At 73.3% G+C, this 115343-nt stretch carries 95 protein-coding genes and 1 tRNA gene (1 of these 96 running past the window's edge); 34 read left to right on the top strand and 62 right to left on the bottom strand.

Annotated elements, in window-relative coordinates; all coding sequences use genetic code 11:
- Positions 1 to 819: 819 nt before the first annotated feature.
- A complete protein-coding gene (locus tag ABD774_RS13825; protein ID WP_345042263.1) occupies positions 820 to 2637 on the top strand; it encodes an L-lactate permease in 1818 nt (605 codons plus the stop codon).
- Between the two features lie 274 nt (positions 2638 to 2911).
- Here the strand turns inward: ABD774_RS13825 and glcF are convergent, their stop codons facing one another.
- The 12 genes from glcF to ABD774_RS13885 form a co-directional block, all read right to left on the bottom strand.
- Positions 2912 to 4369 carry a glycolate oxidase subunit GlcF gene (gene glcF, locus ABD774_RS13830; protein ID WP_486327319.1) on the bottom strand — a complete coding sequence of 486 codons (1458 nt, stop codon included), beginning with the start codon at positions 4367 to 4369 and terminating at the stop codon, positions 2912 to 2914.
- 26 nt (positions 4370 to 4395) lie between these two features.
- Entirely contained in the window at positions 4396 to 5808 is a 1413-nt protein-coding gene (locus tag ABD774_RS13835; protein WP_345042267.1) for an FAD-binding oxidoreductase, read from the bottom strand.
- Positions 5808 to 7403: an FAD-linked oxidase C-terminal domain-containing protein gene (locus ABD774_RS13840; protein ID WP_345042269.1), complete on the bottom strand. Its 1596-nt coding sequence runs from the start codon at positions 7401 to 7403 to the stop codon at positions 5808 to 5810. Before ABD774_RS13840 ends, ABD774_RS13835 begins: the two co-directional genes overlap by 1 nt.
- 112 nt (positions 7404 to 7515) lie before the next feature.
- Positions 7516 to 9102 (bottom strand): malate synthase A, encoded by a 1587-nt coding sequence (gene aceB / locus ABD774_RS13845; protein ID WP_345042272.1) that lies wholly within the window; start codon positions 9100 to 9102, stop codon positions 7516 to 7518.
- 208 nt (positions 9103 to 9310) lie between these two features.
- Complete coding sequence (gene bcp / locus ABD774_RS13850; RefSeq protein WP_345042274.1) at positions 9311 to 9787, bottom strand: thioredoxin-dependent thiol peroxidase; 477 nt, start codon at positions 9785 to 9787, stop codon at positions 9311 to 9313.
- A 201-nt stretch (positions 9788 to 9988) separates the two neighbouring features.
- Entirely contained in the window at positions 9989 to 11410 is a 1422-nt protein-coding gene (allB, locus tag ABD774_RS13855; RefSeq protein ID WP_345042277.1) for an allantoinase AllB, read from the bottom strand.
- A complete protein-coding gene (locus ABD774_RS13860; protein WP_345042279.1) occupies positions 11407 to 12552 on the bottom strand; it encodes a glycerate kinase in 1146 nt (381 codons plus the stop codon). Before ABD774_RS13860 ends, allB begins: the two co-directional genes overlap by 4 nt.
- A 4-nt stretch (positions 12553 to 12556) precedes the next feature.
- Entirely contained in the window at positions 12557 to 14332 is a 1776-nt protein-coding gene (gene gcl / locus ABD774_RS13865) for a glyoxylate carboligase (protein ID WP_345042281.1), read from the bottom strand.
- 112 nt (positions 14333 to 14444) lie between these two features.
- Positions 14445 to 15374 (bottom strand): 2-hydroxy-3-oxopropionate reductase, encoded by a 930-nt coding sequence (locus ABD774_RS13870; RefSeq protein WP_345042284.1) that lies wholly within the window; start codon positions 15372 to 15374, stop codon positions 14445 to 14447.
- Positions 15375 to 15384: 10 nt separating this feature from the next.
- Entirely contained in the window at positions 15385 to 16215 is an 831-nt protein-coding gene (locus tag ABD774_RS13875) for a hydroxypyruvate isomerase family protein (RefSeq protein WP_425554553.1), read from the bottom strand.
- Positions 16216 to 16330: 115 nt separating this feature from the next.
- Positions 16331 to 17602 carry a DUF6986 family protein gene (locus tag ABD774_RS13880; protein WP_345042286.1) on the bottom strand — a complete coding sequence of 424 codons (1272 nt, stop codon included), beginning with the start codon at positions 17600 to 17602 and terminating at the stop codon, positions 16331 to 16333.
- Positions 17599 to 19083, bottom strand: coding sequence for an NAD-dependent malic enzyme (locus ABD774_RS13885; protein ID WP_345042289.1), 1485 nt, complete (start codon positions 19081 to 19083; stop codon positions 17599 to 17601). Before ABD774_RS13885 ends, ABD774_RS13880 begins: the two co-directional genes overlap by 4 nt.
- A 139-nt stretch (positions 19084 to 19222) precedes the next feature.
- Here ABD774_RS13885 and ABD774_RS13890 point away from each other — a divergent pair, with 139 nt between their 5' ends.
- Positions 19223 to 19975: an IclR family transcriptional regulator gene (locus tag ABD774_RS13890; RefSeq protein WP_345042291.1), complete on the top strand. Its 753-nt coding sequence runs from the start codon at positions 19223 to 19225 to the stop codon at positions 19973 to 19975.
- 101 nt (positions 19976 to 20076) lie between these two features.
- Here ABD774_RS13890 and ABD774_RS13895 read toward each other — a convergent pair whose 3' ends face one another.
- From ABD774_RS13895 to uraD, 4 genes are all read right to left on the bottom strand, one after another.
- Positions 20077 to 21765, bottom strand: coding sequence for a nucleobase:cation symporter-2 family protein (locus ABD774_RS13895; RefSeq protein ID WP_345042293.1), 1689 nt, complete (start codon positions 21763 to 21765; stop codon positions 20077 to 20079).
- Positions 21766 to 21808: 43 nt separating this feature from the next.
- On the bottom strand, positions 21809 to 22768 hold the full coding sequence (gene pucL / locus ABD774_RS13900; protein ID WP_345042296.1) for a factor-independent urate hydroxylase: 960 nt from the start codon (positions 22766 to 22768) through the stop codon (positions 21809 to 21811).
- A gap of 240 nt (positions 22769 to 23008) precedes the next feature.
- Positions 23009 to 23347, bottom strand: coding sequence for a hydroxyisourate hydrolase (uraH, locus tag ABD774_RS13905; RefSeq protein WP_345042299.1), 339 nt, complete (start codon positions 23345 to 23347; stop codon positions 23009 to 23011).
- Complete coding sequence (uraD, locus tag ABD774_RS13910; protein ID WP_345042302.1) at positions 23344 to 23847, bottom strand: 2-oxo-4-hydroxy-4-carboxy-5-ureidoimidazoline decarboxylase; 504 nt, start codon at positions 23845 to 23847, stop codon at positions 23344 to 23346. Before uraD ends, uraH begins: the two co-directional genes overlap by 4 nt.
- Positions 23848 to 24087: 240 nt before the next feature.
- On the opposite strand from uraD, the gene ABD774_RS13915 reads away from it, so the two are divergent.
- Complete coding sequence (locus ABD774_RS13915) at positions 24088 to 24630, top strand: DoxX family protein (RefSeq protein WP_345042304.1); 543 nt, start codon at positions 24088 to 24090, stop codon at positions 24628 to 24630.
- Positions 24631 to 24705: 75 nt separating this feature from the next.
- Here ABD774_RS13915 and ABD774_RS13920 read toward each other — a convergent pair whose 3' ends face one another.
- The 5 genes from ABD774_RS13920 to ABD774_RS13940 form a co-directional block, all read right to left on the bottom strand.
- Entirely contained in the window at positions 24706 to 26127 is a 1422-nt protein-coding gene (locus ABD774_RS13920; protein ID WP_345042306.1) for an NAD-dependent malic enzyme, read from the bottom strand.
- 276 nt (positions 26128 to 26403) lie between these two features.
- The gene (gene gatB, locus ABD774_RS13925; protein WP_345042309.1) at positions 26404 to 27906 is read right to left on the bottom strand and encodes an Asp-tRNA(Asn)/Glu-tRNA(Gln) amidotransferase subunit GatB; all 1503 of its coding nucleotides are present in this window, start codon (positions 27904 to 27906) and stop codon (positions 26404 to 26406) included.
- Positions 27903 to 29411, bottom strand: coding sequence for an Asp-tRNA(Asn)/Glu-tRNA(Gln) amidotransferase subunit GatA (gatA, locus tag ABD774_RS13930; protein ID WP_345042311.1), 1509 nt, complete (start codon positions 29409 to 29411; stop codon positions 27903 to 27905). Before gatA ends, gatB begins: the two co-directional genes overlap by 4 nt.
- A complete protein-coding gene (gene gatC, locus ABD774_RS13935; RefSeq protein WP_345042313.1) occupies positions 29408 to 29707 on the bottom strand; it encodes an Asp-tRNA(Asn)/Glu-tRNA(Gln) amidotransferase subunit GatC in 300 nt (99 codons plus the stop codon). The genes gatA and gatC overlap by 4 nt, the downstream gene beginning before the upstream one ends.
- Positions 29708 to 29770: 63 nt before the next feature.
- A complete protein-coding gene (locus ABD774_RS13940; protein ID WP_345042315.1) occupies positions 29771 to 30190 on the bottom strand; it encodes a pilus assembly protein CpaE in 420 nt (139 codons plus the stop codon).
- Positions 30191 to 30344: 154 nt separating this feature from the next.
- On the opposite strand from ABD774_RS13940, the gene ABD774_RS13945 reads away from it, so the two are divergent.
- Positions 30345 to 31634: a phospholipase D-like domain-containing protein gene (locus ABD774_RS13945; protein WP_345042317.1), complete on the top strand. Its 1290-nt coding sequence runs from the start codon at positions 30345 to 30347 to the stop codon at positions 31632 to 31634.
- 21 nt (positions 31635 to 31655) lie between these two features.
- Here ABD774_RS13945 and ABD774_RS13950 read toward each other — a convergent pair whose 3' ends face one another.
- Positions 31656 to 32162 carry a GNAT family N-acetyltransferase gene (locus ABD774_RS13950; protein WP_345042319.1) on the bottom strand — a complete coding sequence of 169 codons (507 nt, stop codon included), beginning with the start codon at positions 32160 to 32162 and terminating at the stop codon, positions 31656 to 31658.
- Positions 32163 to 32276: 114 nt separating this feature from the next.
- On the opposite strand from ABD774_RS13950, the gene ABD774_RS13955 reads away from it, so the two are divergent.
- Positions 32277 to 32669, top strand: coding sequence for a VOC family protein (locus ABD774_RS13955; RefSeq protein WP_345042321.1), 393 nt, complete (start codon positions 32277 to 32279; stop codon positions 32667 to 32669).
- A gap of 36 nt (positions 32670 to 32705) precedes the next feature.
- Here the strand turns inward: ABD774_RS13955 and ligA are convergent, their stop codons facing one another.
- Together ligA and ABD774_RS13965 are read right to left on the bottom strand one after the other, a co-directional pair.
- Positions 32706 to 35120, bottom strand: a complete 2415-nt coding sequence (gene ligA, locus ABD774_RS13960) for an NAD-dependent DNA ligase LigA (protein WP_425554554.1) — start codon at positions 35118 to 35120, stop codon at positions 32706 to 32708.
- Positions 35121 to 35176: 56 nt separating this feature from the next.
- Complete coding sequence (locus ABD774_RS13965) at positions 35177 to 35614, bottom strand: MarR family winged helix-turn-helix transcriptional regulator (protein ID WP_345042323.1); 438 nt, start codon at positions 35612 to 35614, stop codon at positions 35177 to 35179.
- 86 nt (positions 35615 to 35700) lie between these two features.
- Here ABD774_RS13965 and ABD774_RS13970 point away from each other — a divergent pair, with 86 nt between their 5' ends.
- From ABD774_RS13970 to ABD774_RS13995, 6 genes are all read left to right on the top strand, one after another.
- Complete coding sequence (locus ABD774_RS13970) at positions 35701 to 37545, top strand: ABC transporter ATP-binding protein (protein WP_345042326.1); 1845 nt, start codon at positions 35701 to 35703, stop codon at positions 37543 to 37545.
- 145 nt (positions 37546 to 37690) lie between these two features.
- On the top strand, positions 37691 to 38944 hold the full coding sequence (locus tag ABD774_RS13975) for a sensor histidine kinase (RefSeq protein WP_345042328.1): 1254 nt from the start codon (positions 37691 to 37693) through the stop codon (positions 38942 to 38944).
- Positions 38941 to 39633 carry a response regulator gene (locus tag ABD774_RS13980; protein WP_345042330.1) on the top strand — a complete coding sequence of 231 codons (693 nt, stop codon included), beginning with the start codon at positions 38941 to 38943 and terminating at the stop codon, positions 39631 to 39633. The genes ABD774_RS13975 and ABD774_RS13980 overlap by 4 nt, the downstream gene beginning before the upstream one ends.
- Before the next feature lie 179 nt (positions 39634 to 39812).
- On the top strand, positions 39813 to 40562 hold the full coding sequence (locus tag ABD774_RS13985; protein WP_345042333.1) for an ABC transporter ATP-binding protein: 750 nt from the start codon (positions 39813 to 39815) through the stop codon (positions 40560 to 40562).
- Positions 40559 to 43108 (top strand): FtsX-like permease family protein, encoded by a 2550-nt coding sequence (locus ABD774_RS13990; protein WP_345042335.1) that lies wholly within the window; start codon positions 40559 to 40561, stop codon positions 43106 to 43108. The genes ABD774_RS13985 and ABD774_RS13990 overlap by 4 nt, the downstream gene beginning before the upstream one ends.
- Positions 43109 to 43303: 195 nt before the next feature.
- Positions 43304 to 46987 (top strand): FtsK/SpoIIIE domain-containing protein, encoded by a 3684-nt coding sequence (locus ABD774_RS13995; RefSeq protein WP_345042337.1) that lies wholly within the window; start codon positions 43304 to 43306, stop codon positions 46985 to 46987.
- Here ABD774_RS13995 and ABD774_RS14000 read toward each other — a convergent pair.
- On the bottom strand, positions 46948 to 47385 hold the full coding sequence (locus tag ABD774_RS14000) for a hypothetical protein (RefSeq protein ID WP_345042339.1): 438 nt from the start codon (positions 47383 to 47385) through the stop codon (positions 46948 to 46950). The genes ABD774_RS13995 and ABD774_RS14000 overlap by 40 nt on opposite strands.
- Before the next feature lie 234 nt (positions 47386 to 47619).
- Between ABD774_RS14000 and ABD774_RS14005 the strand changes: the two genes are divergently transcribed.
- On the top strand, positions 47620 to 47868 hold the full coding sequence (locus ABD774_RS14005; protein ID WP_248259095.1) for a WhiB family transcriptional regulator: 249 nt from the start codon (positions 47620 to 47622) through the stop codon (positions 47866 to 47868).
- 149 nt (positions 47869 to 48017) lie between these two features.
- On the opposite strand, the gene ABD774_RS14010 is transcribed toward ABD774_RS14005, so the two are convergent.
- Positions 48018 to 49484, bottom strand: coding sequence for a sensor histidine kinase (locus ABD774_RS14010; protein ID WP_486327320.1), 1467 nt, complete (start codon positions 49482 to 49484; stop codon positions 48018 to 48020).
- A 150-nt stretch (positions 49485 to 49634) separates the two neighbouring features.
- Between ABD774_RS14010 and ABD774_RS14015 the strand changes: the two genes are divergently transcribed.
- On the top strand, positions 49635 to 50132 hold the full coding sequence (locus tag ABD774_RS14015) for a DUF2505 domain-containing protein (RefSeq protein ID WP_345042344.1): 498 nt from the start codon (positions 49635 to 49637) through the stop codon (positions 50130 to 50132).
- Positions 50133 to 50331: 199 nt separating this feature from the next.
- On the opposite strand, the gene ABD774_RS14020 is transcribed toward ABD774_RS14015, so the two are convergent.
- The gene (locus tag ABD774_RS14020) at positions 50332 to 51768 is read right to left on the bottom strand and encodes a glucose-6-phosphate dehydrogenase (protein WP_345042346.1); all 1437 of its coding nucleotides are present in this window, start codon (positions 51766 to 51768) and stop codon (positions 50332 to 50334) included.
- Positions 51769 to 51875: 107 nt separating this feature from the next.
- On the opposite strand from ABD774_RS14020, the gene ABD774_RS14025 reads away from it, so the two are divergent.
- The 3 genes from ABD774_RS14025 to ABD774_RS14035 are packed head-to-tail and all read left to right on the top strand — an operon-like array spanning position 51876 to position 53862.
- Positions 51876 to 52343: an OsmC family protein gene (locus tag ABD774_RS14025; RefSeq protein ID WP_345042349.1), complete on the top strand. Its 468-nt coding sequence runs from the start codon at positions 51876 to 51878 to the stop codon at positions 52341 to 52343.
- Positions 52340 to 53071: a hypothetical protein gene (locus ABD774_RS14030; RefSeq protein WP_345042351.1), complete on the top strand. Its 732-nt coding sequence runs from the start codon at positions 52340 to 52342 to the stop codon at positions 53069 to 53071. The genes ABD774_RS14025 and ABD774_RS14030 overlap by 4 nt, the downstream gene beginning before the upstream one ends.
- Positions 53068 to 53862, top strand: coding sequence for an aldo/keto reductase (locus ABD774_RS14035; RefSeq protein ID WP_345042353.1), 795 nt, complete (start codon positions 53068 to 53070; stop codon positions 53860 to 53862). Before ABD774_RS14030 ends, ABD774_RS14035 begins: the two co-directional genes overlap by 4 nt.
- 33 nt (positions 53863 to 53895) lie before the next feature.
- Here the strand turns inward: ABD774_RS14035 and ABD774_RS14040 are convergent, their stop codons facing one another.
- Positions 53896 to 54432, bottom strand: coding sequence for a flavodoxin domain-containing protein (locus ABD774_RS14040; protein ID WP_345042356.1), 537 nt, complete (start codon positions 54430 to 54432; stop codon positions 53896 to 53898).
- 396 nt (positions 54433 to 54828) lie between these two features.
- Here ABD774_RS14040 and ABD774_RS14045 point away from each other — a divergent pair, with 396 nt between their 5' ends.
- The 3 genes from ABD774_RS14045 to ABD774_RS14055 all read left to right on the top strand — a co-directional run bounded on the left by ABD774_RS14045 (position 54829) and on the right by ABD774_RS14055 (position 56879).
- Complete coding sequence (locus ABD774_RS14045) at positions 54829 to 55275, top strand: Hsp20/alpha crystallin family protein (RefSeq protein WP_345042358.1); 447 nt, start codon at positions 54829 to 54831, stop codon at positions 55273 to 55275.
- 333 nt (positions 55276 to 55608) lie between these two features.
- Positions 55609 to 56382 carry a thymidylate synthase gene (locus ABD774_RS14050; protein ID WP_345042481.1) on the top strand — a complete coding sequence of 258 codons (774 nt, stop codon included), beginning with the start codon at positions 55609 to 55611 and terminating at the stop codon, positions 56380 to 56382.
- Entirely contained in the window at positions 56382 to 56879 is a 498-nt protein-coding gene (locus ABD774_RS14055; protein ID WP_345042360.1) for a dihydrofolate reductase, read from the top strand. Before ABD774_RS14050 ends, ABD774_RS14055 begins: the two co-directional genes overlap by 1 nt.
- A gap of 151 nt (positions 56880 to 57030) precedes the next feature.
- On the opposite strand, the gene ABD774_RS14060 is transcribed toward ABD774_RS14055, so the two are convergent.
- The 3 genes from ABD774_RS14060 to ABD774_RS14070 form a co-directional block, all read right to left on the bottom strand.
- On the bottom strand, positions 57031 to 57972 hold the full coding sequence (locus ABD774_RS14060) for a VOC family protein (RefSeq protein ID WP_345042362.1): 942 nt from the start codon (positions 57970 to 57972) through the stop codon (positions 57031 to 57033).
- 399 nt (positions 57973 to 58371) lie between these two features.
- Positions 58372 to 58448, bottom strand: a tRNA-Met gene (locus ABD774_RS14065).
- A gap of 240 nt (positions 58449 to 58688) precedes the next feature.
- Positions 58689 to 61724 carry a UPF0182 family membrane protein gene (locus ABD774_RS14070; protein ID WP_425554555.1) on the bottom strand — a complete coding sequence of 1012 codons (3036 nt, stop codon included), beginning with the start codon at positions 61722 to 61724 and terminating at the stop codon, positions 58689 to 58691.
- A gap of 180 nt (positions 61725 to 61904) precedes the next feature.
- Between ABD774_RS14070 and ABD774_RS14075 the strand changes: the two genes are divergently transcribed.
- Complete coding sequence (locus ABD774_RS14075; RefSeq protein WP_345042366.1) at positions 61905 to 62471, top strand: PPA1309 family protein; 567 nt, start codon at positions 61905 to 61907, stop codon at positions 62469 to 62471.
- Positions 62472 to 62540: 69 nt separating this feature from the next.
- Here the strand turns inward: ABD774_RS14075 and ABD774_RS14080 are convergent, their stop codons facing one another.
- Positions 62541 to 63926, bottom strand: a complete 1386-nt coding sequence (locus tag ABD774_RS14080; protein ID WP_345042368.1) for a YlbL family protein — start codon at positions 63924 to 63926, stop codon at positions 62541 to 62543.
- Between the two features lie 151 nt (positions 63927 to 64077).
- Between ABD774_RS14080 and ABD774_RS14085 the strand changes: the two genes are divergently transcribed.
- Both ABD774_RS14085 and ABD774_RS14090 read left to right on the top strand, forming a co-directional pair.
- On the top strand, positions 64078 to 65589 hold the full coding sequence (locus ABD774_RS14085) for a zinc-dependent metalloprotease (RefSeq protein WP_345042370.1): 1512 nt from the start codon (positions 64078 to 64080) through the stop codon (positions 65587 to 65589).
- Between the two features lie 252 nt (positions 65590 to 65841).
- Positions 65842 to 67125, top strand: coding sequence for a hypothetical protein (locus tag ABD774_RS14090; protein WP_345042372.1), 1284 nt, complete (start codon positions 65842 to 65844; stop codon positions 67123 to 67125).
- 59 nt (positions 67126 to 67184) lie between these two features.
- Here ABD774_RS14090 and ABD774_RS14095 read toward each other — a convergent pair whose 3' ends face one another.
- The 3 genes from ABD774_RS14095 to ABD774_RS14105 form a co-directional block, all read right to left on the bottom strand.
- Positions 67185 to 67538, bottom strand: a complete 354-nt coding sequence (locus tag ABD774_RS14095; protein ID WP_486327321.1) for a WhiB family transcriptional regulator — start codon at positions 67536 to 67538, stop codon at positions 67185 to 67187.
- 144 nt (positions 67539 to 67682) lie between these two features.
- Complete coding sequence (locus ABD774_RS14100; RefSeq protein ID WP_345042377.1) at positions 67683 to 67838, bottom strand: hypothetical protein; 156 nt, start codon at positions 67836 to 67838, stop codon at positions 67683 to 67685.
- A 239-nt stretch (positions 67839 to 68077) separates the two neighbouring features.
- Complete coding sequence (locus ABD774_RS14105) at positions 68078 to 70117, bottom strand: ATP-dependent DNA helicase UvrD2 (protein ID WP_345042379.1); 2040 nt, start codon at positions 70115 to 70117, stop codon at positions 68078 to 68080.
- Between the two features lie 264 nt (positions 70118 to 70381).
- Here ABD774_RS14105 and ABD774_RS14110 point away from each other — a divergent pair, with 264 nt between their 5' ends.
- Complete coding sequence (locus ABD774_RS14110; protein WP_345042382.1) at positions 70382 to 70642, top strand: mycoredoxin; 261 nt, start codon at positions 70382 to 70384, stop codon at positions 70640 to 70642.
- 164 nt (positions 70643 to 70806) lie between these two features.
- Here the strand turns inward: ABD774_RS14110 and nudC are convergent, their stop codons facing one another.
- The gene (gene nudC / locus ABD774_RS14115; protein WP_345042384.1) at positions 70807 to 71778 is read right to left on the bottom strand and encodes an NAD(+) diphosphatase; all 972 of its coding nucleotides are present in this window, start codon (positions 71776 to 71778) and stop codon (positions 70807 to 70809) included.
- Between the two features lie 321 nt (positions 71779 to 72099).
- Between nudC and ABD774_RS14120 the strand changes: the two genes are divergently transcribed.
- Complete coding sequence (locus ABD774_RS14120) at positions 72100 to 72498, top strand: nuclear transport factor 2 family protein (protein WP_345042386.1); 399 nt, start codon at positions 72100 to 72102, stop codon at positions 72496 to 72498.
- Between the two features lie 39 nt (positions 72499 to 72537).
- Here the strand turns inward: ABD774_RS14120 and ABD774_RS14125 are convergent, their stop codons facing one another.
- The 3 genes from ABD774_RS14125 to ABD774_RS14135 form a co-directional block, all read right to left on the bottom strand.
- On the bottom strand, positions 72538 to 74115 hold the full coding sequence (locus ABD774_RS14125; RefSeq protein WP_345042388.1) for an HNH endonuclease signature motif containing protein: 1578 nt from the start codon (positions 74113 to 74115) through the stop codon (positions 72538 to 72540).
- Between the two features lie 545 nt (positions 74116 to 74660).
- Positions 74661 to 75839, bottom strand: coding sequence for a tRNA 2-thiouridine(34) synthase MnmA (mnmA, locus tag ABD774_RS14130; protein WP_345042390.1), 1179 nt, complete (start codon positions 75837 to 75839; stop codon positions 74661 to 74663).
- Positions 75839 to 77110 (bottom strand): cysteine desulfurase family protein, encoded by a 1272-nt coding sequence (locus tag ABD774_RS14135; RefSeq protein WP_345042392.1) that lies wholly within the window; start codon positions 77108 to 77110, stop codon positions 75839 to 75841. The genes mnmA and ABD774_RS14135 overlap by 1 nt, the downstream gene beginning before the upstream one ends.
- A gap of 146 nt (positions 77111 to 77256) precedes the next feature.
- On the opposite strand from ABD774_RS14135, the gene ABD774_RS14140 reads away from it, so the two are divergent.
- The gene (locus ABD774_RS14140; protein WP_345042394.1) at positions 77257 to 78846 is read left to right on the top strand and encodes an Hsp70 family protein; all 1590 of its coding nucleotides are present in this window, start codon (positions 77257 to 77259) and stop codon (positions 78844 to 78846) included.
- Between the two features lie 146 nt (positions 78847 to 78992).
- Positions 78993 to 79604: an NADPH-dependent FMN reductase gene (locus ABD774_RS14145; protein WP_345042397.1), complete on the top strand. Its 612-nt coding sequence runs from the start codon at positions 78993 to 78995 to the stop codon at positions 79602 to 79604.
- Between the two features lie 89 nt (positions 79605 to 79693).
- Here ABD774_RS14145 and ABD774_RS14150 read toward each other — a convergent pair whose 3' ends face one another.
- Entirely contained in the window at positions 79694 to 80662 is a 969-nt protein-coding gene (locus tag ABD774_RS14150; RefSeq protein WP_345042399.1) for an electron transfer flavoprotein subunit alpha/FixB family protein, read from the bottom strand.
- 13 nt (positions 80663 to 80675) lie between these two features.
- Positions 80676 to 81482 carry an electron transfer flavoprotein subunit beta/FixA family protein gene (locus ABD774_RS14155; protein ID WP_345042402.1) on the bottom strand — a complete coding sequence of 269 codons (807 nt, stop codon included), beginning with the start codon at positions 81480 to 81482 and terminating at the stop codon, positions 80676 to 80678.
- Positions 81483 to 81630: 148 nt separating this feature from the next.
- Here ABD774_RS14155 and glgX point away from each other — a divergent pair, with 148 nt between their 5' ends.
- Positions 81631 to 83892 (top strand): glycogen debranching protein GlgX, encoded by a 2262-nt coding sequence (glgX, locus tag ABD774_RS14160; protein ID WP_425554556.1) that lies wholly within the window; start codon positions 81631 to 81633, stop codon positions 83890 to 83892.
- A 243-nt stretch (positions 83893 to 84135) separates the two neighbouring features.
- Positions 84136 to 85248 carry a tryptophan--tRNA ligase gene (gene trpS, locus ABD774_RS14165; RefSeq protein WP_345042404.1) on the top strand — a complete coding sequence of 371 codons (1113 nt, stop codon included), beginning with the start codon at positions 84136 to 84138 and terminating at the stop codon, positions 85246 to 85248.
- A gap of 112 nt (positions 85249 to 85360) precedes the next feature.
- Here the strand turns inward: trpS and glgP are convergent, their stop codons facing one another.
- A complete protein-coding gene (gene glgP / locus ABD774_RS14170; protein ID WP_345042407.1) occupies positions 85361 to 87958 on the bottom strand; it encodes an alpha-glucan family phosphorylase in 2598 nt (865 codons plus the stop codon).
- Positions 87959 to 88143: 185 nt separating this feature from the next.
- Here glgP and ABD774_RS14175 point away from each other — a divergent pair, with 185 nt between their 5' ends.
- The 4 genes from ABD774_RS14175 (at position 88144) to glgB (ending at position 96018) form a co-directional block, all read left to right on the top strand.
- Positions 88144 to 90228, top strand: coding sequence for an alpha-1,4-glucan--maltose-1-phosphate maltosyltransferase (locus tag ABD774_RS14175; RefSeq protein WP_486327318.1), 2085 nt, complete (start codon positions 88144 to 88146; stop codon positions 90226 to 90228).
- A gap of 113 nt (positions 90229 to 90341) precedes the next feature.
- Positions 90342 to 92318 carry a maltose alpha-D-glucosyltransferase gene (gene treS / locus ABD774_RS14180; protein ID WP_345042488.1) on the top strand — a complete coding sequence of 659 codons (1977 nt, stop codon included), beginning with the start codon at positions 90342 to 90344 and terminating at the stop codon, positions 92316 to 92318.
- A complete protein-coding gene (locus ABD774_RS14185) occupies positions 92318 to 93700 on the top strand; it encodes a maltokinase N-terminal cap-like domain-containing protein (protein ID WP_345042409.1) in 1383 nt (460 codons plus the stop codon). Before treS ends, ABD774_RS14185 begins: the two co-directional genes overlap by 1 nt.
- A 62-nt stretch (positions 93701 to 93762) precedes the next feature.
- Positions 93763 to 96018, top strand: a complete 2256-nt coding sequence (gene glgB, locus ABD774_RS14190; RefSeq protein WP_345042411.1) for a 1,4-alpha-glucan branching protein GlgB — start codon at positions 93763 to 93765, stop codon at positions 96016 to 96018.
- 47 nt (positions 96019 to 96065) lie between these two features.
- Here the strand turns inward: glgB and ABD774_RS14195 are convergent, their stop codons facing one another.
- The 3 genes from ABD774_RS14195 to ABD774_RS14205 all read right to left on the bottom strand — a co-directional run bounded on the left by ABD774_RS14195 (position 96066) and on the right by ABD774_RS14205 (position 99629).
- Complete coding sequence (locus ABD774_RS14195) at positions 96066 to 97019, bottom strand: tetratricopeptide repeat protein (protein ID WP_345042413.1); 954 nt, start codon at positions 97017 to 97019, stop codon at positions 96066 to 96068.
- 61 nt (positions 97020 to 97080) lie between these two features.
- Positions 97081 to 98115, bottom strand: coding sequence for a DUF8094 domain-containing protein (locus ABD774_RS14200; RefSeq protein WP_345042415.1), 1035 nt, complete (start codon positions 98113 to 98115; stop codon positions 97081 to 97083).
- Positions 98112 to 99629, bottom strand: a complete 1518-nt coding sequence (locus ABD774_RS14205) for a hypothetical protein (RefSeq protein ID WP_345042417.1) — start codon at positions 99627 to 99629, stop codon at positions 98112 to 98114. Before ABD774_RS14205 ends, ABD774_RS14200 begins: the two co-directional genes overlap by 4 nt.
- Before the next feature lie 265 nt (positions 99630 to 99894).
- Here ABD774_RS14205 and ABD774_RS14210 point away from each other — a divergent pair, with 265 nt between their 5' ends.
- On the top strand, positions 99895 to 101091 hold the full coding sequence (locus ABD774_RS14210) for a coiled-coil domain-containing protein (RefSeq protein ID WP_345042419.1): 1197 nt from the start codon (positions 99895 to 99897) through the stop codon (positions 101089 to 101091).
- 43 nt (positions 101092 to 101134) lie between these two features.
- Here the strand turns inward: ABD774_RS14210 and ABD774_RS14215 are convergent, their stop codons facing one another.
- Positions 101135 to 101626 (bottom strand): GNAT family N-acetyltransferase, encoded by a 492-nt coding sequence (locus ABD774_RS14215; protein WP_345042421.1) that lies wholly within the window; start codon positions 101624 to 101626, stop codon positions 101135 to 101137.
- A gap of 63 nt (positions 101627 to 101689) precedes the next feature.
- Between ABD774_RS14215 and ABD774_RS14220 the strand changes: the two genes are divergently transcribed.
- Positions 101690 to 102103 carry a hypothetical protein gene (locus ABD774_RS14220; protein WP_345042424.1) on the top strand — a complete coding sequence of 138 codons (414 nt, stop codon included), beginning with the start codon at positions 101690 to 101692 and terminating at the stop codon, positions 102101 to 102103.
- A gap of 3 nt (positions 102104 to 102106) precedes the next feature.
- On the opposite strand, the gene ABD774_RS14225 is transcribed toward ABD774_RS14220, so the two are convergent.
- From ABD774_RS14225 to ABD774_RS14300, 16 genes are all read right to left on the bottom strand, one after another.
- Positions 102107 to 102919, bottom strand: a complete 813-nt coding sequence (locus ABD774_RS14225) for an alpha/beta fold hydrolase (RefSeq protein WP_345042426.1) — start codon at positions 102917 to 102919, stop codon at positions 102107 to 102109.
- Positions 102920 to 102986: 67 nt separating this feature from the next.
- The gene (locus tag ABD774_RS14230; RefSeq protein ID WP_345042428.1) at positions 102987 to 103298 is read right to left on the bottom strand and encodes a hypothetical protein; all 312 of its coding nucleotides are present in this window, start codon (positions 103296 to 103298) and stop codon (positions 102987 to 102989) included.
- 44 nt (positions 103299 to 103342) lie between these two features.
- A complete protein-coding gene (locus ABD774_RS14235) occupies positions 103343 to 104803 on the bottom strand; it encodes a GH1 family beta-glucosidase (protein WP_345042430.1) in 1461 nt (486 codons plus the stop codon).
- Positions 104800 to 105999 carry an N-acetylglucosamine-6-phosphate deacetylase gene (locus tag ABD774_RS14240; RefSeq protein ID WP_345042433.1) on the bottom strand — a complete coding sequence of 400 codons (1200 nt, stop codon included), beginning with the start codon at positions 105997 to 105999 and terminating at the stop codon, positions 104800 to 104802. The genes ABD774_RS14235 and ABD774_RS14240 overlap by 4 nt, the downstream gene beginning before the upstream one ends.
- Before the next feature lie 69 nt (positions 106000 to 106068).
- Positions 106069 to 106764, bottom strand: coding sequence for an endonuclease NucS (nucS, locus tag ABD774_RS14245; RefSeq protein ID WP_345042435.1), 696 nt, complete (start codon positions 106762 to 106764; stop codon positions 106069 to 106071).
- A 47-nt stretch (positions 106765 to 106811) separates the two neighbouring features.
- Positions 106812 to 107198, bottom strand: a complete 387-nt coding sequence (locus tag ABD774_RS14250) for a DUF2550 family protein (RefSeq protein ID WP_345042437.1) — start codon at positions 107196 to 107198, stop codon at positions 106812 to 106814.
- Between the two features lie 39 nt (positions 107199 to 107237).
- Positions 107238 to 107507 (bottom strand): F0F1 ATP synthase subunit epsilon, encoded by a 270-nt coding sequence (locus ABD774_RS14255; RefSeq protein WP_345042490.1) that lies wholly within the window; start codon positions 107505 to 107507, stop codon positions 107238 to 107240.
- Positions 107508 to 107542: 35 nt separating this feature from the next.
- Positions 107543 to 109009 carry a F0F1 ATP synthase subunit beta gene (gene atpD / locus ABD774_RS14260; RefSeq protein WP_345042439.1) on the bottom strand — a complete coding sequence of 489 codons (1467 nt, stop codon included), beginning with the start codon at positions 109007 to 109009 and terminating at the stop codon, positions 107543 to 107545.
- A gap of 40 nt (positions 109010 to 109049) precedes the next feature.
- Positions 109050 to 109946 (bottom strand): F0F1 ATP synthase subunit gamma, encoded by an 897-nt coding sequence (locus ABD774_RS14265; protein ID WP_345042441.1) that lies wholly within the window; start codon positions 109944 to 109946, stop codon positions 109050 to 109052.
- A 1-nt stretch (position 109947) separates the two neighbouring features.
- Complete coding sequence (gene atpA / locus ABD774_RS14270) at positions 109948 to 111588, bottom strand: F0F1 ATP synthase subunit alpha (RefSeq protein WP_345042443.1); 1641 nt, start codon at positions 111586 to 111588, stop codon at positions 109948 to 109950.
- Between the two features lie 72 nt (positions 111589 to 111660).
- On the bottom strand, positions 111661 to 112476 hold the full coding sequence (locus ABD774_RS14275) for a F0F1 ATP synthase subunit delta (RefSeq protein ID WP_345042446.1): 816 nt from the start codon (positions 112474 to 112476) through the stop codon (positions 111661 to 111663).
- Positions 112476 to 113039 carry a F0F1 ATP synthase subunit B gene (locus ABD774_RS14280; protein ID WP_345042448.1) on the bottom strand — a complete coding sequence of 188 codons (564 nt, stop codon included), beginning with the start codon at positions 113037 to 113039 and terminating at the stop codon, positions 112476 to 112478. Before ABD774_RS14280 ends, ABD774_RS14275 begins: the two co-directional genes overlap by 1 nt.
- Positions 113039 to 113248 carry an ATP synthase F0 subunit C gene (gene atpE / locus ABD774_RS14285; protein ID WP_211338682.1) on the bottom strand — a complete coding sequence of 70 codons (210 nt, stop codon included), beginning with the start codon at positions 113246 to 113248 and terminating at the stop codon, positions 113039 to 113041. Before atpE ends, ABD774_RS14280 begins: the two co-directional genes overlap by 1 nt.
- A 101-nt stretch (positions 113249 to 113349) precedes the next feature.
- A complete protein-coding gene (gene atpB / locus ABD774_RS14290) occupies positions 113350 to 114165 on the bottom strand; it encodes a F0F1 ATP synthase subunit A (protein ID WP_345042456.1) in 816 nt (271 codons plus the stop codon).
- Between the two features lie 184 nt (positions 114166 to 114349).
- A complete protein-coding gene (locus ABD774_RS14295) occupies positions 114350 to 114820 on the bottom strand; it encodes a Cg1360 family ATP-synthase-associated protein (protein WP_345042458.1) in 471 nt (156 codons plus the stop codon).
- A protein-coding gene (locus tag ABD774_RS14300) for an MraY family glycosyltransferase (RefSeq protein WP_345042461.1) crosses the window boundary here: on the bottom strand, positions 114817 to 115343 show its end. The gene runs 886 nt beyond the window's last position; only the last 527 of its 1413 coding nucleotides appear in the window; its start codon lies beyond the right edge, outside the window; it ends in the stop codon at positions 114817 to 114819. Before ABD774_RS14300 ends, ABD774_RS14295 begins: the two co-directional genes overlap by 4 nt.

The raw sequence follows: 115343 nt of genomic DNA on the forward strand, positions 1-115343 counted from the left end.
GACACCCAGAATCAAATGGCATCAAAAACTTGGCACACTGTTGAGTTCTCAAAGAACAGACACACACCAGCAAGACCCGGGAAACCCACTCCCGAACCCCCACCGGGGCAACCTCTCTAACTTAACCTATCCGAGCCACCATGCCAAATCCGCAGGTCAACCCGCAGCACAGGCACAATCACACCGGCCAGGCACCCCAGAACCACCGTCGCAGCACAAAACCACGAACCAGAACCAGGATTTCCCCCCGGGACCGGCCACCCTCACGGTGTCCGTGCCTCCCTGGCGGGGCTCACCAATATTAAGCAACCCCAGAACCCACGGTCAAACCACCAACCCATGACCCCCATCACACCACCAGCACCCCACCCCGAACAGCCAGCCGACCACCAGAACGCCGACCCGACGCCAACCCGAGCCGGCGCGCGGAGCCTCCGTTCCCGGGCGGTGCACGAACCACCGTCATCTCCAGCCCCACCGCACCGAGCCTCCGCTCTCGGGCGGTGCGGGCCGTCCGGAGCATCTCGTGGGCCGGCGCGAACATGCTCGACGCCGCCGCACCGCCGAGCACCTCGACTGCCTGATGGAGCTGGAGATCGCGAGAGCCGGCGCACTCGCCACGAGAAGCGAGTCGGCGACAGGGACGACCGGAGGAGCGCGACGGCCACGCCTTCGGGCGGCGGTGGAACGCTGACGGTCTCCAGGTCTGTTGCGCCGCGCCACTTAACGGTACGGTGCTGTCCGAACCGCAGCGTGGACTCTATTTTTCATATCGTGAAACCGCTCGCCCGGCGATGACGCCGGGACCCTGGAGGGCTCATGGATGACCTCGCCGTACTCGCACTGCTCGCTCTGCTGCCGATCCTCGTGGTCGGCGCGCTTCTGCTCTGGCTCCGATGGCCCGCCAAGTACGCGATGCCCGTCGGGCTCGCCGTGGTGGTCGTCGTCGCCTCGACCGTCTGGAAGATGAGCTGGACCACGATCGGTGCCTCTGCCGTGCAGGGGCTGCTCATCGCCATCGGGCTGCTCTGGATCGTCTTCGGCGCCCTGCTCCTGCTGGAGACCATCACCAAGAGCGGAGCACTGCAGTCGATCCGCGCCGGCTTCACCAGCATCAGCGCAGACCGCCGGGTCCAGGTCGTGATCGTGGCCTGGCTGTTCGGGTCGTTCATCGAGGGCGCCGCCGGTTTCGGCACGCCGGCGGCGGTCGTCGCCCCTCTCATGCTGGCGCTCGGCTTCCCCGCGATGGCCGCCGTGATGGCCGGTCTGATCATCCAGTCGACGCCGGTGAGCTTCGGCGCCGTGGGCACCCCCATGATCACGGGCGTCGGCACCGGGCTGGCGGGGACGGACGGCAACTTCGTGCCCAACGTCCAGCAACGGGCCGACGAGCTCGGCCTCGACCACGCGGGATTCATCGCCCACACGGCTACTCAGGTCGCGACGATCCACGCGATCGTCGGCATCCTCGTGCCGCTGTTCCTGGTGTGCCTCATGACGGGGTTCTTCGGTGAGCGGCGCAGCTTCAAGGCCGGCCTCGCCGTCGCTCCGTTCACCGTCTACGCGGCCCTCGCCATGGTCGTCCCCTACGTCACCGTCGCGTACCTGCTCGGTCCCGAGTTCCCGTCCATGATCGGAGGCTTCGTCGGCCTCGCTCTGGTGATGTACACGTCCTCGAAGGGCTTCCTCATGCCGAAGGACGTCTGGGACTTCCCGCCGCGCGAGCGGTGGAGCGACCGCTGGATGGGCACGGTCAACCCCGACGCGGAGGCGGCAACGCTGACCAGGAAGATGCCGATCGCCCTCGCCTGGAGCCCCTACGTCATCGTCGCGGCGCTGCTGCTCGTCACGCGCAACGTCCCGGCGATCAAGGCGTTCCTGACCGGTCCGGCCGTCATCAAGGTCAACGACATCTTCGGGTCGGGCATCTCGCAGAACATGGACGTGCTCTACTCCCCCGGCGCCATCTTCCTGCTCGCGTGCCTCGTCACCTACGTCCTGCACCGGATGACCGGGAAGCAGATCGCGGCGTCGTGGAAGGTGGCCAGCGGCCAGCTCGCCGGGGCCGCCGTCGCGCTGCTGTGCGCCCTCCCCCTCGTGCGCATCTTCATCAACTCGGGCGGCGACTACAACGAGGCGGGCCTCAGCTCCATGCCCATCACGCTCGCCGAGGCGGCCGCCAACGTCGCGGGGCAGAACTGGCCGATCCTCGCGCCGTTCATCGGTGCGCTCGGGGCCTTCGTCGCCGGCTCCAACACCGTGTCGAACATGATGTTCGCCCTCTTCCAGTTCTCCACCGGCGAGGGCATCGGCGCCACCAGCCCGGAGACGGTCGTCGCCGTCCAGGCCGTCGGCGGGGCCGCGGGCAACATGGTCGCCGTCCACAACGTCGTGGCCGCCGCCGCCACGGTGGGCCTGCTCGGGCGGGAGGGAGACCTCATCCGCAAGACGATCATCCCGATGACGTACTACTGCCTGGCGGCCGGGTCCATCGGGTACATGTGGATCTTCGGCGTCGGCCTGAACGCGGGGCTGTTCGTGTTCGTCGCGGTGCTGGCCGCGCTGGCCCTCACCGCGTGGAAGATCGCGACCAAGACGGACGCGCCGAACCCTGAGCTCCAGCTCGCGAAGATCTAGGCTCGGCCGCAGAGGCCCCCGTCCGGCAGACGTCGGTCGGGGGTCTCGTCGTCGGGCCCCCGAGCACGACCGACGGGCGAGCGCCCCGACGCGCCGGACGACGACGGGCGCACACGGACCACAACAGGCACGCCGGACGCGCCGGACCACAACGGGCACGCCGGACCACAACGGGCACGGACTCGCCGGACCACCCCGGACTGGCAGGACCCGGCGAACCGCCCGCACGCCCTCCAGGGCGGCTGACCGGCGCGTGAGCGCGACGGCGGGCTTCTCAGCTGCAGCCGCCGGGCCGCCCGCACGCGCACCCGCCGGCCGAGGCCTCCGGCGTGGAGGGCTCCGGCTCCGGGGCAGCCGGCCGGGTGGCCGTGGGTGCCTCCTGCAGGAGGGTGTTCACGTCCTTGCCGAGCAGGGAGGCGTCGAGCACGAGGATCATGTGCGCGGTCGACATGTGCTTGCCCTGGCGACCCAGGGCGTCGGTGATCTGCAGCAGGCAACCGGGGTTCGAGGTGACCAGCAGCTCGGCCTCCGTCGCGGCGACGTTGGTCGCCTTCCGGTCCCCCAGCTCCCGCGCCGGCCCGGGGTTGACCAGGTTGTAGATACCCGCGGAACCGCAGCACAGGTCGCCGTCGGCGATCTCCTTGATCGTCAGCCCGGGAACGGCACGAAGCAGCTGGCGCGGCTGCGAGCGCACCTTCTGCGCGTGCGAGAGGTGGCAGGCGTCGTGATACGCGATGGTGACCGGCAACGGGTGCCGGGTGGCCACGGGCCCGAGCTCGACGAGGACCTCGGAGATGTCGCGGACCTTCTCGGAGAACGCGCGGGCGCGCTCGGCGTACGCGGGGTCGTCGGCGAGGAGGTGGGCGTAGTCCTTCATCGTCGAGCCGCACCCGGCGGAGTTGACGACGATGCGCTCCACACCGGCCTCGGAGAAGGCGTCGATGAGGTTGCGGGCGTAGCGCAGCCCCTCCTCCTCCCGCCCGGCGTGGACGGAGAGCGCGCCGCAGCAGCCCTGCGACGGCGGGGCGACGACGTCGCAGCCCTCCATGTTGAGCACCCGCACGGTGGCGGCGTTGACGCCGGGGTAGAACTCCCGCTGCACGCAGCCGAGCAGCAGCCCGACCGTCATGCGCCGCTCCCCCCTGGCCGGCGTGTACGGGGGGATCCGCACCTGCCGTTCGATCGGCGGTGCGATGGCCTCCATGGTCGCGAGCGTGGGCGAGATCTTCTCGAGCACCTTCGACCCCCGCACGAGCCGGCTCAGCCCGCTGCGCTGGTACAGCGCCAGCGGCCCGCGGACCAGGCGCAGGCGCTCGGGCCGCGGGAAGAGCTGGAAGATTCCCTCCCGCAACGCCCGGTCAGTCAGCGACCGGTGCTGCGACCCACGACGCTCGACCTGCTGCCGGGTCGCCTCGATGAGCTTGTCGTACTGAACCCCGGACGGGCACGCGCTCACGCAGGCCATGCACCCGAGGCAGCCGTCGATGTGCTGGACCATCGAGGCGCTCATCGGCTCGCCCTCGAGGCCCTCCTTCATCAGGTAGATGCGGCCGCGCGGGGAGTCCATCTCCTCGCCCCAGAGGTTGTAGGTGGGGCAGGCGGGCAGGCAGAAGCCGCAGTGCACGCAGTCGTCGATGAGCTCTCGTGCGGGCGGGTGGTGGTTGTCGAACGCTGCGAGCCCGAGAACGTCCGGCAAGGTCGTGGGGGCCTGCGCCGGCTCGGCGTCGCCCATCTGGCCCTTGGGCGTGTCGATGCTCATCAGATCCCTCCCACGAAGCGGCCGGGCGCGAGGTTGCGCCCCGGGTCCAGGCGTTCCTTGATGCTGCGCATCAGGTCGAGCCCGCCGACCGGGCCCCACACGTCGAGCCCGTCGCGCAGCCCGGCCGGCGCACGCAGGACCACCACGGTCCCCTCGCGCGGGCTGGGCGCGGCGGCGCGCAGCGCGGTCACCACGCGGGCCACGACGGCGGCGCCGGAGGCGGTACCAGAGTCGGCACCCGACGCCGTACCGGAGTCGACGCCCGACGCCGTACCGGAGTCGACGCCCGACGCGTTACCGGAGTCGGCACCCGGCGCGGTGCCGCCGGCGGGACTGATACCGGCGTGGAGGACACCGACGGCGGAGCCACGCAGCGCGACGGCCGCACCGTACGCCTGCTCGGCCGCGCGAGCGGCCCGCAGGAGCTCCTTCACGCCGACGAGCGTGGCGGTGGCCTTTGCGCAGACGTCGCCCTCCGGCAGCCGGCCCCACCAGGTGGGCTCCTCCGCCAGGACGCCGTCGACGAGCGCTGCGGCCTCGGCGGCCCGTGCCCCGACGGCGTCGCCCGTGCCCTCGAGCAGCACGGCGAGGGTCGCTTCGTCGCTGCCGGCGGGCCGGTCGAGCTCGACGGCGGCCGGGGCAAGCTGCGAGGCGACCACGGCGCGGGCCAGGTCGGCGACCTCCGCCAGCGGGCCGGTGCGCACCACGTACGCACGGTCGGGTCGCACGGGGTGCAGGCGGAAGGCCGCCCGGACCACGACGCCCAGCGTCCCGAAGGAGCCGGTCATCAGCTTGGCCACGTCGTACCCGGCCACGTTCTTGACGACCTTGCCGCCCGACGTCGCCACCGTCCCGTCGGCGAGCACCACCGTGGCGCCGAGCACGAGGTCGCGAAGCGCGAGACGCTGCAGGCGCCGCGGGCCGGAGGCGGCGGTGGCCAGCGCCCCGCCGACGGTCGAACCCGCCTCGTAGCGCTCGCGGGGGACGTCGGCCACCAGCTCCTGCCCGGCGCGGCCGACGCGCTCCTGCAGGTCGTGCAGCGCGAGGCCCGCCTCGGCGACCACCACGAGGTCGCCCGCCTCGTGCTCCACGAGCCGGTCGAGACCGGTCAGGTCCAGGAGGACGTCGACGCGCTCGGGCGGGGTGCCCCAGTCCAGCGCCGTGCCGCCGCCGCGCGCGACCGTGACCAGTCCCTGCCCGGTCGCCTCCCGGACGAGGGCGGAGACGCTCGCGATCGAGGTGGGCCGCGCGACCACGGCCGCGGGCACGCCGTCGACGACGTCGCCGGGACCGGCCTCGGTGACCTGGCCTGCGCCCTCGAGGCTGCGGGCGAGCGCGGCGAGGTCGGGGACGCCCGCGCCGCCGGCGGGGCGGCCCGGGCGCGCGGCGGCGCCGGTGGCTGCGCTCCTCATCAGAAGACCTCCGCCAGCCCGGCCTCCTGCAGCGGGTGCGCGCCCTGGCGCCGCCCGGGCCGCTCGCCGCACAGGCGCGGCGTGGGGAAGACCTTCCCCGGGTTGGAGATGTTGGCGGGGTCGAACGCGCAGCGGACGGCCTGCATGGTGTCGAGATCCTCCTCGGTGAACATCTTCGGCATGTACCGCGCCTTGTCCGACCCCACGCCGTGCTCGCCGGTGATCGAGCCGCCGTTGGCGATGCACAGCTCGAGGATGCCGCCGGCGACCTCCTCGGCCCGCTCCGCGGCGCCCTCCTCCGCGTCGTCGAAGAGCACGAGCGGGTGCAGGTTGCCGTCGCCGGCGTGGAAGACGTTGGCCACGCGCACGCCGCGCTCCGCGGAGAGCTCGGCGATCTGGCGCAGCACCTGCGGCAGGGCCGTGCGCGGGATGACGCCGTCCTGGACGATGTAGTCGGGGCTGATCCGCCCGACGGCGGCGAACGCGGACTTGCGCCCCTTCCAGATCAGGGCGCGCTCGACGTCGTCGGCCGCGAGACGGGTCTCGAACGCCCCGTGCGCCTCGCAGTGCCGCAGCACCTCGGCGAGCTCGCCGGCGACGTCGGCGGCCGCGCCGTCGAGCTCGACGACGAGCACGGCGCCCGCGCCGGCCGGGTACCCGCAGGCGACGGCCTTCTCGGCGGCCTCGATCGCCAGGGCGTCCATCATCTCGATGGCGGCGGGAATGACCCCGGCGGCGATGATGGCGGAGGTGGCCGCCCCGGCGTCGTCCGTGGACCTGAAGCCGGCCAGGACCGTCTGGACCTCCTGGGGCAGGCGGGTCAGGCGCACGGTGACCTCGGTGACGATGCCGAGGGTGCCCTCGGACCCCACCAGCGCGCCGAGCAGGTCGTAGCCCGGCGGGTCGGGCGCCTTCCCGCCGATCTCGACCAGCTCGCCGGAGGGTGCGACGAGATCGAGCCCGGTGACGTGGTTGGTGGTGAAGCCGTACTTCAGGCAGTGCGCGCCGCCCGAGTTCTCCGCCACGTTGCCGCCGATGGAGCACACGGACTGGGAAGAGGGGTCCGGGGCGAAGTAGTAGCCGTCCGGGGTGGTCGCCCTGGTCAGCGCCAGGTTGATCACGCCCGGGTCGACGACGGCGCGCTGGTTGGCGGCGTCGATCTCCCTGATCTGCCGCATCTGCGACATCACGACAAGGACGCCCTCCGCCCGCGGCAGGGCTCCGCCGGAGAGCCCGGTGCCCGAGCCGCGCGCCACGAACGGCACCTGGTGCTCGGCGCAGGCGCGGACCGCGGTGGCCACGTCGTCGGCGTCCCGGGCGAGCACGACGAGCCCCGGCACCACCTTGTACTGGGCGAGCCCGTCGCACTCGTAGGTGCGCAGGCGCTGCCGGTCGGTGATGACCTGCTCGGCGGGCAGCGCACGGGAGAGCTCGGCGGTGACCCGGGCGAGCGACTCGGCGCTGTCCCGCGACTCGGCGCTGGCCCGCGACTCGGCGCTGTCCGGTGCCCCGGTGCTGTCCGGTGCCCCGGTGCCGCCCGGCACCTGGGCGGTGCCGGGCGCGCCGTCGCGCGCGGGGATGTGGGGGGACGTCATGGCGGCAACCTCCTCGTTGACGACGGCGACGGCGTGCCGTGGGCCCCGCCCCGGCCGGGCGCGGCTCGCGGGCCGGCTGGCCGGCGGGCCGGATCGGCCCGCCGCCGGTGACTCAGGCCATGCGCTCGTAGGCCGGCAGGGTGAGGAAGTCGGCGTAGTCGTCGGCGACGGCGACCTCGAGGAAGGTCTGCTTCGCCTCCTCGTAGTCGGCCGGGTCGCCGGGGAGCTTGGCGATCTCCTCCTCCACGATCCGGTCGATGAGCTCCCGGGTCACCCGGTGGCCGGTGTCGGCGAGCGTGACGTCGTTGTGGAGCCACTGCCACACCTGCGAGCGCGAGATCTCCGCCGTCGCCGCGTCCTCCATGAGGTTGAAGATGGCGACGGCGCCGAGGCCGCCGAGCCACGCCTTCAGGTACTGGATGCCCACGGAGATGTTGTTGCGCAGGCCCTGCTCGGTCACGTCCCCGGGGGTGGCGGCGACGTCGAGGAGCTGGGCGGCCGTGACATGCACGTCCTCGCGCTTGCGGTCGATCTGGTTGGGCCTGTCACCGAGCACGGAGGTGAAGACCTCCTTGCACAGCTCCACCATGCCCGGGTGGGCGACCCAGGAGCCGTCGAAGCCGTCGTCGGCCTCGCGGGTCTTGTCCGCGCGCACCTTCTCGAAGGCCGCCTTGTTGACCTCCTCGTCCTTGCTCGGGATGAACGCCGCCATGCCGCCGATGGCGTGGGCGCCGCGCTTGTGGCAGGTGCGCACCAGCAGCTCGGTGTAGGCGCGCATGAACGGCACGGTCATGGTCACGGCGTTGCGGTCGGGCAGGAGGAAGTCCTTGCCGCGGGTCCGGAAGCACTTGATCACCGAGAACATGAAGTCCCAGCGGCCGGCGTTGAGGCCCGAGGAGTGCTCGCGCAGCTCGTAGAGGATCTCCTCCATCTCGAACGCCGCCGGGTAGGTCTCGATGAGCACGGTGGCGCGGATGGTGCCGCGCGGGATGCCCAGGGCGTCCTGGGCGATGTTGAACGCGTCGTTCCACAGCCGCGCCTCGAGGTGGGACTCCATCTTGGGCAGGTAGAAGTACGGGCCGAGGCCCTTCTCGATCTGCCGCAGGCCGGCCGTGGCGATGTAGAGGGCGAAGTCCACCAGCGACCCGGAGGTCTCCTCGCCGTCGACGAGGATGTGCTTCTCCGGCAGGTGCCAGCCGCGCGGGCGCACGATGATCGTGGCCAGCTCCTCGTCCGGCTTGAGCGCGTAGGTCTTGCCGTTCTCGGCGGTGAAGTCGATGGTGCGGTTGATCGCGTCGAGCAGGTTCAGCTGCCCGCCGACGACGGCGCTCCACTGCGGGGTGTTGGCGTCCTCGTGGTCCGCCAGCCACGCCTTCGCGCCGGAGTTGAGCGCGTTGACGGTCATCTTGCGGTCGGTGGGCCCCGTGATCTCCACCCGCCGGTCCACGAGCCCCGGCGCGGGTGGCGCCACCTGCCAGGAGGCGTCCTCGCGGATGTGCGCGGTCTCGGGCAGGAAGTCCAGGGTGCCGCCGTTCGCGAGGTCCGCCACGCGCCGCCGGCGGGCCTCGAGCAGCTCGAGGCGGCGCCCGTTCAGCTGGCGGTGCAGCGAGGCGATCAGGTCGAGCGCCGCCGGGGTGAGCACCTCCTCGTACCGCTCCTGCGTCTCACCGGTGATCGTCAGGCCGTCGGGAGTTGCCACGATGCGTCTCTCTTTCACGATGCGGAACGAACACTCTTCCTGGTGGAAACAGTAGGTGACAGGCGTCACGCTGGTCAACGCGCATGGCCTCGGCCTTGACGCACCAGGCGGAGCATCGACGGGCTCGGCCCGGCCGGGTCACGACAGACGACGCACGGGGACCGGCCGGCTCGGACGCTGACGAGTCGATGCGCCGGGGCCCGCCGGCTCAGACGCTGACGAGCGACTCGCGCAGCTCGGCCACGTGCCCCCGCGCCTCGACGTCGTAGTAGGCGGCCCGCACCAGGCCCTCGGGGTCGACCACGAACGTCGAGCGGTGCACGCCGTCGAACGTACGGCCGTCGAACGTCTTCGGCCCCCACGTGCCGTAGGCCTCGGCGACGGCGTGGTCGGCGTCGGAGGCGAGCGGGAAGGTGAGCTGCTCGGCGTCGGCGAAGGCGCGGAGGTCCTCGACCGGGTCCGCCGAGACGCCGACGACGGCGTAGCCCGCGCTCGCGAGGGAGGCGAGGTTGTCGCGGAAGTCGCAGGCCTCCGTGGTGCAGCCCGGCGTGGCCGCCTTGGGGTAGAAGTACACGATCACGCCGCTGCCGGTGCTCGCGCGCAGCTCGGCGAGCGAGACGGTCCCGCCGTCAGCGGTGGGCAGGGTGAAGTCGGGGGCGGTGTCGCCGGCGTCGAGCTTCGTCATCTTCCGTGCTCCTTCGGTTCGGTTCGTACGTCCTACGGGTCGGTGAGGACCAGTCTGTTCCGTGACGAGCCGGTCCGTCTCGCGGAGGCGTTCCGGCGCGTCGGCAGTCCCCCGGGAGCGGGCGCGGCCGCGGTGTGGCGGCACGGCCGCGTCCGCCCCCGGGTGGTCCTTGATGGGGCGGGCCTCTCGGGTCCCCGCCGCTCAGGCCTCGCCGCGGCGCAGCAGGGCGCCGGCGGGCTCGGCGCCCGCCTCCTGCCCGCGCAGCAGCGTGCGGCGCACGACGCCGGCGAGCCGCCGCCCGGCGTAGGGGGTGATGGGGTTGCGGTGGTGCAGCCGTGCCGCGTCCACCTCGAACTCCTCCTCCGGGGCGAGCACCGCGAGGTCCGCCTGTCTGCCGACGGCGATGGCGCCCTTGGTCCCCAGCCCCACCAGCGCGGCGGGCCCGCCGGACATCCACCGCACGACCTGCTCGAGCCCGACGCCGCGGCCCCGGGCCTCCGTCCAGACCGCGGCGAGGCCGAGCTGGATCGAGGCGACCCCGCCCCAGGCGGCCCCGAAGTCACCGGTGTCGAGGGCCTTGAGGTCGAGCGTCGACGGCGAGTGGTCCGTCACGACGATGTCGATGGTCCCGTCCAGCAGGCCCTGCCAGAGCGCGTCGCGGTTCGACTCCTCGCGGATGGGCGGGCAGCACTTGAAGGCGGTGGCGCCGTCGGGCACCTCCTCCGCGGTGAGGGTGAGGTAGTGCGGGCACGTCTCGACCGTGACCCGCACGCCCTCGGCCCGGGCCTCCGCGATCATCGGCAGCGCCGCAGCGTCGGACAGGTGCAGGATGTGCACCCGGGCCCCGGTCCGGCGGGCGGCGGCGAGCACCGTGGCGATCGCCTCCTCCTCGGCCCGCGCAGGTCGGGAGCTCAGGAAGTCGGCGTACCGCCTTCCGTGCGCGTGCGGCGCCGTGCCGATGACGCCCGGGTCCTCCGCGTGAACGATCATGAGCCCGTCGAACCTGGCGATCTCCGCGAGGTCCCGCTCCAGCTCCTCCGGCTCGAGGTGCCCGAACTCGGGCACCCCGGAGTCGATGAGGAAGCACTTGAACCCGAACACGCCCTCGTCGTGGAGCGGGCGCAGGTCGGCGGTGCTCCCCGGGACCGCTCCGCCCCAGAAGCCGACGTCCACGTAGGCCGTGCGCCGGGCCTCGGCCCGCTTCACCTCCAGCGCCGGCACGGTCGTGGTGGGCGGCACGGAGTTGAGCGGCATGTCGACGATCGTCGTGACGCCGCCCGCGGCGGCGGCGCGTGTGGCGGACTCGAAGCCTTCCCACTCCGTGCGGCCCGGCTCGTTGACGTGGACGTGCGTGTCGACCAGACCTGGCAGCAGCACCTCGTCGTCGGCGAGGTCGATGGCCCTCTCGGCGGCGAGGCCGGCGCCGAGGGGCTCGACGGCGGTGATGAACCCGTCACGGACGCCCACCTCCACCGCGCGCATCCCCTCCGGCGTGACCGCACGGGCGGCGCGCACCACGAGGTCGAGTCCCCGTGCCCCTTCGACGTCCCGCGGGGCGACCGCGGCGCTCGGCGCGGCCGCCGCGCCGTGGGGCGGGTGGACGGTCAGGTCTGAGGCCTTCATGTGTCCACCGTCTCGTGCTGGGGGGCGAACCGCTGGGCGGCGACGCGCCCGGCGAGCTGTTCGAGGAGCTCCCCCGCGTCGGCGATGCACCGGCTGACGTCGGGCTCGATGTCGGTCAGGGCGTGCACGGCCTCGATGCCGGCGTCCGCGGCCTGCTCACGGGTGAGGGTGGACCGGCCGCACACCGCCACCGTGGGCACGGCGTGGGTGGCCGCAGCCTCCGCGACGCCCATCGGGGTCTTCCCGGCGAGCGACTGCTCGTCGAGGCTGCCCTCTCCGGTGACGACCAGGTCGACGCCGGCGAGACGGCCGTCGAAGCCGGTCAGGTCGAGGACGACGTCGACACCGGGCCGGCGGGTCGCGCCGAGGAGGAGGCAGGCGTAGCCCACTCCCCCGGCCGCGCCGGCTCCCGGGGCGTCGGCGAGCTCCCGCGCCCGGCCGGCGCCCGCGCGTTCCAGCGCGTCCACCCAGGCGGCGAGCCCGGCCTCGAGGTCCGCGACGGCGGACGGGTCGGCACCCTTCTGGGGTCCGTACACCGCGGCGGCGCCGCGCGGACCGAGCAGCGGGTTGTCGACGTCGGAGGCCAGGACGAGCTCCGCCGTCGCCAGAGCGGGGTGAAGGCTCCCGAGGTCGACGGTGCGGACCGTGCGGAGCGCACCCCCACCGTCGGCGAGCCGGCCGTCGGGGCCGGCGAGCCTGGCGCCGAGGGCGGCGAGCATGCCGGCCCCGCCGTCGGTGCTGGCGGAGCCGCCGACGCCGATCACGACCGTGGTGGCGCCGTGGTCGAGGGCGTGGGCGACCAGCTCGCCGAGCCCGCGCGAGGTGGCCCGGCGGGCCGTCGAGTCGTCGGGGTCGACCATCTCGAGGCCCGTCACCGCTGCCATCTCGATGACGGCGGTGCGCCCCCGGACGGCGTACCGCGTGTCGACCGGCTCCCCCAGCGGCCCGGTGGCGGTGAGGGCGACGGGCGTGAAGCCGGCCGCGAGGGCGGCCTGCACGGTGCCCTCGCCCCCGTCCGCCACCGGCAGCTCGTCGATCTCGACGCCGGCGAGAGCACGACGGAAGCCGGCCGCCAGGTGGGCGGCGACCTCGGCCGCGGTGAGCGACCCCTTGAACTTGTCCGGGGCGAGAAGCAGCTTCATGCGCCTAGTCCAGCAGAGCCAGGGCCGTGGGGGAATCCTCCGCGCTGAGCGCGAGGTCCTCGAACTCGTTCACGCCGTCGAGCTCGGCGCCCATGGCGATGTTGGTGACGCGCTCGAGGATGACCTCGACCACCACCGGCACCCGGAACTCCGCGGCCGTCGCGCGGGCCTTGGCGAAGGCCGGCGCGAGATCCTCCGGGTCCTTGACGCGGAGCGCCTTGCACCCGAGCGCCTCGGCGACCCTGACGTGGTCGACGCCGTAGCCCTCCGTCTCGGCGGAGTTGATGTTCTCGAACGCGAGGGAGACGTGGTAGTCCATCTCGAAGGCCCGCTGGGACTGCCGGATCAGGCCGAGGTAGGCGTTGTTGACCACGACGTGCACGTACGGCAGGTGGTGCTGGGCGCCGACGGCGAGCTCCTCGAGCATGAACTGGAAGTCGTAGTCGCCGGAGAGGGCGACGACCTCCGCGTCCGGCCGGGCGGCGGCCACGCCGAGCGCGGCGGGCCCGGTCCAGCCCAGCGGTCCGGCCTGGCCGGCGTTGATCCAGTGCCGGGACCGGTAGACGTGGAGCAGCTGGGCGCCGGCGATCTGGGACAGGCCGATCGTGGTGACGTAGACGGTGTCCCGGTCGAAGGCGCGGTTCATCTCCTCGTAGACGCGCTGCGGCTTGATCGGCACCTCCGTGAAGTGCGTCTTGCGCAGCAGCGTGCCCTTGCGGGCGGCGCAGTCGGCCACCCACCGCGACCGGTCCGGCAGCTGCCCGGCGTCGCGGCGCTCGCGGGCGATCTCGACGGCGAGGGCGAGGAACGCCCGTGCGTCGGAGACGATGCCGAGGTCGGGCGCGAAGACGCGGCCGATCTGGGTCGGCTCGATGTCGACGTGGACGAACGTGCGGCCGCGGCGGTACGTCTCGAGGCCTCCGGTGTGGCGGTTGGCCCACCGGTTGCCCACGCCGAGGACGAAGTCGGACTCGAGGAACGTGGCGTTGCCGTAGCGCTGGGAGGTCTGGATGCCCACCATGCCCGCGGCGAGCGGGTGGTCGTCCGCGATGGCGCCCCAGCCCATGAGGGTGGGCACGACGGGGACGTCGAGGGTCTCGGCGAGCCGCACGAGGAGGTCCTCGGCGCCGGCGTTGACGATGCCGCCGCCCGCCACCAGGAGCGGACGCTCGGCCGCCTGGAGCATGTCCAGCGCCCTGGCGACCTGCGCGCGCGTGGCCTCGGGCCGGAGCACGGGCAGCGGGGCGTACAGGTCCGGGTCGAACTCGATCTCGGTCAGCTGGACGTCGATCGGCAGGTCGACGAGCACCGGGCCCGGGCGGCCGGAGCGCATGAGCTGGAAGGCCTGGGCGAGCACGCCGGGCAGCTGCGCGGCCTCGAGGACGGTCCTGGCCATCTTCGTCACCGGCGCCGCGATCGACGCGATGTCGACGGCCTGGAAGTCCTCCTTGTCGAGCTTGGCCACGGGGGCCTGGCCCGTGATGCACAGCATCGGCACGGAGTCGGCCCACGCGGCGTACAGGCCGGTGATCATGTCCGTGCCGGCCGGGCCGGAGGTACCGACGCACACGCCGATGTTGCCCGCGGCGGCGCGGCTGTACCCGTCCGCCATGTGCGAGGCCGCCTCGACGTGGCGGGCGAGGACGTGGCGGATGCCGCCGTGCTTGCGCATGGCGTCGTAGAACGGGTTGATGGCGGCGCCGGGCAGGCCGAAGGCCTGGGTGGCCCCCTCCTTCTCGAGGATGGCGACGGCGGCGTCGACTGCTCTCATACGGGGCATCGGGTGCTCCAGGATCGTCGTTGGTCGGGAGGCTTGCGGGCACGCCCGGCCGGCGTTCGTGGGCCGGCCGGGGTGCGTCGGTGGGTCAGGAGTCGGGGTCGGAGCCGGTGGCTCAGGAGTCGCGGCCGGAGAGCCGCGCGACGGTGCGGAAGAGCGCGGAGTGGTCGAGCGCGCCGTCCCCGCCGGCGCGGGCGGCCTGCATGAGCTGCGCGACGAGGGCACCGAGCGGGATGGTGACGCCGGCCTCGCGGGCCGCGGACGTGACGATGCCGAGGTCCTTGTGGTGCAGGTCGATGCGGAAGCCCGGCTCGAAGGAGCGGTCCAGCATCTTCTCCGCCTTCTGGTTCAGCACGGCGGAGCCCGCGAGCCCGCCGCCGAGCACCTGCACGGCGGCGGCGGTGTCGACGCCGTAGGCCTCGAGGAAGACGATCGCCTCGGCCAGCAGGCCGATGTTGCCGGCCACGATGAGCTGGTTGGCGGCCTTCACGGTCTGGCCGGAGCCGGTGGGCCCGACGTGAACGACCGTCTTGCCGACGACGTCGAGCACGGGCCGCGCGGCCTCGAAGTCCTCCTCGGACCCGCCCACCATGATCGACAGCGCCGCGTTCTTCGCGCCCGCCTCGCCGCCGGAGACGGGGGCGTCGACGATGCGGAAGCCCTGGGCGCGGGCCTGCTCGGCCAGCTCCACGGTGACGTCGGGACGGATGGTGGAGAAGTCGATGATGAGGGCGCCGGGCTTCGCGGAGTCGAGGACGCCGCCCTCGCCGGTCAGGACCTCGGCGACGTCCGGGGAGTCCGGGACCATCAGGGCGACGACGTCGGCGTCGGCGACGGCCTCGGCCACCGAGCCGGCGGACGTGCCGCCCGCCTCGACGAGGGGCCGGGTCTTCTCGGGGCTGCGGTTGTACCCGGTCACCTGGTGGCCGGCGTTCTGCAGGTGGACGGCCATGGGGCTGCCCATGATGCCGAGGCCGATGAATGCGACGCGGGTCATCGCTGTCCCCTCACTGTCGGTGCTGCGGGTCGTGCTCGTGGTGGTCATGTCTTCTCCTTCAGCGGGTGACGGCGGGCTCGGCCGCGCGCTGCCCGCGCGGCAGCCAGGCGAACGGGTCGGCGTCGTCGGTCTTGTACTCCAGGCCGACCGGTCCCGCGTAGCCGCCGGCGCGCAGGTCCTCGATCCACCGGGTGATCGGCAGGTCGCCGCTGCCGGGTGCGCCGCGGCCGGGGGCGTCGGCGATCTGCACGTGGGCGACGCGGTCGCGGTAGGTCGCGATCTCGGCGTCGACGTCGGCGGCGTTGACGGAGAGGTGGTAGACGTCGAGGAGCAGCCCGATGTTCGTCGAGCCGTGCTCGGAGGCCACCCGGTCGACGACGGCGACAGCGTCGGCGGAGGTCTTCAGCGGGTAGGCGGGGGTGCCGGAGACGGGCTCGAGCAGCACGGTGCCGCCGATGCGGTCCACCGCCTGCGCGGCGAGGTGCAGGTTCTCGGCGCCGAGGTCGTCCTGGGCGGCGGGGTCGGCACCCTCGACGCGGTTGCCGTAGAGGGCGTTGAACGCCCGGCACCCGGTGCGCTCGCCGATCGCCGTGACGACGTCGAGGTTGGCACGCAGCTCCGCCTCGCGGCCCGGCCAGGAGATCAGCCCCCGGTCACCGGCGGGCATGTCACCCGCGAGGAAGTTCAGGCCGGTCAGCTGGACGTCGGCCTTCTCCAGCGCGCGCACGAGGGCGTCGATCTCGTCGGCGTCCGGCGTGGCGGTGGGGAACGGCCACCACAGCTCCAGGCCGTCGAACCCGGCGGCCCTGACGGCGGCAGGCCGCTCGAGCAGCGGGAGGTCCGTGAGCAGGATCGAGGCGTTCACCGTGTAGGGAATCTGTGAAGCCATCAGGCTACCTTTCGCGATACGGAATACAACTTCCTCTTGTCGAAAGAGTAGAGAAGAGCCCGGCGGGGGTCAACCCCCGCCGGGCTCTGTCCCGGTACGGCTCGCGGCGGACCGGTCAGGCCGGCGCGCCGGCCTCCGCGTCGGTACGCGGGCGCAGCAGCGCGCCGAGAGCGCCCGGCTCCACCCCGGCGGCGGCGAGCTCCCCGGCCGACACGGCGCCGCAGTCCAGGCCGCGCTGGAGGAACCACGCCAGCGCCCGGGCGGTGGCCGGCTCGTCCATGACCGCCCCCTCCTCGCGGGCGAGGTACGCGCGCAGCCGCGCCGCGGCCGCGTCCGTACCCTCCCGGTAGAAGGTGTACGTCGCGGCGAACCTGCTGGGCAGCTGTGCCGGGTGCAGGTCCCAGCCCTGGTAGTAGCCGCGCTCGAGCGAGCGGCGCACCAGCCGGGCGTGCAGCGCCCATGCCGAGCGCACGTCCTCCGGCTGCCCCACGGGCAGCACGTTGGTGGACCCGTCGGAGAGGCGCACCCCCGTGCCCGCGGCCGCGAGCTGCATGACGGCCTTGGCGTGGTCGGCCGCCGGGTGCTCCATCGACTGCTGGGCGGCCGAGATGCCCAGGGACGCCGAGTAGTCGTAGGTGCCGTAGTGCAGCCCCGTGACCCGGCCCTGCCCCGCGTGCACCATGCGGGCCACCAGGGCCGTGCCGTCCGCGCCGAGGATCGACTGGGGCGTCTCGACCTGCACCTCGAACCCGAGGCGGCCGGCCGGCAGCGCGTGCGCCTGCTCGATCCGGCCGCAGACGGCGACCATCGCCTCGACCTGCTCGACGGCGGTGACCTTGGGCAGGGTGAGCAGGAGCCCGTCCGGCAGGTCGCCCCCCTCGAGCAGCGTCGTGAGGAAGAGGTCCAGCGTGCGCAGGCCCCGGCGTCTCGTCGGCCGCTCGAAGCTCTTGAAGCGGATGCCGACGAACGGGGTCGCGAGGCCCCGCTCGAGCTCGGTCCGCAGGGTGCGTGCGGCGGCGACCGCCACGTCGTCCTCGGCGTCGCCGTGGTCGCCGTAGCCGTCCTCGAGGTCGATGCGCAGGTCCTCGACGGGCTCCCGCCCGAGCTTGCCCGCCACCTGCGCGGCGACGGCGTCCCGCAGCCCGGCGGGCACCCGTGCCACCTCGAGGAGAGCCTCGGCCCCGCCGGCGCGCTCCACCGCGGCGCGCGCCTGCTCCCCCCAGTCGCGGGCGAGCCCGACGGTGTACCGGTCGGCCGGGACGTAGACCGTGTGGACGGGCTGGCGGCTGACGTCGTCGCCCGGGTAGTCGCGCCCGAGCCGGGCGTCGACGGGGGCGAGGAGCTCCTCGACGGCGCGCAGGGCCCCCTCGTCCAGGGTGGTGCTCATCGGGCCGCCCCGGCGCCGACGGGCTCGGCCGCCACCCGGGTGCCGGCGTCCTCCTCCGCACCGTCGCCGTCGCCGGCCGCCGCCTCCTGCTCGGCGAGGTCCCGCTGGGCCTCGGTGCGGACGGCGTCCGCCACGGCCTCGGCCACGCGGACGTCGAAGACGCCGGGGATGACGAAGGCCGGGTTGAGCTCCTCCTCGGAGACCACCTCGGCGATCGCCACGGCCGCCACGCGGAGCAGCTCCGGGGAGATCTTGGTGGCGCCCGCGTCGAGCAGCCCGCGGAAGAGGCCCGGGAAGGCGAGGACGTTGTTGATCTGGTTCGGGTAGTCGCTCCGCCCGGTCGCGACGACGGCGGCCGTCTCGCCCGCCTCGATCGGGTCCACCTCGGGGGTGGGGTTCGCCAGGGCGAACACGATGGCGCCGTCGTTCATCGTCGCGACGTCGGCCCCGGTGAGGATGTTGCCCGCAGAGACACCGATGAAGACGTCGGCCCCGGCCAGGCCCTCCTTGAGGGTGCCCACGAAACCCTCGGGGTTGGCGTTGTCGATGATCCAGCTGCGGTGCCCGTCGCCGTTGCGCACGCCGGGGTGCAGGGCGCCGCGCCGGTCGAAGCCGATGACGTTCCGGGCGCCCTGGGCCATGAGGAGCTTGATGATGGCGGTACCCGCGGCGCCGACGCCGGAGACGACGATGCGCACGTCCTCCATCCTCTTGCCCACGACCTTGAGCGCGTTGATCAGCGCCGCCAGCACGACGATCGCCGTGCCGTGCTGGTCGTCGTGGAAGACCGGGATGTCCAGCTCCTCGCGCAGCCGGGCCTCGATCTCGAAGCAGCGGGGGGCGGAGATGTCCTCGAGGTTCACCCCGCCGTACACCGGGGCCATGGCCTTGACGATGGAGATGATCTCCTCGGTGTCCTTCGTGTCCAGGCAGACCGGCCACGCGTCCACGTCGGCGAACTCCTTGAACAGCGCGGCCTTGCCCTCCATCACCGGCAGGGCGGCCGCGGGGCCGATGTCCCCCAGGCCGAGCACCGCGGTGCCGTCGGTGACGACGGCGACGGTGTTGCGCTTGATGGTGAGCCGGCGCGCGTCCTCGGGCTTCTCCGCGATCGCGGTGCACACCCGTGCGACGCCGGGGGTGTAGGCGCGGGAGAGATCGCGGCGGGTCTTCAGCGGCACCTTGAGGCTGACCTCGATCTTCCCGCCCAGGTGCATGAGGAAGGTCGAGTCGGACATCTTGAGCACCCGCACGCCGTCGAGGGCGTCGAGGGCGTCGCGCACCTGCTCCCCGTGCTCGCCGTCGACGGTGTCGCAGGTGACGTCGACGACGATCCTGGTGCTCGTGGACTGGACGATGTCGACGCCCATGACCGCGGCCCCGGCCTCCGCGACCGCGGACACCACCGTGCTCGTCGCCCGCTGCGACGCCGGCACCTCCACCCGCAGGGTGATCGTGTAGCTAGGACTGGGCAGGCCCATGGTGTTGGATTCCTCTCGACGATATTCCGCTTGGACTTTCGACATGTGAAATACTACTTCCGCGACCCTGGCGAACCGCCTCGGCGCTCGGGACGAGATCCGGACGAGCGGGGCAGGGCTCCGCGGAGGGAGGCACACCGTGGCTGAGGGCAACGGCGTCCAGTCGGTTGACCGGGCGATCGACCTGCTGGAGATCATGACCGACCTCGGCGGCTCCGCCGGGCTGAGCGAGCTGGCCACCAGCTCCGGCCTGCCGCTGCCCACGATCCACCGGCTGATGCGCACGCTCGTCGGCCGGGGGTACGCCCGCCAGCTGCCCTCGCGCCGCTACACGCTGGGACCGAGGCTCATCCGCCTCGGCGAGAGCGCGGGCCGCCAGCTCGGTGCGGGCGCCCGCCCGCATCTGGAGCGGGTGGCACGAGAGCTCGGGGAGACGGCGAACATGGCGATGATCGACCGCGACATGGCGGTCTACGTCGCCCAGGCGGCGTCCTCGCACTCGATGCGCATGTTCACCGAGGTCGGCCGCCGCGTGTACTGCCACTGCACGGGCGTGGGAAAGATGGTGCTCGCCCAGCTGCCCGACTCCACGGTGCGGGAGATCGTCGCCCGGACCGGCATGCCCGCCGCCACGGACCAGTCGATCACGAACGTCGAGGACCTCATCGTCGAGCTCGACAAGATCCGCAGGCAGGGCTACGCCGTCGACGACGGCGAGCAGGAGATCGGGGTGCGGTGCTTCGCCGTCGCCGTGCCGGACGCCCCGACCCCCTCCGCCGTCTCCGTCTCCGGGCCGGCTGCCCGCGTGACGTACGAGTTCGGCGAGAAGGCAGTGCCGGTGCTGCACGAGCTGGCGAGACAGGTGGCCGGCGAGCTCCTCAGCGTCCGTTGACGCCGCGGTCCCGCGCCGGGTGCCGGACCGCCACGTCCGCCGTCGTCCGGAGGGACCGGCACCTGCGTCTCGGCACCTCCGGACCGGCGCACGCCCGGAGCTCATCGCTGCCAGGCCCGCACGGCTGACTCGTCCCGCTCCGGGTCTGCGGCGTGGCGGCCCGCGCCCGCAGCGTGCGGACCGCCCGCGGTGCCACGGGGTTGCCCGGCCACGCCGCGGTGACGGAGCTGCAGGATGTCCGGGACGCCGTCGCCGTCGAGGTCGAGGGCGGAGACCGAGCCGGACCGGCGACCGTGCCCGCCGCGCACCCGGGCCCTCCGCTCGGCGGCGCGCCGGGCCTCCCGGGACGCGGCCCGCTCGCCGTCGACGATCGCGAAGTACTCGGAGCGGCGCTCCTCCTGCTCCGCGGCGACGACGAGCCGGGCGGACGAGGCGACGGTGAACACCGAGGGGTCCTTCGCCCGGCCCCAGCGGACCTCGTTGAAGAGGATGTTCAGGAGCACGGCCACCACGGAGGCGGCCGAGATGCCCGAGTGGAAGACCATGCCCACCCACGCGGGGAACGCGTCGTAGAACGTCGGCATGGCGATCGGGATGACACCGAAGGAGATCGCGACGGCCACGAGGGTGAGGTTGAGGTTGTTGTCGTACTCCACCTTCGACAGGGTGCGGATGCCCGAGGCGGCGACCGAGCCGAACAGGACGATCCCCGCCCCGCCCAGCACGGGCATCGGGATCGCCGCCACGACCCGCCCCAGCACCGGCAGGAGGCCGAGGACGAGGAGCACGGACCCGCCGGCCGCGACCGCCCAGCGGCTCTTGATGCCGGTGATGGCCACCAGTCCGACGTTCTGGGCGAAGGCACTGGCCGGAAAGCTGTTCAGCACCGGGGCGAGGGTGGTGGCGACCATGTCGGCGCGGAGCCCGTCCCCCACCCGCCTCGCGTCGACCTTCGTCCCGACGATCTCGCCGACGGCGATGACGTCCGCCGTCGTCTCGGTCATGATCACCAGGATCACGATCGTCATCGAGATGATCGCGCCGATCTCGAAGACGGGCAGGCCGAACTCGAACGGCGTCGGCAGGGCCACCGTCGCCCCCTGGGCGACGGCCGAGAAGTCCGCCATGCCGACGCCGGCGGCGAAGACGGTGCCGATCACCAGACCCAGCAGGATCGAGAGCCGGGAGATCGTGCCCTGCAGGAACCGGCTGAGCACCAGGACCACCACGAGGGTGAACATCGCGAGCCCGATGTTGGCCGTCGACCCCCAGTCGGGCGCCTCCGCGTTCGAGCCCATCATCCAGCGCACCGCCACGGGGAGCAGCGACACACCGATGACCGTGATGATCGTCCCGGTCACCACCGGCGGGAAGAACCGGATGATCTGCGCGAAGAAGGGTGAGATCAGCAGGCCGATCGCACCGGCCACGATGATGGAGCCGAACACGGCGGGCAGGCCACCGTCGCCCGTGGCGACCGCCACCATCGTGGAGACGGAGGCGAACGAGATTCCCTGGACGAGCGGCAGCTGCGACCCGAAGAAGGGGATGCCGACGGTCTGGAGGATGGTGGCGGCCCCGCTGACCAGTAGCGATGCGGAGACCAGGATGCCGATCTGGGCACCGTCGAGGCCGGCCGCCTGACCGACGATGAGCGGCGGCGCGATGACGCCTCCGTACATCGTCATGATGTGCTGAAGGCCGTAGAGGAAGGTCTTGCCGACGGAGTACTTCTCGTCCTCCGGGCGCTGCCCTGTGGGCAGCTCGACAGGCGCGGTCGTGCCAGTCATGTCCGAGCTCCTTCGCTGCGGGCGTGGGACGGTCAGAACGGGCTCAGCAGAAGCCCGTCACGGTGGCCCAGGCGCGCGGCTCCGGCTCGATGTCCGAGCGCTTGACCTCACCCTCGATCAGGCCGTAAGGGCGGTCGGCCGCGTAGAACACCTCGTTGGGGTTCTCCAGGCCGAACGGTTCGAAGTCGACGAGGAAGTGGTGCAGGTTGGGCATCGAGAACTTGATCTCACCGATCTCGGGGTGCGCCTCGAGGACGCGGCGGCCCATCTGGTAGAGCGTCTGCTGCAGGGCGTAGGAGTGCACGTCGGCGAACGTCTCGAGAAGGATCCGGCGGACGTCGTCGTACACGGCGTTGTAGTCGATGTCGGTGCGCAGGTAGCGCCACCTGGCGGTCACGGAGGTCGCCAGGATGCGGTCGTCCGTCTCCACCAGCGTGGTGTAGCGGTCCCGGGGGAAGCCGTGGAACTCCGAGCCGGTGGACTTCAGCACCTTGAGGTCCTCCAGCCCCGCGACGACGAAGACCTCGTCGCCGTCCCGCTGCACGACGGCCGTGCGCGTCTCGGTGCCCCCCTTGACGAAGGCGTGGTTGTGCTCTCCGTCCGCGGCGTTGTTCTCCAGCGAGGTGGGGATGTGCTCCCAGGTGTACTCCTTCACGCCCCAGCGCCCGCCCGTGACCCAGTCGAACGAGCTGGTGAAGTGCTCCGCGAGGCGCAGGGCGAACTCCTCCGGCGAGCCGATGCCGTCCTTGGCGAACGCGAAGACGGTGTTCTTCTGCGTGTCGGTCGCCACCACCGGGGAGTTGTCGCCCTCGGTGTGCGCCACGGTGAAGTCGCCGCGCAGCTGCGAGGTCACCGACAGGTCGGTGATGCGGTGACGCGGGTGATCGCGGTCCACCTTGACCAGCCTGACCTCGGCCTTGCCGTACTGGTTGTCGCCCAGCACGATCGAGCCGTCGTGGTCCGGGGCGCCTGCGGCGGGCTGGGTGGTGAGGGTGTCGCTCATGTCTAGCTCCTTCGATAGTTGTGGTGCGACTTATGTGGACGTCAGGAGGTGCGGTCAGGGACCGTCTCGACCGGCCCCTGCGGCGCCCCGGTGGCGGCGCCCCGGGAGGGCGACTGCGCGGCGGGTCGGCCCGCCGGAACCCGTGGGCAGGCTCGCCCGGGGCCGTGAGCCCGCGGGCGGGCGGCGCGCCGCCGCCTGTCACGCACTCCTGCAGGACTCACCGCTCGTGTCGGAGCCCGGTCAGCTGCCCCGGTAGGTCGAGTACGCGAACGGGCTGAGCAGGATCGGCACGTGGTAGTGATCCTGCCCCTCCTCCACCACGAAGTCGATCGTGACCTCGGGGTAGAAGGTGCGCTGGTCGCGCGCGGCGAAGTACTCGCCGGTGGCGAAGACGATGCGGTAGGTGCCGGGCTCCAGGGCGGCGGGCCCCAGGTCCCGGTTCCGACCGTCCGCGTCGGTGGCGCCGGAGGCGATCGTGGTCAGGCCGCCGCCCTCGTGGCGTACGAGGCGGACGCCCACCCCCGCGGCCGGGACGCCGGCGACGGCGTCGAGGACGTGGGTGGTGATGTGCGAGGTCACGTGAGCTCTCCTTCGAGTCTGAGGACCGCGATCTCCCGCAGCTGCTCGGCGGCGGTCCGGCGTTCGGTGGCAGGGTCGTTGGTGAGGCGCTCGTCGAGTGCCGCGAGGATCTCCTCCGGCCCGCGGCCGGCGGCGCGGATGAGGAAGACGTGGCCGAAACGCGCCTCGTAGGCGCGGTTCCCCTCAGCCAGGCGACGGGCGACGTCGGCCCCCGCGCCGGTCACGCCGGCCTGCTCACGGCGCGAGTGGGCCGCGTCAGCCTCGCCTCCCTCGGGTCGCTCGCCGATCCGTGGGTGGCGGGCCAGAGCGGCGTCGATCTCCTCGTCCGTCCAGGGCTGTGCCGCCTGCCGGGCTGCCTCCAGCGCGTCCTCGACGGAGGCGTAGGGTCGACCGCGGACGATCTCGTCCGCCCAGCGCGGTACCGCGGCGCACGCGAGAAGCATCGCTCGCGCCTGCTCGGTCCCGGCACTGTTGAGCCGGTCCACCCGGGTCGACCTCATCGAACCTCCGACGTCCTTGGCGACTTCCGTATTGCGGAAGCACTCTTCCACTTGGAGAGATTCAACTCCCGGCCCCGCCACCTGTCAAGGGCGCCGCCAGCGCTCGCGGGCCTCCGCACCCCGGGTGTGCGGTACATGTGTCCGGCCGACGGGACGTAAGCCCCAGGAAACGGACATTTGGGCGAGCCATGCTTCTACCCAAGAGCTTCATCAGGTGACAACCGCTCGAAGGAGAGCACGATGGCTACCACGACTCCGCACCGCACAGCGCGAGCGGTGACCTACCAGGAAGACATCATCACCTCGTCCGCGGCCCGCAAGACGCTGGCCGTCGGCCGGATCATCATCGGCTGGGTCTTCCTGTGGGCCTTCGTCGACAAGCTGTTCGGCCTGGGCTTCATGACTCCGGCCGAGCGCGCCTGGATCAACGGCGGCACCCCCGCCCAGGGCTACATCAAGGGCATCGAGGGCCCGTTCGCGGGCTTCTTCCAGGTCTTCGCCAACCCCTTCGGCGACGCCCTGTTCATGGCCGGCCTGCTCGGCATCGGCGTCGCGATGATCGCGGGTGCGGGCCTGAAGATCGCCGCGGTCACCGGCACCCTGCTCATGCTCTTCATGTACCTGGCTGAGCTGCCGCTGGCCCTCGGCGGGACCAACCCGATCACCGACTCCCACTGGGTCGAGGCGATGCTGCTGATCATCTCGGCGGTCACCCTCTCGGGCGACACCTGGGGCCTGGGCAAGTGGTGGGCCCGCAAGGTCGGCAACAGCTGGCTCCGCTGAACCACACCTCCGGGTCGAACGACCCGGACGACGAAGGCCCTGGCCGGACGGCCAGGGCCTTCGTCGCGTCAGAGGTCAGCGCACCTCTGCGGCGTCCCCGCGCTGGGAGTCCAGGTGGCGCTGAGCCTCGGTGCGCACCGCCTCGGCCACCGCCTCCGCCACGCGCGTGTCGAAGACGCCGGGGATGATGAACGCCGGGTTCAGCTCGTCGTCGGAGACCACCTCGGCGATCGCCACCGCCGCCACGCGCAGGAGCTCCGGCGAGATGTGCGTGGCGCCGACGTCGAGCAGCCCCCGGAACAGGCCCGGGAAGGCCAGGACGTTGTTGATCTGGTTGGGGTAGTCCGAGCGTCCCGTCGCCACCACCGCCGCCGTCCGGCCCGCCTCGATCGGGTCGACCTCCGGGGTGGGGTTCGCCAGGGCGAAGACGATCGCGCCGTCGTTCATCGTCGCCACGTCCTCACCGGTGAGGATGTTGCCCGCGGAGACGCCGATGAACACGTCGGCCCCGACGAGACCCTCCTTCAGGGACCCGCTGAAGCCTCCCTCGTTGGTGTTCTCGGCGATCCACCGGCGGTGCTCGTCGCCGTTGGCGGCGCCCTTGTGGAGCGCTCCCCCGCGGCCGAAGGCGACGATGTCGCGGGCGCCCTGGGCCTTCAGCAGCTTGATGATCGCCGACCCCGCGGCGCCGACGCCCGAGACGACGATGCGCACGTCCGCCATCGTCTTCCCGGTCACCTTGAGCGCGTTGATGAGCGCCGCGAGCACCACGATGGCGGTGCCGTGCTGGTCGTCGTGGAAGACCGGGATGTCCAGCTCCTCGCGCAGCCGGGCCTCGATCTCGAAGCACCGGGGCGCGGAGATGTCCTCCAGGTTGATGCCCCCGTACACCGGGGCGATGGCCTTGACGATGGAGATGATCTCCTCGGTGTCCTTCGTGTCCAGGCACACCGGCCACGCGTCCACGTGCCCGAACTCCTTGAAGAGGGCGGCCTTGCCCTCCATGACCGGCAGCGCCGCCGCGGGCCCGATGTCGCCCAGGCCCAGCACCGCGGTCCCGTCCGTGACCACCGCGACGGTGTTGCGCTTGATCGTCAGGCGCCGCGCGTCCTCCGGCTTCTCCGCGATCGCCAGGCACACCCGCGCCACCCCGGGCGTGTAGGCCCGCGACAGGTCACGACGCGTCTTCAGCGGCACCTTCAGGGCCACCTCGATCTTCCCGCCGAGGTGCATGAGGAAGGTCGAGTCGGACATCTTGAGCACCTGCACGCCCTCCAGGGCGTTCAGCGCGTCCCGGACCCGCTCCCCGTGCTCGCCGTCGACCGTGTCGCACGTGACGTCCACCGTCAGCTTCGTCGTCGAGGAGTGGACGATGTCGACGCCCATGACCGCGGCTCCGGCCTCCGCGACCGCGGACACCACCGTGCTCGTCGCCCGCTGCGACGCCGGCACCTCCACCCGCAGGGTGATCGTGTAGCTGGGGCTGGGGAGTGCCATGTCGGGTGCCTTCCGGGCGTTGGAAAAGTGCGGTGCATCCTATCCCGCCGCTCTGTGCGGCAGCTCACTGCGCCGCGCCGCGGGGCGGGGCCGACGGCCCCGCCGGCCCCGCCGCGGACGACGGCGGCGGGCCCTCCCCGCAGGGAGGACCCGCCGCCGGGTCGGAGCTGTCGTCCACCGGGAGCCGACGCCGCACCGCACGGCTGACGCCTCACCGAGAAGATGACGCCTCGCTGAGAGATCTCGCTCGTGGCTGAGAGATCTCGCTCGTGCGGGTCAGCCGATGCGCGCCATGAGGATCTCGCGGACCTTGGCGGCGTCGGCCTGACCGCGCGTGGCCTTCATGACGGCGCCGACGATCGCGCCGGCGGCCTGGACCTTGCCGCCGCGGATCTTCTCCGCGACGTCTGGGTTCGCGGCGAGCGCCTCGTCCACGGCGGCCTCGAGGGCGCCGTCGTCGGAGACGACCTCCAGACCACGGGCGACCACGACCTCCTCGGGCGAGCCCTCGCCGGCCAGCACGCCCGCGAGCACCTGCTTGGCGAGCTTGTCGTTGATCCGCCCCGACTCGACGAGGGCAGCCAGCTCCGCCACCTGCGCCGGCGTCACGGACAGCTCCTCCAGGCTCACGCCGTCGTTCTTCGCCGTGCGGGACAGCTCGCCCATCCACCACTTGCGGGCGGCGGCGGGGTCCGCGCCGGCCGCGACGGTGGCCTCGACGAGGTCGCCCGCGCCGGCGTTGACCAGGTCACGCATCTCGGCGTCGGAGAAGCCCCACTCGCCCTGCAGCCGGCGACGGCGCACGGCCGGCAGCTCGGGCAGGGACGCCCGGATCTCCTCGACCCACTCGCGCGGCGGCGCGATCGGCACCAGGTCGGGCTCGGGGAAGTACCGGTAGTCCTCGGCGTCGGACTTCACGCGGCCGGGCGAGGTCGTGCCGGTGTCCTCGTGCCAGTGCCGCGTCTCCTGGACGATCGAGCCGCCCTCGTCGAGGATGCCCGCCTGGCGGGAGATCTCGTAGCGCACGGCCCGCTCGACGGAGCGAAAGGAGTTGACGTTCTTCGTCTCCGTGCGGGTGCCCAGCGGGTCCGTGGGGTTCGCGCGCAGGGAGACGTTGACGTCGGCACGGACGTTGCCGCGCTCCATCCGGGCCTCGGAGACGCCGAGGGAGCGGAAGATGTCCCGCAGGGCGTTGACGTACGCGCGGGCCACCTCCGGGGCGCGCTCGCCGGCGCCCTCGATCGGCCGGGTGACGATCTCCACCAGCGGGATGCCCGCGCGGTTGTAGTCCACGAGGGAGTGCGTGGCGCCGTGGATGCGCCCGGTGGAGCCGCCGACGTGGGTGTTCTTGCCCGCGTCCTCCTCCATGTGCGCACGCTCGATCTGCACGCGGAAGATCTCGCCGTCGGAGAGCTCGACGTCGAGGTAGCCGTCGTGCGCGATGGGCTCGTCGTACTGCGAGGTCTGGAAGTTCTTCGGCACGTCCGGGTAGAAGTAGTTCTTCCGGGCGAACCGGCATGACTCCGCGATCTCGCAGTTCAGCGCGAGCCCGATGCGCACGGCGTACTCGACGGCCTTGCCATTAACCGCCGGCAGGGCGCCGGGCAGGCCCAGGGAGACGGGCGTGACCGCGGTGTTCGGCGCGGCCCCGAAGGTCTGCGGGGCGCCGTCGAACATCTTGGTCGCCGTGCCGAGCTCGACGTGCACCTCGATGCCGAGCACGGGGTCGTACTTGCGCACGGCCTCGTCGTAGTCGACCAACTCGGTCTGCGCGCTCATCGGGCGCTCACCTCCAGCTCGGGGGCCTTGTCGAGCAGGGGCGCGCCCCACTCCTGGGTCAGCAGGCGCTCCAGGACGCCGCCGACCCGGTACAGCCGGGCGTCCTCCCGGGCCGGGGCGAGAACCTGGAAGCCGACCGGCAGACCGTCGTCGCTCAGGCCCGACGGGAGCGAGAGGCCCGGGATGCCGGCGAGGTTCGCCGGGATCGTCGCGACGTCGTTGAGGTACATGGCCATCGGGTCATCCAGCTTCTCGCCGAAGCGGAACGCGGTGGTGGGCGCGGTCGGCGAGACGAGCACGTCCGCCCTGGCGAAGGCCGCGGCGAAGTCGCGCTGGATGAGGGTGCGCACCTTCTGTGCCGAGCCGTAGTAGGCGTCGTAGTAGCCGGCCGAGAGGGCGTGGGTGCCCAGGATGATCCGGCGCTTGACCTCGTCGCCGAAGCCCTGGCCGCGGGTGGCGGCCATGACGGTCTCGGCGGTGACGGGCCCGTCCGCGGGCTCGACGCGCAGCCCGAAGCGCATGCCGTCGAAGCGGGCGAGGTTCGAGGACGCCTCCGCGGGCATGATCAGGTAGTACGCGGCGAGCGCGTACTCGAAGCTCGGGCAGGAGACCTCGACGACCTCCGCGCCGGCGGAGCGCAGCAGCTCGACCGCGTGCTCGAAGCTGGCGCGGACGCCGGGCTGGTAGCCCTCGCCGCCGAGCTCGGAGACGATGCCCACACGCACGCCGGCGAGGTCCGTGGACCGGGCGGCCTCGACGAGCCCGCCGACCGGGTCCGTCAGCGAGGTCGAGTCGAGCGGGTCGTGCCCGCCGATGACCTCGTGCAGGAGCGCGGAGTCGAGGACGGTGCGGGAGACCGGACCCGCCTGGTCGAGCGAGGACGCCATGGCGATGAGGCCGTAGCGCGAGACGCCGCCGTAGGTGGGCTTGGTGCCGACCGTGCCGGTGACGGCAGCCGGCTGGCGGATGGAGCCGCCGGTGTCGGTGCCGATGGCGAGCGGGGCCTCGAAGGCGGCGACGGCGGCCGCGGAGCCGCCGCCCGAGCCGCCCGGGATGCGCTCGAGGTCCCAGGGGTTGCGCGTGGGGCCGAAGGCCGAGTGCTCCGTGCTGGAGCCCATGGCGAACTCGTCCATGTTGGTCTTGCCGAGAATCGGCATGCCGGCCTCGCGCAGCTTGCGCACGATCGTGGCGTCGTAGGGCGGCACCCACCCCTCGAGGATCTTCGAGGCGGCGGTGGTGACCTGCCCCTTGGTCACGACGACGTCCTTGACGGCGATCGGCACACCGGCCAGCTCGGGGAGGTCCTCCCCCGCGGCGCGGCGGGCGTCGACGTCGGCGGCGGCGGCGAGCGCCTCGTCGGTGTTGGTGTGCAGGAAGGCGTGGACGGCGCCGTCGACGGCGGCCATGCGGTCCAGGTGGGCCTGGGTCACCTCGACGCTGGAGACCTCGCGGGAGCGGAGCAGCTCGGCGAGCTCGGCGGCGGTGCGGCGGGTCAGGTCGCTCATGCGTCCTCCCCCAGGATCTGCGGCACGGCGAACATGCCGTCGCGCGCCTCGGGCGCCGCGGCCATGACGGCGTCGAGGTCGAGGGTCTCGACCACCTCGTCCGCGCGCCAGACGTTGCTCAGCGGGATCGGGTGGGAGGTGGCGGGCACGTCGGGGGTGGCGACCTCGTTGACCCGGGCGACGGCGCCGGCGATGACGTCGAGCTCACCGGCGAGCCGGTCGATCTCCTCGGGAGTCAGCGCGATCCGTGCCAGGGCCGCGACGCGCGCGACCTCGTCGGAAGAGATGGTGGACATGCCCGCGATTCTACGTGCCTGCCCGGGCGGCCCGACGACCCGGCGGGTGCCTCCGGCACGAGCTCAGGGCGCCGACCGGCCGATCAGGTCCAGGAGGGCGGCGCCGTAGGCGTCCGCCGGCTCGGCGGCGACATGCTCGACCTCCTCCGTGCCGGGGCCGACGGGGAACGTGGCCAGCACCCGGTACCCGTCCGGCTCCCGCTCGAGCCGGCGGAACGTGGCGCCGAGGAGCTCGCGGAGCTGGTCCTCGCGGGGGCGCCACACCGTCTGGTCGATCGTCACGGAGTCCAGGGCCCACTCCGTGGTGCCGTTGAAGCCGAGGATCGTGCCCGTGGGGTAGGTGCGCGCCTCGACCGTCATCTCCGAGATCGTGAAGACGTCGCCCGCGAGCTCGGGCTGGTCGATCGAGAAGCGGTCCCCGGGGGCCGGGCGCCAGCGCAGTCCGGCCTCCTGCAGGGCCCGGGCGAGCTCGAGGGAGATCATCGGCCCAGTATCGGCCAGCCCGGCGCGAGCGGCCCGGGCGACGGCGGCCGTCGTAACCGTCACCCGCCTCGGCGGGGACTCGCGCCGCGGACGGCCGGGGCCTGACTCCCCGCGCCGAGGTGTTCCGGACCGGGCCGTGCCATAGGTTTGGGCCATGTCGCTCCGTCAACGCGTCGGTCACGCGGTCCTCAGCCTCCCGCACGTCGGGGCACGGGACGTGTGGCGCGCGGTCCGGTGGTACGTCGGCGGGGTGGCCACGCTGCAGGCGTCGGCCGTCGCCACGGTGCTGGCCGTCGACCGGCTGCGCAAGCGCCGGGAGCCGCCGTCGGGCGAGTTCCCCCGGACGGAGCCCGCGCGGGTGGACGTGGCCGACTCGCAGGTCACGACGTTCACCTACGGCGCCGACCTGTACGAGGACATGCTGGCGCGCATCGAGACCGCCGAGCACACGATCTACTTCGAGACCTTCATCTGGAAGGCGGACAGGACCGGGCACCGGTTCAAGGACGCCCTCCTGGCCGCGGCGCAGCGCGGCGTGGAGGTCTTCATCGTGTTCGACAGCTGGGGCAACGGGGTGGTCTCCCCGCGGTTCAAGCAGTTCCCGGACCTCGCCAACCTGCACGTGCTGAAGTTCCCGTTCTTCCGGCCCGGCCTGCTCACCCTCAACCTGCGCAAGACCGGGCGCGACCACCGCAAGCTGCTGGTGGTCGACGGCGTGACCGGCTACGTGGGCGGGTACAACATCGGCGACCTCTACGCCACGACGTGGCGCGACACCCACCTGCGGGTGGACGGGCCCTCGGCGTGGGAGCTGGAGAACGCCTTCGTCGACTTCTGGAACGACCACCGGAAGAAGAAGCACCCGGAGATCCCCGACCGCGGGGCGCGATCGTGGGACGCCCGTATCCGGGCGGCGCAGAACGCCCCGGCGCGGCTGATCTTCCCCGTGCGCGGCATCTACCTCGAGGCGATCGACCGCGCCGAGGACCACGTGTACATCACGCAGGGCTACTTCATCCCGGACCGCGAGATCCTTCACGCCCTCATCTCGGCGGCCCGCCGCGGCGTCGACGTCCGGGTGCTGATCCCGGAGTTCTCCAACCACATCCTCGCGGACTGGGCGGCCCGCACCTACTACTCGCGCCTGCTGGAGGCCGGGGTCACGATCTGGCTCTTCCAGGACGCGATGGTGCACGCGAAGACCATGACCGTGGACGGCCGCTGGACGACGGTGGGGACCACCAACATCGACCGGCTGTCCATGACCGGGAACTTCGAGATCAACCTCGAGCTCTACGACGACGACCTGGCCGAGCAGATGGAGAAGATCTTCCTCAACGACCTGGGCAACTGCCGGCAGCTGACGCTGGAGGAGTGGGAGCAGCGCGGGGTTCCCCGCCGCGTCCTGGAGCGGGTGCTCAAGCCGCTCGCGCCGCTGCTGTGAGGCGGCCCGCGACCGGTCCGGTCAGACGGTGAGCTCGTAGAACCACATCTGCGGGTGCGGTTCCCAGTCGCCCACGTAGTCGCGCGACGGCACGCGGCGAAAGCCGAGCCTCTCGTACAGACGGTGCGGCGTGCCGGGGCCGTCGCTGCTGACCACCGAGAGCACGAGCGCCGGGTATCCCTGTTCCTGCGCCCACTCCACCGCGCCCCGCAGGAGCGCCTCACCAGCACCGCGGCGCTGCACGGCGGGGTCGACGGTGAACATGCGCACCTCGAGCTCGTCGCCGCGGGCGAGCTGCGCGTAGGCGCCGCCGGCTGCGGCCAGCGTCAGGGAGCCGAGGACCTCCCGGCCCGAGCGCGCCACGAGCACGACGGCGTCCGCCGCCCGGGCGGCGACGTCGCGCAGCGCGTCGGCGTACTCCTCCGACAGGTCGAGGACGGCGCGGTAGGCCGCGACGCCGATCTCGCCGGCCCGCTCGAAGTCCTCCGCGCGGGCGAGGTCGACGGTGATGCGGGCGGTGGGGAGCACGGGCGACATTATGGCGCGCTCCGCCGTCGCCGGGCGTTCCCGTCCCGGCCGCCCCTTCCTATGCTGGGGACCTCGGGCGCCGCCCCGGCGCCCCGGCACGAGGAGGTGCCCGCCATGACCGGGCGAGTGGTGCACTTCGAGATCCCGTTCGACGACGCCGCACGCGCCAAGGACTTCTACCGGGACGTCTTCGGCTGGAGGTTGCAGGACATGCCGGAGTGGGACTACGTCACCGTCTCCTCCGGCCCCACCCGGGATGACGGCACGGCGACCGAGCCGGGCTACATCGGTGGCGGCATGACGCCCCGGAGCGCCGTCAACCGCGCCACCGTGATCACGATCGACACCGACGACGCCGACGCCAGCCTCGCGGCGGTCGCCGCGCACGGCGGTGAGGTGCTCCAGGAGAAGCTGCCGGTCGGGGACATGGGGTTCGCCGCCTACTTCAGGGACCCGGAGGGCAACGTCGTCGGGCTCTGGCAGGACGCCGCCCGTCCGGCGACGTAGCGGCCGCCGCGTCAGCCGCTTCGAGCGACGTCGCGGCTACGCCTCCACCTGCACCAGGTCGGACACGGCGTCCGGTCCGCCGGCGAGCAGGGCCTCGAAGCCGGCCTCGTCGAGGACCGGCCTGCCGAGCTCGCGTGCCTTCGCCTCCTTCGACCCGGCGTTCTCGCCGACGACGACGAAATCCGTCTTCCTGGACACCGAGCCGGAGGCCTTCCCGCCGCGGGCGATGATCGCCTCCTTGGCGGAGTCGCGGCTGAACCCCTCGAGGGAGCCGGTGACGACCACGGTGAGGCCCTCGAGGGTGCGCGGGACCGACTCGTCCCGCTCGTCGGCCGTCCGCACGCCCGCCTCGGCCCAGCGCCGCAGGATCTCCTGGTGCCAGTCCACAGCGAACCACTCCTTCAGGGCCGCCGCGATCACCGGTCCCACGCCGTCGACGGCGGCGAGCTCCTCGAGGTCGGCCGCCTCGATCGCGTCGAGCGAGGCGTAGTGGGTGGCCAGCGCGCGGGCGGCGGTCGGGCCGACGTGCCGGATCGACAGGGCCACGAGGACCCGCCACAGCGGCTGCGCCTTGGCCTTGTCGAGCTCGGCGAGCATGCGCTCGAGGTTCTTCGACGGCTTCGTGGGGGTGCGGACCGTCCCGTCCGGCTTGCGCTGCTCCTTCGTCCAGAAGGCCCGGACCGCACGCCAGTCCCCGGTGGGCTCACCCTTCAGGGTCTTCGGCTGGTAGACGACGACGTCGCGCAGGTCCTCGGCGGTGAGCTCGAACAGCGCCGCCTCCGTGGTGAGGACCGGTCGCTGGGGCAGCGGCACACCCAGGGCTGCGAGCCTCTCCTCGTCGGGCAGACGGCCCTGCTCCTCGGCCGGCAGCCGGACCGTCCCGGTCTCCGTCTCCAGGCTCCGGCCGGCCGCGAGGGCGCTCAGCGCCTCGGTGCGGCGCACGTCGGGGTTGGTCAGTGCGAGCGCGGCCTCGTACCCCAGGGCCTCGATGTCCAGGGCCCCCCGGGAGGCGACGTGCGCCACCCGCTCGGTGAGCTGAGCAGGGCAGGACCGCGCGTTGGGGCAGCGCAGGTCGACGTCGCCCTCCTTGGCCGGGGCCAGCGGGGTGCCGCAGGAGGGACACCGCTCGGGCATGACGAACTCACGCTCGGTGCCGTCGCGCAGGTCCACCACCGGGGCGACGATCTCGGGGATGACGTCGCCCGCCTTGCGCAGCACGACGGTGTCCCCGATGAGCACCCCCTTGCGGCGCACCTCGTTGGCGTTGTGCAGGGTCGCCTGGGCGACGGTGGAGCCCGCCACCAGCACCGGCTCCATCACGCCGTAGGGCGTGACCCGGCCGGTGCGGCCCACCTGCACCCGGATGTCGAGGAGCTTGGTGTTGACCTCCTCCGGCGGGTACTTGTAGGCGGCGGCCCAGCGCGGGGCCCGGGAGGTCGAACCCATCTGCCGCTGGAGCGCGAAGTCGTCGACCTTGATGACGATCCCGTCGATCTCGTGCTCGACGGTGTGCCGGTGCTCGCCGTAGTGGGTGATCATCTCCTCGACCGCCTCGCGCGAGTCCACCACCCGGGTGTGGGACGAGACGGGCACGCCCCAGGCCTGCAGCTGCTCGTAGAGGTGGGACTGGGACGACCACCGCACGGGCGGGCCGGCCTCGCCCCAGTCCACCGCGCCGACGCCGTGGGCGATCATGTCCAGCGCCCGCGAGGCGGTGACCTTCGGGTCCTTCTGGCGCAGGGACCCGGCGGCGGAGTTCCGCGGGTTGGCGAAGGGGGCCTTGCCGGCCGCCACGAGGGAGGCGTTGAGCTCCTCGAACGCGCTCACGGGGAAGAACACCTCGCCGCGGATCTCGATGCTCACCGGGTGGTGGTCCCCGTCCAGCTGCTGCGGCACGGAGCCGATCGTCCGGACGTTGAGCGTGACGTCCTCGCCGGTGCGGCCGTCCCCGCGCGTGGCGGCACGCACGAGCCGGCCGTCCTCGTAGAGCAGGTTCACGGCGAGCCCGTCGATCTTCAGCTCGCACGTCATGGCGACGTCCGTCCGACCCGCGGCGGCGTGCACCCGCGCCGCCCACTCGCGCAGCTCCTCGAGGGAGAACACGTCGTCGAGACTCTGCATCGGCTGACGGTGCTGGACGGTGGCGAAGTCCGTGGAGTACGTGCCGCCCACCCGCTGCGTGGGCGACTCCGGCACACGGAGGTCCGGGTGCGCCTCCTCCAGCGCCTCCAGCTCGCGGAGCAGGTCGTCGTACTCGGCGTCCGAGATCGTCGGCGCGTCACGCACGTAGTACGCGAACTGCGCGGCATCCACGGCCTCGGCCAGCTCCGTCCACCGCTGGCGCACGTCCGCCTGGGCCGCCCCCGGCACCTCGGCGGCCGTGCCGTCCGGCAGCAGGCCGAGCGCGTCGTCGGAGTCGGGAGTCGATGAGGTCGCGGTCACGAGGGACATGATGGCAAACCCCACCCACGACGGCTGGCCGGAGAGGTCGGGTTGCGGCTCCGGCGTCAGTCCCGCAGCACCTTGCCGAGGAGCTCCGCCAGGGTGGCGCGCTCGGAGGGGGTGAGCGCGGAGAGGAAGGACGCCGACTGCTCGGCGCGGTGCCGCTCGACCGACTCCCGGACCCGGGCACCCTCCGCCGTCGGGCGGACGACGACGGCACGCCGGTCGCGGGCGGACGGCGAGCGCTCCACGAGTCCCCGCGCCTCCAGGGCGTCGACCACCTCGGTCGCGGAGCGCGGCGCGATGCGCAGCGCCTCGGCGACGTCGGAGAGGCGGGTCTCCCCCTCCGCCGCGCGGGCGCAGACCACCCGCAGCGCGCGGACGTGGTGCGGCGAGAGCTGCCACGGCGCGAGCGCGTCCGCGGAGCGCCGGCGCAGCGTCCGCGCGGCCCGCATCAGCAGCTCGGCCGGGTCGCCGGCGTCGGGTGTGCCTGCATCGCTCATGTCACCACCCTACCGATGACGCCAAAACCTCATTGTGAGGTAACCTCACCATCACGATCCCCTCACCATGAATCGAGGTGGTGTCCATGAGCGACATCATCACCGGGCCGCCACGGGGCGGCCATGGTCCCGTCCGCAAGGATCCCGTGGACCTGGCCCAGCTCGAGTCCCACCCGGTCAGCCTGCGCCGGATCGGCGCACTGTTCCGCCCCTTCCGCGGCCGCCTCGCCGTCGTCGTCGTGCTCATCGCGGCCGCCTCCGCCGTCGGGCTGGCCACGCCGTTCCTCACCCGCCGCCTGATCGACGAGGCGATCCCGGACCAGGACGTCCCGCTCCTGCTGCTCCTGGTGGGCGGGATGCTCGCGGTCACCGTGGCCGCCTCGGTGCTGGGTGTCGTCCAGACGTGGCTGTCGACGACCGTGGGCCAGCGCGTCATGCACGACCTGCGCACGGACGTCTTCGTCCACCTGCAGCGCCAGTCCCTCGACTTCTTCACGCGCACCCGCGGCGGCGAGGTCCAGTCGCGCCTGACCCACGACATCGGCGCGATGCAGTCGGTCGTGACGACGGCGGCCACGTCGATCGCCTCCAACGTCACCACCGCCGTCGGGACCGCCGTCGCCATGGCCGCCCTGAGCTGGCGCCTGTCTCTCCTCTCGCTGGTGGTCCTGCCGCCCGCCGTCTGGCTCACCCGCCGGGTCGCGCAGATGCGCCGCGCCGTGACGGCGAAGCGCCAGCGCGCGCTCGCCGGGCTGCACGGCCAGGTCGAGGAGTCCCTGTCCGTCAGCGGGGTGCTGCTCGGCAAGACCCTGGGCACCGGGCCGCTCCTCTCGGAGCGCTTCCGCACGTCGTCGGAGGACCTGCTCGACCTCGAGGTCCGCGCCGAGCTCGCCGGCCGCTGGCGGATGGCGACCATGAGCATCCTCTTCGCCGCCATCCCGGCCCTCATCTACCTCGCCGCCGGCCTCCCGGCCACGTCGGGCGGGATGACCATCGGCACCCTCGTCGCCTTCACCGCTCTCCAGGCCGGCCTGTTCCGCCCGCTGATGGGCGTGCTGAACGTCGGCGTCCAGATCACCAGCTCCCTGGCGCTCTTCAGCCGGATCTTCGAGTACCTCGACCTGCCCGTCGAGATCGGCGACCCGGTGGCCCCGGTGGACCTCGACCCCGGCCGCGTGCGTGGCACGGTGCGGTTCGAGGGCGTCGGCGTGACCTACCCGGGCGGTGACCGGCCCGCGCTGGCCGACGTCGACCTCGTCGTCCCCGCGGGCACGCGGCTCGCGCTGGTGGGCGCCACGGGCGCCGGCAAGACCACGCTCGCCTCGCTCGTCGCCCGCCTGCGCGACCCGTCGACCGGGACGGTGAGCATCGACGGGGTCGACCTGCGGGACCTGCGGCTGAGCACCCTCGCGCAGGTCGTGGGCATGGTCTCCCAGGAGACCTACCTGCTCCATGCCACGGTGCGGGAGAACCTGCGCCACGCCCGCCCGGGCGCCACGGACGCCGAGATCGAGCAGGCAGCCCGCGCCGCACAGGTGCACGACCTCGTCGCCTCCCTGCCGGACGGCTACGACACCGTCGTCGGGGCGCGCGGGCACCGCTTCTCGGGCGGGGAGAAGCAGCGGCTCGCGATCGCGCGCACGCTCCTGCGGGACCCGCGCGTGCTCGTCCTGGACGAGGCCACCAGCGCCCTGGACACCCGGACGGAGCGGAGCGTGCAGGCCGCGCTCGACGCCGTCAGCCGCGGCCGGACGATCATCACGATCGCCCACCGCCTCTCGACCGTGCGCGACGCCGACCTCATCGCGGTGCTCGACGGCGGACGGGTGGTCGAGCTGGGCGACCACGCGACCCTCGCCGCCGGTGGTCGTTACGCCGCCCTCCTCGCGGCGTCGGAGGAGCGCCGGCACGAGCCCGTGCTCGCGGGCTGACGCCCAGCCCGGCGCGGCCAGAGGGTAACCGCCACCAGCCACCGGCCACCGGCCACCGGCCACGACCCAGGTATGACACGTCTGCGGGGGCGTCCGCCCGCCGGATGATCCGCCGTCGTCCCCGGACCTCCTACGCTCGAGGGTCATGGGAACGATCGCGGACGTGCGTGCGCGCCTCCGCGACCCCCGCACCCGGCGGATGACCGTCGACTCCCTGCTCGCCCTGGTCCTCCTGTTCCTCCTGGGCCTGCCCTCGGCGGCGATGGCGATGAACTACGGGACACCGTCGGTGCCGGCCGTGGGGGTCGCGGCGTCGATCGTCATGTGCGCGGCGCTCGCGTGGCAGCGCACCCGCCCGGCGGCCTCCGCGATCGTCATCTACGCCTCGGCGCTGATCCACCTCGTCGTCGGGTTCATGATCCTGCCCGTCGACGTGCTCGTTCTCGTCTCGCTCTACTCGGTGACCGTGTACGGCCCGCGCTGGGCACGCCGCGCCGCCCTTCTCGGCGCGCTGGCCGGTGCCCTGCTGCTCGGGGTCGCCTTCGGCGTCTACCTCCCGGGGTACTTCCTGTGGTCCGCGGTCGTGCTGTGGTTCCTCGCGGTGGCGGGCATGGTGTTCGCCACCTGGGCGGTCGCGGTGAGCCGACGCAGCCGCATCGAGCGCCTGGACGCCCTCGTCGAGCGGGCGCACCGCCTCGAGGTCGAGCGCGACCAGGAGATCCGCCTCGCCACCGCCGCCGAGCGCACCCGCATCGCCCGCGAGATGCACGACGTCGTCGCCCACTCCCTCTCCGTGGTCGTCGCCCAGGCCGATGGCGGCCGGTACGCGGCCCGCACCGACCCCGAGGCGGCGGAGCGGGCCCTGAGCACGATCTCCGCCATGGGCAGGGACGCCCTCGCGGACATGCGCCGCATCCTCGGGGTGCTGCGCACCGAGAACGCCACCGAGCGCCTCCCCCAGCCCGACGACGCCGATCTCGACCGCCTCGTCGAGCAGGTGCGCGCCACCGGGCTCGCGGTCTCCGTGGTCCGCACGGGCCCGGGGTCCTCGCTCCCGCCGGGCGTGGGGCTGAGCGTCTACCGGATCGTCCAGGAGGCCCTGACGAACGTCCTCAAGCACGCCGGGCCGGAGGCCCGGGTGACGGTCGCGCTGCACCGGGAACCCCGGCTGCTGGCCGTCCAGGTCGACGACGACGGCCGTGGCGCCGCGGCCACCTCGGACGGTCGCGGGCAGGGCCTGGTGGGGATGCGCGAACGCGCCGGCCTGTTCGGCGGCACGCTCGACGCCGGACCACGACCCGGCGGCGGATACCGTGTCCGTGCCGAGATCCCGCTGCCCGTGCCCGGCGAGCAGCCGCCGCTCGCCCACCGCCCCACCGTCCCAGGAGCTCCTCGATGACCGCTGCCGAGACCGCCACGATCCGGGTCGCCCTGGTCGACGACCAGCAGCTGGTCCGCGCCGGCTTCGCCATGGTCATCGGCTCCCAGCCGGACATGGACGTGGTGATCGAGGCGGGTGACGGCGCGCAGGCGCTGCGGCTGCTCGGCTCCCACCCCGTGGACGTCGTCCTCATGGACGTGCGCATGCCCACGATGGACGGCCTCGCCGCTACCGCAGAGCTCACGGGCGGCACCGCGCCGGACGCCGTCGCGCCCCGCGTCATCATCCTGACCACGTTCGACCTGGACGAGTACGTGCTCCAGGCGATCAAGGCCGGCGCGAGCGGGTTCCTGCTCAAGGACGCCCCGCCGGAGGAGATGCTCGCCGCCATCCGCACCGTCCATCGCGGCGACGCCGTCATCGCGCCGTCGTCGACCCGGCGCCTCATCGAGCACCTGGCCGAGGTCCTGCCGGACGAGCAGAGGACCCCGCCCGCGATCCTCGACGCGCTCACCGACCGCGAGCGCGAGGTGCTCGTGCTCATGGCACGCGGACGCTCGAACACCGAGATCGCGGCCGAGCTGTTCGTCGCCGAGGCGACGGTCAAGACCCACGTCGGCCGGGTGCTGGCCAAGCTCGGCGCGCGGGACCGGGTCCAGGCCGTCGTCGTCGCCTACGAGACGGGCCTGGTCACCCCCGGCTCCTGACTCCTGGGGCGGAGCAGGACGCCCCGGCGTCCGACCAGGGCATGACGGCCGGACCGTCCCACGGCCCGACGACCGGGACGCCGCGCGTCCGTAGCGTCGTCCAGGCCGGGACGCCCCCGGCCACGAGGCCCCCGACCACCGCGTCAGGGGCGCGTGCACCGCCTGCCCAGGAGCCGCACATGAGCCCCCTTCCCGCCGTCCGCGCCACCGGCCTGACGAAGATCTACGGACGCGGCGACGTCGCCGTCCATGCGCTGCGCGGCGTCGACGTCGCCTTCGACGCCGGCGCCTTCACCGCCATCATGGGGCCGTCCGGCTCGGGGAAGTCCACGCTCATGCACCTGCTCGCGGGGCTGGACGAGCCCAGCGGCGGCCGGGTCCTGCTCGGCGAGACGGACCTCGGCGGCCTGGACGACCGCCGGCTGACCCTGCTGCGCCGCGAGCGCGTCGGGTTCGTGTTCCAGTCCTTCAACCTGCTGCCCATGAACACCGCCGAGCAGAACATCACGCTGCCGTGCGAGCTGGCCGGGCGCCCGGTCGACCGGTCGTGGTTCGGCACGCTCGTCGACATCCTCGGGTTGCGCGAGCGCCTGACGCACCGCCCCGCGGAGCTCTCCGGCGGTCAGCAGCAGCGGGTCGCCATAGCACGCGCCCTGGTGACCCGGCCCGACGTCGTCTTCGCCGACGAGCCGACCGGGAACCTCGACTCCGCCGCCGGCGCGGAGGTGCTGTCCTTCCTGCGCACCTGCGTGCGCGAGCTCGACCAGACGGTCGTCATGGTCACCCACGACCCCACCGCCGCCTCCTACGCCGAGCGGGTGGTCCTGATCGCCGACGGCCGGCTGGCCGGGGACATCACCGACCCGACGCCGGAGTCCGTGCTCACCGGGCTCGACGCCCTGCGCCCGGCCGCGGCGGTGGCCCGATGATCCGTCTCACCCTGTCCCAGATGCGCGCAGGCCTGTCACGGCTCGGCGCGGCCGCCGTGGCCATCGTGGTCGCGACGGCGTTCGTGACGGCCACGCTGCTGGGCGGCGGCCTGGTGCGCGACACCGCCCACCGTGCGGTGACGGCGTCGCTGGGTGACGCCTCCGTCGTCGTCCACCCGACCGACGAGCGCCCCCTCGACGCCGCCGCGGTCCAGGCCCTGACCGAGCTGGACGTGGTGGCCGCGGCCGACGGCGTCGTCCAGGTGCCCGGCCAGGTGCTCGCAGGCGGAGAGCGGGACGCCGCGCTCCTCACCCCGGCGGCCTCCTCCCCGAGCCTCGACCCCTTCGAGGTCGTCGAGGGCCGGGCGCCGGCGGGCGACGACGAGGTCGCGGTCACCGTGTCGACGGCGGAGCGACTCGGCGTCGACGTCGGTGACGTGCTCCGCGTGGAGCACGAGGTGCTCGACGCCGAGACCACTGCCGTCGGGGCCGTGGAGCTGCGCCTCAGCGGCATCATGAGCGACCCGTCGCTGCTCTCCGCGCCGCTCGGCGTCGTCCTCGCCTCCCGCGCCAACGTCGAGGCCTGGGCGGCGGACGCGTCGCCCGACGGCCGGCTTTCCTACGACCAGGTCCTCGTGGCCGGGGACGGCGCGGCCGGGGACGACGCCGTGGCGGAGGCGGTCCGTGCCGCGCTCCCCGGGGCGCTCGTGCGCACCGCGCTGGAGCAGGCGGAGGCCAGGACTGCGGAGCTGACCGGCGAGACCGAGACGCTGACCTACTTCGTGCTCGCCTTCGCCGCCGTGGCGATGTTCGTCGCCGCCCTGGTCATCTCCAACACCTTCCAGGTGCTGGTCGCCCAGCGGGCGCGGACCCTGGCCCTGCTGCGGTGCGTGGGCGCCACCAAGGCGCAGGTGCACCGCTCGGTGCTGCTCGAGGCCCTCGTCCTGGGCGTGCTCGCCTCCGTGGCCGGCGTGCTGGTGGGCCTCGGGCTGGGTCAGGCGGCGCTGTGGTTCCTGCAGGGCGTCGACCTCGGGATCGAGATCGCTCCGGCGGTCCCGGTCACGGCCGCGACCCTGACCGTGCCCGTCCTCACGGGCACCGCCGTCACCGTGGTCGCGGCGCTCGCGCCGGCCCGTGCCGCCACCCGCGTGGCGCCCCTGAGCGCATTGCGCCCCGCGCCGGACCCCAGCTCGCGCGCGGGCGGGGGACGGCTGCGCCGGTGGTTCGCCCTCTCTCTCGTCACGGTCGGGGCCCTCCTGCTCGGCGCGGCGACCGCGGGGATGCTGCTGCCAGAGGAGCCCCTCGACCTGGCGCACGCCCTGCTCGTCGGGATCCTCGGCGGCGTCGTCTCCTTCGCCGGCGTGATGGTCGGTGCGGTGTTCCTCGTCCCCCGGACCGTCCGGGCCGCCGGCGCACTCCTCACCCTGCTCGCCGGGCATGTGCGGCGACCGACCGTGCGCCTGGCGACGGTCAACGCCGTGCGGAACCCGCGGCGCACGGCCGCCACGGCCTCCGCCCTGGTCATCGGGGTGGCGCTGGTGACCATGATGGCCACCGGGGCCGCGACCGCGCGCTCGTCGCTGGACCGCACGCTGGCGAGCACCTTCCCGGTCGATCTCATCGTCGACGGCGCGGGACTCACCCCGGCCCACCTCGACGCCGTCGCCGGCGCCCCCGGGATCGCGGAGGTGCTTGCCGTGCCGGCCGCCGGCGTCGTGGTCGACGGCGGCTCCCCCGTCGAGACCGACGCGATCGGCCTCGACCCCGACCGTGCCCGGACCCTCTTGCGCGACCAGGAGATCTTCGCCGCTCTCGCCGACGACGTGATGCTGCTCGGCGACGAGGCAGCCGGCGTGGCCGGCGTGGCGGACGGGGAGGTGGTCACCGTCTCGACCGCCGTCGCGAGGGCGCGCCTGACGGTGGAGGTGATCCCCGCCGGCCAGATGACGGTGCTGTCGGCGGCCACGCTGGAGGAGCTGGCGCCCGGCAGCCCCGTGGTGGGGATCTGGGCGCGGGTGGGCGACGACGCCGCGGCGGCCGACGTGGTCGTCGACGTCCAGGACGCGCTCGCCGCCGTCAGCGCGGACGCCGTGCCGTTCGTGACCGGCCTGGCGGCCGAGCGGGAGGGCTTCGCCCAGGTCGTCGACACCCTGCTGGCCGTCGTCGTCGGCCTGCTCGGTGTGGCGGTGGTCATCGCGCTCGTGGGCGTGGCGAACACCCTCTCGCTGTCGGTCATCGAGCGGCGCCACGAGCACGCGCTGCTGCGGGCGATGGGCATGACCCGCGGGCAGCTGCGCGGGACGCTGATGGTCGAGGGGACGCTCATCGCCGTCGTGGGCACGGTCCTGGGGACGGTGCTGGGCCTGCTCTACGGCTGGGCGGGCTCGGCGGTGCTGCTCGGGGGCACCGGGGATCTCGTCCCCGCGGTGCCGTGGGCGCACCTCGGGGCCGTCGCCGCCGTCGCCCTCCTGGCCGGGCTGGTGGCGTCGGTGCTCCCGGCCCGCTCCGCGGCGCGCACGCCGCCGGTGGCGGCGCTCGCCGCCTGAGCGGCGCGCGGCGGTCGCGACGGTCTGCGCCCGCGCCGCGCCGTGGGCGGCCGAGGCCGGGAACCGTCGCTGTGCACGGTGCCCGGGCCGGCGTCCGCGACCGGCGACGCGTGGTCGGTGTCCACAGCCGGAGCCGCGCGGCCCGGGTCCACAGGGCGCCGGCCGCGCGGCCCGGCCGGCGGCCACGCTGCTCCCGTGAGCCACCACCCGGACCCGCGCGAGGCGCTGCGCTGCGCCTGGCACCTGGCCGTGGTGGAGGGGCCGGACACCGGGTGGTGCCTGGGCCTGGGCCGCGAGCCCGCCGACGTCGGGCGAGGCGCCTCGGACCTGCCGCTGACCGACCCGCTCGTCTCCCGGCGTCACCTCCAGGTCCGCGAGCGCCGGGGCCGGGTCCAGGCGCGCGACGACGGATCGGCCAACGGAACCCGGTGGCGCCCGGCCGCCCGCCGACCGGGGCGGCGTCCGCGGCGCCCGGTGCCGCCGCCTCACGGCCCGCGGGCGCTTCCTGGCCTGCGGCTGCCGCCGATCCAGCGGCTGCTGACGGCCCTGCTGCTGCCCGCCCTGCACCGTGGCACGACGCGCGGTGGCCCCGACGGCGCGCCACGGTTTCGCCGTCGGCTCGCGGCGCGTTGGCACGATCTCCCGCCGGGAGCCCGGCTCTCGCTGGGGGCGACCGTGCTGGAGCTGCGCCCTCGCCCTGCGGAGCTCTCCCCACCCGCCACAGCTGAGCCGGCCCGGCCGCACGAGCGGCGGGACTGGCTCCGGCTGGCGCTTCCGCTGGTCGCCTGCCTGACCATGGTGCCGCTGCTGCTCTCCAGCACTGCGGGGCCGTGGCGGTGGGGGATCCTCGCCGTCCCGCTGGTGCTCGTGGCCGCGACCGTCGCAGGGAGCCGGCGTCGCGGGGCTCCGCGGCTGCCGGACCCTGCGGCGCTGCTGCTGCTCGCCGCGGCGCGCGCCGGACCAGTGGCGGCGGGCGAGCCGCTGCGGGCCGGCGTGGCCACCGCACCGGGCGAGGAGGGCCTCCTCCTCGGCGAGGGCCACCGCGTCGCACTGGTCGGCGCACCGGAGGACACCGCGGCGGCGGCACGCTGGGTCGTGTGCCAGCTCGCGACCTGGCACGACGACCTTCGTGTGGACGTGCCGCGCTCCTGGCACTGGGCCGGGCCACAGCACCGGCTCGGCCCGGCCGGGGCGCCCCGGCGCCTCGCGGTTCACCTCGCACCGTCGAGCGACCCGCTGCCGGCCGGTGCCGGACCGGCCGCGGGGACGGCGCACCTCGTACTGGCGGCCTCCGTGGAGGAGGTCCCGTCCTGGTGCACCCGGGTGGTCGGCGCTCCGCGCGGCGGCGTCCCCGAGGCCTGGGCCGCCGCCGTCGCCGCGCTCGTCGCCCCGGAGCAGGAGGTCCGCGCCGCGCTGCCCTCCGCGGTGCACCTCGCCGACCTGCTGGGGCCTGCGGAGCGACCGGGCTACGTGGCCGCACAGTGGGCCCAGGAGCACCAGGGTCTGGCCGCGCCGGTCGGGGTGGCTGCGGACGGAGCGGTCGAGCTCGATCTGGTCGCCCACGGCCCGCACGCACTGCTGGCCGGCACCACGGGCTCCGGGAAGTCGGAGCTGCTGCTCGCCTGGCTCCTCGCCCTGGCGGTGCGCCACTCCCCCGCGGCACTCCAGCTGGTGCTCGTCGACTACAAGGGCGGGGCGACCTTCGCCGGCCTCGCCGGCCTTCCGCACACCGCTGGGGTGCTCACGGACCTGGAGCCCGCGGCCACGCGGCGGGCCCTGACCAGCCTGCACGCCGAGGTGCGCCGCCGCGAGCGGCTCCTCGCGGACGCCGGCGCCAAGGACCTCGCCGGCTACCTCGCCGACCGCCCGGCCGTGGCCCTCCCGCGCCTCGTCGTGGTGGTCGACGAGTTCCGGGTGCTGGCAGACACTCACCCGGACGTCCTCGACGCGCTCGTACGGCTGGCGGCGCAGGGCCGGTCGCTGGGCATCCACCTCGTCCTCGCCACCCAGCGGCCCGGCGGCTCGGTGAGCGCGGACGTACGCGCCAACCTCACCGTGCGCATCTGCCTGAGGGTGCTCGAGGCGGCGGAGTCGCAGGACGTCGTGGGTACCGCCGACGCCGCGAACCTGCCGGCCGTGCCGGGGCGGGCGCTCGTCCGCGCGGACGGGCTCCGGACCGTCCAGGCGCCGTGGTGCGGCGACGACGGGTGGCCGGAGCGGGTGGTCAGTGCGATCCAGGACGCGTGGGAAGCCGGCGACGGCACGGCCAGCGGGCGCGTGGCCGGCGCGGCAACGGGTGGCGAGGCAACGACCGGCCAGGGAACGGCCCGCGAGCGGCTGTCCGGCGGGGCCGTCCCCGGCCGGCCCTGGGCCCCGCCCCTCCCCGGGCGCGTCGCCCTGGCGGAGCTGCCGCCGGCGGGCGCGGGTCTCGCGCTCGGCCGCACCGACCTGCCGGAGGAACAGCGCCTGGGGGTCTGGGCGTGGGAACCGTCCGCGCTCCTCGTGGCGGGCGGCCCCGGCACCGGGCGGACGGAGACCCTGCGCACCGTCGTGGCCGCCGCACTGCACGCGGGCGCCGTGGTGCACGTGGTCGCCACGGAACCGCACCGCTTCGCCGACCTGCGCGGACCCACCGCGGGCACGCTGGTCGGCAGCGACGACCCCCGCCGGGTGGCCCGGCTGCTCCAGCTGCTGGACGGGGCGGACGGGGCCCCTCCCGGGACAGACCCCGCGCACCCTCGGCACAACGGCGGCCGCACCGCAACGGACGGCGCCCAGCTCCTGGTCGTCGACGACGCGGAGACCGTCGCGGAACAGCTCGACCTCGCCGTCGGCCCGGGTCAGGGGCTCCAGCTCCTCGCCCGGACGCTGCGGTCCGGACGCCGCGCGGGCGTCACGCCCGTGCTGTCGGGTCCCCCGTCCATGCTCGCGGCCCGCTGGGCGGAGCTCGTCCGCACCCGTCTGGTGCTCTCGCCCCGGGACGAGACCGAGGCGATGCTCGCCGGGGTGCCGCGTGGCCTGCACGGGACGGAGCCGGTCCGGGGGCGCGGCGTCCTGCTCGGCCCGGGCCACGCCACAGCGGTGCAGGTGGCACTCACCGGACCGGTGGACCTCGGTCCACCCCTGCCGGGCGTGCTCCGGGTCGCGGCGCTGCCGGACGCCGTCCATCTCGGCGAGCTGCTCCAGGAGGCCGGGGCGGAGGCAGCGCGGCCGACGGCACCGACCTGGGCAGATGGAGCGCGGCGGCGGGCGGCACCGGCCGAGACGGAGACAGCGCGGCCACGGATGGCACCTGAGAGCACAGACGATGCAGGCGAGTGCGTCCTGCTGGGCCGCGGCGGCGACGGCGCCGCCCCGCTGCGGGTCGCGTGCGGACCCGGTGACGTCCTCCTCGTCGTCGGCCCGCCCGGGACCGGCCGGACCAGTGCGCTGGAGACGCTTCGGGCCCAGCTGGCGGGCCGGGTGCTGACGCCGTCCGCACCGGCCGACGTGCCCGGTGGCCGGGCAGTGCTGGTGATCGACGACGTCGACCGGTGGCCACCCGCCGCGCTGGACGAGCTCGACCACCTGCTGGCGTCGAGGCGGGACCTGACGGTCCTCGCCTCGACGCGCCCGGAGCCGGTCGCGGGCGCGTACCGCGGCGCGCTCGCCACCTGGCGCGCGACGGCGGCCCTGCTGCTCCTGCGCGCCTCGCACCCGACGACGGCGCAGCTCACCGACGTCGACCTGTCCACGGCCGCGGACCCGGCCAGGCCCAGGCAGCCGGGCCGTGGTGTGCTCCTCGCCCGGGGCGTGGCGACCGCCGTGCAGGTGGCCACCCCCGGGGCCGTGTCAGAGCGTCACATCACCGCGCTGGGGGCGCGCGTGCCGGAGGCGTAGTCGCGGGAGGCGGGCCAGAGGATGCCGATCACCACGGCGACGGCGACCACGACCGCCAGGACGACGAGTGCTGTCGGCAGCCCGGCGAAGGTGAGCACGCTGGCCGCCTGCAGCACCTGCCACGTGATCGTGGGCCCTCTGCCCCAGCGCTGCCCGCGCCACAGCGCCCGCACCGCGCCCGCCAGCATCAGGGCGAACCCGACGAAGAAGACCGCGAGCGCCAGCGCGGAGGGCAGGTGCGGCGCCGCGCCCCGGACCACGTCCACCACGAAGGTGACCGCCATGCCGACGAGCACGAGCGACTCGGCGAGCACCAGGAGCCCGGCGGCGCGCAGCGGTGCGGGAACCGCCCCCGGTCCCTGTGCGGGCGGGCGTTGTGGGTCTGCTTCGTGGGTCACGTCCCGAGCCTACTTACCGCTCGACGGCGGGCCGACGACGGCGGCGCGGACGTGCGAGGAGAGGGCCGACACGTTGTGAGGAACGTTACGGCCGTTACCGGGCAGTCATTTTCCGGAAACCTCTTGTCGTGGATGGCACTGCGTGTCAGGCTTGATGCAGCAGTTGACCCCGTCGCGTCGGGCCCCTGCTCCCCTCCAGATCTGGTTGGTCCGACGCATGTCTAAGGAGACCGTATGGATTGGCGTCACCGCGCCGCCTGCCTCACCGAGGATCCGGAGCTGTTCTTCCCGATCGGGAACACGGGCCCCGCCCTCGTGCAGATCGAAGAGGCCAAGGCCGTGTGCCAGAAGTGCCCCGTCGTCGACACGTGCCTGAAGTGGGCGCTGGAGACCGGGCAGGACTCCGGGGTCTGGGGCGGCCTGAGCGAGGACGAGCGCCGCTCGCTCAAGCGCCGCACCGCTCGCGCACGCCGCGCCGGCTGACAACCGGACCGAGGACGCACTCACCACGACGCCGCCGGGAGACCGGCGGCGTCGTCGTGTCTGCGCCCGCATCGTGCCCGCACCGTGTGTCTGCGCCAGCATCGAGCCCGCACCGTGCCTGCGCGCGGGTCGTCTGCGCACCCGTCCCATCACGCGCGACGGGCACCGGCCGGGTCTGGCCCGAGAGCGCCGATCCGGGCGTGCAGCTCCACCTCGGTGCCCCCCTCCGGCCGGCGGTGCCACGCGATCGCCCCGCGCAGCTCACCCGTCACGAGCGTCTTGACGATCTGCGTGCCCAGCCCGCTGAGCACGCGGCCGTCGTCGATACCCGCCCCGTCGTCGCACACCCGCACCTCGAGGTCGGACCCCGTGCGCCTGGCGCTGACGGAGACCGTGCCCGACCGGCCGGCGAGCCCGTGCTCGACCGCGTTGGAGACGAGCTCGGTAAGAACGACCGCCAGCGACGTCGCCGCCTCCGCACCGACCGCGCCGAACGTGCCCTCGACGACCGTGCTCACCGAGGAGTCCGGCGAGGCGACGTCCCCGGCCAGCCGCAGCACCCGGCCGAAGACTTCGTCGAAGTCGACCACCTCGTCGATGTTCTGCGACAGCGTCTCGTGCACCAGCGCGATCGTGGAGACCCGTCGCTCCGCCTCGTCCAGGGCCGCCTTCGTCTCAGGGTTCGCGCTGCGCCGGGCCTGCAGGCGCAGCAGCGCCGAGACGGTCTGCAGGTTGTTCTTCACCCGGTGGTGGATCTCGCGGATGGTCGCGTCCTTGGTGATGAGCTCGCGCTCCCGGCGGCGCACCTCCGAGACGTCGCGGCACAGCAGCAGCGCGCCCCGGCGCTCGCCGCCGTCGGTGAGCGGGACGGCCCGCAGCGACAGCGTGACCCCGCGCGACTCGATCTCCGTGCGCCACGCGGCCCGTCCCATCACGACGACGGCCATCGTCTCCTCGACCGGCGTGTGGTCCTCGATGAGCTCGGTGACCACCTCGGCCAGGACCTGCCCCTTGAGCTCGCCGATGACCCCGAGCCGGTGGAAGTTGCTCAGGGCGTTGGGGCTGGCGTAGACGACCCGGCCCTCCGGGTCGAGCCGGACGAGGCCGTCACCGACGCGTGGTGCCCCGCGCCGGGAGCTCGTGGGCGCCCCCTCCTGAGGGAACTCCCCCCGGCTGATCATCCCGCACAGCACGTCGGCGATCTCGATGTAGGACACGTCGAGGCGGGACGGCACGCGGGAGGTGGGCAGGGCGACCTCCCTCGTCAGCACCCCGAGGACGCGGTCCTCGTGCACCACCGGGAGCACCACCTCGCGCATCGCGTCCGCTCCCTGCCCGTGGGGGTCGGCCCGCACGTGGATGCCTCGGTCGAGGATCGTCTGGCGCATGAGGTCGCGGCGCACCTGCGAGGGACGCTGACCGACGATGTCCTCGTAGTGGACCGTGGCGGCCGTCGAGGGCCGGCAGTGGGCGGCGACGATGAAGTCGTCGTCGTCCGTGGGCAGCCACAGCACGAGGTCGGCGAACGCGAGGTCGGCGACGACCTGCCAGTCCCCGACGAGCTGGTGGAGCCACTCGGCGTCCCGCTCCTGGATGGCTCCGGACTGGGCGATCATGTTGGCGAGCGTGGTGGGCACCACCCCAGCGTAGGGGCTGGTAGGTGACGGCCCGGTCCACGGGGGCGACCTGCCGGTCCGCACGGTGCCGGTTACGCTGAGCCGGCCAGTCCGCTCGCCCTGGGCGCCTGCGCCCGAGAAGGAGTTGCCGTGCACTTCGCCGCCACCATCGCCTACCCCGCCGACGTCGAGACGGTCGCCGCCATGCTGGCGAGCCGGGAGTTCGTCGAGCGCAAGATGGCTGCGGCGGGCGCCCTGGAGACGGACTGCGAGATCATCCGCGACGGCCAGGCGTTCACCGTCACGACCCGGGCGAAGATGCCCACGACGGCCGTGCCGGCGTCGTTCCGCTCCCTCGTCGGGGACTCGCTCGACGTGCGTCTCGTCGAGGCGTGGGAGCCACCCGCCGCGGACGGCACCCGCACCTCGACGCTCGCGCTGGACATCCATGGGGTGCCGGTCCGGGTCGCGGGCAGCCAGCGGCTCGCGCCGACGGCAGCCGGCTGCGAGGAGACCTACGACGGCGAGGTGACGGCGTCCGTCCCGCTGTTCGGCAGGCCGATCGAGCAGGCGGCCGTCGACACCGTGGACCAGGTGGTCGACGTGGAGCGACGGCTCGGGCTCGAGCACCTGACGGCCCAGCGCTGAGGATTGAGCGTCCGTCGCCCTGCCGTCGGTGGGCCGGACGGTCGCCCCGTCAGAGGCGCCTGGCTCGCCGTTGAGCCAGGTGCGGCCCTACCGTACCGGATCGTGATCTGCGCCACGCACACCTCTCGGCCGCGCCCCGGTTGAATGCCCCAGGACCCACCGGTGCGGGCCGGCGAGCCGGCTACCCAGGGTCTACCGGCTACTCCCCCAGCATCCACCGGTGCGGCGCGGCGAGGCGGCGGGCCTCCTCGGGTCCCCACGAGCCGGGCTCGTACGGGACGGGGTCGGGCCGCTCGGGGCCCTGCAGAGGGGCGAACGCCGCGAACGCGGCCCGCAACCCTTCCGCCGTCGTGTAGAGCGAGCGGTCCCCGATGAGGGCGTCGTGGATGAGCGACGCGTACGGCGAGATGGGGTCGCCGCCGGGCACGTCGTCGAGCTCGAGCACGGCCTTGCCGGAGGAGTAGCTCAGATCGGGCCCGGGAGTCTTCACCGTGATCCCGAGCTGGATCTCGCCGTCGCCGCTGAAGCAGATCTCGATGGTGTTCGGGGCGTCGAGCTTGTCGGCCAGCGGCCCGAAGGGTGGTTTGAGGACCAGCGTGATCCGCTGGGTCTTGCGCGCCATGCGCTTGCCCGTGCGCAGCAGGAACGGCACGCCGCGCCAGCGCTCCGTGTCCACCCAGAGCCGGACGGCGGCGAACGTGTCCTGCGTCGAGTCCGGCGCGGCCCCCTCGATGTCCCGGTACCCCTCGAACTGGCCGAGGACGACGTCCTCCACCGGGTTCAGCGGCCGGAAGGCCCGCAGCACCGCCTCCCGGGCGGCGATGACCGACGCGGGGTCGCGCAGGTCCGTCGGCGGCTCCATCGCCACCTGCCCGGCCACCTGGAACAGGTGGGTGACGATCATGTCGAGCGCCGCGCCCGTGGCCTCGTAGAACGCGATGCGGTTCGCGACGTCGAGGTCCTCGGGCACGTCGATCTGGACCTGGTCGACGCTCGCGCGTGACCACTCCGAGCCGAAGAGCTGGTTGGCGAAGCGCAGGACGTAGATGGTCTGCACGCCCTCCTTGCCCAGGAAGTGGTCGATCCGGAAGATCTGCTCCTCGTCCAGGACCTCCTTGACGGCGGCGTCGAGCTCCTCGAAGGACTCCAGCGACGTGCCGTACGGCTTCTCGAAGACGACCCGGGCACCGTCCGCGAGCCCGTGCGCGCCGAGCCCGCGGGCGATGGGGGTGAACGCGACCGGCGGCACGGCGAGGAAGTGCAGCACCAGCGGCTCGCCACCGCTCTCCGCCACCAGCTCCTCGCGGACCTCCGCCAGCGTGCGCGGCAGGTTCCCCGGGTCCTCGGCGCTGAAGGTCCCGCCGCAGTACCGGAGCGAGGACCGAACGGTCTCCCAGTCGGCCGGCCTGCCGGTGCCGGAGCCGTCGAGCGACGCGGCCACGCGGTCGCGGAACCCCTCGTCGTCGAGCTGGTCCGCCGCGCACCCGATCAGGCGCCAGTGGGCGGGCATCAAGCCACGGGAGTGCACCTCGTGGATGGCGGGAAGGACCATGCGTCCGGCGAGGTCGCCGGTGGCGCCGAAGAGGACGATGACCACGGAGTCCGGCAGGGAGTGCCGTTCTGTCGGAGCGTTCACGCCGACAACCTACGCCGACGCGCAGCGCAGCCCGCGTCACCTCTCGGCGGCGCGGCGCCGGCGCACGCGGCAGGCATCCGGCTCGGTGGCGTGCCACGATCGTGCCTATGAGCGATGTCGAGCTGGACACCACCACCTCCCCGGAGACCGTCGAGGACCCACCCACCCGGGCGCTGTGGGCCGAGCGCACCGGCACCCGCGCCTACACGGGGCACAATGCCCGCGGCGCGCAGGTGCTCGTCGGCGACGGCGAGGGTCAGTTCACGCCGGGCGAGCTGCTGCAGCTCGCGCTGGCAACCTGCAGCGGCCTCTCGGCCGACCACCGCCTCTCGCACGCCCTCGGTGCCGACTTCGCCGCCGTCATCGGCGTCGCGAACGAGAAGAACCAGGACGAGAACCGGTACGAGTCGCTGACGGTCGAGATCGTCACCGATCTCTCGGGCCTGGACGAGGGCACCCGCACGCGGACGCTGGAGCGGGCCGAGATGGCCATCGAGCGGCACTGCACCGTGGGGCGCACGCTCGACGCCGGCGCGCCGCACACCATCATCTTCACGGACGAGGTGGCCGGATGAGCGCGCGCAACAGTACGGCGGTCTCCGTGCGGGACGGCCAGGACGTGCGAAGCACCCACGGCTCAGGCGGCTCGGCGGGGCGGCGCAACCCCGCCGAGCGGCTGCTGGACCTCGCGGTCCGGCGTGCGTCCCGGGCGGACGAGAACGTGGCCGAGCTGCGTCGCGAGCACCCGGACCTCAGCCCCGCCGAGCTCGTCGCGCTCCTGGAGAAGCGCTACCTGCGCCGTGCCTCCCGCCTCGGAGGAGCTGTGGGCGCCACCGCCGCGGTCCCGGGCGTCGGCACGGTCACCGCTCTCGGCCTCACCACGGTCCAGACGGTCGCGTTCCTCTCCGCCTCGGCCAACCACGTCATGGGCCTCGCCTCGATCCACGGGGTGAAGGTGGATGACGTCGAGCGACGCCGCTCCCTCCTCCTCGCCGCCATGCTCGGCGAGGAGGGCGCCGAGGCGATGTCGGAGCAGCTCGGCCTCGGCACCCTCTACTGGGCCAAGGCGGCGATCACCAAGCTCCCGCTCGGCACCGTCCGCGCCGTGAACAAGGCGATCACCCACCGGCTCCTGCGGTGGGGAGCCGCCCGCGGCGGGGCGCTAGCGCTCGGGCGTCTCGCACCCTTCGGGGTCGGCGCGCTGATCGGCTACGCCGGCACCCGTGCCATGGCGAAGAACGTCGTCGAAGGGACGCAGGCGCTGTTCGGGCCGGCCCCGGCCGCCTTCCCGGACGCCCGATGACGGCCGTCACCGTACCTACCGTGCCGCTGGCGACGGCGGACGGCACCGTCCCCGTCCCCCTGCTCGGGCTCGGCACCTGGCAGGCCCGCGGCGACGAGGCGTACCGGACGGTGCGGTCGGCGCTGGACCTCGGCTACCGCCATCTCGACACCGCCACGATGTACGGCAACGAGGTCGAGATCGGACGCGCTGTCGCCGACTCCGGCGTGGACCGTGCCGAGCTCTTCGTCACCACGAAGTGCCCGCCCGACCGGCTCGGGCAGGAGGACGAGACCCTCGAACGGTCGCTGCGCGATCTCCGGCTGGATCACGTCGACCTCTGGCTCGTGCACTGGCCGCCGCACGGCGAGCACGGCAGCGTACGGATGTGGGAGCGGTTCCTCGTCGCCCGCGACCGCGGTCGGGCAACCGCCGTCGGCGTCTCCAACTACTCCCCGGCCCTCATCGACGAGCTCGTCAGCGCCACGGGCGCCGGTCCGGCGATCGACCAGATCCCGTGGAGCCCGGCCGACCACGACCCGACGCTGGTCGAGGAGCTGCGCGCACGGGGTGTCGTTCTCGAGGGGTACAGCCCGTTCAAGCGCACGGACCTCGACCACCCGACCCTCGTCGGGGTCGCACAGGCGCACGGCGCCACAACGGCGCAGGTGGTGCTCGCCTGGCACCTGAAGCACGGCTTCGTGGTCATCCCCAAGTCCGTGCGGACCGAGAGGCTCAGGTCGAACCTCGATGCCGTCGAGCTCGACCTGGCCGAGGACGAGATCGCAGCGATCGACGCCCTCGGGTCCTGACGTCACGGAGGCGCACGCCCGGCTGTCACCGGCTCAGGCCGCGGCCTCACGGCCGTCCGCGGCCGCCTGTCGGGCCGGCGTCGGGCCGGCCCTCAGGTGTGCGTCGATGCGTTCGGCCCACTCCCTCACCGCTGCGGGGTCCCTGAAGTCCCCCTCGGGCGCGTGCGCCGCGCGCACCATGAGTCGCTCGCTGTACATCAGCTTGTGCAGGTCGAGCGCACCGGGGAACGTGCGATGCTCGATCGCCCCGGTCGCCGCGACGAGGCTGGCGACGTCGGGCTCCTCGTGCGGCACCGGCGGGTCGCCGAGCGGGCCGGAGGAGAAGAGCCAGACAGGTCGCAGGCGCAGGTCCGGCCCGAGCCGGACGACCGCGTCACGCGCCGTCTTGAGCCACATGCCGGCGTACACGGCGCTGCCGAGGATCACAGCCTCGATCCCGTGCAGGTCCTCGACCTCCTCGGGCGGCCGGAGGTCACCCTCGTGGCCGCGGGCGGCGAGCCGTTCCGCGAGCAGCGCGGCGATCTCGGCCGTCGCACCGTGGCGGCTTGCCGCTGTCACAAGAATCTTCATGGCGACTCCCTCGACGTGCCAAGGATGCGGCATGCGGAGGTCAAAAGCCAGACCTCTTGGTCCCTTGCGCGGGCCTCCTGGCGCCCTCCGGCCGGCGGTGGGCACGGGCGCCGGCGTTGCGGGCCGGGCCCACACGGGAGCCGCACGGGGCAGCCACGCTTCACCGTCGTCCCGGCAGTGCCGCGGAACTCCGAGCACGCGCCACCCGGCGGCACGCGACGGGCGCGACGCCGTGACCTGCGCTGATGTTGAGGTTGAGCGTCCACCGCTCAACTTTTCGCCGTGAGCGATAGCGCTTAGCACTCGCGATGGTCGAGTGCTAAAAATGAAGCACCGGCCGGGAGCTCGGTCGGTTGGTCCGGACCGTCCGGGCCGACACTCATGGAGGCTGATCCCATGGCTACCCGCTACGACCCGTTCCGCGACATGGACCGCTGGCTCACCAACGCGATGCGCCAGGTTCCTTCCTCGCCCGGCATGCCCCTCGACCTCTTCCGCCAGGGTGAGAACTTCATCGCCCGCATGGATCTCCCGGGCGTCGACCCGTCCTCGATCGACATCGACGTCGAGGACCGCACCCTGACGGTGCGCGCCGAGCGCCGGTCCGACGTCGCAGAGGACGCCCAGTGGCTCTCGCACGAGCGTCCCACCGGCACGTTCGCCCGCCAGCTCTCCCTCGGCAACGGCCTGGCCCTCGACCGCATCGAGGCTTCCTACGCCGACGGCGTGCTGACCCTGACGATCCCGGTGGCCGAGGAGGCCAAGCCGCGCAAGATCGAGGTGAGCCACACCGCGAGCCCGAAGCCGGCCGCCGTCGAGCAGAAGGAGAGCGCGTCGGCCTGAGCCGCCCGCGTCCGCCCTGACGCCCACGCCCCGAACGGCGTGGGCGTCCTCATGTATGGGGCCCCGCGCCGTTCGTCGCTGCCGCTGCCGCCGCTCTGTTGCCGCCGCTCTACGCTCCCGCCACGCCGCCTCACCCCGCCACGCCGCCTCACCCCGCCACGCCGCCTCGCCCCGCCACGCCGCCTCGGTCGGGCGCGTCACCTTTGCCGTCGCCCCGGCCGGGCCGCCTACGATGCGGGGGTGACGTCCTCCCCCGCCGCCCCGTCCGTCCGCGAGCCGCAGGAGAGCACCCCTGGCGCGGGCGCTCGCGCGGTCAGCACCGCCTACGAAGATCTGCTCCGCCACGTCCTGGAGCACGGCACTCCCAAGAGCGACCGCACCGGGACCGGCACGCGGAGCATCTTCGGCCACCAGATGCGCTTCGACCTCGGCGAGGGCTTCCCACTGGTCACGACCAAGCGCGTGCATCTGCACTCGGTGGTCGGCGAGCTGCTGTGGTTCCTGCGCGGGGACTCCAACGTGCGGTGGCTGCAGGAGAACGGGATCCGGATCTGGAACGAGTGGGCCGCGGAGGACGGCGAGCTCGGCCCGGTCTACGGCGTCCAGTGGCGCTCCTGGCCGACGCCCGACGGCGGCCACATCGACCAGCTCCAGCAGGTGCTCGACACTCTGCGCACCAACCCCGACTCGCGCCGCATCATCGTCTCGGCCTGGAACGTGGCGGACCTGGACAAGATGGCGCTGATGCCGTGCCACGCGTTCTTCCAGTTCTACGTCGCCGACGGCAAGCTTTCCTGCCAGCTCTACCAGCGCAGCGCCGACCTCTTCCTCGGCGTGCCGTTCAACATCGCCTCCTACGCGCTGCTCACCCACATGGTCGCCCAGCAGACCGGCCTCGAGGTCGGCGACTTCGTGTGGACCGGCGGGGACTGCCACATCTACGACAACCACGTCGAGCAGGTCCGCGAGCAGCTCGCCCGCACCCCCTACCCGTTCCCGACCCTGCAGCTCCGCCGGGCGCCGTCCCTCTTCGAGTACGGCTTCGACGACGTCGAGGTGCTCGGCTACCAGCACCACCCGGCCATCAAGGCCCCGGTCGCCGTCTAGTGCTCGGCCTCATCTGGGCCCAGGCCCACGACCGCGTCATCGGCGCACGCGGCACGATGCCGTGGCACCTCCCGGAGGACCTCCGGCACTTCCGCACCACCACCTCGGGGGCGACGGTCGTCATGGGGCGGGCGACGTGGGAGTCGCTCGACCCGCGGTACCGTCCCCTGCTTGGGCGCCGGAACATCGTCCTGTCGCGACGTCCGGGCTTCGTCGCCGAGGGCGCGGAGACCACGACGACACTCGACGACGCGCTCGCCCTCGCGGGCGGCGCGGACGTGTGGGTGATCGGCGGCGGTCAGCTCTACGCCGAGACGATCGACCGCGCCGACCGCCTCGAGGTCACCGACATCGACCTCGCCGTCGACGGCGACACCCACGCTCCCGCCGTCGACGACCGGGTGTGGGAGGTCGCGGCGGCCGACCCCGACCGCGGCTGGCACGTCTCCTCCGGCGGGCTGCGGTACCGCTTCACGACATTCCGTCGCTCGGCCTGACCGAAGGGACCGTCGTTCCTCTGCACTGAAGCCTCTCCGGGCGACAGGGACGGTCCGCAGCGCCCCATCCGGGGACGGCTCAGGACATGGGCACGACAAGCGCTGAGCGCGGTACCCGAGGGGCACCGCGCTCAGCGCTCTCGTGGCCGGCTCAGGCCGCGGCGCGGATCTCGATGAGGTTGTTCCACGGGTCGTTGACCCGCAGCACCGCGCCGTCGTGCCGCGTCGGCACGCCGTGGGCCGTGAGCCGGGCGTTGACCGAGGCGACCTGCTCGGTGGTGGGCACGACGATGTCGACCGTGCCGAGGCCCAGCGCCGGGACGCGCGGGCCGGCGCCGGCGCTGTTCCATGTGTTCATCGCCATGTGGTGGTGGTACCCGCCCGCGGAGACGAAGAGCGCCTGGTTGCCGAGCGCGGTGGTCTCCTCGAAGCCCAGCTTGCGCACGTAGAACTCGCGGGCCGTGGGAACGTCACCCACCTGCAGGTGGACGTGACCGAGGACGGCGCCGGCGAGCGCCGGGGACGAGGCGCCGGCCGGGCGCTCGGCCGTGGCGATGAGCTCGCGGGCGTCGTCGGTCAGGTGCTCGGCGAGGAAGCGGTTCGGGTCCAGCCACTTCGTGCCCATCTTGACCTGCCCCCCGGTCCACTCCCAGGTGCTGCGGGGCCGGTCGAAGTAGAGCTCGACGCCGTTGCCCTCCGGGTCGGTGAAGTAGAACGCCTCGGAGACGTCGTGATCGCCCGCACCCGCGTAGGTGCCCGGGGCCTTGACGGCCACGGAGGCGAGCGCGGCGGCGAGGGCGGCACGGGACTCGAAGAGGATCGCGGTGTGGAACAGGCCTGCGCTCCGGGGCGACCCCGGGGGCAGCGACGGGTCGTGGCGCAGGAGGAGGAGCTCGACGCCGTGACGCCCGAGGACCACCTCGTTGCCCTCGGCGCGCATCACGTCCAGCAGGACGATGTCGCGGTAGTAGCGGGTCATGAGGTCCAGGTCCCCGACCAGCAGCGTCACGGCCCCCATCGAGGTCTCGGCGGGCAGGAGCTCCTCGGCTCGACGGCTCGGCGCGGGTGCGGTGTGGCTGGTGGTGGCGCTCATGGGATTCCCCTCGGGTCGGTGGGTGCTGCATCCACGGTACAAGTAGTTGATGCTTCAACTCAATAGGTGCCGCCTTTGTTCCCGCGTGAGCCGCGTCTCGTGCCGCTCGACCGCTGGGCCCCACCCGCGGGACGACGACGTGCGCCCACAGGTGGCCGGACGCATATGCGCGCGCGACAGCTCTTCCGGCCGGCGTAGCGCGACAGCGGTTCCTCCCGGCGTAGCGCGACAGCGGTTCCTCCCGGCGTAGCGCGACAGCGGCGACAGCGACAGCGACAGCGCCTCCGGCACGACGGCACGACGGCACGACGGCACGACAACCTCGGGCAACGCCCGCGCTCCCGAGCATGACGAAGGCCCGCACGCTCTGCGTGCGGGCCTTCGTCGTCAACTACCTCGTGGTAGCGGGGGCAGGATTTGAACCTGCGACCTCCGGGTTATGAGCCCGGCGAGCTACCGAGCTGCTCCACCCCGCGTCGGTATGTATAGGTTACGTCGCGGCGCACCGGAGGCGCAAACCGCCGGGGCGTGCCCTCCGTCACAGCGCCCGACGGGCGACAGCGAGCCCCGACGACGCAGGGCCCGCTGGCCTGAGGACCCGCGGCGACGAGAGGCCCCGTACCCCACCGCCGGTGTCCCGCACGGACGACGAAGCCATGTGCAACGACGACGGGGGCCGCCCGCACCAGCGGACGGCCCCCGTTCGAGGTATCGGCTCAGCCCTCGGTGGGCTGCTCCGTGGCACCCTCCGTCGGAGCCTCGGTGGCGGCACCGTCCGGCGTCTCCCCCGCAGCCTTGGCAATCTCGTCCTCGGCGGCCAGCGCCTCCGAGATGGCGGTGCTCAGACGCTCCTGCGCCTCGCCGTACGCGGTCCAGTCACTCTCGGCCAGGGCGGCGTTGCTGTCGGCGAGCGCCTTCTGCGCGTCCGCCAGCGCCTCCGTCAGGCGCTCCTGCGCCGCCGCCGGCACCTCGGTCGTGCCCTCGGGCTCCTTCCCGCCGTCGGTCGGCTCTTCGCCGGGCTCGACGTCGGCGTCGCCGGCCTCGGCGCCGGAGTCGCCGCCGAACACCGCGTCCAGGGCCTCGTCGAGCGTGGAGGCGAAGCCGATCTCGTCGCCGAAGGAGACGAGCACCCGCTGCAGCAGCGGGTAGGAGGTGCCCGCCGCGGACTGGACGTAGACCGGCTGGACGTACAGCAGGCCGCCGCCGACCGGCAGCGTCAGCAGGTTGCCCAGCTGGACGTTCGAGTTGCCCTGCCGCAGCAGGTTCAGCTCGGAGGAGACGGCCGGGTTGGAGTTGAAGTTGTTCTGCACCTGGCCGGGACCGGGCACCGTGACGTCCGAGGGCAGCTCCAGCAGCCGCATCTTCCCGTACCCCTCGCGCACCTCTCCCGCCGTGTCGCCCGTCTCCGAGTCGACCGCGAGGAACCCGGTGAGGATGTTGCGGTCGGTGTTACCACCGGGGATGAAGCTGGACGTGAGCGAGAACCGGGCGTCCTCCTGCCCGGGCATCTGCATGGTCAGGTAGAACGGCGGCTGCTGGACCCCGGTCGCGACCGTCGGGTCGGTCGGGATGTTCCAGAAGTTCGATCCGGAGTAGAAGGAGGACGCGTCGGTGACGTGGTACTCCGTGAGCAGCGTGCGCTGGACCTTGAAGAGGTCCTCCGGGTAGCGCAGGTGGCTCATGAGGTCGCCGCTGATCTCCGACATCGGCGTGATGTGCTCGGGGAAGATGTTCTCCCACGTCTGCAGGATGGGGTCCTGCTCGTCCCACTCGAAGAGCGTGACCTTTCCGTCGTAGGCGTTGACGACGGCCTTGACCGAGTTACGGATGTAGTTCACCTGCTCGGGCAGGGCGCCGACCGTGACCGGCTGGCCGTTGGCGTCGACGACGGAGTCCGTCGTCGCCTCCTCGAGGGACTCGCGAGCCGAGTACGGGTAGTCGTTCGTGGTGGTGTAGCCGTCCACGATCCAGACGAGGTCCTTGGGCGTCGACTCGTCGTCGTCCATGTCGACCACTGCCGGGTAGGCACGGTTGTCGAGCGTGAGGTACGGGGCGACCTTGGCCACCCGCTGGTGCGGGTCACGGTCGAAGAGGATCTGGGACTCCTCCGTCACACGGTCGGAGAAGAGGATCTGCATGTCGCCGAACTTCAGCGCGTAGAGCAGCTTCTGGAAGAAGTTGCCGACCGACGGGCCGCCGTCGCCGGAGTAGGTGTTGTTGACGGCACTGTTCTCGGCGTCGTCGTCGGGGTAGTCGAGCTCCCAGGGTTCGGTGCCCTCGGGGGCGCCGACGATGGAGTACTCGGGGCTGTTCTGGCCGAAGTAGACGCGCGGCTCGTAGTCGCCCAGGGCGCCCACGGACGGGATGCCCTGCTGGAAGAACGCGGGTCGGCCGTCGGCGCTGGTGGTGTTGCCGTAGGCGGCCACGACGCCGAAGCCGTGGGTGTAGACGGTGTGGTCGTTGATCCACGTGCGCTGGTCGGCACCGAGACCGTCCTGGTTGAGCTCGCGCACGGCGATGACGGTGTCCCGCTTCTCACCGTCGATGGTGTACCGGTCGACGGAGAGCGTCGTGGGGAACCCGTAGTACTGCCGGTTCTGCTGCAGCTGGTTGAACGTCGGGGAGACGATGTTCGGGTCGAGCAGGCGGATGGAGGCGGTGGACTGGCTGTCCGCGCGCAGCTGGCCGGCCTCGGCCTCCGTGGTGGCCGAGTACGTCTCCACCTCGACGTCGTCGAGACCGTAGGCCGCGAGCGTGGCGTCGATGTTGCGCTGGATGTACGGCCGCTCGACGGTCTGCGCGTTGGGCTCGACCTGGAAGCGCTGGATGACGGCCGGGTAAGCGGTGCCCACCACGAGGGCGGAGACGATCATGACCGCGATGCCGGCGACCGGGACGGTCCAGGAGCCGCGGAACGCCGCCACGACGAAGAGGACGACGACGACGAGCGCGATGGCCGCGAGGATCGCCTTGGCGGGCAGGTTGGCGTTGATGTCCGTGTAGGAGGCGCCGGCGAAGCGGTCGTTCTCCCCCACGAGCATCGAGTAGCGGTCGAGCCAGTAGCTGACCGCGATGAGCAGCACGAAGACCGCTGCCAGCACGGACAGGTGCACCCGGGCGGCCGGCGAGACCTTCTGCTGACGGGGCGCCAGCGAGATGCCGCCGTAGAGGTAGTGGGTGATCAGCGCCGCGACGGCGGAGAGGAACACCACCGTCATGAGGAACGAGACGATCGCCCGCACCACCGGCAGCGTGAAGACGAAGAACGCGATGTCCATGTTGAACTGCGGGTCGGTCTCGCCGAAGCGCTCCTGGTTCAGGAGCGTGAGCACCGGACGCCACATGCCGCTCAGCGAGGAGCCGGCGAAGAGCCCGAGCACCACAGGCGCCCCGACCATGATCAGGCGGCGCAGCGGCTCGATGCTCTCGCGGTAGCGGTCGAGGTTGCGCTCCTCCGGCGTCGTCGGCGGGTAGACCTGCCGGCGCGCGTAGGCGAGGTGGAGGTTCAGCCAGACGGCCCCGCCCATGACGACGAAGCCGATCGCGAAGAGGACGGCGCGGGTGACCCACTCACGCACCAGGACGTCGGTGAACCCCAGCTGGCTGTACCACTGCACCTCGGTCCACACCTGGGCCATCGCCATGACCAGCGCCGCGAGGACGGCCAGGACGACGAGGGTGGGCACGAGGGCACCGCGGCGGCGAGGAGCCGGGGCGGGACCTGATGTACGTGGGGCGGATGCGAACGTCACTGAGCACCTTCGAGTCGTCGTGCAGCTGTCTTTCGTGGATTCGGTCCCAGGGGGTTCCACGTCCATCCGCACAACGCCCTGGCCTGCCCCAAGGTTCCCACAACCGCCCGCGGCGTGGGGAAACGGTCCGGCGACGATCCGGGTTTCCGCTCACCCGCGAGGCGGCGCCATGATGGAGGCATGAGCGACGAGCAGCCCGCCCCCGACGGCCCCACCGCCCGCGAGCGCGCCCTGCGCCTGGCCGTGGACGACATCGAGCGGCACGTCGCCTCGCTGGGGTGGGACGGGCCGGTGTTCGTCTTCGCCCTGGTCCGCACGGCCGGTGCGATCGCGGCGACGCCGTCGCTCGCGCAGGAGCTGCCGTCGGAGGCGGTCCTCGCCGCCCAGGACGACCCCGAGCACCTGACCAGCATCGAGCAGGATGGGTTGCCGGAGGCGTCGACGATCGAGGAGCTGCTCGGTCAGCTCGCCTGGCCCGAGGAGGTCGACGGCGCCGCGATCGTCGTCGAGCGGATGGTCGTCCCGCCGGAGGCGGAGCAGGGCATGCCCGAGGATCCGCAGGCCGCCGTGGATTACCTGATGGGTCACCCGGACCGACAGGACGTCCGGATGGCCGCAGGGGTGCTCCGCACCGGCGAGTCCTGGTGCGCGCTGCGCAGCCGCAGCCACGACTTCGACGACGCGGTCGCCGGCTCTCCCGACGCGGTGCCCGGGCTCGTGGAGGCGCTTCGCGCGACGCTGGCCTGACAAGGCCGGTCCCGCCCGGCTCATGGGTGCGGTGGTCCGGTCCCGCGGTGCTCCGGTCCCGCGATTGCGTCAGCCGGCCTCGCAGCTCGGGAGCGACGCTCCGTCGCCGGAGCCGATCGCCTCGACGGCGTCGCGGGCCTCCCCCAGGGTGCCGACCCGCACCACCTGCAGCCCGTCGGGCACGTGCCCGACCACCTCGCCGCAGTTCCCCTCCGGAGCGAGGAACCACTGGGCCCCGGCGCGGGTGGCGCCGGCCAGCTTCTGCCGGATCCCGCCGATGGCGCCGACCTCGCCGGCGAGGTTCATCGTCCCGGTGCCCGCGATCTTCTCCCCGCCGGTCATCTCACCGGGCGTCAGGCGGTCGATGATCCCCAGCGCGAACATCGTCCCAGCGCTCGGACCGCCGATGTTGTCGATGTCGAAGTCGATGTCGACCGGGAGCTCGACCTGGGGGTCCAGCACCACCCCGAGGAGCGATCCCTGCTGCTCCCCGTCCGGAGCGGCGGTGGTTCCCGGGTGGTCCATGGTCGCCACCGCGAGATCCGTCGGGTCGCCGTCGCGCAGGACGCCGAGGGTCACCGGCGTGCCCGCCGCCGTGCGGGAGAGGACAGCGGCGAGGTCGGAGAACGCCTCCACCTCGGTGCGCTCCTCCCCCTCAGGCTGGATCGAGGTGATCACGTCCCCCTCCTCGACGACGCCCTCGGCGCCCGACCCGGGCGCGACGTCCCTGACGGTCAGGACCATGGGGACGTCGTACCCGAGCTCCTCGAGGGCGGCCACCGTGGCGTTGGTCTGCGAGGAGGCCATCTGCGCCGTCGACTGCTCGTCGATCTCCTCGCGCGTGGTGCCGTCCGGGAAGACCGCCTCCACCGGCAGCACCACCTCCTCCTCGTCCAGCCAGCCGGCGACGACGTCCGCGGCGGTGACGGGGTAGCCCGGTCCCCCGATGACCGAGACGGTGGTCAGCCGGAGCTCGCCCGACGTCGGGTACGTCTCGGCTCCGTCGATCTGGATGAGCGGTTCGCCGTCGGCCTCGCCGAGGGTGTTCACGGTCGGCCCGGGCCGCTGGACGGCGTAGGGCAGCGGGACGAGCATGATCACGAGCAGCAGCGCCGAGAGCAGGGCCCCCGAGACGACCATGGTGACCGCGCGGCGCGAGACGTACGGCTCGTCAGGGCCGGGGGCCTCGCCGGCTTCGCGCTCCCCGGTCGCCGCGTCGGCAGCGCCGTTCGTGCTCTCCGGCTCCGTCCCCGGAGCGGGGTGCGGCGCCGACGTGGCGCGCCAGCCGGGCCGGGTCGCCTCCGCCGTCGCGGGATCCGCGCGCTCCGCCGTCGCGGGGTCCGCGTGCGTCGTCGTCCCGGGGTCCGCGGCCAGCGGGGCGCCCGCCGTCTCTGCGGGCGAGGGCGGGACGGGACGACGGTCGTGACCGGTCCGGCCGGTGCCCTGCTCGCTCACCGGGTCATCATGCCGCACGAGGCTGGGTGTTCCCTGGGGCGTCCGGCATCGCTGCGCCCTCAGCGAACCACCGGGCGAGGAAGCCGCCCCACCGCTGCAGAGGCGCCTCGCGGCCGGTTACCGTGGAGGCCCGCCACCGTCAGGAGCTGTCATGAGTCAGGACCCCACCCGCCCCGAGGGCGGCGATCCCCACAGCTGGGAGGAGCTGCTCCGGTCGATGATGGGCCCCGCGGCCGCCGAGGAGGCGATGCGGGCGATGCGCGCGTCCGGACTGGACCCGGAGGCGATGTCCCAGGCGGCCGGGCTCCCGGCGGACCGCAACCAGCTGATGATGATGATCGGGCAGATGCAGCAGATGCTCGCCTCGGGCGGCGGCGACCCGGTCAACTGGCGCCTCGCCCACGACCTCGCCCGGCAGACCGCCCACGCCGGCGGCGATCCCTCCGTGAGCGCCGCCGAGGCCGAGCGTGTCCGTTCGGCGCTGTCGGTGGCCGACCTGTGGCTGGACACCGCCACGGAGCTCGGTCCCGCCGGCGGGCGTCAGGAGGCGTGGAGCCGGGCCGACTGGGTGGAGCGGACGCTGCCGACGTGGAAGCGGCTCTCGGAACCGATCGCCACGTCGGTCTCCCAGGCGCTCGTCGAGACCATCGAGGCCCAGGCGGAGCAGCTTCCGCCCGAGGTCCAGGCGATGGCGGCGCAGATGGGTCCGGTCCAGGGGATGCTGCGCCAGCTCGGCAGCGCGGTGTTCGGGATGCAGGTCGGGCAGGCCGTGGGCACCCTCGCCCGCGAGGCGTTCGGCACCGCCGACACCGGACTGCCCCTGGTGGAGGAGCCGACGGCGGCGCTCGTGCCCTCCAACGTCGCCGACTTCGCGGAAGGGCTGGACGCACCCGCGGAGGAGGTCCGGCTGTTCCTCGCCGTCCGCGAGGTCGCGCACGCGAGGCTCTTCGCCCACGTGCCGTGGCTGCGCGCGCACCTGCTCGGCATTGTCGAGTCCTACGCCCGCGAGATCACGATCGACACGGACGCGATGGAGGAGGCGGTCCGCGGGATCGACCCGACCGACCCGGAGAAGCTGCGGGAGGCCTTCTCGGGCGGCGTTTTCGCTCTCGAGCAGTCCCCGGCGCAGCGTGCCGCTCTCGTGCGCCTGGAGACCGCGCTCGCGCTCGTCGAGGGCTGGGTGGAGGAGGTCACCGCGCAGGCGGTCGCACCGCACCTTCCCCACGCCGTGCCGCTGCGCGAGATGCTGCGGCGTCGCCGGGCGAGCGGCGGCCCGGCGGAGCAGACCTTCGCCACGCTCGTCGGGCTCGAGCTGCGTCCGCGCCGCCTGCGCGAGGCCTCCACCCTCTGGGCGACGCTAGGAGCGGAGCGGGGCACGGCCGAGCGCGACGCCCTGTGGTCGCACCCGGACCTGATGCCCACGCCGGAGGAGCTCGACGACCCGAGCGGTTTCGTCGCCGCCCGCCGGGCAGCCCGGGCGGCCGAGGAGGACGTCGACGCCGCCCTCGCGGCGATGCTCGACGGCACGCTCACCGCCGGGACGGACGGGGACGTGGATGACCCGCTCGACCAGCCGGAGAGTGGCGCGGCGGGCACGGCGCCCGACGGCACCGGGCCCGACAGCGACGGCCCGGACGACACCGAAGACCGCCCCGGGCACTGAGCCCGACGACGTCCCCGGACCACGCCGGAGACCGCCCCGGGCGCTAAGCCCGACGACGGCGGCCCGGACGCTCCGGAGACCGCTCGCCGGGCGCTAAGCCCGACGACGGCGGCCCGGACGCTCCGGAGACCGCTCGCCGGCGGTGAGCCAGCATCGGTGAGCGCCCCGCCACGAGGGCCCTGTGGATTCGCTCTGCGCGCATCCGGGAGCCCGTGCCACAGTCCGTCCCACCACGGACGAGACGGGGGCGAGATGCGGTTACGGCCGGGACTGACGGTGCTCTGGCGCCGCAAGGGTGAGAGCCAGGTGGGTGTCGACCCGCGGTGCGCCGTCGTCCTCGAGGACCTGACGGCCGGCGAGCAGCACGTCCTCGACCACCTGCGGCACGAGCCGACCGAGGCGGACCTGATCCGGGTCGGCCGGACGTCCGGGGTCGCACCCGAGCGTGTCCGTGAGCTCGTGGCGCTGCTGCACCGGTCCGGGGTGCTCGCCCCCGATCCGCGACCGCGCCCGCCGGGTTCCGCCGTCACACCGGACGAGGCGTACTGGTCTCGTCTGCTTGCCGACGGCGACGGGGCGAGACTCATGGCACACCGGTCGGCGGCCGCGGTCGCCGTGGCGGGTCTGGACCAGGTGGGCATGCGGATCGCTGTGCACCTCGCCGAGGCCGGCGTGGGGACTCTGCTGCTGAAGGACGAGTCACCGGTGCTCCCCTCCGACGTCGGCCCGTACCACCCGCGGGACGTCGGCGGAGTACGTCGGGAACGGGCCGAGGCGGTGCTGCGCTCGTCCTTCCCACAGCTGCGGACGACGGCGCGGACCGGGGCGCGACCAGACGTCCTGGTGGCGGTCTCCACCGGGGTCGCCGACCCCGTGCAGCTCCTCCCCCTGGTCCGGGAGGACGTGGTTCATCTGCCCGTCGTGGTCGGCGAGGTCGACGTCGCGATCGGCCCGTTGGTCGTGCCGGGGCAGGGGCCCTGCACCCGGTGCCTGGACCTGCACCGGACCGATGCGGATCCGGCGTGGCCCGCCCTGGCGACACAGCTCCGGGCGTCCCCACCGCCCCTCGCGGCGACGCACCTGGGGCAGCTCGGGTCCGCGGTGGCCGCGAACCAGGTTCTGGCGGTGATCGACGGCCGGGAGCTCGTGGTGGACCGGGCCAGCATCGAGATCGGGGTGAGCCCTCTGCCGGTCATCCGGCCGTGGAGCGTGCACCCCGTGTGCGGCTGCTGCGAGGTCGCTGCTGACATGCCGGACCAGAGGGGCACCGCCGCGTTCAGCTCGGCTGTCGGGCCGACCACCGAGGGCGCCCCGACGGTCGGGCCGAGCATCGATCCCGCCCCGACGGCCGGGCCGAGCACCGATCCCGCCCCGACGGCCGGGCCGAGCACCGATCCCGCCCCGACGGCCGGGCCGAGCACCGATCCCGCCCCGACGTTCGGCCCGAATACCAGCGGCGAGCCGACGGTGGGCGCCGGAGCCGACCGCGATGCGGGTCAGAGGACCGCGGCCAGGCGAGTGCGCACACCCGCCTGACCGGACCCTGACGTAGCCGGACCCAGGCTGCCCACGCGGACGGGCCGCCGAGCCGACGCTCAGGCGGCGGCCTCGTCCTTCCGCGGGCGGCCACGGCCACGCTTGCGAGCGACGACGACGCCGTCGATGAACACCTCGCCACCCCAGACGCCCCACGGCTCCTGCCGCTCGAGCGCGCCGGCCAGGCACGCCTCCCGCACGGGGCACTCCCGGCAGAGCGCCTTGGCAGCCTCGACGTCGGCCGTGCGCTCGGCGAACCACAGGTCGCTGTCCTCCGCGGACTGGCACGGGGTTGCCGGCGCGCCGCTGCGGGACGGGGTGGAGAGGACTCCCCAGCCGGCCTCGCCGACGAAGGGTGCCGCGACGGACCTGGACTGGGGCTCGGGCCAGGTGACTGATGATCCCTGGCTGATCTGGTCGAGTAGAGCCGTGAGCTGCACAGCTGCTCCTGTTGAGTCGTTCTCTGTCCGGGGGCTGAGGGGCCTCGGGACGTCGTCTACGACGACGGCCGCGGTCCCGATAGGGATCGCGGCCGGAGCATGCAGCTCGGTGATGAGCTACGTCCGGGGGGCGATCCCCAGGGTGGTGCCGTTGAGCCGGGGGCGTCGGCGCGGGCCGGCCACGGTGGTGCCGAGGGCAGACTGGTACCCGGGCACAGCGGACGTGGGCGCCATCGCGCAGGCGGCGTTAGCGGCGAAGACGTTGTTGATCACTTTCGGGCACCTCCCTCGGCTGCAGGGATCCTTTGTGCTGGCTAGGCAGGATCCGGTCGACTCGGACAGGAAAGAACACTAGACCCGGCGTGAGAGCGCGGGCAATCCTTTTTTCGGGGGATATTTCCGGTGTGAGCCTCATCCTCCGGGATGAGACATTCCGTGCATTTCTGACGCCGCGTTCCGAAGAGTCAGGGGCCCAGAACCACCCGGAGCTCACGGTCGCCAGGATCGACGGCTCAGCGGGACAGCCACTCCTGCACGTCGACCTCCTCGCCCCGGACGACGGCGAGCACCTGGCCGCCGTACGCCTCGAGCTTGGTCGCTCCGATCCCGCGGAGGACGGCCAGCTGCCGCAGGTCCTTGGGCTTCGAGGTGGCTATCGCCTGGAGCGTGGTGTCGTGGAGCACCGTGTAGGCGGGCTTGCTGATCGCTGCGGCCACCTGGCCGCGCCAGGACCGCAGGCGCTCGAAGAGCTCGGCGTCTGCGGGGTTGTCCTCGATGAAGCCCGCGGTCCGGGCCCTGGCGGCTGCACGGCGCGAGACGCCGCCGCGGCCGCCGGGTCCGTCGTCGGGCCAGACTCCGTCGAGGAACCGGGACCGCTTGCGCGAGGCCCGTCCCCCGACGGTGCGGGCACGCGCGTAGGAGAGCTGCAGGTGCTCACGCGCCCGCGTGACCCCGACGTAGAGCAGGCGCCGCTCCTCCTCGACGGCGTCGTCGCCCTCCGCGAGGGAGATCGGCAGCAGACCCTCCGAGACCCCGATGAGGAAGACGGCGTCCCACTCGAGTCCCTTGGCCGCGTGCAGGCTCGCCAGCGTCACGCCTGCGACGGTCGGGGCGTGCTGCGCCGACATGCGCTCGTCGAGCTCCGCGACGAGCCCCGCCATGTCGGCGCTACGGGTGCGGTGCAGCTCGTCGGCGAGGCTGACGAGCGAGTTGAGCGACTCCCAGCGCTCGCGAGCCGCGCCGCGCGCCGCCGGCGGTGACGGCGCCCAGCCGACCGAGGCCAGCACGTCGCGAACGGCCTCGGGCATCGGCTGCCCGGCGCTCGAACGCACGGCTCCGCGCAGCATGACGATCGCCTCGCGCACCTCACGGCGTGAGAAGAAACGCTCGCCGCCACGGACCAGATAGCCGATCCCGGCGTCCGCGAGCGCCTGCTCGATCGCCTCCGACTGCCCGTTGGTGCGGTACAGGACGGCGATCTCGCTGAGCGGGACGCCCTCCTTCTCCAGGGCGGTGATGCGCTCGGCGACCCCGCGTGCCTCGGCGAGGTCGTCGTCGTACGTCTCGAAGCGGACCGGCGCCGACGACGGACGCTGGGCCACCAGCTCGACGGCGGCGGCGTTGCGGTGCCGGCCGGCGCGGGCGAGCACCTTGTTGGCGAGGTCGACGACCTGCGGGGTGGACCGGTAGTCGCGCACGAGGCGCACGACGGGCGCCCCCTCGTACCGCCGGGGGAAGTCCGTGAGGAACGCCGGGGTCGCCCCGGTGAAGGAGTAGATCGTCTGGGAGACGTCGCCGACGACGCAGAGCTCGCGGCGCCCGCCGAGCCAGAGGTCGAGGAGTCGCTGCTGGAGCGGGGAGACGTCCTGGTACTCGTCGACGACGAAGTGCCGGTACTGGGTCCGGACCTGGGCGGCGACGTCGTCGCGCTCGAGGAGAATCCCCACCAGCAGGAGCAGGACGTCCTCGAAGTCGATGACCCCGCGCTCGCTCTTGACGTCCTCGTACACGCTCAGCAGGCGCGCGATGGTGGCGTGGTCGTGGCCGCCGACGGCCTCACGCCCTGCCCGCGTCGCCCGGGCCACGTAGTCGTCAGGGGTGATGAGGGAGACCTTCGCCCACTCGACCTCGCTGGAGAGGTCCCGGATGGCCGTGCGGTCGGCGCCGAGGCCGAGCCGGCCGGACGCCTCGGCGACGAGGGACGCCTTGTGCTCGGCGATGCGCGGCACCTGGCCGCCCACCGCCGTCGGCCAGAAGAAGGACAGCTGACGGAGGGCCGCAGCGTGGAAGGTGCGTGCCTGCACGCCACCGACGCCGAGGTCGCGAAGCCGGGAGCGCATCTCGCCCGCCGCGCGCGCGGTGAACGTCACGGCGAGCACGGTCTGGGGGTTGTACACGCCGGAGAGCACGCCGTTGGCGATGCGGTAGGTGATCGCGCGCGTCTTGCCGGTGCCGGCGCCGGCGAGCACGCAGAGCGGGCCCGTGAGGTGCTCGGCCACGGCGCGCTGGTCGTCGTCGAGCGCGTCCAGCAGTTCTTCGGTAGTCGTACTCATCGCTGCCAGTGTCTCAGCCCCCGGCGACACCGGAACCCTGCGTCCCCATGTCGCGAGCAGGCCGGCGGCTGCATCTGCCGCCGGGATGCCGCCGTCCGCCGCCTCGGGGACCATCGGAGAGTCCGAGCGTGCGTGACGCCACACGCAGGTGCTCCCGGGCGGGAAGATTCGGAACGGTCCGGGCGTTCCCCTATCAGAGGGGCGACCAGACGCGTTCCCTGACAGCGGGCGACGAGACGCCCTGCGCGGACGAGAGGAGCACCCATGACGGCTCAGGCACCCGAGGCGGGCACGATCACGATGTACTCGACCACCTGGTGCGGCTACTGCCGCCGGCTGAAGACCCAGCTGGACCGCGAGGGCATCGGGTACAACGAGGTCAACATCGAGGAGGACGAGGCTTCGGCGTCGTTCGTCGAGTCCGTGAACAACGGTAACCAGACCGTCCCCACGGTGGTGTTCCCGGACGGGTCCGCGGCCACGAATCCCTCGCTCGCCGAGGTCGTGGAGCGACTCAAGGGCTGAGCCACCGCCTCTGCACGGCTGGCGGGCCCCGCGCACCATCCGGTGCGCGGGACCCGTCGCTCTGGTGGGACGATCTCTCGCTCGGCACTGCCCGTGCCGGACGGCTTGGAGCCTGACGCCGCTCTGGCGTCCGATCGGCCGACGGACCGCCGGCCACCGTCGGCTCAGGCGCTGGGCGGCGCCGTCGGCAGCGGTCCCCCGAACCATTCCTCGATGAGGGCGCGCGCGATCGAGGACCGCATGGGCAGCAGGATCTCCCCAGCTCGTACGGCCGCGGCGAGCTCGTCCCGGCTGAAGAAACGTGCGTCGGTGATCTCGACGCCGTCGACCCGGACCTCCCCGCTCGAGTGGTCGGCCAGCCGAGCGCGGAAGCCGAGCATGAGGGAGGCGGGGAAGGGCCAGGGTTGCGAGGCCACGAACTCGACGGAGCCCACCTCGAGCCCCGCCTCCTCCATGACCTCACGCGCAACGGCCGCCTCGATCGACTCCCCCGGCTCCACGTAGCCGGCGAGTGTGGAGAAGCGCCGCTCCGGCCAGTGTGCGGCGTGGCCGAGAAGGACACGGTCGTGCTTGTCGGTGACGGCCATGATCACCGCGGGGTCGGTGCGCGGGTAGTGGAGCGAGCCGTCCGCGGTGCATCGGCGCACCCAGCCGGCGTCGATCACCTCGGTCGGCTCACCGCAACGGGGGCAGCGCGGGTGGCGGACGTGCCAGGCGCTGAGCGCGACCGCCGTGGTCGCGAGCCCCGCGTCCCGGTCGTCGAGCGTGTCACCTATGTCGCGAAGGTGGCTGAAGTCGAGCGTCGCCACGAGGTCGACGAGGCCGGCGTCCTCCACGACGGGTACGCCGTCGAGGTCGCGCTCCTCGCCGAGGTGCTCGGGAAGGGTGAGTGCGAGGTAGGCGGCGTCACTGTCCCGCCCGAGGTACACGACACGGTCCGCCGCCCAGACGTCGCCCGGGATCTCGGCCGGAGGGCGGAGGTCGAGAGACGCTGCGCGCGTCGCCACGAGCCCGCGCTGGACGAGCAGCACCCTCGTGGTGGGATCGGCCAGCAGTCTGGGCACAAGCCCGTCGACCGGGCGAGAGACGGCGTCGGGATCGACGGTGGACCGGGCGAGCGGGAGGACGTCGTGCACCTGGCCACCGTACGACGTCAGGGAAAGTTGGGGGACGACTGCTCTGCGATTAACGGCTCGTGATCTCCACACCTCCTCGCTGCACGAGCCGCCCATGGCGCTGCTCGGCGGAACGGGAGCGCTAGCTTGGTCCAGGCGCGATGATGCTCTTGGCGAGCCGCGAAGGCTTTCACCGCTCGGGGATGGTTATCGGCGGGTGAAGCACCGGAATGTGAGCAGCAGGTAAGACACCGAGATGTGACAACGGGTGAGGCTCCGGGATGTGACAACGGGTGAGGCTCCGGGATCTTGCGGTTGAGGCGACGACGGACGGGGACGATCGTGGATGACCGCGCGACGGACGACGGCGGGAAGTTCGACGACACACTCGCCAGGTGGATGGACGACTACCGGCGCGCCTGGAACTCCAACGACCCGGCCGAGATTGGCGCTCTGTTCAGCGATGGAGCGACCTACCGCACCGAGCCCTACGCCGAGCCCACGAGAGGCCGCCGAGCGATCGTCGAGAAGTGGCTGGAGCTTCGAGACGAGCCGGGCCAGACGACGTTCTCGTGGCGACCGCTGGTCGTGGCGGCAGACGTGCAGGTCATCGAGGCGAGGACGGAGTACCTCACCGAGCCGCCGCACGTCTACAGCAACCTGTGGGTGCTGCGGCTCGACGGCAACGGCATGTGCACCGAGTTCACCGAGTGGTACATGGAGCACCCAACACCTGGCTGAGCTGCGACCACCCCTGCACCATCCGCGCCTGTGGAACCTTCAGGCGCCAGGAGCTCTGCGTGTGGTGGCTTCGATCTCGCTGCCGTCGCGGCGGAGGAAGACCCATCGGCGTTTGCGTCGTTCGATGCCGATGCGGTGCTGGTGGACGTGGTCGTGATGGGCCCAGCACAGCAGGACGCCGAGCCTGACGCTGGTGGAGCCGAGCTGTTCCCACCACCAGATGCTGTGGTGGATCTCCCCCTCCCCCGGTGGGGCGTCGCAGTCGGGGTACTGGCAGTGCCTGTCGCGGGCGATGATCGCCCGGGTCTGGGCGGCGGTGAAGATCCGCTTCTCCCGGCCCACGTCCAGTACCTCCGAGTCCGGGCCGAAGACCACCCGGTGCATCGCGCCGGTGCACGCGATCCGGGCCAGCAGCGCCGGCGCCAGCGGGGTCCCGTCCTCGAACGTCGCCGGGGCCACTTCACCCATCGCGGCCGCGTCCAGGTCCGCCCCGATCACCGCCTCGGGCAGCTCCTGCCCGCACCCGCACCACCCCTCACCCCCCGCAGCACCGGCCTGCGCGGCTCCGGCGGCGCTGGCGGCGGCGGTGGTGGCGGCGGCGGCGGTGGCAGCGGTCGCGCGTCCTGTGGCGCCGGCGGTGGTGGTGGGGCGAGTCTGCTCGTCCGGGCCGGGCAGCCCGAAGGCGGCGCCGGGACGGTCGGCCTGGTGGCCGGCGCCGCCGGGGCGCTCCACTCCCAGCGGGCAGCCGGGATGGCGGCGGGCGGGCTTGGACGCCGCGACGAGCCGCTGCAGGGTCTCCAACGGCACGTGCACGCTCAGGTGCGGCCGAATCCGGGCCCCCGGCCGCAGCGCCCCGGAGTCCAGCGCCAGCTGCGCCAGCCCGACCAGAGCCCGGGCGCGCCGCTGCCCCGGGGAGCGCCCGTCGCCCTTGGCCGGCGTGCCCGTGCGCGCGGCCAGCGCCGTGAGCACCACCTGCCCGCTCGCCTTCGACAGCCACCCGCCCGGCACGTACCCGTCCGTGGTCTCCGCGAGATAGAACTCCTCCCGCGCGCCGTCCTCCACGTACGCCCGGTCCGCCGCCTCCGGATCCGCGCGCAGACTCCAGTGCCGCACCGCCAGGTCGAACGCCGAGGCGTCCAGGCCACGGGCGTGGGTGAGAAGCAGATGCTCGCCGGCGTGGCGGTCGCGCAGCCGCTCCCGCCGCGCCTCGGTGCCGGTGGTATGCCGCACGATCGCGGCGACATGGTCAGAGCTGATCTCCCCGGCCGCCAACGCCCGCGCCGTCCCTGGCAGGTGATCGCGCAACGCCCGAGCCTGACGCACCTCGCGAGCCGCACCGGCACGGTGGCGCCCGGTGCGAGCCCGGTACCACGCCGCCATCGAACGGGCACCGTCGACCGCCCACCGACCGTCCGACTCGACCGTGGCCAGCACCCTGGCCGCCACGGCGTCGGTGCGCCGACGCACCTGCTCCACCGCGTCGAGGGCACCCAGGAGTGCCTCACCGTCCAGCTGGTGCAGGTCGACACCACCCAGCACATCGAGCGCTTCCCGCATCTGAGCCAGACCCGCCGAGACAGCCTGTGCGGGAGTGGCCGCACCCATGACGTCTGCCACCGCGACCACCCCCCATTCCGTCCAATTCCGGCCGTGACCCAAAGCCTATCGAACGCCCGTTCGAACCGGCAATGGTTTCGGGTGGATCGCGAGAAATTTGTGGAAACGATGGCACTAACTGTCCCTGTGGATTTCAGGACTGTGGAAACCGTGGCATTTCGGCGCACTGTGGAACGTCGACGTGAAGGCCCGAATGCTGCACGCGGCTCCCGACAACGCTCGCACCTGCCCCCCGCACTGCGCGAACCAGCAAGGAGCGCTGAGCCCAGTCACTACGAAGCACCGAAACAACTGCGAACCGAGGCCCGGCAACCGCGACCAAACGGGACCTCGGCGACTGCGACGAACTGGTCGGAGCCGAGCGGCCGCCCCTCGAAACAAGGTCAATCACAAGACCCACACTCACGAAGTGACAATCACCCTCGGGCGCGTGGCTCACAATTCCTCAGTCGCGATCCAACGGGTGGCCCAAGGAAAGGACCTCGCAACTACAGAAGGCCGTCCAGCCCATTGGTGTGAGAAGGCGTCGATCGGCCCCGTTAGGACTATCGGTTCGCTCCCACAGCCGCCCCGCGACGTGCCGAGACGATGGTCGCCTGCCCGAGCACCCGAGACCCGGCATAGACCACGAGCGACTGGCCCGGCGCGATGCCGCGCAGCCCCACGGACAGGCGCGCCTCCAGCCCGCCGCCGGTCACCCCACCAGCTCCACCCCCGGCTCCGACGTCGGCCTCGCCGGATGCGCTCCCGCCCCGTCGGACCGACGCCGTCACCGGCTCGCCGTGCGCCCGCACCTGAACCTCGGCGTCGATCCACTCCCCGGCCGGCACGTCGTCCGCCAGCCACACGGTCTGGTCGGCGTGGAGCTCGTCGACGGTGAGCAGCTCGCTCGGCCCCACCACGATCTGGTTCGTCTGCGGCCGCACCTCCAGCACGTACCGCGGGCGACCGTCCACGGCCGGCCGAGTCAGGCCGAGCCCCTTGCGCTGTCCGACCGTGAACGCGTAGGCGCCGTCGTGCTCGCCCAGGACGCGACCGTCCGGGTCCACCACCTCGCCGGGCCGGGAGCCGAGGCGGTCCCGCAGGAATCCCTGGGTGTCGCCGTCGGCGACGAAGCAGATGTCGTACGAGTCCGGCTTCGCCGAGACGCTGAGGCCCCGGGCCGCCGCCTCGGCCCGGACCGCGTCCTTCGAGGGCGCGTCCCCCAGCGGGAACAGCGAGCGCGCGAGGCGCTCGGGCCCCATGACCGCGAGCACGTAGGACTGGTCCTTGAGCGGGTCGGCCGCACGGTGCAGCTCCCGGCGCGCGCCGCCCGCGGAGTCCGGCACCTCGACGATCCGCGCGTAGTGACCGGTGGCGACGGCGTCGAACCCGAGCGCCACCCCGCGGTCGAGCAGCGCCGAGAACTTGATGTGCTCGTTGCACCGCACGCACGGGTTGGGCGTGCGACCGGCCTCGTACTCGGACAGGAAGTCCGCGATCACCGTCTCCTCGAACTCCTCGGAGAGGTCCCAGACGTAGTACGGGATGCCGAGCACGTCCGCGGCCCGTCGTGCGTCGCCCGCGTCCTCGATGGAGCAGCACCCGCGCGAGCCGTTGCGGTGCTGAGCCCGCGAGCGCGAGAGCGCCATGTGGACGCCGACGACGTCGTGGCCCGCGTCGACGGCGCGGGCGGCGGCGACGGCGGAGTCGACCCCTCCCGAGAGCGCGGCGAGGACGCGCATCAGACCTGCCCGCCAGAAGATCCGGCAGAGGCGAGCGGGGTGTGACCGCCGCCCGTCCGACCGGAGGAGGCGGCGCGCGACGAGCGCCGTGTCGCGTGGGCACGGCGAGCGTTCTCGACGACGGCGGGCAACGCGGACACGACGGCGTCCACGTCCGCGTCTGTCGTCGTCCGGCCGAGCGAGAACCGCAGCGCGGAGCGGGCCCGCTCCGCGTCGCGCCCCATGGCGAGCAGGACGTGCGAGGCCTCCTGCACGCCGGCGTGGCACGCGGAGCCGCTCGACGCAGCGATCCCCGCCATGTCGAGCCCGAGGAGCAGCGCGTCGGCGTCCGCCCCCTCGACGGTCAGGTGGGCGATGCCGGGGTGCCGGCGGGCGTCGTCGCCGCCGGGAACGTCGATCGCGGGTCCGGTGAGCGTGACGCCGTCGAGGGTCGCGACGACCGCTGCCACCAGTCGGTCCCGCAGCCGGCGCAGCCGTGTCGCCTCGGCGGCCTGCTCGGCCACCGCCGACTCGACGGCGAGAGCCAGCGCGCACGCACCCGCCACGGCGAGGGTGCCCGAACGCACACCCCGCTCCTGCCCGCCCCCGTGCTCGACGGGCTCGAGCCCGAAGGAGCGCCGCGCCACCAGCGCGCCGGTCCCGACGGGGGCGCCGAGCTTGTGGCCGGACAGGCTCATCGCGTCCAGGCCGGAGCCGGCGAAGTCGACGGGCACGTGGCCGACCGCCTGCACGGCGTCGGAGTGCACCGGAACCCCGGCCGCGTGCGCCAGGGCCGCGACCTCGCGGACCGGCTGCACGGCTCCGGTCTCGTTGTTGACCCACATGACCGAGACGACGGCGACCCCACCGCGGCCGAGCACCTCCTCGGCGTGGGCGAGGTCGAGCACTCCGTCCCCACCCACCCGCAGGCGTCGGACGTCTGCGCTCTCGTGGGTCCCGAGCCACTCGGCCGCCTCCAGGACGGCATGGTGCTCGACCGACGACACCGCGACGGTGCGCAGGGCGGCGTCGGCCGTACGCCTCGCCCAGTAGCCGCCCTTCAGGGCGAGGTTGTCCGCCTCAGTTCCCCCCGAGGTGAAGATCACCTCGGCAGGTTCGGCGCCGACGGCCGCGGCGAGCTGCTCGCGCGCCTCCTCGAGCCGGCGGCGGGCGTCCCGCCCCGCGCTGTGCAGCGACGAGGGGTTGCCGACCCTGGTGAGCTCCTGCGCGTACCGCGCCGCCACCTCCGGGCGCACCGGAGTGGTCGCCGCGTGGTCGAGGTAGACGGTCACGGCGACCAGTGTAAGGACCCGGTCCACGGGGACGCCCCGGCCACTTCTGGCAAGGGCGCGCACCGGGACTGAGAGCCGCCCACCGGCGGACCAGCAGACCCGCACGGCAGATCTGAAGCCGCCTCCCGGCCAGGTAGTCTCTGCCCATGCACCTCGGCGTCGACCTGGGCACCACCCGCACCATCGTCGCCCTCGCCGACCGGGGCAACTACCCCGTGGTCTCGTTCTTCGACGACGAGGGCGACGCCCACGAGAGCTTCCCCAGCGTCGTCGCCGCGCGGGACGGCGAGCTCGTGCACGGGTTCGAGGCGCTGTCCGCGGCACGCGACGGCGCTCCCCTGCTCCGTTCGTTCAAGCGCGCGCTGGCCGACCCCGACGTCGGCGCGGGCACGCTGCTCTCCGTCGGTGACCTCCGGGTGCCCGTGCTCGACCTGCTCACCGGCTACCTCGCCGCGCTCCGCACCGCGCTGAGCACCGCGTCCAACCTCTCCGACGCCACCGATCAGCCCTCCCCCGGCGACGACGACGCCCTCCTGTCCGTCGTCGCCGTCCCCGCCCACGCGCACGGCACGCAGCGCTTCCTGACGCTGGAGGCGTTCCGCCGGGCCGGCTTCGAGGTCGCCGCCCTCGTCAACGAGCCCTCGGCCGCAGGGTTCGAGTACACCCACCGGCGCGGCGGCACGATCAGCTCCCGCCGCACGCGCGTGGTCGTCTACGACCTCGGCGGCGGCACGTTCGACGCGTCGCTGGTCGACGTCGAGGGGCACCGCCATGCGGTGCTGGGCTCCAACGGCCTGAACCGTCTCGGCGGCGACGACTTCGACGAGGTCCTGGCCCGCTGCGTGCTCGAGGCGGCGACCGCCCGGCACTCCGCGGCCCCGCGCCGCCTGGAGGACCTTGCCCCGCGCGAGCGTGACGACCTGCTCGACCGGTGCCGCGAGGCCAAGGAGCGCATCACCCCGCAGTCGCGCCGGGTGGTCGTCGAGGTCGGCGACAAGGACGTCAGCGTCCCCGTCGACACGTTCTACGCCGGCGCCGCACCGCTCGTGGAGGCGACGGTCGAGGCGATGCGCCCCCTGCTCGACGGCCTCGACGGCGCCGCGGGCCTGGCCGACGTCGCCGGCATCTACCTCGTGGGCGGCGGCTCCGGCCTGCCGCTCGTCCCCCGGCTGCTCCGCGAGCGGTTCGGCCGCCGCGTCCACCGCTCACCCCACCCGTCGGCCTCCACGGCGATCGGCCTCGCCATCGCCGCCGACGACGAGGCCGGCTTCACGCTGACGGACCGCCTCTCCCGGGGCTTCGGCGTCTTCCGCGAGCGCAGCGGCGGCGCCGCGGTGAGCTTCGACCCGATCCTCGGCGCGGACACCGCGCTGCCCGAACGGGAGGGCGTCGTCGCCACCCGCCGTTACCGCGCGGCCCACAACCTCGGCTGGTTCAGGTTCGTCGAGTGCGCCGGCATCGACGACGCCGGCGAGCCGCGCGGCGACGTCGTCCCGTTCGCGGACGTCCTCTTCCCGTTCGACCCCGCGCTCCGCGACGGGCAGGACCTGCGCGACGTCGCCGTCGAGCGGCGCGAGGGCTGCCTGGTCGAGGAGCGCTACGTCGTCGACGGGAACGGCATGGTCGAGGAGCAGATCACCGACCTGGACACCGGGTACACCCAGCGCCACGCCATCGGCACGTCGGCGTCCCGCCGCGCCTGGGCGGCGGCGCGTCCCTGGTCGCGCCGCGGCTGACCTCCGGCGACCAGGCCTCCACCCGGCTTCCCACCGTGCCGCCGCGGACGATGGGGACGAAGATGGCCCGTGCGTCACCAGCCAGTGCTCCGTCAGCCACAGAGTCGGCGGGCCGCCCCGGCCGGCCGGCACGGAAGGGACCATCGATGGCCACGTACAAGGTCGGCTACTTCGTCGGGAGCCTCGCGAAGGACTCCATCAACCGCAAGCTCGCCCAGGCGCTCATCACGGTCGCCCCGGACAGCCTCGAGTTCCACGAGATCCCGATCAGGGACCTCCCGCTCTACAGCTACGACTACGACGCGGACTACCCGCCGGAGGGCAGGGCGCTGAAGGAGGCGATCTCGGCGTCCGACGCCATCCTCTACGTCAGCCCGGAGTACAACCGCTCGATCCCCGGCGCGCTGAAGAACGCGATCGACTGGGGCTCGCGACCCTGGGGGCAGAACGCGTTCGCGCGCAAGCCCTCGGCGATCATCGGCGCCTCGATCGGCGGTATCGGCACCGCCGTGATGCAGTCCAACATGCGTGCGGTCCTGTCGTTCCTCGACTCCCCGCAGCTCAACGCGCCCGAGGCCTACATCCACTTCAGGCCGGAGGCCTACGGTCCCGACGGCGAGGTCACGGACTCCTCCACCCGGGAGTTCCTCGCCTCGTTCATGACGGAGTTCGAGGCCTTCATCCAGCGCGTGCTCGCCTCCGCCCCGGGCCACATCGGGCAGTCTCCGGACACGGAGCACCACGCCGAGCGGGCCTGAGCCTCGTTCGCACCTGACCGAGCCGCTCCCGGACCGGGATGACGCCGGCGCCGCTCCCGAGGGCCGGGATCGGCGCCGGCTCGTCGGTGTCAGCCGCGCAGGCGGCGCAGCTCCTCGATCGCCTGCGGCAGCACGTCGTTGAGGTCTCCGACGATCCCGAGGTCCGCCATCTCGAAGATGGGCGCCTCGGGGTCCGAGTTGACCGCCACGATGGTCTGCGCGGCCTGCATGCCCGCGGTGTGGTGGATCGCGCCGGAGACCCCGATGCCGATGTACAGCCGCGGCGAGATCGTCACGCCGGTCTGCCCCACCTGGGCGGCGTGCTCGATCCAGCCCTCGTCGGTGGCCACCCGCGTGGCGCCGACGGCGGCCCCGAGCTCGTCGGCGAGCTCGGTCACCAGGGAGAAGTCGCCCTCGACGCCGCGGCCGCCCACGACGACGGTGCGCGCCTCGCCCAGCGGGGCCCGCCCGCCGCGCGGGTGCTCGGTGCGGGAGAGCACGCGGACCGCGCGCGCCGGCGCGGAGAACTCCACCGGCACCGCGACGACCTCGGGCTCCGGCCCGTCGACCGCGACGGCCTCGACCACCGTGGGCTTGACGGCGATGACCGGCACGCCACGCGTGACCTCGCAGGTGGTCTCCCACGTGCCCTGGAGCACCACCTTGGACGCGACGAGAGCGCCGGCCTCCACGGTGACACCGCTGGCGTCGACGACCGCGCCGGAGTCGAGCGCGACGGCGAGCCGGGCCGCGATCTCCTTGCCCGCGAAGCTGGAGACGAGCAGCACGGCGGCCGGCCGAGCCTGCGCGACGGCCGCGAGCACGGCCTCGGCCGCGACGGCGGAGACCGTGGACGAGAGCCCGTCGAGCTCGGGCACGAGGACGACGCCGGCGCCGTAGCGGGCGAGGGCGGCCGTGTCCGGCGCCTCCAGGGCGACGGCGGAGACGCCGCCGGTGGTCAGCGACCGGGCGAGGGTGAGGACCTCCGCGGACGGGGTGGTCAGTGCGCCGTCGACGTGGTCGACGACGACGAGCAGGGGACGGTCGAGCTCGGGCATGTTCTCTCCTGCCTCAGACAAGCTTGTTCTCGACGAGGTACGCCGCGAGCTGGGCACCGGCGTCCCCCGTGTCGGTGAGGACGCGCCCGGCCTCGCGCGGCGGCCGCGCCGCGGCCGAGCGGACCGTGGTGCCGGCACCCGCGGCCCCGACGGCGGGTGCGCCGTCCGCGCCGGCGGGTGCGCCGTCGGGAAGGTCGTCCAGGGACCATGTGGTCACCGGCTTCTTCTTCGCGGCCATGATCGCCTTGAAGTTGGGGTAGCGCGGCTCGTTGGCCTGGTCGGTCACGGAGAGCACGAGGGGCAGCTCCGCGGCCTGCTGCTCGTCGGCGTCGCCGATGCTGCGGGTGATGGTCACGGTGGAGCCGTCGATCGACACCCTGCTCGCGAGCGTCAGCGACGGCAGGTCGAGCGCCGCGGCGAGCGCGGCCGGGACCATCGACGTCAGACCGTCCATGGTGGCCATCCCCGTCACGACCAGGTCGACGGGAGTCTGATCGCCGAGCGCACGCACGGCGGCCGCGAGCACGCGCGCGGTGCCGACGACGTCGGAGCCCGCCAGGCGGTCGTCGACCACGTGGACGCCCGAGTCGGCGCCCATCTGCAGGGCCCGGCGGACCGCGTCGACGGCGTCGTCCGGCCCGACGGTCAGCGCGACCACCTCGGCGCCGTGCTCCTCCGCCAGCGCGACGGCGGCCTCGACGGCGTTCTCGTCCAGCTCGTTGAGGACGTCGTCCTCACCGCGCACGAGATGGCCGTCCCCGTCCAGGGAACGGTCGGACTGCAGGTCCGGGACGTGCTTGACGCACACGACGATCCTCATGGGAACAGATTGCCACCTGGCGGCCCCGGGTACGGAATCGCCTCCTCCTACCGCCTCACCCTGTGGACGCCCCGCGTCGCCCAGTCATCCCCCTCCACACCGGACCCGCCTGACGGTGCTGACCGCTCCTGTGAGGTTTACTGGAACTGTGAGTACCGCGTCCCTCCTCCTCGGTCACAGCACCGCGGAGCTGTACACCGACACCCCCACGCGACGGGTGCCGGGGCACGCGGCCAACCCCCGCCGGCTCGGGGCACACCTCGTCGGGGACGGCATCGACGTGGCGGTCCACGCCTCCCGGGCCACCCGCGTCGACCTCTGCCTCGTCGACGTCGCGGCCGACGGCTCCCTCAGCGAGCGCCGGTACCGCCTGCGCGGCCCGGTGTCGGGGGTGTGGCACGGCCACCTGCCGGGCGTGCGCGCGGGCCAGCGCTACGGCTTCCGGGTCCACGGCCGGTGGGACCCGGCCTCGGGCCTCCTCCACAACCCCGCGAAGCTGCTGCTCGACCCCTACGCCCGCGCGCTCGCCGGGAGCGTGGAGCTCGTCCCCGCGATCCACGCGCACGTCGTCGGCGAGGACCTCTCGCCCGCCGACGGCCCGTGGCTGCCCGACCCCTCCGACTCCGCCCCGTTCGTGGCGCACGCCGTGGTGGTCGACGACGCGTTCGACGGTGCCGTGCCGCCGCCGCGCGTGCCGTGGTCGGAGACGGTCCTGTACGAGGCGCACGTGCGCGGGCTGACGATGCGGCTGCCGGAGGTGCCGCCGGAGCTGAGAGGCACCTACGCGGGAGTCGCCCACCCGGCCACCATCGCGCACCTCAAGCGGCTCGGCGTGACCACGGTGGAGCTGCTGCCCATCCACGCGAACTTCCCCGAGCCGTTCCTCACGGCCAAGGGGCTGACCAACTACTGGGGCTACAACACCCTGGCCTTCTTCGCGCCCGAGCCCACCTACGCCACCCGCGCGGCCCAGGAGGCCGGCCCGGCCGCGATCCTCGCCGAGGTCAAGGGCATGGTCTCCCTGCTCCACGCCGCCGGGCTCGAGGTCGTGCTCGACGTCGTCTACAACCACACCTGCGAGGGCGGCGAGGGCGGCCCGTCGCTGAGCCTGCGCGGTCTGGACAACACCGGCTACTACCTCCACGACGGCACCACCCCGGCCCGCCTGGTGGACGTCACCGGGTGCGGCAACTCTCTCGACTTCCGCCGGACGCGGGTGGTGCAGCTCGCGCTCGACTCCCTGCGCTACTGGGCGGGCGAGGTCGGCGTCGACGGCTTCCGGTTCGACCTGGCGGTCACGCTCGGGCGCAACGGCGCGGAGTTCACGCCCCACCACCCGTTCCTCGTGGCCATGGCCACCGACCCGGTCCTGTCGGCCACCAAGCTGATCAGCGAGCCGTGGGACCTCGGCCCCGGCGGCTGGCGCACCGGGCAGTTCCCGGCCCCGATGGCGGACTGGAACGACCGGTTCCGCAACACGGTTCGCACGTTCTGGCTCGCGGACCCGGCGGCCGCCGCCAAGGGCCACACCGGTCACGACCTGCGCGACCTCGCCACCCGGCTCTCCGGCTCCGCCGACCTCTTCGGCTCCGGCGAGGTCCCGGGCGGGCGGGGCCCGTACGCGTCGGTGAACTTCGTCACCGCGCACGACGGTTTCACCCTCGCGGACCTGGTCTCCTACGAGCACAAGCACAACGAGGCCAACCTCGAGGGCAACCGCGACGGCACGGACGACAACCGCTCCTGGAACCACGGCATGGAGGGTCCCCTGCCCGCGGACTCCCCCGCGGCGGAGATCCTGCCGCTGCGCCGGCGTTCGATGCGCAACCTGATCGGCACGCTGCTCGTCTCCGCGGGGACGCCGATGCTCACCGCCGGCGACGAGATCGGCCGCAGCCAGGCGGGCAGCAACAACCCGTACTGCCAGGACAACGAGATCTCCTGGATCGGCTGGGACCGTGAGGGCTGGCACGGCGACCTGCTGCGCACGGTCTCGTCCCTGCTGACGCTGCGCAGCGAGCACCCGGTGCTGCGGCCCGGCCGGTTCGCCTCGGGCCGCCCCGCGACGGAGGACGACGTCCTGCCCGACCTGTCGTGGTTCGGCGCCACGGGCGAGGCCATGACGGCGCAGGCGTGGCACGACCCGCACGGCCGGGTCCTGCAGATGCTCCGCTCGGGTCGCCCCCTGGAGGACTCGGACGCCCTCGTGGTTCTCAACGGGTCCCTGGACCAGCAGACCGTCACCCTGCCCACCGGGCGCGGCGCGGACTACGAGCTGGTGTGGGACTCGGCGTGGGAGCGCCCCGCCGGCCCGATGCACGCGGAGACGGAACCGCTGGGCATGGTGGCCTCCCCGGGCGAGGCCGTCCAGCTGGAGTCCCTCAGCATGCGCATCTACCTCGCCGGCTGACCGCCCCGACGGCGCAGCCGCCTCGACGGCGCAGCCTCCCCGACGGCGCAGCCTCCCCGACGGCGCAGTCCCGGACGCCCGGGCGGGACCCGCACGCGGCGGCGCTAGGCTGTCCTCGTGCCCACTCGCGTGCGTTCCTGGTGGCCGTCCTGACGGACGGCCCCTCCCGCACCCCTTCCCACGGCCGTCCCGCGAGGCGGCCCGGCACGCCTCGTGGCGCCGCCTTCGAACCCTGAGGACCCCATGACCGAGCAGACCGACGTCGCCACCGACCTGGCGGACTCCACCAACGACGCCTCCCTCGAGCGCACCCGCCGCCGCAGCGACGAGATCGAGGCACGGATCGAGAAGGACCCGAGCGGTTTCCGCGTCCTGACCGGGGACCGGCCGACCGGCAACCTGCACCTGGGCCACTACTTCGGCAGCCTGATGAACCGTGTGCGCCTGCAGCGCGCGGGGGTCGAGACCTGGGTCCTCGTGGCGGACTACCAGGTGATCACCGACCGCGACGGCGTGGGCCCGATCCGCGAGCGCGTGCTGTCCCTGGTCGCGGACTACCTGGCGGTGGGGATCGACCCGGACGCCAGCACGATCTTCACCCACTCCGCCGTGCCGGCCCTGAACCAGCTCATGCTGCCGTTCCTCTCGGTGGTCACCGACGCCGAGCTGCGCCGCAACCCGACCGTGAAGTCGGAGCTGGAGGCCACCGGCGACCGGCCGATGTCCGGCCTCATGCTCACCTACCCGGTCCACCAGTCCGCGGACATCCTGTTCTGCAAGGCCAACCTCGTCCCGGTGGGCAAGGACCAGCTGCCCCACCTGGAGCAGGCGCGCGTGATCGCCCGTCGCTTCGACGAGCGCTACGGCCGTGCGGGCGACGGCTCGCAGCCGGTCTTCCCCCGGCCCGAGGCGCTGCTGTCCGACGCCGCGAGCGTGCTCGGCACGGACGGCCAGAAGATGAGCAAGTCGCGCGGCAACACGATCGAGCTCGGGATGGACGCGGACGCCACCGCCAAGGCGCTCAAGCGGGCCGTCACGGACGCCGACCGGCACATCACCTACGACCCGGTGAACCGGCCCGAGGTCTCCAACCTCGTGCTCCTCACCGCCCTGGCCAGCGAGCGCGACCCGCACGAGGTGGCCGAGGAGATCGGCGACGGCGGGGCCGCCACGCTCAAGAAGGCCGCCATCGAGGCCGTCAACGAGATGCTCGCGCCCGTCCGGGCACGCCGGGCCGAGCTGACCGCGGACCCGGGCTACCTGCTGCAGGTGCTCCGCGCGGGCAACGACCGCGCCAACGCGGTCGCCGACGCTACCCTCGGCGAGGTCCGCGAGGCCATGCAGATGGTGTACTGACCCGAGCACCGACGGCCCGGTCCCTCCGCGCGGAGGGACCGGGCCGTCGTCATGCCGGGCGCCGGGCCGACCGGGCACCGCGTTGGGTGCCCGGCTGCCCAGGGCGGTCGGGTCAGTGCCCGGCGGAGGCGGCCAGCCCGAGCTCGCTGGGCGCCGCCAGCAGCGGGCTGTCCGGGACGACGCGGACCGTGTAGCCGAACGGTCCGGTCGCGTCGAGGACCCGAGCCCCGGCGAACGCATGCCGCCCGCCCTCGTAGCTGGCCACGTGCTCCAACGGGTAGACCTGAAGCTCCGTGAGGGAGTCGTCGTCCTCCACACGGCCGCCCACGGCCTGCACCTGGACGTCCTCGGGCCGCAGGTCTCCCAGGTCGACGTACGCGGTCACGCGGATCTGGTCGCCGACGTTCACGACGTCGGCGACGCCGTCGGTCTCCACGTGGTCGACCCGGACGGCGGGCCAGCCCGCGCGCACGCGCGCCTTCCACTCGGCGAGCTGACGCGCGCCCTCGTGGTCCGCGGCACCGGCAAGCGCCCGGGAGCTGCGCGCCACCGGCGTGTAGAGGGTGGTGACGTACTCGCGGACCATCCGGGTGGCCTGGACCTTCGGCCCCAGGGTGGCGAGGGTGTGGCGCACCATCTCCATCCAGTGCCGCGGGACGCCGTCGGCGTCGCGGTCGTAGAAACGGGGCACCACCGTGTCCTCGAGGAGCTCGTACAGCGCGGAGGCCTCGAGACGGTCGCGCTCGGCCTGGTCCTGGACGCCGTCCGCGGTGGGGATCGCCCAGCCGTTGCGGCCGTCGTACCACTCGTCCCACCAGCCGTCGAGGATGGAGAGGTTGAGGGCGCCGTTGAGGGCGCACTTCATGCCGGAGGTGCCCGAGGCCTCGAGCGGGCGCAGCGGGTTGTTCAGCCAGACGTCGCAGCCCGGCATGAGGTGCTGGGCCATGGCGATGTCGTAGTTGGGCAGGAACACGATCCGCTCGCGGACCCCGATACCGTCGGCGAACTGGACGAGCTTCTGGATGAGCCCGACACCCTGCTCGTCGTCCGGGTGGGACTTGCCCGCCACCACGATCTGGATCGGCCGCTCGGGGTCCGTGAGCAGCCGGGTCAGGCGCTCGGGGTCCGAGAGCATGAGGGTGAGCCGCTTGTAGGTGGGCACGCGACGGGCGAAGCCGATGGTCAGGACGTCGGGGTCCAGGACGTCGTCGGTCCACCCGAGCTCCGCGGGCGACGCCCCGCGGTCGAGCCAGGACTTGCGCACGCGGCGCCGCGCCTCGGTGACCAGCTTGGCGCGCAGCGTCCGCCGCGTGCGCCACAGCTCGTCGTCGGAGAGCCCGCCCTCCTCGGGGGCGAGGAGGAAGCCCTCCCCGGAGGCGCGCTGCTCGGGACTGAGCCGGCTCTCGACGAGAGCGGCGAACTCGGGGTCGACCCACGTAGGACCGTGGACACCGTTGGTGATGGAGGTGATGGGCACCTCGGAGACGTCGAACCCGGGCCACAGCTGGTGGAACATGCCGCGGGAGACCTTGCCGTGGAGCTTCGCCACGCCGTTGGCGCGGCGCGCGGTCCGCAGGCCCATGATCGCCATGTTGTACACGGCCGGGTTGCCGCCCTCGAAGTCCTCGGCGCCCAGGGCGAGCACCTTCTCCAACGGGACGCCCTCGATGGCGGCGCTGCCGCCGAAGTACTCGGAGACCAGGTCCGTGCCGTAGCGGCTGATACCGGCAGGCACGGGCGTGTGCGTGGTGAACACGGTGCCCGCCTTGACCGCCTCGAGGGCGGCCTCGAAGGACAGCCCCTCACCCTGGACGAGCTCGCGGATCCGCTCGACGGACAGGAACCCGGCGTGGCCCTCGTTGCAGTGGTAGACCTGCGGGGCCGGCGCGCCGGTGATGCGCGAGTACGCCCGCACGGCCTTGACGCCGCCCATGCCCAGGAGGAGCTCCTGGCGGAGCCGGTGGTCGGCCGAGCCGCCGTAGAGGCGGTCGGTGACGCGGCGGGCGGAGTCGTCGTTCTCGGCGATGTTGGAGTCGAGCATCAGCAGGGGCACGCGCCCCACCTGGGCCACCCAGATCTGGGCGTGCAGGGAGCGTCCGCCCGGCAGGGGCAGCGTGATCCGCGCCGGGGCGTTCGAGCCGTCCCGCTCACGCAGGAGGTGCAGCGGCAGGTTGTCGGGGTCCAGCAGCGGGTAGGTCTCGTGCTGCCAGCCGTCCCGGGTGAGGGACTGCTTGAAGTAGCCGGCCCCGTAGAGCAGGCCGACGCCGATGATCGGGACCCCGAGGTCGGAGGCCGACTTCAGGTGGTCGCCGGCGAGGATGCCCAGACCGCCGGAGTACTGCGGGAGGGCGGCGGTGATGCCGTACTCGGCGGAGAAGTACGCGATCGCGTCGGGCTTGTCCGGGTCCGTCAGCTCCTGCTGGTACCAGCGCGGCTCGGTGAGATAGGTGCGCAGGTCCTCGTCAAGCCGCTGGACCTCGGCGACGAGGCTCCGGTCGGCGCCGAGCTGCTCGAGCCGCTTGGGGCTCAGCGAGCCGAGCAGAGCGACGGGGTCGCCGTGCACGCGGGTCCACAGCTGCGGGTCGAGGGAGGCGAAGAGCTCTCGGGTCGGCGTGTGCCACGACCAACGGAGGTTCTGCGCCAGTCGGTCCAGGGGGGCAAGCGTCTCGGGAAGGACGTTGCGGACGGTGAATCGTCGGATGGCTCTCACACGCCCGAGTCTAGACAGGATTCCGTGCAAGTTTTACAGCGGTTTGCAGAGCAGTTTTCAGGATGGTCGGGCGGTGCGCCGGCTGGCTCGTCGGGGCGGCGCCCACGCCGTGTCGGCCGCCGCGGGGGGGCCGTGCCGACCGGGCCGGACTGCCATGTCGGCCGGACCTCGATAGGTTCTTCGCTGTGAGCGCCACCCAGTCCCGAGACCGTGCCCGCGCGAGCGCCGTGCCCGGCCGACAGCAGCCCGTTCCCGAGCCCCGTCCCGCCCCCTTCGCCCCGATCGGGCGGATCCCCGTCGTCGAGGTCTCCCCCGTCCTCGAGGACGGCCGCTGGCCCGCCAAGGCCACCGAGGGCGAGGCCTTCCCCGTGCGCGCGACCGTGTTCCGCGAGGGGCACGACGCCGTCGCGGCGACCGCCGTCCTCGTCGCGCCCGACGGCCGCGACCACTCGTGGGCACGGATGCGCGACGTCGCACCCGGCCTCGACCGCTTCGAGGCGTGGCTGGTCCCGGACGCCCCCGGCGAGTGGGGCTTCCGCGTCGAGGGCTGGTCGGACCCCTACGGCACCTGGGTGCACGACGCCCGGCTGAAGGTCGACGCCGGGGTCGACGTCGAGCTGATGCTCACCGAGGGCGCCCTCGTCCTCGAGCGGGCCGCGGACAGGGAGCTGCCGGAGGACGCACGCACCGTCCTGACCGACGCCGTGCACGCGCTACGTGACACCGCCCGGCCCGCCCAGGCCCGCCTGGCCGCCGGGGCGAGCGACGACGTCGCCGCCGTGCTGGCGGCGCACCCGCTGCGGGACCTCGTCTCGCCGTCGGCCACGTACCCCCTCGTCGTCCACCGCGAGCGGGCGCTCTTCGGATCCTGGTACGAGATGTTCCCCCGCTCCGAGGGCGCCCACCGCGACCCGGAGACCGGCCGGTGGGTCTCCGGCACCCTGCGCACCGCGGCGGATCGGCTGCCCGCGATCGCGGAGATGGGCTTCGACGTCGTCTACCTCACCCCGATCCACCCGATCGGCGCGACCAACAAGAAGGGCCGGAACAACACCCTCGAGTCCACGGCCGAGGACCCCGGCTCGCCGTACGGCATCGGCAGCCCCGACGGCGGTCACGACGCCATCCACCCGGACCTGGGCACGTTCGACGACTTCGACGCCTTCGTCGCCCGGGCGCGCGAGCTCGGCATGGAGGTCGCGCTCGACGTCGCCCTGCAGGCCTCCCCCGACCACCCGTGGGTCACGGAGCACCCCGAGTGGTTCACCACCCGCGCCGACGGCTCGATCGCGTACGCGGAGAACCCGCCGAAGAAGTACCAGGACATCTACCCGCTGAACTTCGACAACGACCCCGAGGGCATCTACGTCGCCGTCCGCGACGTGCTGCAGACGTGGGTGGACCACGGCGTCACGGCGTTCCGGGTGGACAACCCGCACACCAAGCCCCTGAACTTCTGGCAGCGGCTGCTCGGGGAGTTCCACGAGCGCCACCCGGAGGTCATCTTCCTGGCCGAGGCGTTCACCCGGCCGGCCATGATGCGCACCCTCGGGGCGATCGGGTTCCACCAGTCCTACACGTACTTCACGTGGCGGACCTCCAAGGGCGAGATCGGGGACTACCTCACCGAGCTGGCCACGCAGACCGACGCGCGCGTCCGCCCGAGCTTCTGGCCGACCACCCACGACATCCTCACCCCCTACATGCAGCAGGGCGGCACCGCCGCGTTCGCGATCCGTGCGGTCCTGGCCGCCACCGGCTCGCCCACGTGGGGCATCTACTCCGGGTACGAGCTCGTCGAGAACGTCGCGCGCCCCGGCGCCGAGGAGCAGATCGACAACGAGAAGTACGAGTACAAGCAGCGCGACTGGTCCCTCGCCGGCAGCCTCGGTATCGCCGAGCTGCTGCGCTCGCTCAACCGCATCCGCCGGGACCACCCGGCCCTGCAGCGACTGCGGGACGTCCACGTCCACCCGACCACGGACGACGCCACGCTGTGCTTCTCGAAGCGCGTCCCGGCGGAGCACTCGCCCACGGGCCGGGAGGACACCGTGATCGTCGTGGTCAACCTCGACCCGTACGCCACCCGCGACGGCGTCGTGCACCTCGACCTCGAGGCCCTGGGCCTGCGGCACCCCGGCGCGGACGTGCCCGTCATGGAGGTCACCGACGAGCTGGGCGGCGAGACGTACTACTGGAACGCCCACCCGTACGTCCGGCTCGACCCGCACGGCCGGTGCGCCCACGTCCTCAGCGTGAGGGCCCTGTGAGCGCGCCGGCGAGCGGCTGGGGCCCGCACGGGGCCGACCGCGCCCACTCCGCCCCCACCGGCACCCGTGTGACCGCTCCCCCGGCCGGCGCGCTGCCCCCGCCGGTCCAGCCCGTGAGCCATCTGGCGGCCGACCGGCCCGGGCTCACGCCGGACCCGGAGTGGTACCGCAAGGCGGTCTTCTACGAGGTCCTGCTCCGGGCGTTCCACGACTCCGAGGGATCGGGCTCCGGGGACCTGCGCGGCCTCATCGACCGCCTGGACTACCTCCAGTGGCTGGGCGTCGACTGCCTCTGGCTGCCGCCGTTCTACCCCTCGCCCCTGCGCGACGGCGGGTACGACGTCTCGGACTACACCGCGGTGGACGGCCAGTACGGCACCATCGAGGACTTCACCGAGCTGATGGACGAGGCCCACGCGCGCGGCATGCGGATCATCGTCGACCTCGTGATGAACCACACGAGCGACCAGCACCCGTGGTTCCAGTCCTCCCGGTCCAACCCGGACGGGCCGTACGGGGACTTCTACGTCTGGTCCGACACCACGGAGCGCTACCAGGACGCGCGCATCATCTTCGTCGACACGGAGACGTCGAACTGGACGTTCGACCCGGTGCGCCGCCAGTACTTCTGGCACCGCTTCTTCTCCCACCAGCCGGACCTGAACTTCGAGAACCCCGCCGTGCGGGACGCGATGTACGACGTCGTGCGGTTCTGGTGCAACCTCGGGGTGGACGGCTTCCGGCTCGACGCGGTGCCCTACCTCTTCGAGGAGGAGGGCACCAACTGCGAGAACCTCCCCCGCACGCACGAGTTCCTCGCGGACCTGCGGGCGATGGTCGACCGCGAGTTCCCGGGGACGATCATGCTGGCCGAGGCGAACCAGTGGCCCGAGGACGTCGTGCAGTACTACGGCACCGAGGAGCGGCCGGAGTGCCACATGTGCTTCCACTTCCCGGTGATGCCGCGGCTGTACTACGCGCTGCACGAGCAGCGCGCGGGCGCGATCCGGGACATCCTGGCCGACACCCCGCCGATTCCCCCCGGCGCGCAGTGGGGCACCTTCCTGCGCAACCACGACGAGCTGACCCTCGAGATGGTCTCCACGGAGGAGCGTGCCGCCATGTACGGCTGGTACGCCGAGGACCCGCGCATGCGCGCCAACGTCGGTATCCGCCGACGGCTCGCGCCCCTGCTGGGCAACTCGCGCGCGGAGATCGAGCTCGCCCACGCGCTGCTGCTCTCCCTGCCCGGCTCGCCGACGCTGTACTACGGCGACGAGATCGGGATGGGCGACAACATCTGGCTGCCGGACCGCGACGCGGTGCGCACGCCGATGCAGTGGACCCCCGACCGCAACGCCGGGTTCTCCACGGCCGACCCCGGCAAGCTGTACCTGCCCGTGGTCCAGTCCCTGGTCAACCACTACGCGGCGGTCAACGTCGAGGCCCAGCTCGCCCAGCCGACGTCGCTGCTGCACTGGGTGCGCGGCATCCTCGAGGTGCGCCGGCGCCACCCCGTCTTCGGCGGCGGCGACTTCGTGCCGCTGCACGTGGACAACGAGGCCGTGCTGGCGTTCACCCGCAGCGACGAGCGGGAGACCATGCTCTGCGTCATGAACCTGGCGAACACGCCGCGCGCGGCGACGGTCCGGCTGCCCGGCCACGCCGGCGCCAGCCTCACCGACGTGTTCGGCGGGGCCCGGTTCCCGCGGGTCGGGAACGACGGCAGCGTGTCCGTCACTCTCGGCTCCCGGGACTTCTTCTGGCTGCTGGTCTCGCGCCCCGAGGACACCGGCGAGGCGCCGCGCGCCGGCATGCCCGCCCAGGTGCGGCCGGCCTCGCCCGAGCCGGCGGCCGAGCCGGCGACGGCGCAGCCCGGCGACGTGGTGGGCCCGGCGCACCCCGAGGGCGGCGCCTCCGCGCGGCCGGAGACGTACGTGGTGCCCACCTCCTCCTCCGCGCCGCGTCCGCCGGCGCTGCCCCAGCACCAGCCGTCGGCGGCGCCGTTCGCGGGCCCGTCGCCGGAGATGCCCGCCGCGCCGTGGACCGGGCTGGAGTCCGATCCCGTCGCCGTCACCCCGGAGGAATGATGGCCACCGTCGACCCGCCGTTCTCCGAGCTCCTGCCCGCCTGGGTCGCCCGGCAGCGCTGGTACACCGGAAAGGGCACCGAGCCCCGGCTCGAGCGCACCGGCGGCCTGCGGCTGCACGACCCGGCGGGCGAGGTCGGGATCGAGGTGCACCTCGTCCGGGACGTCGGCGGTGCGACGCCGGTGCTGTACCAGGTTCCGCTGACCTACCGCACCACCCCCCTCGAGGGTCACGAGGAGGCCCTCGTCGCCACCACGGACCACTCCGAGCTCGGTCGGCGCTGGGTCTACGACGCCTGCCACGACCCGGTCGGCGCGGCGGCGATCCTGCGTGCGGTCACCGACGAGCTCGAGCTCGCCGCCGACGGCCCACCCGGGCACGGCCGGGCCCGCGGGCACCGCACGGGCCTGCTGCCGGCCCTCGCCGTGCGCGGGTCGAGGGTGCTGCGCGGGGAGCAGTCGAACACGTCGATCATCTTCGACACGGTCGATCCCGACGACGGCGAGGAACGCCCCGTCATCCTCAAGGTCTTCCGGGTCCTGCACCCCGGCCGCAACCCCGACGTGGAGGTCCAGCAGGCCCTCGCCCTCGCCGGCTCGACCCGCGTGCCGCGCCCGGTGGGCGACCTTCTCGGCCAGTGGCCCTCCGCCGACGGCGGGACCCAGCTCACCGGGCACCTCGCCCTGGCGCAGGAGTTCCTGCCCGGCGCGCCGGACGCCTGGCGGGTCACCCTGGGCGCGCTGGAGCGGGGCGAGGACCTCGCGCCGCGCGCCCGTGCCCTGGGCGAGGCGACGGCCGAGGTGCACGCCACGCTCGCCGCCGTGCTGCCCACCGCCGAGCCGGACGACACCGCCCGGGCCACCGCACTGGCCGGCTGGCGCGCCCGGTACGCGACCGCCTGCGAGCACGTCCCCGACCTCGCGCGGCGGGCCGACCGGGTGAGCGAGGTCCTCGAGGCCGGCGCCGCCGCCTGGTGGCCGCCCCTGCAGCGCATCCACGGCGACTACCACCTCGGTCAGGTCCTCGACGTCCCGGGGCGCGGGTGGGTGCTCCTCGACTTCGAGGGCGAGCCGCTGCGCCCCCTCGCCGAGCGCACGCTCCCGGACCTGCCGCAGCGCGACGTGGCCGGCATGCTGCGCTCGTTCGACTACGCGGCGGCGTCCGTCCCCTCGGCCGGCGGCGAGGTCGCGGCCGGGCGGGCGCGGGAGGCGTTCCTCGACGGCTACGCCCACATCTCGAGGAACGACCCGCGCGACGAGCCGGCCCTGCTGCACGCGCTCGAGCTGGACAAGGCGCTCTACGAGGTGACGTACGAGGCGCGCAACCGCCCCGACTGGCTGCCCATCCCCCTGGGCGGCGTCGCACGCATCCTCGGGGCCTGACCTCCCCGGCCGCCCCCAGGACCGGGGAGCGGTCTTCGACGGCTGATGGAAGAGTGTGGACCATGAATCGTGAACCCCTTGAGGCCCCCGCCGGCGGCCGGCACGCAGACGCGCGGCCGGCCGGCCCGGGCGCGCCCGAGAAGAAGAGCGGCCCGGCCCCCGTCGACGCGGGGCTGCTGCACGAGGTCGCGCTCGGCCGGTACCACGACCCCCACTCGGTGCTCGGCGCCCACCCCGGGCCCTCCGGCGTCACCGTGCGCACCGTGCGCCACCTCGCCGACGCCGTCGCCGTCGTCACGGCGCACGAGACGTACGAGGCCGTCCACGAGCAGGACGGGGTGTGGGTGGCGCTGCTGCCCGGGGACCAGATCCCGGACTACCGGATCCGCGTGACCTACGGCCACGAGACCCACGTCGTCGACGACCCCTACCGCTTCCTGCCCACCGTCGGCGAGATGGACCGCTACCTGATTGGCGAGGGCCGCCACGAGGAGCTGTGGAACGCCCTCGGCGCGCACGTGCGCCACTTCCCGGGCGAGATCGGCGAGGTCCGCGGCGTCAGCTTCTCCGTGTGGGCCCCCAACGCCCGGGCGGTCCGCGTCGTCGGCGACTTCAACGCCTGGGACGGGCAGGGGACCTCGATGCGGTCCCTCGGCTCGTCCGGCGTCTGGGAGCTGTTCGTCCCGGGCATCGGCGCGGGCGAGCGGTACAAGTTCGAGATCGGCTACCACGACGGCTCGTGGCACCAGAAGGCGGACCCGATGGCCCGCCGCACGGAGGTGCCGCCGTCGACCGCGTCGGTGGTGGACGAGTCCACCTACGAGTGGGGCGACGACGACTGGCTGGAGCGGCGGGCCGCCTCCGACCCGCACACCGGGCCGATGAGCGTCTACGAGGTCCACCTCGGGTCGTGGCGGCCCGGGCTCAGCTACCGCGAGCTCGCGGAGCAGCTGATCGGGCACGTCCGCTACGAGGGTTTCACCCATGTGGAGCTCATGCCGGTGGCCGAGCACCCCTTCGGGGGCTCGTGGGGCTACCAGGTCACCTCGTACTACGCGCCGAGCTCACGCTTCGGCACCCCGGACGAGTTCCGGTACCTCGTCGACAGCCTCCACCAGGCCGGCATCGGCGTGCTGGTGGACTGGGTGCCCGCGCACTTCCCGAAGGACGCCTGGGCCCTCGCCCGGTTCGACGGCACCCCGCTCTACGAGGACCCCGACCCCATGCGCGGGGAGCACCAGGACTGGGGCACCTACGTGTTCAACTTCGGCCGGCGCGAGGTGCGCAACTTCCTCGTCGCCAACGCGCTGTACTGGCTCGAGGAGTTCCACATCGACGGCCTGCGCGTGGACGCCGTGGCGTCCATGCTCTACCTCGACTACTCCCGGCAGCCGGGACAGTGGCGACCCAACGCCCGGGGCGGCCGGGAGAACCTCGAGGCCATCAGCTTCCTCCAGGAGACCAACGCGACCGCGTACCGCAAGGTGCCGGGCATCGTCATGATCGCCGAGGAGTCCACCGCCTTCCCCGGGGTGACCGCGCCGACGTCGGCGGGCGGCCTGGGATTCGGGCTCAAGTGGAACATGGGCTGGATGAACGACACCCTCCGCTACCTTGCGGAGGAGCCGATCAACCGCCGCTACCACCACGGCGAGCTGACCTTCTCGCTCATCTACGCCTTCTCCGAGCAGTTCGTCCTGCCGCTGAGCCACGACGAGGTCGTGCACGGCAAGGGCTCGCTCCTGACGAAGATGCCCGGGGACCGGTGGCAGCAGCTCGCCGGCGTGCGGGCGCTGCTCGCCTACCAGTGGTCCCACCCGGGCAAGCAGCTGCTCTTCATGGGCCAGGAGTTCGCCCAGGAGGCCGAGTGGAGCGAGAGCCGCGGCCTGGACTGGTGGCACATGGACGATCCCGGCCACGCCGGCGTCGCCGCGCTGGTCGCCCGTCTCAACGAGGTGTACCGGGCGCACCCGGCGCTGTGGTCCGACGACTTCTCCCACACCGGGTTCGAGTGGATCGAGGCCGGCGACGGCGACCACAACACCCTGAGCTACCTGCGCCGGAGCAAGGACGGCGAGGACGTCGTGGTGTGCGTGGTCAACTTCGCCGGCACGCCGCACGAGGGCTACCGCGTGGGCTTCCCGTCGGCCGGCGGGTGGACCGAGATCCTCAACACCGACGCGGCCGACTACGGCGGCTCCGGCGTGGGCAACCTCGGCCGCGTGGAGGCGACGGAGAGGGGCTGGCACGGCCGTCCGGCGTCGGCGACGCTGCGGGTGCCCCCGCTGGGAGCCGTCTGGTTCGCCAAGGAACGCTGAGCGGCACCCCGACCGGCGTGGCGCGGGACTCCTAGCCGTCGTCGCTCTCAGTACAGGGCGCTGGCCAGGGCCCGGCGCGCCGGGGCGACGTCGGGGTGGGTCGGGCCGGCGATCTCGAACAGCTCGAGCAGCCGCAGCCGGGCCTGCTCCCGGTCGTCGCCGGCGGTGGCGCGGACCACGGCTACGAGGCGCGCGAAGGCGTCCGCGAACCGGCCGGTGGCGGCCTCGACGTCGGCCGCGGCGAGCTGGGCGGTCACGTCACCGGGCGCGGCGCCCGCCGCGGCGGCGAGCACCTCCTCCGGGTCGTCGCTGTCCACGCGGCGGATCAGTTGCACCTGGAGCAGCGCGGCGCGGGCCTCGCCGTCCCCGGGGTTCTCCTTCAGGGCCCGGGTGTAGGCGTCCTCCGCGGCGTCGAGGTCGCCGCGCTCGATGGCCTCCAGGGCCTCGGCGTGCAGGGGCGGCAGCGGCGGCTCCGCAGGCTCCTCGTCCTGCGGCTCGCCGGTCGGCACCATCACCCCGGTCACGCCGTTCTGGGCGGCGATGCGGAGCACCTCGTCGAGCACCTGCCGGATCTGCTCCTCGGGGTAGGCCCCCTGGAAGAGCGGGATCGGCTGCCCGCCGATGACCGCGACGACGGTGGGCACCGACTGCACCTGGAAGGCGGCGGCGATCTGCGGGTTCGCGTCGACGTCCACCTGGGCGAGCTGGAACCGGCCGCCGTACTCGCGCGCCAGGTTCTCCAGCACCGGGCTGAGCTGCCCGGAGGCCCCGGAGCGGGCCGAGAACAGGTCCACCAGCACCGGCACCTGCGTCGAGCGCTGCACGGTTTCCCCGAAGGTCGCCTCGGTCACCCGGACGACGATCTCCCCCGGGACGCCGGCTCCCGGCTGCGCGGGCACCCCGCCGGGGCTGCCGGCTCCCGTGGCGGGCGGGCGCGGCGACGCCAGCGCGGAGAGGTCGACGGCGCCGTAGAGGTTCATTCCAGGCGTGGGCTGACTCATCACTTTCCTTCGTCCGGGGCGGATGCTGATGACCCTACGCCGCCGACGGGCCCGGGCGGGACTACTCCTCGGCGGGTGCCGCTGCGTCGTCGCGGGTGACCTCGGTGAGCACGGTGGTCGCCCCGAGCGGGCGGATCGTCTTCTCCTCGGCGTCGGCGGGCGGCACGTAGAACGCCATGAGCACGTCGGAGACGCCGGAGACCGTTCCGAGCACCTCGGTGTTGTCGCCCAGCAGCGCGCCGAGGGTTCCCCCGGCGCGCAGCTCGGAGCCGGGCACCGTCTTGCGCAGCGTCAGGGTGGACCGCAGCTCGCCCACCACGATGGCGCCGCCGTCCGCCGTCGCCAGGGCGATCGGCCCGTCGTCGCCGGCGGCGGCGGAGATCGACGCCTCGCCGGCGGCCTTGATGGCGTCGTCGAGCTCGGTGGTGGTGGTGCGCGAGGACTCCTTGAACGGGTCCTCGGCGAACTGCTCCGCGTACTCGCTGTCGGACTTGTTCAGGGTGTCGACGTAGCGCTCGACGACCTCCGCGGGCGGCATTACGAGCGTGTCGGTGTCCAGCGGGACGACGGCCGATCCGGCGTCGGGATGGGACATCGCCGGGGTCTCGATGCCGGGGAAGAGCGTCACCCAGCCCCACATCTTGTACGGGTCGCGCGCCGTCGACTGCGCGAGGACGAGCAGCAGCGGGAGGTTGGCACCCTCGGGGACCTGGGTGATCACGACGGCGGGGCGCGGGAAGTCCTCCGCGGCCGGGACCGCGGCCACCTGCGGCGCCGTGGTCAGCGGGTCCGGGGCCGAGTCGCCGTCCGTCGCCTCGGCCAGCTTGTACTCGGCGGCGCGCATGTCCAGCGCGGGCCCGCCCACGCGGGGCTTCAGCAGCTCGGGGTCGCGCGCCTCGTCGGCCTCGGCGACGGTGGTCTGCACCTCCTCCAGCACGCGGCCGAGACGGTCCTCGTCCAGCGCGGCCGGCGGCGTCTCGGCGACCTCGTCCGGCTGCGGCTGCGGCACGTCGGTGCTGCAGCCCGCCAGGAGGGCCAGGGACAGGCCGGTGCCGGCGAGGGTGGTGCGGAGTCGGCGGCTGGTGCGGATGCTCATCGCTGCTCCTTCCCCTCGTCGGTCTTGTCCCGGCCACGGCCGAAGCCCCACATCGAGCGCCATCCCTGCGCGGGCCGGTCGTGCGACGGCTCCGGCGGCGCCGGCTCGTCCTCGGCGGGTCGGGCGGGTGCGGCGGGTCGGGCGGGTGCGGCGGGTCCGGCAGCGCGCTCCTCGTCGGCCCGCTCGCCCGCCTGCAGGTCGGCCGGCTCGGCAGTCCGCACGTCGTCGGCCCGCTCGTCGGCCGGCCCGTCGCCGGCACCGGCGACGGGCAGGACGACGGTGGAGTCGGCGGCCTCGCCCTCGGTCCACTCCGCGGCCTCCGGGGCGGCGGACGCAGCGCCGCCGTCCGCGGGCTCGAACCCTTCCGCTGGCTCGCGCTCCGCGCGCAGCGTGGCGGCATGCTCCGACGCCGGGACGATCGCGGCGCCCCGTGCCACCCCGGACGCGGCGACGGCGTCCTCGGCGGCGGGTGCCACGGTCGCGGTCAGCTCCTCGGGGACGGCCGCAGCCGGGTGGGCCTGCGTCGGCTGGTCGTGGACCGGAGCCTCCGCCGCCTCCTCGGGGACACGGCTCGCCCGCAGCTCGGCGGAACGCGTGGACGCCGGCACGATGCCCGCACCGCGGGCGGTCCCGGCGTCGTCGCGCTCGCGGGTCGCCACGGCTCCGGTCACGGGGATCTCGCCGGTGGTGGTGACCACGGGGATCTCGCCGGTGCGACCGCGCCCGCCGCGGCGGGCCGCCGCCCGCTCGCGCTCCCGCAGCTCCCGGCGGGTGAGCGCCGCGGTGGCTCCCGTGGTCGCGGGGAGGACCGCGGTCCGCTCGGTGTCGGTGTCCCGCTCGCCGACCGGGGCCGGCGTCCCTCGGCGGAGCCTCTCGCGAGCGGCGAGGTTGTCCAGCACCAGGAGGGCGATGCCCGCGATCAGCAGCAGCCCGCCGAGGAGAAGCCCGGGCACGAGCCAGGGGGTGTCGACCTCGACCGGCCAGGTCATGGTGACCTCCGGCGCCGGCGCGGTGCCGTCGGTCGCTGCCAGCAGGCTCCAGCGGCCCTCGCGGTCCGCCCAGTCGATCTGGGCGCTGCCGGTCCCGGTCTGCTCGACGACCCACAGGTCGGAGCCGGCGGGGTCGGGCAGCGCGGCCGGCTCTGCAGGCTGCTCCGTCGCCCCCTCGGTCGCCTCGGCCGTGGCCTCCTCGTCGGTGACCTCGAGCTGCTCCCAGCTGGCGAGCCCCGTGATCCTGGTGTGCGCCGCGCCTCCGACCCACGCGTCGACGTCGGCCGTGCGCCCGACAGCGAGGACCACCGGCTCGTCGTCCCCCGCCGTCGCCCTGATCGTCACGTCCGGGCCGACGGCGTCGAGGACGCCGGCGTCGGAGACGACCACGGGCGTGTCCGGGCGTGCCGGCAGGGAGAGCGTTGCGGTGTCCGTCGGCCGCCACACCGTCGCGGAGGCGATCGCGGCCAGTACGGCGATCGCACCCAGGACGATGAGCGCGACGGAGAGGGTCCGTCGAGTCACGAGGGTGGTCTTCCTCCCGTCAGGATGCCGGGGCGGCATCGTCAGCTCGCCAGGATACGGCGCACCCACCCCCGACGCTCACGCAGGTGCTCTGGATCACAATGCCACCCCCGCCCCGGCCCTGCACCGCTTCGGCCCCGGGCAGCGCCGCCCCGCCCCGCCGTCGGGCGGTTTCGCCCGGTTCACCCGGACCACCCCGAGCCTCCTCCCCCCGGCCCCGGCTACCGTGGACGGCGGCACCGGTGACGAGGGGAAGGGCGGCAGCATGCAGGAGCCCCGGACGAACGAGGACCGGCCGGCGTTCCCGGTCGTCATGCGCGGGTACGACCGCGCACAGGTGGACCAGCGGCTCCACGTCCTGGAGTCGGCACTGGCCGAGGCCCGGCGGGAGGTCGCCACGCTCGACTCCCGGCTGCTGAAGCTCTCCGGGGAGCTCTCCGAGGCGCAGCAGCGCCTGAAGGAGACGGAACGCCCCACCTACGCCGGGCTCGGCTCGCGGGTCGAGCAGCTGCTGCGGTCCGCGGAGGAGCAGGCGCTCGACGTCGTCACCCGCGCCAACGCCGACGCCGAGCGCACCCTGACCCGGTCCGCCCAGGCGGCTCGGGCGCTGACCGAGCGCGCGGAGCAGGAGTCGGCCGCGATGCTCGCCGACGCGCGGCGCGAGGCCGACCAGCTCGCCGGAGGCTCGCGGGCGACGGCGCAGACCACGCTGGACAACGCCCGCCGCCGCGCCGAGGAGATGGTGGGCGCCGCCCAGCGGGAGGCGGCACGACTCAAGGCGGCCGTCGAGGCCGAGGTCAACGAGCGGCGCGCGGGGCTCGACCGTGAGCTGGGCCTGAAGCAGGCGCTCGCCGAGAAGGAGGTCGCCGAGCTGCGGGCGCGGGCACAGACGGAGAGCTCGCAGCTGCGCGCGGCCGCCGAGCAGGAGGCCACCCAGGCGCACAACGCGGCCGTGGCGCGCGCGGCCGCCGTCGTCGGCGACGCCGAGGCACGGGCCGTGGACGCGGAACGACGCCTCGCCGAGGCGCTCGACCGCACCGAGCGCGCGCTGACGGAGGCCGACGCCGCGGCCCGCACCCGGTTGACGGAGGCCGACGCCGAGGCGACCCGGACCCTTGCTGAGGCCCGGGCGGAGGCACGGCGCCTCCGCGAGGAGGCCGAGGAGGCCGCCGAGGCGGCCCGGACCACGGCCCAGCGGCAGGTCGAGGAGCTCACGCGCCAGCGTGAGTCCATCGCGGTGTACATCGAGGAGATGAGGGGTCTGCTCGCGGTGCGCGAACCGGAGGCGCCGGCGTCGGCCGCGACGCCACCCCCGGCCCAGGCGCCGCCCACCCACACACCGCCGGCCCAGACACCGCCTGCGCCGGTTCCACCCGCGCCGGCCCCGCCCGCGCAAGCCTCACGCGGGCAGGCCCCGCGCGGGCCGGCGCCACGGACGAAGACGCCGCCCCCGCCGGGTTAGACCTCCCGCAGCGGGGTGACAACGCCCGCAGGGGGTGCGGGAGTCAGCGGAGCATCCGCACCTCGGTGAGGGCGCCGCCCGCCGCCACGGCGCGCCGCTCGCCGTCGAGCTCGAACCCGTGGTGCCGGTAGAACCCCTGGGCGCGGGCGTTGTCCTGCTCCACCCACAGCTGGCACGGCGCGTCGCCGATCGCCAGCTGCAGCAGGTGGGTGCCCGTCCGGCGCCCCTGCTCCTCGGCCAGGACGTAGAGCAGGCGCAGCTCGAGCGGCCGGACGTGCCCGGCACCGGGCGCGACCGCCTGCGCGAACCCCACGGCCTCGCCGTCGCGCTGCGCCAGCCAGGTGGTCGGCCCGTTGGGGTCCGAGAGCGCCTGCTCCCACTCGGCCGGCCCTCTCGCGGCCCGCTCGGCGTACACGTCGTCGGGCACCTTGGCGCCGTACGTCTCGTGCCAGCACCTCAGGTGCACGGCCGCGATCGCCGGCGCGTCGAGGACGTTGGCGGGACGGATGCGGGCGGAGGGGAGCGTGCTCGGCATGGGCCCAGGGTAGGCCGTGCCCGGCGATGCGCCCGACCGGCGTCACGGCCCTACCGTGGGGGCATGGACGAGTGGGGGCGACGACGCCGCGAGGCAGCCGAGGACCGTGCCGCGCTGCTCGAGCGGCGCCGGCGGGCCGAGCACGCCCGGGCCGGGGAGATGCTCCGTACCTTCGTCGCGGCCGCCGGACGGGCCGCGCTGGCGCCCGAGCGGCTGCGGGTGCAGAGCTACGACGGCCGGACCACCGCACGCACCGGGCTGAGCGGCTGGTACCTGCGCGGCGACCGGACCGTCGCCGTCGGGACGGACGGCCGCTTCTACGTGCTCACCGCGCGGCTCACGCCGCTGGACCGGCTCCGCGGCACGACAGTGCCGCCGGCGGACCCGCCGCTGGTCATCGGCGCGGGCGGCAAGGACGGCGACTCGCTCGCCCTGGCCGCCGCGCTGACCCGGCTGCTCCCGGGCTGGGACGACTGACGCTCAGGGACGCCGGCACCGCTCGTGCAGGCGGCGAAGCGCGGCGGCGACCTCGTGCGGCTGCTCCACCGCGCTGAGGTGCCCGGCGCGCGGCACGACGACGAGCTCGACGTCCCGCAGCGCCGCCGCCATGGCCTCGGCGTCCTCCTGCGAGCTCTGGGCGTCCTCGGCGCCGCGCAGGACCAGGGCCGGCACCTCGAGCCGCTCGAGCGCCGCCAGCCGGTCGGGCCGCGTCGCCATGGCGCGCTGGGCCCAGGCGATGCCCGACGGCGGAGCCTCGGCCAGCCAGGCGCGAACCTTCTCCACGACGTCGGGCCGCTCCGCGTGCGACGTGGCCCCGAGCACCTGGTCGAGCATCGGCGCGACCGCACGGGCCCCCATGGGGCCCGCCGCCTGCTCGGCGACGTGCGTGCGGTGGGCGCGCACGGTGTCGGAGTCCGCCGCCGCCCGGGTGTCCAGCAGGCCGATGCCGGCGAGCAGCTCTGCGTGACGCTCGGCGAGCGCGAGGGCGGCGTACCCGCCCATCGAGAGCCCCGCGACCACCGCCCGGTCCACCCCGGCGTCCCGCAGCGTGAGCGCCACGGCGTCCGCGTACGAGGACAGGGACGGCTTCAGCGGCCGGCCCAGGCTCTCGGCGAGCTCCCGCGGCGAGGGCGAGTCGCCGAACCCCGCGGCGTCCAGGGTGAGAACGGGGAGGTCGCCGAGATCGGCGACGACGTCGTCCCACATGCGTCGGTCGAGCGGGAAGGCGTGCAGGAGGACGAGGGGCATCGGGTCGTCGGGGCCGTGTCGCGTCAGCGACAGCCGTGCGCTCATGCCAGGAGCATGTCACGCGGACCGGACCTTCGCAGGCCGCACCGGTCCGAATGTCACGCGGGCGCCCTCAGCGCGACGGACGGCGCCGGTCCCGGGCCCGCCAGCACGCCGTGTGCCAGTGCCGCCGGTCGTCCAGCGCGGCCTGCGCGCCGAGCAGATGCTCCGTGCGCCAGGCGACCATGTGCGGGGTGCCCGGCGGGATGAGCTGGTCGCAGCCGGGGCACCGGTAGGCCTTGTCCGAACCCCGGACGGCACGCACCGTGTAGTCCTCGCCGTCCGGACCGCGCTGGGTCTGCGGGACGCCGCGCAGCCGGTCCGGGTCGAGGGGCACGTGCCCCTCGCCGTACGGGCGGCGGCGGGAGCGGCGGGAGGACGGCACCGCTGAATTCTCTCAGGCCTCGGACTCTCTCAGGCGTCGGACTCTCAGGCGTCCGACCGACCCGCCGTGGGCGCCAGGCCGGCCGGCTCCCCGTCGGGCGGCGCGGGCAGCTCGCCGGTGGCCGCGACCTGCGCGTACCAGCGTGCCGAGTCCTTCGGCGTGCGCACCTGGGTGTCGTAGTCGACCCGGACGATCCCGAACCGCTTGGCGTACCCGTAGGCCCACTCGAAGTTGTCCAGCAGCGACCACACGAAGTAGCCGCGCACGTCGGCGCCGTCCTCGACGGCCCGGGCCACGGCGTCGAGGTGACGGTGCAGGTAGTCGATCCGGTCGGCGTCGTGGACCTGCCCGTCCTCGGCGACGGCGTCGGGGAACGCGGCGCCGTTCTCGGTGACCATCAGGGGCAGGCCCTCGTGAGCGTTGTCGAGCGCGGTGAGAAGCTCGTAGAGGCCCTCGGGCTCGATGTTCCAGCCCATGTCGGTGAGCGGGCCCGCCGGGTCGAGGAACTCGACCCGGTCCAGCGCCACCCAGGGGCTCGCCGCCCCCGCGCCGTGGCCGCCCGTGCCGCCAGCCGGCGCGCCCGCCTCGCGCCGGCGCACGTAGTTGGTCGAGTAGTAGTTGACGCCGAGCACGTCGAGGCGCTGGCGGATCAGCGTCAGGTCCCCGGGGCGCACGAAGGACCAGTCGGTCAGGTGCGCGGTCAGCTGCCGCAGCTCGACGGGGTAGGTGCCCTCCAGGAGCGGGCCGAGGAAGATGTGGTTGCCGACGAGGTCCACCTCGTGCGCGGCCTCGAGGTCCGCGGGCCGCTCGGGGTCGGCAGGGCGGGTGACGTGGAGGTTGAGCGTGATCGAGACGTTCGCCTCCTCACCGAGCTCGTCACGGATCGCCCGCGCGGCCAGCCCGTGCGCGAGGTTGAGGTGGTGCGCGGCGGCGAGGGCGGCGGCCGGCTCGGTGCGGCCGGGCGCGTGGACCCCGGACGCGTACCCGAGGTAGGCCGAGCACCACGGCTCGTTCAGCGTGGTCCACACCTCGACCCGGTCGCCGAGCTCGCGAGCGACGGCGCGGGCGTAGTCGGCGAAGGCGTACGCCGTCTCGCGGTTGGCCCAGCCGCCGGCGTCCTCGAGCTCCTGCGGCAGGTCCCAGTGGTAGAGCGTGACCACCGGGTTGATCCCGGCGTCGAGCAGGGCGTCGACGAGGTCGCGGTAGAAGGCGACGCCCTCGGGGTTGAGCTCGCCGCGGCCGCCGGGCTGGACCCGCGGCCACGAGATCGAGAGCCGGTAGGCGTCCAGCCCGAGCTCGGACATCAGCGCGACGTCCTCGCGCCAGCGGTGGTAGTGGTCCGCTGCGACGTCGCCGGTGTCCCCTCCGTGCGTGCGGCCCGGCGTGCGGGAGAAGGTGTCCCAGATGGACGGCCCGCGGCCGCCCTCGGAGGCGGCGCCCTCGATCTGGTAGGCCGCGGTCGCGGCGCCCCACACGAAGGACTCGGGGAACTGGCGGGGGCTCATACGGTGACCTCCTGGCCGTGGCGGACGACGCGAAGCGGACGCAGCCCGGCGTCCGTGACGATCAGGTCGGCGCGGCGGCCGGCCTCGAGGGCGCCGACACCGGCGTCGCCGAGGACGCGGGCCGGGCCGGTGGACGCCATGTAGACGGCGTCGACGAGGGGGACGCCGCCGGCCACGGTGGTCCGGACGACGTCGAGCAGGTGCGCGGTGCCCCCGGCGATGGACTCGCCGACGGTCAGCCGGGCCACTCCCCCGGCGACCGTCACGTCCTGAGAGCCGAGCCGGTAGGCGCCGTCCGGCATGCCCGCGGCCGCCATCGCGTCGGTGACCAGCACGATGCCGTCCCGGCCGACGAGCTCGTAGACCTCGCGGACCAGCTCGGGGTGGAGATGGGTGCCGTCGGCGATGAGCTCGACGACGGCGTCGCCCCGGCGGGCGGCGGCGAGGAACTCCCCGATCGGGCCGGGGTCGCGATGGTGCAGCGGGTGCATGCCGTTGAACAGGTGCGTGACGGTGGCGCGGGCGGAGCGCGGGCCGTCGGCGGCGCCGAGCAGGGCCGCGCCGGCCTCGAGGGCGGCGCGCGTGTCCCCCGGGCCGGCGTCGGTGTGCCCCCACGAGGGCAGCGCGCCGCCGGCGACGAGGGCCGCGGCGACGCCGTCCCGGTTCCCGGCGTGCTCCGGCGCGACCGTCATGGTGACCACGTGCCCGCCGCCCAGCTCGAGCAGCTGCGTCGTGAGCGCGGGGTCGGGCTCGATGATGAGCGCCGGGTCCTGCGCGCCGCAGCGCACGACCGAGAGGAAGGGCCCCTCGAGGTGGACGCCGGCGATCTCCCCGGCGTCGGCGAGGCCGGCGAGCAGCGCCACCCGGCTCCGCAGCGTCTCCGGCGCGGCCGTCACGAGCGAGGCGACGAGGGACGTCGTGCCGTGCCGCCGGTGCTCGTGGACGGCGCGCAGCGCGTCGCCGGGCGTCTCGGCGTCGGGGAAGGAGGCGCCGCCGCCGCCGTGGCAGTGCAGATCGACCAGGCCCGGCAGGACGAGGCGCCCGTCGTCGGCGGGAGGACCGGACGGCGGGGCGCCCGGCACCTCGGCGGCGGGGCCGACCCAGCGGATCGTGGCCCCCTCGAGGACGACTGCGCCGTCGTCGATCACGCCCCGCGGCGTGACCACACGGCCCCGTACGACCGACTCGCTCGTCATGACCCCATCCAACACCTCGGAGGCGGTCGGTCCCGAATCCGGCGGGAGCGGCGCACGGCGCGGCCGCGCTCAGAAGAGGCGCGACTCCACGTCGTCGAGCCCGCGCATGGCGTCGTAGTCGAGCACGACGCAGCGGATGTCGCGGTCCGTGGCCAGCACGCGGGCCTGCGGCTTGATCTCCTGCGCCGCGAACACGCCCCGCACGGGCGCCAGGAGCGGGTCGCGGTTGAGCAGCTCGAGATAGCGGGTCAGCTGCTCGACGCCGTCGATGTCGCCGCGGCGCTTGATCTCCACGGCCACCGAGACCCCGGACGGGTCCTTCGCCATGATGTCCACGGGCCCGATCGCCGTCGGGTACTCGCGCCGCACGAGCTGGTGCCCGGGGCCCAGCAGGTCGATCTGCTCCGCCAGCAGCTTCTGTAGGTGCGCCTCCACGCCGTCCTTGACGAGCCCGGGGTCGACACCGAGCTCGACCGAGTGGTCCGCGACGATCTCGAAGATGCGCACCACGAGACGGTCGTCGCTCTTGACGTTCTGGACCGTCCACACCTCACGCACGCCCTCGTCGGCGTCCTGGCCCTCGGGCTCGGCGACGACGAGCTTGCAGGGCGGGCTCATCCAGTTCAGCGGCTTGTAGGAGCCGCCGTCGGAGTGCACCAGGACCGACCCGTCGGCCTTGACCATGAGGAGGCGGGTGGCCACGGGCAGGTGGGCGTCGAGACGCCCGGAGTAGTCCACGGAGCAGCTGGCGATGACGACGCGCAAACGGGCACTGCCTTCCTTCTGATGACGATGTGCGGGTGGCGCCGGCCTCAGACGAGGGGCTCACCGCGGGGCGGGGCGGACTCGAGCCAGCTCACCAGCCCGGCGAGCGACCCGCGCCGCATGGCGAGGTCGAACTCCTCCCCCTGGGAGCAGCACCGGATCTCGGTGACCTGGTCACGGCCGCCGGCGGCGCGGTGCGTGCGCTCGCGCACCTCCAGGTCCTCCCGCGCGAAGGTCCGGGTGGGGCGCAGGGAGAGCGAGACCAGGCGGTACCAGTCCACCCGTCCCACACCGAAGACGGCGATGCCGCTGGTCCAGTCGCGCCGCCCGACCGGGCGCAGGGCGCACTCGAAGGACCCGATGCGGCGCCCCAGCCGGCGCACCCGTACCGCGAAGAGCACGAGCACCACGAGCGCGACGAGGGCGAGAACCACCAAGGCTGCCCCGGCCGTCCCCGCCCACGTCAATGCGATCTACCGGTCGTTCTCGGCGCCCGTACGGGCAGGCTCCAGCACCACGGTCACGGCGTCCTCGTCCACGGAGACGAACCCGCCCGAGTAGACCTCGATCTCGACGACGGAGCCGGTCGTGGGCGTGATGCGCACCTTGCCGGGGCGCAGGACGGCGAGCACCGGCTGGCGGCCCGGGAGGATCCCCAGGTCGCCGTTCGCGGCCGGGACGACCACGCTGGTCGACTCGCCGCTCCACAGCGCGGCGGTCGTCGAGACGACGTCCACATTCATCGCCACAGTGGCGACCTCCTCGTAGGTGGTGAGCGTCAGCGCAGCTCGGACTGGATCTTCGACCAGGCGCGCTCGAGGTCCTCGAGGCCGCCGATGTTGAAGAAGGCCTGCTCCGGGACGTGGTCGAACTCGCCGTCGGCGATCTTCTTGAACGCCTCGACCGTCTCGCTCACCGGCACGGTCGAGCCGGAGACACCGGTGAACTTCTCGGCCATGTAGGTGTTCTGCGAGAGGAACTGCTCGATGCGCCGGGCCCGTGCGACGGTGACCTTGTCCTCCTCGGACAGCTCGTCGACGCCGAGGATCGCGATGATGTCCTGCAGCTCCTTGTTCTTCTGCAGGATCGACTTCACGCGGGTCGCCACGTCGTAGTGCTCCTGGCCCACGTACTGCGGGTCGAGGATGCGCGAGGTGGAGGCCAGCGGGTCCACCGCCGGGTAGAGACCGCGCGAGGCGATGTCACGCGAGAGCTCGGTCGTGGCGTCCAGGTGGGCGAACGTCGTGGCCGGCGCGGGGTCCGTGTAGTCGTCGGCGGGCACGTAGATCGCCTGGAGCGACGTGATGGAGTGGCCGCGTACGGAGGTGATGCGCTCCTGGAGCTGGCCCATCTCGTCGGCGAGGTTCGGCTGGTAGCCCACCGCGGAGGGCATGCGGCCCAGCAGCGTGGAGACCTCGGAGCCGGCCTGCGTGAAGCGGAAGATGTTGTCGATGAACAGCAGCACGTCCTGCTTCTGCACGTCGCGGAAGTACTCCGCCATCGTCAGGGCGGACAGCGCCACACGCAGACGCACGCCCGGCGGCTCGTCCATCTGGCCGAACACCAGCGCGGTCTTGTCGAAGACGCCGGCCTCCTCCATCTCGACGATGAGGTCGTTGCCCTCACGGGTGCGCTCGCCGACGCCGGCGAACACCGACACACCGCCGTGGTCCTGCGCCACGCGCTGGATCATCTCCTGGATGAGGACCGTCTTGCCGACGCCCGCACCGCCGAAGAGGCCGATCTTCCCGCCCTGGACGTACGGGGTCAGGAGGTCGATGACCTTGATGCCCGTCTCGAACATCGTGGTGCGCGACTCGAGCTGGTCGAAGTTCGGCGGCTCGCGGTGGATGGGCCAGCGCTCGGTGATCTCGAGCTGCTCGCCCTCCTTGAGGTTGAGGACCTCACCGGTCACGTTGAAGACGTGGCCCTTGGTGACGTCGCCGACGGGGACGGAGATCGGGGCGCCGGTGTCGACGACCTTGCCGCCGCGGACCAGGCCGTCGGTCGGCTTGAGCGCGATGGCCCGGACGAGGTTGTCGCCGAGGTGCTGCGCGACCTCGAGCGTCATGGTGGAGGTACCGCCCGCCTCCTCACCGAGGGAGACCTCGGTGGTGAGCGCGTTGTACATGTTCGGGATGGCGTCCGCCGGGAACTCGATGTCCACGACGGGGCCGGTCACGCGGGAGATCCGGCCCGTGCTGGACCCGCCGGTCCTCGCCGATTCGGTGGCAGTGGCAGTCATTTCTTCGTTCCTTCGCTTGTCCCCGGTCGGGTGGATGGGCTCACCGGCTCGACGCGAGCGCGTCGGCACCGGAGACGATCTCGGTGATCTCAGAGGTGATGTCGGCCTGACGGGCCGTGTTCGCCAGCCGCGTGTAGTCGCGGATGAGGTCCTCGGCGTTGTCCGTGGCCGTGTGCATGGCCTGCTGGCGCGCCGCCAGCTCGGAGGCGGCCGCCTGCAGCAGCTGGGAGTGGATGCGCCGGCGCACGTACATCGGCAGCAGCGCGTCGAGCACCTCGTCGGGGCTCGGCTCGAACTCGTACAGGGGCAGCGGCTGCTGCCCGGCGGGCGTGACGCCCTCGACGACCTCCAGCGGCAGCATCCGGCGCACCTCGGGCACCTGGGACACCATCGAGACGAACCGCGTGAACACCACGTGCACCTCGCTGACCCCGCCCTCCTCGGCGGGGGCGAGGAAGGCGCTCAGCAGCGAGTCGGCGATCTCGCCGGCCCGGTCCGCCGTCGGCGAGTCCGAGCCGCCGGTCCAGGACCGCACGACCTCGCGCCCGCGGAACCGGAAGTACCCCTCGCCGCGGCGGCCGGTCACGTACAGCACCGGCTCCTTGCCCTGCTCCTCGAGCTCCTCGAGGAGGCGCTCGGTGGCGCGCAGCACCGTGGCGGAGTACGCCCCGGCCATGCCGCGGTCGGACGTCACGGCCAGCACGGCCACGCGCTTGGTGTCCGCGCGCCCGGAGATGAGCGGGTGGTCCAGGTTCGCGTGCGCCGAGACGGCCGAGACAGCCCGGATCAGCGCGCGCGTGTACGGGTCCGCGCCCTGGGCCGCCTTCCGCGCCTTGCTGATGCGGGAGGCCGCGATCAGCTCCATGGCCCGGAACATCTTCTTCAGGGTCTGGGTGGCCCTGATCTTCTGCTTGTAGACCCTCTGCTCGCCCGCCACGTCAGCCTCGCTTCGCGCTGACGATCTGCTCCTGCGAACGCTCCGCCTCGACCTCGTCCACGTCCAGCTCGGGCTCGGCGCCGAGCGGGTTGCCCTCGGCGTCGAGGAAGCCCTTGCGGAACTCCTCGATGCCGGAGCGCAGCGCGTCCTCGGTGTCGGACTCGAGCTTGCCGGACTCGGCGATGGTGCTCAGCACGGCGGTGTTGCGGCGCAGGTGGTCCAGCAGCTCAGCCTCGAACCGGGAGACGTCCTGGACGTCGACGTCGTCGAGGTAGCCGTTGGTGCCGGCCCAGATCGAGGCGACCTGGTCCTCCACGGGGTACGGCGTGTACTGCGGCTGCTTGAGCAGCTCCATGAGGCGCTCGCCGCGGGTGAGCTGCTGCCGCGTCGTCGGGTCCAGGTCGGAGGCGAACATCGCGAACGCCGCCATGGACCGGTACTGGGCGAGGGTGATCTTCAGCGTGCCGGAGACCTTCTTCATCGCCTTGATCTGGGCGTCACCGCCGACGCGCGAGACGGAGATACCGACGTCGACGGCGGGGCGCTGGTTGGCGTTGAAGAGGTCCGACTGCAGGAAGATCTGCCCGTCGGTGATCGAGATGACGTTGGTCGGGATGTAGGCCGAGACGTCGTTGGCCTTGGTCTCGATCAGCGGCAGACCCGTCATCGAACCGGCGCCGAGCTCGTCGGAGAGCTTGGCGCAGCGCTCGAGCAGGCGGGAGTGCAGGTAGAACACGTCGCCCGGGTACGCCTCGCGGCCCGGCGGGCGGCGCAGCAGCAGGGAGACGGCGCGGTAGGCCTCGGCCTGCTTGGACAGGTCGTCGAAGACGATGAGGACGTGCTTGCCCTGGTACATCCAGTGCTGGCCGATGGCCGAGCCGGTGTAGGGGGCGATGTACTTGAAGCCGGCCGGGTCGGAGGCGGGGGCGGCGACGATCGTCGTGTACTCCAGGGCGCCGGCACGCTCGAGGGTGCCGCGCACGGAGGCGATGGTCGAGCCCTTCTGCCCGACGGCGACGTAGATGCAGCGCACCTGCTTCGCCGGGTCGCCGGAGTCCCAGTTGGCCTTCTGGTTGAGGATCGTGTCGATGGCCAGGGCCGTCTTGCCGGTCTGGCGGTCGCCGATGATCAGCTGACGCTGCCCGCGCCCGATCGGGATCATCGAGTCGATGGCCTTCAGGCCGGTCTGCAGCGGCTCGTGCACCGACTTGCGCGCCATGACGCCGGGCGCCTGGAGCTCGAGGGCGCGCCGGCCCTCGACGCCGCCGATCTCGCCCAGCCCGTCGAGCGGCTGGCCCAGCGGGTCGACCACGCGGCCGAGGTAGCCCTCGCCGACCGGCACGGAGAGCACCTCGCCCGTGCGGCGCACCTCCTGCCCCTCCTCGATGCCGGTGAAGTCACCGAGGATGACGACGCCGATCTCGCGGACGTCGAGGTTCATCGCCAGGCCGAGAGTGCCGTCCTGGAATCGCAGCAGCTCGTTGGCCATCGCGCCGGGCAGGCCCTCGACCTGGGCGATACCGTCGGCCGTCAGCGTGACGTGGCCGACCTCTTCGCTCACCGCCTGGGTGGGTTCGTAGGAACTCACGAAGCTGTCCAGCGCAGCCCGGATCTCCTCGGGCCGGATCGTCAGCTCAGCCATCTGCTCTTCCTTCGTTCTGTGTGACCGCTGGGGCGCGGTCGGTGCTACATGTCAGTGAGTATCGGTGGGCGCTCAGCCCGCGAGCCGTCGCTTGGCGTCTGCCAGGCGGGAGGCCAGGGTTGCGTCGACGACCGCGTCGCCGACCTGGATGCGCAGGCCGCCGACCACGTCCGGGTCGAGGGCCACGTGCACCTGCACGGCCCGGCCGTGCTGCCTCTCCAGGATGCGCGTCAGCCGCTCGATCTGCGACCCCGTCAGCGGTACCGCGGAGGTGACCGAGGCGACCAGTCGCTCACGGCGTGCCGCCGCCTGGTCGGCCAGCGAGCGCAGCAGCGCCGGCAGCGTGTGCCCCCGCGGGTGCGCGGCGGCCCTGACGGCCAGCGCGGCCGTCTCGGGCGCGACCTTGCCGGCCAGCACCCGCTCCATCAGCTCGCCGCGACGCTCGGCAGCGGTCTCGTGGTCCGTGAGCGCGAGCCGCAGCTCGCGCTGGTCCACGAGGATGCGCTCGAGACGGTAGGTCTCCGCCTCGACCTCCTCGATCCGGCCGGCCTGCTCGGCCGCCGCCAGGATCGAGTCCGCAGCCAGGATCTCGATGGCGTCGGCGAGGTCGCGCGGCTCGGACCAGCGCTCGCGCACCAGCCCGGACACGAGGTCCACGACCTCGGCGTCGACCTTGCCGGTCAGCACGTCCCGCGTCAGCCCGGCGCGGTCCTCGCCGGGCCGGGACGGCTCGGTGAGGGCACGGCGCAGCGCCGCGGAACCGTCGAGCACGTCGACGACGCCGAAGAGCTGGTCACCGAGCGCCTGCGCACGTGCTCCGACCTGGCGCAGCACCGGCTCCCAGCGCTCCCGCGCCTGCTCCAGAGCTGCCTGGCTGCTCGCCCGCATCACGCCTCCCGGCGGGCCGTGGCCCGGTCGGCCGGCTGGGCCTCGAGCTCGTCGAGGAACCGGTCGATCACACGGGACTGCAGGGCGTGGTCGCTGACCGACTCGCCGACGATCCGGGAGGCGAGCTCGGTGGCCAGCAGACCGACGTCGGTGCGCAGGGAGATCTGGGCGGCCTGACGGTCGGCCTCGATCTGACGCGCGGCGCTCTCGGTGACGCGGTCGGCCTCGACCTGAGCCTTGCCACGGGCCTCGGCGACGATCGCCTTGCCCTCCTCCTGCGCCTTCTCCCGCACCTCGGCGGCGTCACGCCGCGCCTGGGCGAGCTCGGCGGCGATCCGCTCCTCGGCGTCGGCCGCGGCCTGCTGGGCGCGCTCGGCCTGCTGCAGGCCGGTCTCGATCTTCTCCGCACGCTCGTCGAGCATCGACGTCAGGCGCGGCACCGCGTACTTCACCAGGAAGAACGCGATGATCGCGAGGCAGACCAGCGACCAGATGATGTCGTAGCTGGCAGGCAGGAGCGGGTTCTGGGTCACCTCCGCCCGCACGAGGGCCGTGGACTGCATCAGAACACGAAGCCTGCGGCGAGGCCGATCAGACCGAGGGCCTCGACCAGGGCCATACCGATGAACATGTTGATGCGGAGCGGGCCGGCCAGCTCGGGCTGGCGCGCCACGGCCTCCTGCGTCTTGCCGACCAGGATGCCCATGCCGATGCCGGGGCCGATGGTGGCGAGACCGTAGCCGATGGTCGCGATGTCTCCGGTGATCTCCATGCGGAGGTCTTCCTTCCTGTGTGGCGTTCCGGGTTGGTCCCGGTACGTCGTGGGTGTTGTTCGGCGGTGGGCGCTGGGGCCCGGCCGCCGACCTTCGTTTACTAGTGGGACTCGACGGACAGCTGGATGTAGACCGCGGTGAGCACGGTGAAGACGTACGCCTGGAGGACCGCCACGAAGATCTCGAAGAGCGTGAACGCGAAGCCGGCAGCAAGGGTGCCGAGGCCGGCGATGGTCAGCCCGGCGCTGCTCGCCTCGAAGAAGAGGTAGTTCGTCGCCGCGAAGCACAGCACGAGCAGCAGGTGCCCGGCGAGCATGTTGGCCAGGAGACGGACGGTGAGCGTGGCGGGCCGGATGATGAACGTCGAGAGGAACTCGATCGGCGTCAGGATGATGTAGATCGGCCACGGCACGCCCGGCGGGAAGAGCTGGGACTTCAGGAAGTGCCCCCCGCCCTGGGCCCGGACGCCGGCCACGATGAACGTGACGTAGGACAGCAGCGCGAACACCAGGGGCAGACCGATGACGGACGAGCCGGCGATGTTCAGGAACGGGATGATGCCCGTGATGTTCATGAACAGGACGCCGAAGAAGATCACCACGAGCACCGGGGTGTACCTGCGCCCGATCTCACGGCCGAGCGACTCCTCGGCGATGCCCTTGCGCACGAAGTCGACGGCCATCTCGCCCATGGACTGCGCACGCCCGGGGACGAGCCGGACCTTGCGGGCGGCGAGCCAGAAGAAGAGGACGAGCATCGCGGTGGCGATGAGCCGCACCAGCGTGATCCGGTTGAACTCAAAGATCGTCCCCTCGAAGAGGACGGCCGGGGGGAAGAAGTCGGCGAGCGTGGGTCCGTGGAACCCGCTCCCCTCCTCGGCGGCGAGCACGACGGCGGAGGTGCTGGACGTCAGCATCGGTGCGGCAGACAGTGTGTCCCCCTGGTGGCTCGGGTCGGGCACGGGTGCGTCCCCCGGGCACGTCCGACGACGGACCGTGTGCTGGGAACGAGGACGAGCCTAACGCATCGGATGGAGTGCTCCGCACACCGTCTCAGGAGCCGCCGGGCGCTCCGGGGCGGTGCTGGGCCTGCCGGACCGGTCAGTCGCGGGCGGCGCCGTCGTCGGGGGCCGGGCCGGGACGCCCCGACAGGTCGACGGTCGGCACGCGGGCACGCAGCACCGCGGCCATCTCGATACCCAGCGACCCGACGATGGCCAGCACGAGGACGAGGAAGAAGACCCCGGGCGAGTAGAAGTCCTTGCCCCGCACCAGCAGGAGGATGACGAGGAGGAGCACCATCTTGACCAGCCACCCGCCGACGCCGGCGGCGGTGGCCAGCGGAAGCGGCTTGTCGGCGGTGATCATCATCGTCACCACGGTGCCGACCATGAAGAGTGCGGCGATGCCCGCCCCCATGAGCGCGCCCCAGACGCCGGGGGTGCCCGCGACGAGGTAGCCGACGGCGGACCCGAGCACCGCTAGCCCGGCCACGAGGATGCCGAGCCGCCGCAGGATCAGCGCGTACATGTTCCGGGTGGCCCGGCCGGTCTCGTTCGGGGTCTCGCTCATCCTCGGGGTTCCTCCTCGGTGCGCCGGTCGGTCCCGGACTGTGTCGATGTGGCCGCGGTGGGGGGCGTCGCGCCCGACGTGGTGCGGCGCCAGGGCGGCCGAGCGGGCGGGCCGCCGGCCGTGAGCGACGGGACGGCGGCCGGCGCCGCGGGAGCCGACGCCCCGTGAGCCGGCGCCGCGGGAGCCGACGCCGTGGCCGACGGTGCCGGGGCGGACACCGCGGCCCGCGTCACCGCGGCAGACGCCACGGGAGCCTGCGCCGTCGGGGATGCCGACGGGGCTGGAGCCGGCGCGTCGTCCCCCGCCCGCCGGGACCGGCGGTCCCGCAGGCCGGGCAGCTGCGTCACCGTGATGGCGACCGCCACGGCCACGGCCGCCGCCGTGCCGATGGCGACCTCCCCGGGGCTGTAGACGGCGAGGGCCACGGCGCTGAAGGAGATGACCGCCGCCCACAGGTACATGATGAGCACCGCCCGGCGGTGGCTGTGCCCGAGGTCGAGCAGCCGGTGGTGCAGGTGCATCC

It is taken from the genome of Georgenia daeguensis (assembly GCF_039537705.1).
In the GTDB taxonomy this organism is placed as follows: Bacteria; Actinomycetota; Actinomycetes; order Actinomycetales; family Actinomycetaceae; genus Georgenia; species Georgenia daeguensis.

Bases quoted from the DNA above. Each gene is read 5' to 3' on its own strand.
- ABD774_RS14210 (WP_345042419.1), top strand. From the start codon at position 99,895: ATGCAGGAGCCCCGGACGAACGAGGACCGGCCGGCGTTCCCGGTCGTC.
- atpB (WP_345042456.1), bottom strand. From the start codon at position 114,165: ATGCTGACGTCCAGCACCTCCGCCGTCGTGCTCGCCGCCGAGGAGGGG.
- ABD774_RS13975 (WP_345042328.1), top strand. From the start codon at position 37,691: ATGGGAACGATCGCGGACGTGCGTGCGCGCCTCCGCGACCCCCGCACC.
- ABD774_RS14200 (WP_345042415.1), bottom strand. From the start codon at position 98,115: ATGAGCATCCGCACCAGCCGCCGACTCCGCACCACCCTCGCCGGCACC.
- ABD774_RS13895 (WP_345042293.1), bottom strand. From the start codon at position 21,765: ATGACTGGCACGACCGCGCCTGTCGAGCTGCCCACAGGGCAGCGCCCG.
- ABD774_RS14275 (WP_345042446.1), bottom strand. From the start codon at position 112,476: ATGCGGGCGAGCAGCCAGGCAGCTCTGGAGCAGGCGCGGGAGCGCTGG.
- ABD774_RS13920 (WP_345042306.1), bottom strand. From the start codon at position 26,127: ATGGCACTCCCCAGCCCCAGCTACACGATCACCCTGCGGGTGGAGGTG.
- glcF (WP_486327319.1), bottom strand. From the start codon at position 4,369: ATGGGCGACGCCGAGCCGGCGCAGGCCCCCACGACCTTGCCGGACGTT.
- ABD774_RS13915 (WP_345042304.1), top strand. From the start codon at position 24,088: ATGGCTACCACGACTCCGCACCGCACAGCGCGAGCGGTGACCTACCAG.
- ABD774_RS13875 (WP_425554553.1), bottom strand. From the start codon at position 16,215: ATGGCTTCACAGATTCCCTACACGGTGAACGCCTCGATCCTGCTCACG.
- ABD774_RS13990 (WP_345042335.1), top strand. From the start codon at position 40,559: ATGATCCGTCTCACCCTGTCCCAGATGCGCGCAGGCCTGTCACGGCTC.
- ABD774_RS13835 (WP_345042267.1), bottom strand. From the start codon at position 5,808: ATGAGGAGCGCAGCCACCGGCGCCGCCGCGCGCCCGGGCCGCCCCGCC.
- ABD774_RS14060 (WP_345042362.1), bottom strand. From the start codon at position 57,972: ATGAGCGCCACCACCAGCCACACCGCACCCGCGCCGAGCCGTCGAGCC.
- ABD774_RS14225 (WP_345042426.1), bottom strand. From the start codon at position 102,919: ATGAGCGCACGGCTGTCGCTGACGCGACACGGCCCCGACGACCCGATG.
- mnmA (WP_345042390.1), bottom strand. From the start codon at position 75,839: ATGCGCGTCCTCGCCGCGCTCTCGGGAGGGGTCGACTCCGCCGTCGCC.
- ABD774_RS14155 (WP_345042402.1), bottom strand. From the start codon at position 81,482: ATGAGGATCGTCGTGTGCGTCAAGCACGTCCCGGACCTGCAGTCCGAC.
- gatC (WP_345042313.1), bottom strand. From the start codon at position 29,707: ATGTCCACCATCTCTTCCGACGAGGTCGCGCGCGTCGCGGCCCTGGCA.
- glgB (WP_345042411.1), top strand. From the start codon at position 93,763: ATGAATCGTGAACCCCTTGAGGCCCCCGCCGGCGGCCGGCACGCAGAC.
- ABD774_RS13825 (WP_345042263.1), top strand. From the start codon at position 820: ATGGATGACCTCGCCGTACTCGCACTGCTCGCTCTGCTGCCGATCCTC.
- ABD774_RS14090 (WP_345042372.1), top strand. From the start codon at position 65,842: ATGCGGTTACGGCCGGGACTGACGGTGCTCTGGCGCCGCAAGGGTGAG.
- ABD774_RS13980 (WP_345042330.1), top strand. From the start codon at position 38,941: ATGACCGCTGCCGAGACCGCCACGATCCGGGTCGCCCTGGTCGACGAC.
- ABD774_RS14035 (WP_345042353.1), top strand. From the start codon at position 53,068: ATGACGGCCGTCACCGTACCTACCGTGCCGCTGGCGACGGCGGACGGC.
- ABD774_RS14240 (WP_345042433.1), bottom strand. From the start codon at position 105,999: ATGACGAGCGAGTCGGTCGTACGGGGCCGTGTGGTCACGCCGCGGGGC.
- atpD (WP_345042439.1), bottom strand. From the start codon at position 109,009: ATGACTGCCACTGCCACCGAATCGGCGAGGACCGGCGGGTCCAGCACG.
- trpS (WP_345042404.1), top strand. From the start codon at position 84,136: ATGACCGAGCAGACCGACGTCGCCACCGACCTGGCGGACTCCACCAAC.
- ABD774_RS14045 (WP_345042358.1), top strand. From the start codon at position 54,829: ATGGCTACCCGCTACGACCCGTTCCGCGACATGGACCGCTGGCTCACC.
- atpA (WP_345042443.1), bottom strand. From the start codon at position 111,588: ATGGCTGAGCTGACGATCCGGCCCGAGGAGATCCGGGCTGCGCTGGAC.
- ABD774_RS14105 (WP_345042379.1), bottom strand. From the start codon at position 70,117: ATGAGTACGACTACCGAAGAACTGCTGGACGCGCTCGACGACGACCAG.
- ABD774_RS13945 (WP_345042317.1), top strand. From the start codon at position 30,345: ATGTCGCTCCGTCAACGCGTCGGTCACGCGGTCCTCAGCCTCCCGCAC.
- ABD774_RS14280 (WP_345042448.1), bottom strand. From the start codon at position 113,039: ATGCAGTCCACGGCCCTCGTGCGGGCGGAGGTGACCCAGAACCCGCTC.
- uraD (WP_345042302.1), bottom strand. From the start codon at position 23,847: ATGAGGTCGACCCGGGTGGACCGGCTCAACAGTGCCGGGACCGAGCAG.
- ABD774_RS14185 (WP_345042409.1), top strand. From the start codon at position 92,318: ATGGCCACCGTCGACCCGCCGTTCTCCGAGCTCCTGCCCGCCTGGGTC.
- ABD774_RS14295 (WP_345042458.1), bottom strand. From the start codon at position 114,820: ATGAGCGAGACCCCGAACGAGACCGGCCGGGCCACCCGGAACATGTAC.
- ABD774_RS13940 (WP_345042315.1), bottom strand. From the start codon at position 30,190: ATGATCTCCCTCGAGCTCGCCCGGGCCCTGCAGGAGGCCGGACTGCGC.
- gatA (WP_345042311.1), bottom strand. From the start codon at position 29,411: ATGAGCGACCTGACCCGCCGCACCGCCGCCGAGCTCGCCGAGCTGCTC.
- ABD774_RS13985 (WP_345042333.1), top strand. From the start codon at position 39,813: ATGAGCCCCCTTCCCGCCGTCCGCGCCACCGGCCTGACGAAGATCTAC.
- ABD774_RS14145 (WP_345042397.1), top strand. From the start codon at position 78,993: ATGGCCACGTACAAGGTCGGCTACTTCGTCGGGAGCCTCGCGAAGGAC.
- ABD774_RS14030 (WP_345042351.1), top strand. From the start codon at position 52,340: ATGAGCGCGCGCAACAGTACGGCGGTCTCCGTGCGGGACGGCCAGGAC.
- ABD774_RS13880 (WP_345042286.1), bottom strand. From the start codon at position 17,602: ATGAGCACCACCCTGGACGAGGGGGCCCTGCGCGCCGTCGAGGAGCTC.
- ABD774_RS14025 (WP_345042349.1), top strand. From the start codon at position 51,876: ATGAGCGATGTCGAGCTGGACACCACCACCTCCCCGGAGACCGTCGAG.
- ligA (WP_425554554.1), bottom strand. From the start codon at position 35,120: ATGTCCCTCGTGACCGCGACCTCATCGACTCCCGACTCCGACGACGCG.
- ABD774_RS14040 (WP_345042356.1), bottom strand. From the start codon at position 54,432: ATGAAGATTCTTGTGACAGCGGCAAGCCGCCACGGTGCGACGGCCGAG.
- ABD774_RS14010 (WP_486327320.1), bottom strand. From the start codon at position 49,484: ATGATCGCCCAGTCCGGAGCCATCCAGGAGCGGGACGCCGAGTGGCTC.
- bcp (WP_345042274.1), bottom strand. From the start codon at position 9,787: ATGACGAAGCTCGACGCCGGCGACACCGCCCCCGACTTCACCCTGCCC.
- allB (WP_345042277.1), bottom strand. From the start codon at position 11,410: ATGAAGGCCTCAGACCTGACCGTCCACCCGCCCCACGGCGCGGCGGCC.
- ABD774_RS14220 (WP_345042424.1), top strand. From the start codon at position 101,690: ATGGACGAGTGGGGGCGACGACGCCGCGAGGCAGCCGAGGACCGTGCC.
- ABD774_RS13870 (WP_345042284.1), bottom strand. From the start codon at position 15,374: ATGACCACCACGAGCACGACCCGCAGCACCGACAGTGAGGGGACAGCG.
- ABD774_RS14150 (WP_345042399.1), bottom strand. From the start codon at position 80,662: ATGCCCGAGCTCGACCGTCCCCTGCTCGTCGTCGTCGACCACGTCGAC.
- pucL (WP_345042296.1), bottom strand. From the start codon at position 22,768: ATGAGCGACACCCTCACCACCCAGCCCGCCGCAGGCGCCCCGGACCAC.
- ABD774_RS13860 (WP_345042279.1), bottom strand. From the start codon at position 12,552: ATGAAGCTGCTTCTCGCCCCGGACAAGTTCAAGGGGTCGCTCACCGCG.
- ABD774_RS14215 (WP_345042421.1), bottom strand. From the start codon at position 101,626: ATGCCGAGCACGCTCCCCTCCGCCCGCATCCGTCCCGCCAACGTCCTC.
- ABD774_RS14085 (WP_345042370.1), top strand. From the start codon at position 64,078: ATGAGTCAGGACCCCACCCGCCCCGAGGGCGGCGATCCCCACAGCTGG.
- ABD774_RS14140 (WP_345042394.1), top strand. From the start codon at position 77,257: ATGCACCTCGGCGTCGACCTGGGCACCACCCGCACCATCGTCGCCCTC.
- ABD774_RS14195 (WP_345042413.1), bottom strand. From the start codon at position 97,019: ATGAGTCAGCCCACGCCTGGAATGAACCTCTACGGCGCCGTCGACCTC.
- ABD774_RS13885 (WP_345042289.1), bottom strand. From the start codon at position 19,083: ATGGGCCTGCCCAGTCCTAGCTACACGATCACCCTGCGGGTGGAGGTG.
- atpE (WP_211338682.1), bottom strand. From the start codon at position 113,248: ATGGAGATCACCGGAGACATCGCGACCATCGGCTACGGTCTCGCCACC.
- ABD774_RS14005 (WP_248259095.1), top strand. From the start codon at position 47,620: ATGGATTGGCGTCACCGCGCCGCCTGCCTCACCGAGGATCCGGAGCTG.
- ABD774_RS14255 (WP_345042490.1), bottom strand. From the start codon at position 107,507: ATGAATGTGGACGTCGTCTCGACGACCGCCGCGCTGTGGAGCGGCGAG.
- ABD774_RS14235 (WP_345042430.1), bottom strand. From the start codon at position 104,803: ATGAGCCCCCGCCAGTTCCCCGAGTCCTTCGTGTGGGGCGCCGCGACC.
- ABD774_RS13955 (WP_345042321.1), top strand. From the start codon at position 32,277: ATGACCGGGCGAGTGGTGCACTTCGAGATCCCGTTCGACGACGCCGCA.
- ABD774_RS14110 (WP_345042382.1), top strand. From the start codon at position 70,382: ATGACGGCTCAGGCACCCGAGGCGGGCACGATCACGATGTACTCGACC.
- gcl (WP_345042281.1), bottom strand. From the start codon at position 14,332: ATGCCCCGTATGAGAGCAGTCGACGCCGCCGTCGCCATCCTCGAGAAG.
- ABD774_RS13840 (WP_345042269.1), bottom strand. From the start codon at position 7,403: ATGACGTCCCCCCACATCCCCGCGCGCGACGGCGCGCCCGGCACCGCC.
- ABD774_RS13965 (WP_345042323.1), bottom strand. From the start codon at position 35,614: ATGAGCGATGCAGGCACACCCGACGCCGGCGACCCGGCCGAGCTGCTG.
- gatB (WP_345042309.1), bottom strand. From the start codon at position 27,906: ATGAGCGCGCAGACCGAGTTGGTCGACTACGACGAGGCCGTGCGCAAG.
- ABD774_RS14075 (WP_345042366.1), top strand. From the start codon at position 61,905: ATGAGCGACGAGCAGCCCGCCCCCGACGGCCCCACCGCCCGCGAGCGC.
- ABD774_RS13970 (WP_345042326.1), top strand. From the start codon at position 35,701: ATGAGCGACATCATCACCGGGCCGCCACGGGGCGGCCATGGTCCCGTC.